General features: G+C 60.4%; 95 protein-coding genes and 1 pseudogene (2 of these 96 cut by a window edge). 60 read left to right on the top strand and 36 right to left on the bottom strand.

Annotation, left to right across the window (positions count from 1 at the left end):
* The 5 genes in view from AB4P90_RS12405 to AB4P90_RS12425 are tightly spaced (at most 47 nt apart) and all read left to right on the top strand, a layout consistent with a single transcriptional unit that may run on beyond the window.
* Positions 1–124 carry the final stretch of a TonB-dependent receptor gene (locus AB4P90_RS12405; RefSeq protein ID WP_395605928.1) on the top strand. The gene continues 2,387 nt to the left of window position 1, outside the view, so only the last 124 of its 2,511 coding nucleotides appear in the window; its start codon lies off the left edge, out of view; its stop codon occupies positions 122–124.
* A gap of 35 nt (positions 125–159) precedes the next feature.
* Complete coding sequence (locus AB4P90_RS12410) at positions 160–2,025, top strand: phytase (RefSeq protein ID WP_395605929.1); 1,866 nt, start codon at positions 160–162, stop codon at positions 2,023–2,025.
* Positions 2,026–2,072: 47 nt separating this feature from the next.
* On the top strand, positions 2,073–2,765 hold the full coding sequence (gene tolQ, locus AB4P90_RS12415) for a protein TolQ (protein WP_014718164.1): 693 nt from the start codon (positions 2,073–2,075) through the stop codon (positions 2,763–2,765).
* 15 nt (positions 2,766–2,780) lie between these two features.
* Complete coding sequence (gene tolR / locus AB4P90_RS12420; protein ID WP_020302089.1) at positions 2,781–3,227, top strand: protein TolR; 447 nt, start codon at positions 2,781–2,783, stop codon at positions 3,225–3,227.
* Positions 3,224–3,979, top strand: a complete 756-nt coding sequence (locus AB4P90_RS12425) for an energy transducer TonB (RefSeq protein ID WP_020302090.1) — start codon at positions 3,224–3,226, stop codon at positions 3,977–3,979. Before tolR ends, AB4P90_RS12425 begins: the two co-directional genes overlap by 4 nt.
* Positions 3,980–4,643: 664 nt before the next feature.
* On the opposite strand, the gene AB4P90_RS12430 is transcribed toward AB4P90_RS12425, so the two are convergent.
* The 4 genes from AB4P90_RS12430 to AB4P90_RS12445 form a co-directional block, all read right to left on the bottom strand.
* Positions 4,644–5,984, bottom strand: a complete 1,341-nt coding sequence (locus AB4P90_RS12430; RefSeq protein ID WP_395605930.1) for an LLM class flavin-dependent oxidoreductase — start codon at positions 5,982–5,984, stop codon at positions 4,644–4,646.
* A 10-nt stretch (positions 5,985–5,994) separates the two neighbouring features.
* Entirely contained in the window at positions 5,995–6,969 is a 975-nt protein-coding gene (locus AB4P90_RS12435; protein WP_020302880.1) for an ABC transporter substrate-binding protein, read from the bottom strand.
* Positions 6,970–7,051: 82 nt separating this feature from the next.
* Positions 7,052–8,635, bottom strand: coding sequence for a rhodanese-related sulfurtransferase (locus tag AB4P90_RS12440; RefSeq protein ID WP_323559147.1), 1,584 nt, complete (start codon positions 8,633–8,635; stop codon positions 7,052–7,054).
* A complete protein-coding gene (locus AB4P90_RS12445; RefSeq protein WP_072434457.1) occupies positions 8,632–9,243 on the bottom strand; it encodes a cysteine dioxygenase in 612 nt (203 codons plus the stop codon). Before AB4P90_RS12445 ends, AB4P90_RS12440 begins: the two co-directional genes overlap by 4 nt.
* A gap of 213 nt (positions 9,244–9,456) precedes the next feature.
* Here AB4P90_RS12445 and AB4P90_RS12450 point away from each other — a divergent pair, with 213 nt between their 5' ends.
* Positions 9,457–10,362: a LysR family transcriptional regulator gene (locus tag AB4P90_RS12450; RefSeq protein ID WP_003191880.1), complete on the top strand. Its 906-nt coding sequence runs from the start codon at positions 9,457–9,459 to the stop codon at positions 10,360–10,362.
* 526 nt (positions 10,363–10,888) lie between these two features.
* On the opposite strand, the gene AB4P90_RS12455 is transcribed toward AB4P90_RS12450, so the two are convergent.
* Positions 10,889–11,674, bottom strand: coding sequence for a DeoR/GlpR family DNA-binding transcription regulator (locus AB4P90_RS12455; protein ID WP_395605931.1), 786 nt, complete (start codon positions 11,672–11,674; stop codon positions 10,889–10,891).
* Between the two features lie 120 nt (positions 11,675–11,794).
* On the opposite strand from AB4P90_RS12455, the gene AB4P90_RS12460 reads away from it, so the two are divergent.
* On the top strand, positions 11,795–12,955 hold the full coding sequence (locus AB4P90_RS12460; RefSeq protein WP_395605932.1) for an L-lactate dehydrogenase: 1,161 nt from the start codon (positions 11,795–11,797) through the stop codon (positions 12,953–12,955).
* A 192-nt stretch (positions 12,956–13,147) separates the two neighbouring features.
* Here AB4P90_RS12460 and AB4P90_RS12465 read toward each other — a convergent pair whose 3' ends face one another.
* Positions 13,148–14,074: an alpha/beta hydrolase gene (locus AB4P90_RS12465; RefSeq protein WP_032903886.1), complete on the bottom strand. Its 927-nt coding sequence runs from the start codon at positions 14,072–14,074 to the stop codon at positions 13,148–13,150.
* A 153-nt stretch (positions 14,075–14,227) separates the two neighbouring features.
* Here AB4P90_RS12465 and AB4P90_RS12470 point away from each other — a divergent pair, with 153 nt between their 5' ends.
* From AB4P90_RS12470 to uvrA, 8 genes are all read left to right on the top strand, one after another.
* Positions 14,228–15,091, top strand: coding sequence for an SDR family NAD(P)-dependent oxidoreductase (locus AB4P90_RS12470; RefSeq protein WP_236465957.1), 864 nt, complete (start codon positions 14,228–14,230; stop codon positions 15,089–15,091).
* Between the two features lie 28 nt (positions 15,092–15,119).
* Entirely contained in the window at positions 15,120–15,707 is a 588-nt protein-coding gene (locus AB4P90_RS12475; RefSeq protein ID WP_395605933.1) for an NUDIX domain-containing protein, read from the top strand.
* Positions 15,708–16,291: 584 nt separating this feature from the next.
* Complete coding sequence (gene lexA, locus AB4P90_RS12480; protein WP_020301598.1) at positions 16,292–16,909, top strand: transcriptional repressor LexA; 618 nt, start codon at positions 16,292–16,294, stop codon at positions 16,907–16,909.
* Positions 16,909–17,523 carry a translesion DNA synthesis-associated protein ImuA gene (gene imuA / locus AB4P90_RS12485; RefSeq protein WP_003191873.1) on the top strand — a complete coding sequence of 205 codons (615 nt, stop codon included), beginning with the start codon at positions 16,909–16,911 and terminating at the stop codon, positions 17,521–17,523. Before lexA ends, imuA begins: the two co-directional genes overlap by 1 nt.
* 7 nt (positions 17,524–17,530) lie before the next feature.
* Positions 17,531–18,946, top strand: a complete 1,416-nt coding sequence (locus AB4P90_RS12490; protein WP_201915192.1) for a DNA polymerase Y family protein — start codon at positions 17,531–17,533, stop codon at positions 18,944–18,946.
* Positions 18,947–18,981: 35 nt separating this feature from the next.
* Positions 18,982–22,053 carry an error-prone DNA polymerase gene (locus tag AB4P90_RS12495; protein WP_395605934.1) on the top strand — a complete coding sequence of 1,024 codons (3,072 nt, stop codon included), beginning with the start codon at positions 18,982–18,984 and terminating at the stop codon, positions 22,051–22,053.
* 101 nt (positions 22,054–22,154) lie between these two features.
* On the top strand, positions 22,155–23,867 hold the full coding sequence (locus AB4P90_RS12500) for an ATP-binding protein (protein ID WP_014718178.1): 1,713 nt from the start codon (positions 22,155–22,157) through the stop codon (positions 23,865–23,867).
* Positions 23,864–26,383 (top strand): excinuclease ABC subunit UvrA, encoded by a 2,520-nt coding sequence (gene uvrA / locus AB4P90_RS12505; RefSeq protein ID WP_395605935.1) that lies wholly within the window; start codon positions 23,864–23,866, stop codon positions 26,381–26,383. The genes AB4P90_RS12500 and uvrA overlap by 4 nt, the downstream gene beginning before the upstream one ends.
* A gap of 57 nt (positions 26,384–26,440) precedes the next feature.
* Here the strand turns inward: uvrA and tkt are convergent, their stop codons facing one another.
* A complete protein-coding gene (gene tkt / locus AB4P90_RS12510; protein WP_137271603.1) occupies positions 26,441–28,498 on the bottom strand; it encodes a transketolase in 2,058 nt (685 codons plus the stop codon).
* Between the two features lie 175 nt (positions 28,499–28,673).
* Between tkt and AB4P90_RS12515 the strand changes: the two genes are divergently transcribed.
* The 3 genes from AB4P90_RS12515 (at position 28,674) to AB4P90_RS12525 (ending at position 30,740) form a co-directional block, all read left to right on the top strand.
* Entirely contained in the window at positions 28,674–28,898 is a 225-nt protein-coding gene (locus AB4P90_RS12515) for a DUF465 domain-containing protein (protein WP_014718181.1), read from the top strand.
* A 688-nt stretch (positions 28,899–29,586) separates the two neighbouring features.
* Positions 29,587–29,880 carry a transposase gene (locus tag AB4P90_RS12520; protein WP_020300742.1) on the top strand — a complete coding sequence of 98 codons (294 nt, stop codon included), beginning with the start codon at positions 29,587–29,589 and terminating at the stop codon, positions 29,878–29,880.
* Complete coding sequence (locus tag AB4P90_RS12525) at positions 29,877–30,740, top strand: IS3 family transposase (RefSeq protein ID WP_020300743.1); 864 nt, start codon at positions 29,877–29,879, stop codon at positions 30,738–30,740. The genes AB4P90_RS12520 and AB4P90_RS12525 overlap by 4 nt, the downstream gene beginning before the upstream one ends.
* A 313-nt stretch (positions 30,741–31,053) precedes the next feature.
* On the opposite strand, the gene AB4P90_RS12530 is transcribed toward AB4P90_RS12525, so the two are convergent.
* Positions 31,054–32,430, bottom strand: coding sequence for a VOC family protein (locus AB4P90_RS12530; RefSeq protein ID WP_038449912.1), 1,377 nt, complete (start codon positions 32,428–32,430; stop codon positions 31,054–31,056).
* Between the two features lie 198 nt (positions 32,431–32,628).
* On the opposite strand from AB4P90_RS12530, the gene AB4P90_RS12535 reads away from it, so the two are divergent.
* Positions 32,629–35,265, top strand: coding sequence for a glucosidase (locus AB4P90_RS12535; protein WP_032903877.1), 2,637 nt, complete (start codon positions 32,629–32,631; stop codon positions 35,263–35,265).
* Positions 35,266–35,456: 191 nt separating this feature from the next.
* Here the strand turns inward: AB4P90_RS12535 and AB4P90_RS12540 are convergent, their stop codons facing one another.
* Both AB4P90_RS12540 and AB4P90_RS12545 read right to left on the bottom strand, forming a co-directional pair.
* On the bottom strand, positions 35,457–35,771 hold the full coding sequence (locus AB4P90_RS12540) for an SCP2 sterol-binding domain-containing protein (protein ID WP_014718185.1): 315 nt from the start codon (positions 35,769–35,771) through the stop codon (positions 35,457–35,459).
* Between the two features lie 56 nt (positions 35,772–35,827).
* Positions 35,828–36,538 (bottom strand): histidine phosphatase family protein, encoded by a 711-nt coding sequence (locus AB4P90_RS12545; protein ID WP_014718186.1) that lies wholly within the window; start codon positions 36,536–36,538, stop codon positions 35,828–35,830.
* Between the two features lie 194 nt (positions 36,539–36,732).
* On the opposite strand from AB4P90_RS12545, the gene sohB reads away from it, so the two are divergent.
* Positions 36,733–37,758 (top strand): protease SohB, encoded by a 1,026-nt coding sequence (sohB, locus tag AB4P90_RS12550; protein ID WP_014718187.1) that lies wholly within the window; start codon positions 36,733–36,735, stop codon positions 37,756–37,758.
* Between the two features lie 148 nt (positions 37,759–37,906).
* Here sohB and dhaL read toward each other — a convergent pair whose 3' ends face one another.
* The 7 genes from dhaL to AB4P90_RS12585 all read right to left on the bottom strand — a co-directional run bounded on the left by dhaL (position 37,907) and on the right by AB4P90_RS12585 (position 45,268).
* Complete coding sequence (dhaL, locus tag AB4P90_RS12555) at positions 37,907–38,551, bottom strand: dihydroxyacetone kinase subunit DhaL (protein WP_102666901.1); 645 nt, start codon at positions 38,549–38,551, stop codon at positions 37,907–37,909.
* A 3-nt stretch (positions 38,552–38,554) separates the two neighbouring features.
* Positions 38,555–39,556 carry a dihydroxyacetone kinase subunit DhaK gene (locus AB4P90_RS12560; protein ID WP_014718189.1) on the bottom strand — a complete coding sequence of 334 codons (1,002 nt, stop codon included), beginning with the start codon at positions 39,554–39,556 and terminating at the stop codon, positions 38,555–38,557.
* 156 nt (positions 39,557–39,712) lie between these two features.
* Positions 39,713–40,828, bottom strand: a complete 1,116-nt coding sequence (locus AB4P90_RS12565) for an erythritol/L-threitol dehydrogenase (RefSeq protein ID WP_019817618.1) — start codon at positions 40,826–40,828, stop codon at positions 39,713–39,715.
* A gap of 27 nt (positions 40,829–40,855) precedes the next feature.
* Entirely contained in the window at positions 40,856–41,611 is a 756-nt protein-coding gene (locus AB4P90_RS12570; RefSeq protein WP_020301588.1) for an SDR family oxidoreductase, read from the bottom strand.
* Between the two features lie 153 nt (positions 41,612–41,764).
* Positions 41,765–42,772 carry a substrate-binding domain-containing protein gene (locus tag AB4P90_RS12575; RefSeq protein ID WP_395605936.1) on the bottom strand — a complete coding sequence of 336 codons (1,008 nt, stop codon included), beginning with the start codon at positions 42,770–42,772 and terminating at the stop codon, positions 41,765–41,767.
* 34 nt (positions 42,773–42,806) lie between these two features.
* Positions 42,807–43,784 carry an ABC transporter permease gene (locus AB4P90_RS12580; RefSeq protein WP_014718193.1) on the bottom strand — a complete coding sequence of 326 codons (978 nt, stop codon included), beginning with the start codon at positions 43,782–43,784 and terminating at the stop codon, positions 42,807–42,809.
* Positions 43,781–45,268, bottom strand: a complete 1,488-nt coding sequence (locus AB4P90_RS12585; protein ID WP_060767524.1) for a sugar ABC transporter ATP-binding protein — start codon at positions 45,266–45,268, stop codon at positions 43,781–43,783. The genes AB4P90_RS12580 and AB4P90_RS12585 overlap by 4 nt, the downstream gene beginning before the upstream one ends.
* Before the next feature lie 262 nt (positions 45,269–45,530).
* Here AB4P90_RS12585 and rpiB point away from each other — a divergent pair, with 262 nt between their 5' ends.
* The 3 genes from rpiB to AB4P90_RS12600 all read left to right on the top strand — a co-directional run bounded on the left by rpiB (position 45,531) and on the right by AB4P90_RS12600 (position 49,040).
* Entirely contained in the window at positions 45,531–45,992 is a 462-nt protein-coding gene (gene rpiB / locus AB4P90_RS12590; RefSeq protein ID WP_019817614.1) for a ribose 5-phosphate isomerase B, read from the top strand.
* A 63-nt stretch (positions 45,993–46,055) separates the two neighbouring features.
* A complete protein-coding gene (locus AB4P90_RS12595; protein ID WP_003191835.1) occupies positions 46,056–47,036 on the top strand; it encodes a sugar-binding transcriptional regulator in 981 nt (326 codons plus the stop codon).
* A gap of 435 nt (positions 47,037–47,471) precedes the next feature.
* A complete protein-coding gene (locus tag AB4P90_RS12600) occupies positions 47,472–49,040 on the top strand; it encodes a transporter associated domain-containing protein (protein ID WP_395605937.1) in 1,569 nt (522 codons plus the stop codon).
* Between the two features lie 85 nt (positions 49,041–49,125).
* On the opposite strand, the pseudogene AB4P90_RS12605 reads toward AB4P90_RS12600, so the two are convergent.
* Positions 49,126–49,350, bottom strand: a pseudogene (locus AB4P90_RS12605) (thioredoxin); the annotation flags it as partial.
* Between the two features lie 326 nt (positions 49,351–49,676).
* Between AB4P90_RS12605 and AB4P90_RS12610 the strand changes: the two are divergent.
* From AB4P90_RS12610 to AB4P90_RS12645, 8 genes are all read left to right on the top strand, one after another.
* Entirely contained in the window at positions 49,677–50,525 is an 849-nt protein-coding gene (locus AB4P90_RS12610) for a transporter substrate-binding domain-containing protein (protein ID WP_019817613.1), read from the top strand.
* A 52-nt stretch (positions 50,526–50,577) separates the two neighbouring features.
* Entirely contained in the window at positions 50,578–51,240 is a 663-nt protein-coding gene (locus AB4P90_RS12615) for an amino acid ABC transporter permease (protein WP_019817612.1), read from the top strand.
* 11 nt (positions 51,241–51,251) lie between these two features.
* Complete coding sequence (locus tag AB4P90_RS12620; RefSeq protein ID WP_014718199.1) at positions 51,252–51,914, top strand: amino acid ABC transporter permease; 663 nt, start codon at positions 51,252–51,254, stop codon at positions 51,912–51,914.
* Positions 51,911–52,693 carry an amino acid ABC transporter ATP-binding protein gene (locus AB4P90_RS12625; RefSeq protein WP_020301585.1) on the top strand — a complete coding sequence of 261 codons (783 nt, stop codon included), beginning with the start codon at positions 51,911–51,913 and terminating at the stop codon, positions 52,691–52,693. The genes AB4P90_RS12620 and AB4P90_RS12625 overlap by 4 nt, the downstream gene beginning before the upstream one ends.
* A 14-nt stretch (positions 52,694–52,707) precedes the next feature.
* Positions 52,708–53,097, top strand: a complete 390-nt coding sequence (locus AB4P90_RS12630) for a RidA family protein (RefSeq protein WP_003191822.1) — start codon at positions 52,708–52,710, stop codon at positions 53,095–53,097.
* 134 nt (positions 53,098–53,231) lie between these two features.
* Positions 53,232–53,996 (top strand): IclR family transcriptional regulator, encoded by a 765-nt coding sequence (locus AB4P90_RS12635; protein ID WP_395605938.1) that lies wholly within the window; start codon positions 53,232–53,234, stop codon positions 53,994–53,996.
* Positions 53,997–54,005: 9 nt separating this feature from the next.
* On the top strand, positions 54,006–55,214 hold the full coding sequence (locus AB4P90_RS12640) for an amino acid deaminase (RefSeq protein ID WP_395605939.1): 1,209 nt from the start codon (positions 54,006–54,008) through the stop codon (positions 55,212–55,214).
* Between the two features lie 128 nt (positions 55,215–55,342).
* A complete protein-coding gene (locus tag AB4P90_RS12645) occupies positions 55,343–56,248 on the top strand; it encodes a sugar kinase (protein WP_014718203.1) in 906 nt (301 codons plus the stop codon).
* A gap of 159 nt (positions 56,249–56,407) precedes the next feature.
* Here AB4P90_RS12645 and AB4P90_RS12650 read toward each other — a convergent pair whose 3' ends face one another.
* The 7 genes from AB4P90_RS12650 to AB4P90_RS12680 form a co-directional block, all read right to left on the bottom strand.
* Positions 56,408–56,683, bottom strand: a complete 276-nt coding sequence (locus AB4P90_RS12650) for a peptidylprolyl isomerase (RefSeq protein WP_003174397.1) — start codon at positions 56,681–56,683, stop codon at positions 56,408–56,410.
* Positions 56,684–56,726: 43 nt separating this feature from the next.
* On the bottom strand, positions 56,727–59,264 hold the full coding sequence (locus AB4P90_RS12655; RefSeq protein WP_014718204.1) for a PAS domain-containing protein: 2,538 nt from the start codon (positions 59,262–59,264) through the stop codon (positions 56,727–56,729).
* Positions 59,265–59,402: 138 nt separating this feature from the next.
* Positions 59,403–61,358, bottom strand: coding sequence for an acetoacetate--CoA ligase (locus AB4P90_RS12660; protein WP_395605940.1), 1,956 nt, complete (start codon positions 61,356–61,358; stop codon positions 59,403–59,405).
* A gap of 127 nt (positions 61,359–61,485) precedes the next feature.
* A complete protein-coding gene (locus AB4P90_RS12665; protein WP_395605941.1) occupies positions 61,486–62,259 on the bottom strand; it encodes a 3-hydroxybutyrate dehydrogenase in 774 nt (257 codons plus the stop codon).
* 7 nt (positions 62,260–62,266) lie between these two features.
* Positions 62,267–63,658: a GntP family permease gene (locus tag AB4P90_RS12670; protein WP_032903867.1), complete on the bottom strand. Its 1,392-nt coding sequence runs from the start codon at positions 63,656–63,658 to the stop codon at positions 62,267–62,269.
* Between the two features lie 238 nt (positions 63,659–63,896).
* Positions 63,897–66,434, bottom strand: coding sequence for a hypothetical protein (locus AB4P90_RS12675; RefSeq protein ID WP_201915181.1), 2,538 nt, complete (start codon positions 66,432–66,434; stop codon positions 63,897–63,899).
* Between the two features lie 56 nt (positions 66,435–66,490).
* Entirely contained in the window at positions 66,491–69,595 is a 3,105-nt protein-coding gene (locus AB4P90_RS12680; protein ID WP_395605942.1) for an amino acid adenylation domain-containing protein, read from the bottom strand.
* Positions 69,596–69,773: 178 nt separating this feature from the next.
* On the opposite strand from AB4P90_RS12680, the gene AB4P90_RS12685 reads away from it, so the two are divergent.
* Genes AB4P90_RS12685 through AB4P90_RS12720 form a run of 8 tightly spaced genes read left to right on the top strand, consistent with a single transcriptional unit; the run spans position 69,774 to position 79,101 of the window.
* Entirely contained in the window at positions 69,774–71,171 is a 1,398-nt protein-coding gene (locus AB4P90_RS12685; RefSeq protein WP_395605943.1) for an MATE family efflux transporter, read from the top strand.
* Positions 71,172–71,176: 5 nt separating this feature from the next.
* Positions 71,177–72,358 (top strand): hypothetical protein, encoded by a 1,182-nt coding sequence (locus AB4P90_RS12690; protein ID WP_050587250.1) that lies wholly within the window; start codon positions 71,177–71,179, stop codon positions 72,356–72,358.
* Positions 72,351–73,157 carry a sugar phosphate isomerase/epimerase family protein gene (locus AB4P90_RS12695; RefSeq protein ID WP_395605944.1) on the top strand — a complete coding sequence of 269 codons (807 nt, stop codon included), beginning with the start codon at positions 72,351–72,353 and terminating at the stop codon, positions 73,155–73,157. The genes AB4P90_RS12690 and AB4P90_RS12695 overlap by 8 nt, the downstream gene beginning before the upstream one ends.
* Positions 73,158–73,176: 19 nt before the next feature.
* Positions 73,177–74,520, top strand: a complete 1,344-nt coding sequence (locus AB4P90_RS12700) for an amidase family protein (RefSeq protein WP_200600861.1) — start codon at positions 73,177–73,179, stop codon at positions 74,518–74,520.
* Positions 74,521–74,575: 55 nt separating this feature from the next.
* The gene (locus tag AB4P90_RS12705) at positions 74,576–75,322 is read left to right on the top strand and encodes a radical SAM/SPASM domain-containing protein (protein ID WP_200600863.1); all 747 of its coding nucleotides are present in this window, start codon (positions 74,576–74,578) and stop codon (positions 75,320–75,322) included.
* A 45-nt stretch (positions 75,323–75,367) separates the two neighbouring features.
* Positions 75,368–76,687 (top strand): DegT/DnrJ/EryC1/StrS aminotransferase family protein, encoded by a 1,320-nt coding sequence (locus AB4P90_RS12710; RefSeq protein WP_200600865.1) that lies wholly within the window; start codon positions 75,368–75,370, stop codon positions 76,685–76,687.
* 24 nt (positions 76,688–76,711) lie between these two features.
* Positions 76,712–78,376, top strand: a complete 1,665-nt coding sequence (locus AB4P90_RS12715; RefSeq protein ID WP_200600867.1) for an FAD/NAD(P)-binding protein — start codon at positions 76,712–76,714, stop codon at positions 78,374–78,376.
* Positions 78,373–79,101: an SDR family NAD(P)-dependent oxidoreductase gene (locus tag AB4P90_RS12720; RefSeq protein WP_395605945.1), complete on the top strand. Its 729-nt coding sequence runs from the start codon at positions 78,373–78,375 to the stop codon at positions 79,099–79,101. Before AB4P90_RS12715 ends, AB4P90_RS12720 begins: the two co-directional genes overlap by 4 nt.
* Before the next feature lie 9 nt (positions 79,102–79,110).
* On the opposite strand, the gene AB4P90_RS12725 is transcribed toward AB4P90_RS12720, so the two are convergent.
* Complete coding sequence (locus tag AB4P90_RS12725) at positions 79,111–79,794, bottom strand: peptidase E (protein WP_032903861.1); 684 nt, start codon at positions 79,792–79,794, stop codon at positions 79,111–79,113.
* Positions 79,795–80,231: 437 nt separating this feature from the next.
* Here AB4P90_RS12725 and AB4P90_RS12730 point away from each other — a divergent pair, with 437 nt between their 5' ends.
* A complete protein-coding gene (locus AB4P90_RS12730) occupies positions 80,232–80,942 on the top strand; it encodes a LuxR C-terminal-related transcriptional regulator (protein WP_200645966.1) in 711 nt (236 codons plus the stop codon).
* A 37-nt stretch (positions 80,943–80,979) separates the two neighbouring features.
* Here the strand turns inward: AB4P90_RS12730 and AB4P90_RS12735 are convergent, their stop codons facing one another.
* The 8 genes from AB4P90_RS12735 to AB4P90_RS12770 all read right to left on the bottom strand — a co-directional run bounded on the left by AB4P90_RS12735 (position 80,980) and on the right by AB4P90_RS12770 (position 90,131).
* Positions 80,980–82,374, bottom strand: coding sequence for a sigma-54-dependent Fis family transcriptional regulator (locus AB4P90_RS12735; RefSeq protein WP_200600989.1), 1,395 nt, complete (start codon positions 82,372–82,374; stop codon positions 80,980–80,982).
* Between the two features lie 146 nt (positions 82,375–82,520).
* On the bottom strand, positions 82,521–84,092 hold the full coding sequence (locus AB4P90_RS12740; protein WP_019817606.1) for an ABC transporter ATP-binding protein: 1,572 nt from the start codon (positions 84,090–84,092) through the stop codon (positions 82,521–82,523).
* A 10-nt stretch (positions 84,093–84,102) separates the two neighbouring features.
* Positions 84,103–85,125: an ABC transporter permease gene (locus tag AB4P90_RS12745; RefSeq protein ID WP_014718210.1), complete on the bottom strand. Its 1,023-nt coding sequence runs from the start codon at positions 85,123–85,125 to the stop codon at positions 84,103–84,105.
* Positions 85,125–86,183, bottom strand: a complete 1,059-nt coding sequence (locus tag AB4P90_RS12750; RefSeq protein WP_038449934.1) for a microcin C ABC transporter permease YejB — start codon at positions 86,181–86,183, stop codon at positions 85,125–85,127. The genes AB4P90_RS12745 and AB4P90_RS12750 overlap by 1 nt, the downstream gene beginning before the upstream one ends.
* Positions 86,183–88,042: an extracellular solute-binding protein gene (locus AB4P90_RS12755; protein WP_395605946.1), complete on the bottom strand. Its 1,860-nt coding sequence runs from the start codon at positions 88,040–88,042 to the stop codon at positions 86,183–86,185. The genes AB4P90_RS12750 and AB4P90_RS12755 overlap by 1 nt, the downstream gene beginning before the upstream one ends.
* A gap of 130 nt (positions 88,043–88,172) precedes the next feature.
* Entirely contained in the window at positions 88,173–88,454 is a 282-nt protein-coding gene (locus AB4P90_RS12760; protein ID WP_014718212.1) for a peptidylprolyl isomerase, read from the bottom strand.
* A 108-nt stretch (positions 88,455–88,562) separates the two neighbouring features.
* Positions 88,563–89,057 (bottom strand): DUF1543 domain-containing protein, encoded by a 495-nt coding sequence (locus tag AB4P90_RS12765; protein ID WP_014718213.1) that lies wholly within the window; start codon positions 89,055–89,057, stop codon positions 88,563–88,565.
* Positions 89,058–89,615: 558 nt separating this feature from the next.
* Positions 89,616–90,131: an Hcp family type VI secretion system effector gene (locus AB4P90_RS12770; protein WP_014718214.1), complete on the bottom strand. Its 516-nt coding sequence runs from the start codon at positions 90,129–90,131 to the stop codon at positions 89,616–89,618.
* 469 nt (positions 90,132–90,600) lie between these two features.
* On the opposite strand from AB4P90_RS12770, the gene tssA reads away from it, so the two are divergent.
* The 15 genes from tssA to AB4P90_RS12845 all read left to right on the top strand — a co-directional run bounded on the left by tssA (position 90,601) and on the right by AB4P90_RS12845 (position 107,982).
* Positions 90,601–92,145 (top strand): type VI secretion system protein TssA, encoded by a 1,545-nt coding sequence (gene tssA, locus AB4P90_RS12775; RefSeq protein ID WP_196770413.1) that lies wholly within the window; start codon positions 90,601–90,603, stop codon positions 92,143–92,145.
* A gap of 24 nt (positions 92,146–92,169) precedes the next feature.
* On the top strand, positions 92,170–92,667 hold the full coding sequence (gene tssB, locus AB4P90_RS12780; protein ID WP_014718216.1) for a type VI secretion system contractile sheath small subunit: 498 nt from the start codon (positions 92,170–92,172) through the stop codon (positions 92,665–92,667).
* 27 nt (positions 92,668–92,694) lie between these two features.
* Positions 92,695–94,173 (top strand): type VI secretion system contractile sheath large subunit, encoded by a 1,479-nt coding sequence (gene tssC / locus AB4P90_RS12785; RefSeq protein WP_014718217.1) that lies wholly within the window; start codon positions 92,695–92,697, stop codon positions 94,171–94,173.
* Between the two features lie 14 nt (positions 94,174–94,187).
* Entirely contained in the window at positions 94,188–94,589 is a 402-nt protein-coding gene (gene tssE / locus AB4P90_RS12790) for a type VI secretion system baseplate subunit TssE (RefSeq protein ID WP_014718218.1), read from the top strand.
* A complete protein-coding gene (gene tssF / locus AB4P90_RS12795) occupies positions 94,579–96,366 on the top strand; it encodes a type VI secretion system baseplate subunit TssF (protein WP_019817600.1) in 1,788 nt (595 codons plus the stop codon). Before tssE ends, tssF begins: the two co-directional genes overlap by 11 nt.
* Positions 96,330–97,337 carry a type VI secretion system baseplate subunit TssG gene (gene tssG / locus AB4P90_RS12800; protein WP_395605947.1) on the top strand — a complete coding sequence of 336 codons (1,008 nt, stop codon included), beginning with the start codon at positions 96,330–96,332 and terminating at the stop codon, positions 97,335–97,337. Before tssF ends, tssG begins: the two co-directional genes overlap by 37 nt.
* Before the next feature lie 104 nt (positions 97,338–97,441).
* Positions 97,442–98,971 (top strand): sigma-54-dependent Fis family transcriptional regulator, encoded by a 1,530-nt coding sequence (locus AB4P90_RS12805; protein ID WP_102667013.1) that lies wholly within the window; start codon positions 97,442–97,444, stop codon positions 98,969–98,971.
* A gap of 35 nt (positions 98,972–99,006) precedes the next feature.
* Complete coding sequence (locus AB4P90_RS12810; protein ID WP_014718222.1) at positions 99,007–99,138, top strand: hypothetical protein; 132 nt, start codon at positions 99,007–99,009, stop codon at positions 99,136–99,138.
* 11 nt (positions 99,139–99,149) lie between these two features.
* On the top strand, positions 99,150–100,346 hold the full coding sequence (tagH, locus tag AB4P90_RS12815; RefSeq protein ID WP_371359913.1) for a type VI secretion system-associated FHA domain protein TagH: 1,197 nt from the start codon (positions 99,150–99,152) through the stop codon (positions 100,344–100,346).
* Between the two features lie 5 nt (positions 100,347–100,351).
* The gene (tssJ, locus tag AB4P90_RS12820; RefSeq protein ID WP_395605948.1) at positions 100,352–100,837 is read left to right on the top strand and encodes a type VI secretion system lipoprotein TssJ; all 486 of its coding nucleotides are present in this window, start codon (positions 100,352–100,354) and stop codon (positions 100,835–100,837) included.
* A gap of 1 nt (position 100,838) precedes the next feature.
* Positions 100,839–102,167, top strand: coding sequence for a type VI secretion system baseplate subunit TssK (gene tssK, locus AB4P90_RS12825; RefSeq protein ID WP_395605949.1), 1,329 nt, complete (start codon positions 100,839–100,841; stop codon positions 102,165–102,167).
* Positions 102,168–102,172: 5 nt separating this feature from the next.
* Entirely contained in the window at positions 102,173–103,033 is an 861-nt protein-coding gene (gene icmH, locus AB4P90_RS12830; protein WP_395605950.1) for a type IVB secretion system protein IcmH/DotU, read from the top strand.
* Between the two features lie 16 nt (positions 103,034–103,049).
* Positions 103,050–106,415: a type VI secretion system membrane subunit TssM gene (gene tssM, locus AB4P90_RS12835; protein ID WP_395605951.1), complete on the top strand. Its 3,366-nt coding sequence runs from the start codon at positions 103,050–103,052 to the stop codon at positions 106,413–106,415.
* 5 nt (positions 106,416–106,420) lie between these two features.
* Positions 106,421–107,143 (top strand): PP2C family serine/threonine-protein phosphatase, encoded by a 723-nt coding sequence (locus AB4P90_RS12840; protein WP_019817593.1) that lies wholly within the window; start codon positions 106,421–106,423, stop codon positions 107,141–107,143.
* Positions 107,140–107,982: a serine/threonine-protein kinase gene (locus AB4P90_RS12845; RefSeq protein WP_072434478.1), complete on the top strand. Its 843-nt coding sequence runs from the start codon at positions 107,140–107,142 to the stop codon at positions 107,980–107,982. Before AB4P90_RS12840 ends, AB4P90_RS12845 begins: the two co-directional genes overlap by 4 nt.
* Positions 107,983–107,990: 8 nt before the next feature.
* Here the strand turns inward: AB4P90_RS12845 and AB4P90_RS12850 are convergent, their stop codons facing one another.
* Together AB4P90_RS12850 and AB4P90_RS12855 are read right to left on the bottom strand one after the other, a co-directional pair.
* Complete coding sequence (locus AB4P90_RS12850) at positions 107,991–108,320, bottom strand: DUF6388 family protein (protein ID WP_014718230.1); 330 nt, start codon at positions 108,318–108,320, stop codon at positions 107,991–107,993.
* A gap of 11 nt (positions 108,321–108,331) precedes the next feature.
* Positions 108,332–108,586 carry a hypothetical protein gene (locus tag AB4P90_RS12855; RefSeq protein WP_224797013.1) on the bottom strand — a complete coding sequence of 85 codons (255 nt, stop codon included), beginning with the start codon at positions 108,584–108,586 and terminating at the stop codon, positions 108,332–108,334.
* A 345-nt stretch (positions 108,587–108,931) separates the two neighbouring features.
* On the opposite strand from AB4P90_RS12855, the gene AB4P90_RS12860 reads away from it, so the two are divergent.
* The 5 genes from AB4P90_RS12860 to AB4P90_RS12880 form a co-directional block, all read left to right on the top strand.
* Positions 108,932–111,001, top strand: coding sequence for an EAL domain-containing protein (locus tag AB4P90_RS12860; RefSeq protein WP_014718232.1), 2,070 nt, complete (start codon positions 108,932–108,934; stop codon positions 110,999–111,001).
* A 558-nt stretch (positions 111,002–111,559) separates the two neighbouring features.
* Complete coding sequence (locus tag AB4P90_RS12865; protein ID WP_395605952.1) at positions 111,560–112,555, top strand: HOASN domain-containing protein; 996 nt, start codon at positions 111,560–111,562, stop codon at positions 112,553–112,555.
* Between the two features lie 39 nt (positions 112,556–112,594).
* The gene (locus tag AB4P90_RS12870) at positions 112,595–113,581 is read left to right on the top strand and encodes an HOASN domain-containing protein (protein WP_130175549.1); all 987 of its coding nucleotides are present in this window, start codon (positions 112,595–112,597) and stop codon (positions 113,579–113,581) included.
* Between the two features lie 29 nt (positions 113,582–113,610).
* Positions 113,611–115,044, top strand: a complete 1,434-nt coding sequence (gene purB / locus AB4P90_RS12875; protein ID WP_014718235.1) for an adenylosuccinate lyase — start codon at positions 113,611–113,613, stop codon at positions 115,042–115,044.
* A protein-coding gene (locus AB4P90_RS12880) for an adenylosuccinate lyase family protein (RefSeq protein WP_014718236.1) crosses the window boundary here: on the top strand, positions 115,044–115,343 show its 5' end (the start). Its footprint extends 1,149 nt past the window's final position; the window shows 300 of its 1,449 coding nt (coding positions 1–300); its start codon is at positions 115,044–115,046; its stop codon lies off the right edge, out of view. The genes purB and AB4P90_RS12880 overlap by 1 nt, the downstream gene beginning before the upstream one ends.

A 115,343-nucleotide genomic window follows, 5' to 3' on the forward strand; every position in this document is an offset into this window, starting at 1 on the left:
CTTCGAGGCACAGAACCTCACCGATGAGTCGTACTTCGTCTACACCGGCCACCGCAGCTACAACGGCCAGTACGAAGAGTACGGCCCCACCTACAAGCTGGGCCTGACATTCACCCATTTCTAACGATAACGCGTGCATCCTGAAGGATTTGTCTGTTCATGAGAATTTCCGAGCTGTGCCTGCTGGTCGTACTGGTTAGCAGCGCCAATGCGTTCGCCACTGACCTACCGTTGACCCCGTGGGCACCGAGCCTTAACGCCCAAGCCGTTGCCTTCCTGCCCGGCGGCACCCAGCGCGTAGCGGCCAGTGCCCGCGACGGCCTGCTGCTGCTCGACGATAACGGCGTCGGACTGGCCCGCTTCAAAGGCCGTTTCAGCAGCCTCGACATACGCACTGGCGGCACTCAATCGCTGATCGCCAGCCTCGACAACGACCGCCAGCAGGCCTTGCTGATCGGCCTCGATGGCGCCGGCAAAACCTGGGGTACGCCGCTGTACCTGCCGCCCCGCGACTTTGCGGTAAACAGCCTGTGCCTCTATCGCGATGCGACGGCCAACCTGTTTGTGTTTCTGGTCGGTGAAGAGGGCAAGGGCGAACAGTGGCTGGTGGGCAATGGTGCGACCCTGTTGGCCCAGGCGCAGCGTGTTCGCAGCCTGCCACTGCCGCCATCGGCGCAATACTGCCAAGTGGACGATGCGACCGAGCGATTGGTGGTGAATGAGCAAAACGTCGGCTGGTGGGCCTACCCGGCGCACCCGGAAGCCGAGGTGAAGCGCACGCCCGTGGCGCTGTTCGACGATCCCCAGCGCGAAGCCGGCGTCATGGCGCTGGTGCCGGGCGGGATGCTCGCGCTGGACCCGAAAACCGCGCAGTTGCACCTGTTCCAGCAAGTCGGGGAGCGTTGGGTCGGGCAATCCAGCCTGGCCTTGCCGGGCCTCAAAGAACCGGAGCAACTGGCGATACAGGGCCGGCAGGTGCTGGTGCGGGACGACAACAGCGGCCAGCTCTATCAGGGCCGTCTCGACTGGCAAGCCACGCCGGTGCCGGTTGCGCCGATACTTGCCCAAGTCGCTGCACTGCGCCAGACCGAACCCGTGGGTCGCCAGGGCGACGCGGCGGATGACCCGGCCATCTGGATTCACCCGGAAACACCGGCCAAAAGCCGTGTGCTGGGGACCAACAAGAAACAGGGCCTGCTGGCCTACGATCTCGACGGCAAGCTGCTGCAGGAACTGGCAGTGGGGCGCCTGAACAATGTCGACCTACGCCCAGGCTTCAAACTGGGTACGCACACCGTCGACCTGGCCGTGGCGAGTAACCGCGACCGCAACAGCTTGAGCCTGTTCAGCATCGACCGTCAGAGCGGCGAGCTGCGTGAAGCCGGTGAGGTCTCCACGCCACTCAAGGACATCTACGGCATCTGCCTGTACCAGCCCGCCAGCGGTGAGCTCTACGCGTTCGCCAATGACAAGGATGGCACCTTCCTGCAATACCGCCTGAGTGCACCGGCTGGCCGTGTGCAGGGCGAGTTGGTGCGTCAGTTCAAGGTCGACAGCCAACCCGAGGGCTGTGTGGCCGATGACCAGCGCCAACGCTTGTTCATCGGTGAGGAAGATGTCGGCGTGTGGGCGATGGATGCCCGTGCCGAGCAACCGGCCACGCTCACTTCGGTGATCAAAGTAGGCGCGCAACTGCACGCGGACGTCGAAGGCCTGGCGCTGTATCAAAGCCCCGCACGGGATTACCTGGTGGTCTCCAGCCAAGGCAATGACAGCTACCTGGTGCTGGACGCCGAGCCGCCATTCGCTGTGCGCGGCGCCTTGCGCGTTGGCCTCAATGCAGCCGCCGGCATTGATGGCGCCTCGGAAACCGATGGCCTGGAGGTCACTGCCGTCAACCTCGGCGGGCCATGGAGCCAGGGCATGCTGGTGGTGCAGGACGGGCGCAAGCGCATGCCCGAGCAAGCCCAGAACTTCAAGTTCGTGCCCTGGGCCGAGGTGAGCCGTGCGTTGAAATTACCCTGAGCTGTCATCACGCAGTCATCCGTTTTTAATCGAATAGGAGCTTCACCATGCACGCGACGATGGAACATATGACGATCTGGAGCTTGATCAGCGACGCCAGCCTGTTGGTCAAGGCTGTGATGGTCACTTTGCTACTGGCGTCCTTGCTCAGTTGGTACCTGATCATTCAGCGCAGCAGTGTGCTGCGTGGTCTGGAACGCCAGCTTGACGGCTTCCTGGCGCGCTTTCGCGTGGCGTCGGACCTGCAACCCTTGTATCGCGAAACCGTGCAGGCGGGCGAGGGCGGTGTGGCGCCGATCTTTATTGCCGGCATGCAGGAATACCAGCACTTGCACCACCACGATCCGGCAGTGCTCGAGGGTGTGGAGCGCGCCTTGCAGGTAGCGATCACCGAGCAGGAGCTGGAGCTGGAAAAGGGCTTGCAGTTTCTGGCCACGGTGGGGTCGGTCAGCCCCTACATCGGCCTGTTCGGGACCGTGTGGGGCATCATGAATTCGTTCCTCGGCTTGTCCCAGGTGCAACAGGCCACCCTATCGACCGTGGCACCGGGTATTGCAGAAGCCTTGATTGCCACGGCCATTGGCCTGTTTGCGGCGATTCCGGCAGTGGTCGCCTATAACCGCTTTGCGGCACGCAGCCAGACCTTGCTCACGCGCTACTACGCTTTTGGCAATGAGCTGCAAGTGCACCTGCACCGCACACTGCGCGGTACCTCGAACAACCTGGCCGTGGCCGCCTGAACAAGGAGCAAAGCGATGTTGATCAGGCCGCAACGCAAGCACGGGCCCAAGGCCGAGATGAATGTGGTGCCCTACATCGACGTGATGCTGGTGCTGCTGGTGATTTTCATGGTCACCGCGCCCATGCTCACCCAGGGCGTGAAGATCGAACTGCCCAAGGTCGCCGCCGAGGCACTGGCCACCGATACGCGCCAGCAGATCCTGACGTTATCGGTGAAGGCGGACGGTGGCTACTACTGGAACCTGGGGGGCGAACTGGAGACCCGCCAGCAGACCGACAGCGCGGTGACCCTGGAAGAAATGAGCGCCAAGGTCATGCAGGTGGTGGCGGCGCGCAGCGATACCCAGGTGTATATCCGCGCTGATGACAATGCCGGTTATGGCCGTGTGGTGGCGGCCATGGCGGTGCTGCAGAAGGGCGGCATCAGCAATCTTGGGCTGGTGACAGAGGCCCCACAATGACGGTGATGATCATGCACAGTCCGGCACTGGCCTTGGCGCCTGACAGCGATGGTTTCTGGCGTAAAAGCCTGGCAGCGAGCCTGGCCGTGGCGCTGCATGGTGCGGTGGCAGTGGCGTTGATGCTGGGCTGGTCAACGGAGCGACCGGGGGTGCCAGCGCCACGGGTGATGCACACGCAGTGGGTGGTTTTACCCGCGCCGGCGCCTGCTCCGACACCTGAACCCGTCGCTGCCGCACTGCCAGAACCTGTTGCCATCCCGGTACCAACCAAACCGACGGTCGATCCGCAGGCCCAGGCGCAAAAGCTCGAGAAAGCCGCGCTGGCGCGCAAGCGGGTGGAAGAAAAGAAACTCGAGCAACAACAGCAGCGCATGGCGACCGAGCAGCGCAATCAGGCGTTGGAACAGCAGCGTCTGAGTCAGGCGCGTGCCGCTTCGGAAAAAGCCCGAGCCGCCGTGCCTGTGCCTACCCCTGCATTCGACAGCCGCCAGTACCAACCCTTGAGCAAGGCCGCCCCCGACTACCCCGAACGCGCCTTAGACAAGAACATCGAAGGCGACTGTTCGGTGGAGTACACCGTCAACACCCAGGGCCACGTGGAAAACCCCAAGGTGCTGGACGGCTGTCACCCGTTGTTCATTCGGCCCTCATTGGCGGCGGCCAATACTTTTCGCTACCAGCCGAGAATCGTCGATGGCAAGGCTGTTGCCGTACCGGCAGTGCGCAACACCTTCCACTACCGCATCAAATGAGCTTCTCCAGCCACCTCCCCAAAACCTGTGGGAGCTGGCCTGCCTGCGATAGCGGTGGCTCAGTTGAATATTCAGTGACTGACACACCGCCTTCGCGGGCAAGCCCGCTCCCACAGGGGATCTGTGCCGGGCGCTGATTTTTTGTGGGCAATGCACGACTAGTGTGGGAGCTGGCTTGCCTGCGATAGCGGTGGCTCAGTTGAATATTCAGTGACTGACACACCGCCTTCGCGGGCAAGCCCGCTCCCACAGGGGATCTGTGCCAGGCGCTGATTTTGTGGGCAATACATGACCAATGTGGGAGCTGGCCTGCCTGCGATAGCGGTGGCTCAGTTGAATATTCAGTGACTGACACACCGCCTTCGCGGGTAAGCTCGCTTCCACAGGGAATCTGTGCCAGGCGCTGATTTTGTGGGCAATACATGACCAATGTGGGAGCTGGCCTGCCTGCGATAGCGGTGGCTCAGTTGAATATTCAGTGACTGACACACCGCCTTCGCGGGCAAGCCCGCTCCCACAGGGGATCTGTGCCGGGCGCTGATTTTGTGGGCAATACATGACCAATGTGGGAGCTGGCTTGCCTGCGATAGCGGTGGTCCAGTTGAAGATTCAGTGACTGACACACCGCTTTCGCGGGCAAGCCCGCTCTCACAGTGGAATGTGTTCAGGCCAGCGCTTTCTCGTGGGGTTCGATCACGCTGTAGCGGTTCGCTGGCACTTCCAGGCCGAGGTTGTCGCGCAATGTTCGGCCGCTGTACTCGGTACGAAACAACCCCCGCTGTTGAAGCACGGGCACCACCCACTCAGTGAAATACTGCAAGCCATCCGGCAGTACCGAATTGATAATGAAACCATCGCTGGCACCGCTCTCGAACCAGGTTAGGATCGCATCCGCGACCTGTTGCGGGGTGCCGACGAAGTCGCGCAGGGGCCGTGAGAAACGCAGGGCTACTTCGCGCAGGGTCAGGCCTTCGTCACGGGCCAGTTGCTTGATACGCTCGGAGCCACCTTTCTGGCTGTTGGCGCCCAGGTCGCCCAATTCAGGGAAGGGCGCATCCAGCGGGTACTGGCTGAAATCATGGTCGTTGAACGGCCTGCCGAGTGCGACAATGGCGTCTTCCACGGTGACCAGTGCCACGGCTTGCTGGTAGCGGCTTTCCACTTCGGCGGCATCGCGCCCGACAATCGGGCGGATGCCCGGCAGGATCGACAGGCTGTCCGGGTCGCGGCCAAAGCCCTTGGCGCGGCGTTTCAAATCGGCGCTGTAGGCCTTGGCCTCATCGATAGTTTCCACATGCACAAAAATCGCATCGGCGTTTTCGGCGGCAAAGTTACGCCCATCCTGCGAAGTGCCCGCCTGGAAAATCGCCGGTTGGCCCTGGCGCGAACGCGCGATGTTCAGCGGGCCTTTGACCGAGAAGAATTCGCCCTTGTGGTTAAGCGCATGCAACTTGCCTGGGGTGAAGAATTCGCCGCTGTGTTTGTTATAGGCAAAGGCGTCGTCCTCCCAGGAATCCCATAGGCCCTTGACCACATTCAAATGCTCCTTGGCGATGCGGTAACGCACGGCGTGGGGCGGGTGTTCGGCCTTGCCGAAATTATCGGCGGTGCCGCTCAGCCACGAGGTGACTACGTTCCAGCCAGCGCGGCCGCCGCTGATGTGGTCCAGGGAGGCGAACTGGCGTGCTACCTGGTAAGGCTCGGTGTAGCTGACGGTCACGGTGGCGACCAGGCCGATGTGAGTGGTCAGCGCGGCCAGGGCCGAGAGGATCGTCAGCGGCTCGAAACGGTTGAGGTAATGGGGGCTGGACTTGGGGTGGATATGCAGGCTGTCGGCGATGAACACGAAGTCGAACCGGGCGGCTTCGGCCAGTGCGGTCTGCTGCTTGTAGAAGCCGAAATTGGTGCTGGCGTCGGGTTGTGCCTGCGGGTGGCGCCATTCGCCCCAACCGTGGCCGACACCGTGCACCATGGCACCGAGTTTCAATTGACGTGGCTTGCTCATGTTCTGCTCCTTAGCGCGAGGCTTGTTCGAGGGGGATACGCTTGGCGTTGAAGCTGGAATCGAAGCCCTGGGAGACGTCGATGTGTTTGCTCAGCAGGCCTTCTTTTACATAGGTGTCGGCGGTGGCTTGCAGGCCATGGATCACCGTATCGTCAATCGTGACCGGGGAAAGATGGGTGTCCTTGGCCACTTCGATATGCACGGCCAGTGGCAGGCCAGTGATCTTGGCTTGGGCAGCGGCGTATTGCTCGGGATGGGTATTGGCCCAGGCGTAGGCGCGATCAATGCGGGCGACAAAGTCGTCCAGTTGCACACGTTTGTCGGCAATGGCCTGGCCGGTAGCGGCGAAGTACAGATGATTGCTCAGCAGGTGCTTGCCGCTCACCAGCACGCGAGCATTGCTCTGTGAGGTGACCACGGTGGTGTAAGGGTCCCACGTCGCCCAGGCATCGGCGGTGCCGTTGTCGAGTACCAACCGGGACTCGGCGGGCAGCAGGAAGATGAACTGCACATCCTGGGTGGTCAGCCCGGCATCGTTCAGGGCCTTGATCGCCAGGTAGTGCCCGATGGAGCCGCGCCCGGTGACGATCTTCTTGCCCTTGAGGTCGGCCGCGGTCTTGATCGGTGAATCCTTGGGCACCAGCAGCGCCGTGGTGTTACGGCCTTCGGCATGGATGATGCTGATCACCTTGATCGAGGCACCGGCGCCGAGGGCGAACACATAAGGGGCATCGCCCAGGGCGCCGACATCCACAGCGCCGGCGTTCAGCGCTTCGCCCAGGGGCGAGGCCGAGGGGAATTCCGACCATTTGATCTCGTAGGGCACGTTCTGGCTTTCGCCCGAGGCTTCCAGCAGCGCCTTGATCGTGGATTTCTGGTTGGCCACGCGCAGCGGTTGCAGGTCGCCAGCCTGGACGGTGGAAAGCAGGCCGAGGGCGAGGGCAGCGCCCAGCAACAGGCGTTTGAATGGAATGGCGTACAGCATGGGAAAAACTCCAGGCGTTAGGTAAAGGAAAGTACCTCCGCCTGGAGAAGGGGTCGGTTGGGCGAAACGGTGCAGCGCTGAATCAGATCACGTAGAAGCCATGGGTGCCGTCGCGGGCCAGTTGTTCCACGAGGCCGAACTCCCAATCCAGGTAAGCCTGCATGGCTTCCCGAGGGTTGTCGGTGCCTTCGTAAGGGCGGCGGTAGCGGTCGATACGCGGGGACGCCAGGTGGCTTTCGCCTGACTCAAGGGGCAGTTGCGCTTGGATCCAGCCGGCCGTGCCGTCCTGCAGCAAAAAGACCGGCTTGCCGGTGAGGGCCTCGACTTCCGGCACGGCCAGGCGCGCCAGTTGGCTGCTGCCGCAGGTCAACACATAGCGCTGGGCGCTCGGTACCTTGCTCAGGGCCTCGGGCAGTTGCGCGCGCAGCACCCACCAGGCGCCGGGGATATGACGTTTCACGTAGTTGGCGCTGGCCGTGAAGTCCAGCACCTGCGTGTCGCCATGGCCGAGCCAGTCGGCAAGGGTGTGGGGGCTGATCAGTTCGGCCTGGGGCGGCGGCGGTACTGGCGCGACCCATGCGCCGCGCTCGCTGAAGTGCTCCGCTTGCAGGTCATCCAATACGTACACCTGCCAGCCCAACTGGGCCAGCCACGACGCGGACATATTGGCGCGCACACCGTCGTCGTCCACCAGGACCAGGCGCGCACCGCGCACACTGGCAACGTGGTCGGTTTCCTGCACCAGTTGCCCGCCCGGGGTGGCACGGGCGCCCGGCAGGTGGCCGGCTTCGAATTCTTCTACGGTGCGCACATCGAACAGGTAGGTGGTGCGGGTCGCGTCCTGTTGCCAGCGGTGCAGATCATTGAGCGTCGCACGCTTGACCCCGGCTTTATCGGCAACACCACGTGCCTTTTGGGCGGCGAGCTGGCGATGGTTTTCCGAGGTCGGCGCAAAGCGGCGCGCCTGGCCATGGTCGAGGGTCTGCCCGGCCAAGGTCCAGCCGATGGTGCCGTTGCGCAGGGCTGCCACCGGGTTGGGGAGGCCGGCGTTGATCAACGACTGGGTGCCGATAATGCTGCGGGTGCGCCCGGCGCAATTGACGATGATGCGCGTGGCTGGATCGGGCGCCAGCTCACGGGCGCGCAACACCAACTCGGCCCCCGGCACACTGATGCCGGTGGGGATGCTCATGGTCTGGTATTCGTCGAAACGGCGCGCATCGAGCACCACCACATCGGCCTGGCTGTCGAGCAGGGCCTGGACCTCTTCGGCGGCCAGGGACGGCGTGTGACGCTGGTTCTCCACCAGTTCGCCAAACGCCTTGCTGGGTACATTGACGTCGATAAACAGCTCGCCACCGGCCCGACGCCAACCGTCCAGCCCATCCTCCAGCAGGCTGACCTGGGTGTAGCCCAGTGCAACCAGGTGTTCGGCGGCGCGCTGGGCCAGCCCTTCGCCGTTGTCGTACAGGGTGACCTGGGTATCGCGGCGTGGAATGCGCGCGTACACCTCCAGTTCAAGCTTGGACAAAGGGATATTCGCGGCGAACAGAGGGTGGGCCTCGGCAAAGGGCGCTTCTTCGCGTACGTCGATCAGCGCGACTTCTTCGCGTGCCAACAGGGCCTGGCGAATCTGCGCAAAGCTGCGGGTCGATAGGGTGGTCATAGGGCAGGGCTCTTTTCTTTGGACAGGTCCCAGATGTTCGGGAGATAGGCGTTGGAATAACCGGAGATAAACAGTTTCTCGCTGCCGTCGGGTTGATACACCGCCCGGCGCACCGCGCCGATATTGGCGCCGTATACGTGGATGCTGATGGACACTTGGTCGCCGTGGGCATTGCTGACCTGATGGATATCGCCGACTTTGGGCGACACCGCCTCGACCTGGCCCGGCAGCAATTGCACGGGTTCGCCTTGCGCTACCAGGCTGCCGCCCGGTGCCCGGGCAAACCCCTGGGAAACCTCCGCGCCGCGCAACATACCGATCAGCCCCCACACCCGGTGGTCATGAATCGGTGTGCGTTGCCCTGGCCCCCACACAAAGCTGACCACGCTGAATCGCTGGCGCGAATCGGCATGTAGCAAGATTTGCTGGTAGCGCTCGGGGTCGGGCTGGGCGAATTCGTCGGGCAGCCAATCATCGTGGCTGACCAATTGCGCCAGCAACTTGCCGCCACGGTGCAGCAGGTCGCCTTCACGCGGGTTGCCGTCGATCAATTCCGCCAGGGCGCCTATGAAGGCTCTGAGTCTCTCGGGGTGTCGGGCCTGGGTCATGACCATTCCATCGGGCTGTTGGTGTATTTTTATCTAAGCATAATGTTTGTTTTTAATATGCTAATTTTTAATGATTAGCTTATAGCCGAAGGTAATTTAGAACCGGTTTGAATAGGGTTAGACGTTATTGATCACTGGCTGGGCTATCCAGACCTGTGTGCGGCCACTATGCTTCACGCACATCTTAATGACTGATCTGTATGTGCGGCCCAAATGAAAATTGACGATATCGATGCCTTTGTCGAAGTGATTCGTTGCCAGTCCATCAGCCATGCCGCCGCGTCGTTGCAGCTGACCCAGCCAGCCATCACCCGCCGCGTGCAGAACTTCGAGCAGGCTCTGGGAGTGGAACTGTTCGACCGCAACACCAAGCCCCTCAAGCCAACGCTGATCGGTACGCGTGTCTATGAGCAATGCCGGTTGATCCTGCGCGAGATGGATGCCCTGCGCGAACTGGTGGCCACCGATGCGCCGCCCACCGGCGTGCTGCGCTTGGGCGTACCGCAGACCATTGGCGATGTGGTGCTGCTGGACGCACTCAAGCACCTGCGCAGCGAATACGCCGACTTGCGTGCCCAGGTTGCCACCGGCTGGGGCAGCCAATTGGTCGGCAAGATCGAACGCGGCGAACTGGATGCGGCGGTGGCGTTGTTTCCCGCGGGCAAGATCTTCCCGGACAACCTGGTCGGTGAGTCCATCGGCAAGATGGAGTTGGTGGTGGTCTGTGCCAAGGCGCAATTGCCTAAGAAGCCTTGCAAGCTGGCGGACGTGTACCAGAGCGGTTGGATCCTCAACCCGGACGGCTGCGGGTTCCGTGCGGGGTTGCAGCGCACCTTGTCTGACCAGGGCCTGGCGCTGCGGGTAAACCTGGAAACCTTTGGCACTGAACTGCAACTGGGCCTGGTGGCCGACGGCCTCGGCCTTGGCCTAGTGCCACGTCCGTTGCTGGAACGCAGTGCTCATCGCGAGCAGTTGGCGGCGATGCCCCTCAAGGACTTCAAGCCGGTGATGGATTTGTGGCTGATCTATCCGCATTTTCTCGGCAACCTGCAAGGGCCGGTGGATGCTTTTGGTCAATGGGTGGCAGACGCTTTGCACAAGATCCGCAGCGCTGCCTGACGCTCTGCCAGCCGACGCTTATCCACCTGACCCCCCGGCGAACCCAATGTGGGAGCTGGCTTGCCTGCGATGACGGCCTGACAGCCGACATTTACCTACCAGACACCCCCGCAATCCAACTGTGGGAGCTGGCTTGCCTGCGATAGCGGCCTGACAGTCGATACAGTTATACCGAGTACATATCCATTCCTGCGGTAACGGCCACTTAGGGTTCCGCTTTTACAGCGGCTCACTTTTGAAAAGCCGGAATGCCGGCCCAGACAAAAGTAAGCAAAACGCTCTTGCCCCACCACTCGGCACCTCGCTTGGGCTCGGTGTGCCCGTAATCCGCCAGTGATTTGGGGGGGGCGCCGCCACGCGCCATCCATGGCGCGGGGCGGCTAAACCGGCATCCCTGCCGGTTTACCCCCCAAATCCCTGTCGAATTCCGGCCAGCGTGGTTTAACGGGGCGCCTAAGATCAAGATCAAAAGCAGATCAAAAGCAGATCAAGATCAAGAGCGGCTCGCTTCGCATCGTGGTTTGTATCACTGCACGTCCACTCGCTGCACCTGCAACCCCAACTGTTCATATGCCTGCACATCCGGTGCATCCCACTCGGTAATCAGCGTATGAATACGGCTGCATGGCGCCACCACAAAGGGTTCCACCGCGCCGAGTTTGTCTGAGGTGGTCACGGCGATGACGTGGGACGCGCTGTCGAGCAAGGCTTGCTTGACGGCGACTTCACCAAAATGCAGCGAGGTGATGCCCACTTGCGGGTGCAATGCGCACACTCCGGTGAACAACAGGTCGGCCTTGACGCTCTGGATCAGGCGCACCGCTTCATTGCCGCCGGTGGAGAGCGTAGCGGGGTTGAGTTGGCCGCCGGCCAGGATCACTTTTATATGCGGATGGTCGGCCAGGGCGATGGCGATCAGGGGGGATGGCGTGACCACAGTCAGGTGCAGTGCATGGGGCAAGCACTGCGCAATCTGCAAGGTGGTGGAGCCAGAATCGAACAGCACGATCTGGCCGTCTTCAACCCGCTCCGCCGCCACGCGGGCGAGGTGGCGCTTGACCTCGTTGGTCTCGCCGACACGGGTAAAGAAATCCTTGCCGGTGTCCTTGGGCCGGGGCAGGGCGCCGCCGTGTACGCGTTGCAACAGGCCGGCGGCAGCGAGTTCGCCAAGGTCGCGGCGGATGGTGTCCTGGGACACGGCGAAATGCTCGACCAACTCAGATGCGGTGACCTTGCCGTCGCGTTCCAGCAGCAACAAGATCTTTTGTTTGCGCAGGGAAGGCAGGTCGATGGCTTGATGAGTGTTATGCATGTTTGTGCGCTTTATTGCGGGTTTGTGCGAGATTAATCGTCAGTCCATCTAAACGCAACGGCTGGTTGCCCACGCTCCTGCCGGTTACTCTCTGTGTTCAGTTCAGGGAGAGGTGACCCGATGCCGTTGATCACAACCATCGAAGACTTACGCAAGCTGGCGCAAAAACGTGTCCCCCGCATGTTCTACGACTACGCCGATTCCGGCTCTTGGACTGAGAGCACCTACCGCGCCAACGAAACTGATTTTGCGCGTATCAAGTTCCGTCAACGGGTGGCGCGCAATATCGACGAGCGTTCGATCCGCGCCATTATGATTGGCCAGGACATGGCCATGCCCGTGGCGCTGGCGCCGACTGGACTGGCGGGCATGCAGCATGCCGATGGCGAAATCCTCACTGCCCGTGCCGCTGCTGCGTTCGGGCTGCGCTACACCTTGTCGACCATGAGTATCTGTTCGCTGGAAGACATCGCCGAGCACGTCGGCCAGCCGTTCTGGTTCCAGCTGTATGTGATGCGCGATCGCGGTTTTATCGAGCAGTTGATCGAGCGCGCCAAGGCGGCCGGGGTGGATGCATTGGTGCTGACCCTGGATTTGCAGATTCTGGGGCAGCGCCACAAGGACTTGATCAATGGTTTGTCCGCGCCGCCCAAGCTGACCCTGCCGAACATTCTCAACATGATGACCAAGCCGCGCTGGGTGATGGGCATGCTGGGTACCCAGCGGCGTGGTTTCGGCAATATCGTCGGGCATGTGAAGGGGGTGGCCGACATGAGTTCGCTGTCGTCGTGGACCGCCCAGCAATTTGACCCGCGCCTGAGCTGGGACGATGTGGCGTGGATCAAGCGGTGCTGGGGCGGCAAGCTGATCATCAAGGGCATTCTCGATGTGGAGGATGCGCGCTTGGCGGCCGATTGCGGTGCCGATGCGTTGGTGGTGAGTAACCACGGTGGCCGGCAGCTTGATGGCGCGCCGTCGAGCATCAGCCAATTGCCGGCGATTGTCGAGGCCGTGGGCAACCGCATTGAAGTGTGGCTCGACGGGGGTATTCGTTCCGGCCAGGACGTGCTCAAGGCCATGGCGCTGGGCGCCAAGGGCACCATGATTGGCCGCCCGCACTTGTATGGGTTGGGGGCGATGGGCGAGGCGGGGGTGACCAAGGCGCTTGATATCATCGCCCGCGAACTGGACGTGTCGATGGCGCTCTGTGGCTATAAGGATATACGCGAAGTAAATCGCGAAATCCTGTTGCCCGGTACCTTTCCTGGAAGCACGGCTTGAGCAAAAAAAACGTAAAAATATAAAAAGAGTTGTCCACGAAAACCGTGGGTATCTCTGTGGATAACTTTGCGAAGGCCCGGCAGCGTTGGCGATTTCAGCGAAGATCATTATTTGATCAACTTGTATTTCGGGCCAACATGGCCAGGGTTTGCGCTTGACAGCCAAGCGCGAACCCAGTGTCGAAAAGCGTATTTACGAGGCGTTATCGCGGCCTGTGGAGTGTGTCACCACCTGGGCAGGCATCTTCGTGCGCATCAGGTTTTCCAGCGCCTGGCCATAGCTGCGTCCGGCGAGGTTCATGCTGTTGTTATGGCTGGCACCGGGCACCAGCAACAGGTGTTTGGGTTGCTGGGCGGCTTCGAATAACTGCTGGCTGAAGCGCGGTGGTACGTAGCGGTCGTCGAGGCCGTGGACCACCAGCAGCGGCATGTGGATGTCGGCAATCTTGTCGATGGAATCGAACTTCTGCGACAGCAACCAGCGCACCGGCAATGAGGTGTTGGCAACGGCCGTGGCGACATCCGCCAGGGAGGTGAACGTGGACTCGATCACCAGCCCGCGCACCGGCAATGGCACCTGCTTGCCCAACTCGGCAGCGAGGTCGATGGCGACCGCGCCACCCAGGGAGTGCCCGTAGATCAGGCGCTTGCCGGGGTCTGGTTGCAGGGTCTGGAAACGCTCCCAGGCAATGCGAGCGTCCTCGTACACCGTGGCTTCCGAGGGCAAGTCGCCCTGGCTTTGGCCAAAGCCGCGATAGTCGATGGCCAGGACCGAAAAGCCCAGGGCATGCAATTGCTCGATGCGAAACAATTGGCCCGTGAGGTTCCAGCGTACCCCGTGCAGGTAGAGGATGGCGGGCGCGTCTTTGTTAGCTGCCGGGTACCACCAGCCATGAATGTTCTGCCCTGCTTTGAAACTGGCGGGCTTGAGTTCGAATTCCTGCACCGCCTTGGGCAGGCCGGTGTACCAGCCGGCGGTTCCCGGCTCGATGCGAAACACAAGTTCGCGCTCCTTGTGTTGCAACACGGCGCAACCGACCGGCAGGCCGACAATCAACACGGCCATGCACAGCCAGACAAACCAGCGCAGGCCCCGGCGGGGCATAGAAGCAGAAGACATGAAGGTTCCAGAACAAAGATGAAGCACGGGTTTTACCAGATGGCCTGGGCGGGTAGGCATTAATGCGACGGCCGTGACGGATGAAAGTGTTACAGCATTGAACAATCCTCGTGCGGGTTGTTAGGGTGAGGGGCTGAACAGGAGGAAAAACACATGGATTTCACTGGTAAAACCGCAATCGTCACCGGAGGTGCGCGTGGCTTGGGACTCAGTTATGCACGAGCACTGGCGCAGGCTGGGGCCCGTGTTGTCATCAGTGATATTGGCGCCGACAACGTGGGCACCGGCACCGATGCGTCGGTGGTGCAACAGGCCGCCGAGGCGTTGCGCGCCGAAGGGTTGATGGTAGCGGGCCATGGCGGTGACTTGTCCACGGACGAGGGGTGTCGGCAGTTGATCAGCTATACCCTCGAAACCTTCGGCCAACTCGATATTTTGATTCACAACGCCGGCTGGGTGGGCTACCAGCCCATCGCAGAACTCGATGCTGCGTTCCTGCAGCGCGCCATGGACATCAACCTCTACGCACCGCTGTGGTTGTGCAAACATGCCTGGCCACATCTGCTGCGCTCTTGTGCGCCGCGCATCATCCTCACCACCTCCGACCGCGCCATGTATGCGCAATACGAACAGACCGGGCTGGTGGCCTACAGCGCTGGCAAGATGGCGCAAGTGGGGATCATGAATGCCTTGAGTCACGAAGGCGCTGAGGCGGGGGTGCTCGTCAACGCGATCTCGCCGGTGGCCAAGACGCGCATGTGGGGCGTGACCCAAGAGCCGGACGAACTCAAGCCGGATTGGGTGACGCCGGGCGTGTTGTTCCTGGCTTCCCGGCAGTGCACCGATACCGGCTATATCCTGCGCGCCAGCAATGGCCAATTCACCGCCACGCGTTTCAGTGAAAATCCTGGCGTGGATTACCCACGCAATCTTGCCCGGATCAAAGCAGGCAGTGCTGAAGAAGTGGCCGCCGCGTGGTCGCATATCAAACAGCCGCCCACCCAGGCCACCACCTGAATCTGTTTCCACCTACCAAGGCTCGACCATGAACGATAGCCCCGTGCGCATCACCGCCGAAGAAACCCTCTCGGACAACTGGTACCTGCTGAAGAAATACAGCTTCGACCTGCGCCGTCGCGACGGCAGTTGGCAAGCCCAGACCCGCGAGGTGTATGACCGGGGCAACGGTGCGACCATCCTGTTGTACAACCGTGAGCAACGCACAGTCTTGCTGATTCGCCAGTTCCGCATGCCCACGTTCGTCAACGATTACCCCGGCTACCTGATTGAAGCGGCGGCCGGTTTGCTCGATAACGCCAGCGCCGAAGAACGCATCCGCCTGGAGGCCGAGGAAGAGACCGGCTATCGCGTGGGGCATGTGGAGAAAATCTACGCGGGGTTCATGAGCCCGGGATCGGTGACCGAGCGGATTCACTTTTTTATCGGTGAATACCAGCCAGGCGACCGAGTGGGGGCGGGCGGTGGCCTGGAAGAAGAGGGCGAGGATATCGAGGTGCTGGAGCTGGGCTTTGAGCAGGCACTGGCGATGGTGCAGAGCGGGGAGATTGTGGATGGCAAGACGATCATGTTGTTGCAGCATCTGGAGCTGCGGATGTTGAAAGAGGGGTGGTGAGACGCTTGGAAACTCTGCTGATGAGCGCGGGCCGAGGTGGGAGGGATCTACACAACGTTGGAGGTTGTAGCAGCCAACGGTAACCACGATGCGAAGCGAGCCGCTCTTGATCTTGCTCTTGATTTGCTTTTGATCTTAGGCGCCCCGTTAAACCACGCTGGCCGGAATTCGACAGGGATTTGGGGGGTAAACCGGCAGGGATGCCGGTTTAGCCGCCCCGCGCCATGGATGGCGCGTGGCGGCGGCCCCCCAAATCACTGGCGGATTACGGGCACACCGAGCCCAAGCGAGGTGCCGAGTGGTGGGGCAAGAGCGTTTTGCTTACTTTTGCGCTTTTCAAAAGTGAGCCGCTGTAAAAGCGGAACCCTAAGTGGCCGTTACCGCAGGAATGGATATGTACACGGTCCAACTGTGTTGACTGTCAGGCCGCTATCGCAGGCAAGCCAGCTCCCACAGTTGAATCATGGGGTGTCAGGTAGGCGGGCGTCGACTGTCAGGCCGTCACGGAGGCAAGTCCCCTCGCACAGGTGTAACACCCAGCCCCGACTGACGGTTATTGTCAGAAATTTCCCACAGGAGTACAAATGTACTCCATGACAAACCTGACTCCCCGCCGCACCGCCATCCTGACCTTCATTCGCGAGCGCATCGCGCAACAAGGCCAGCCTCCCAGCCTCGCCGAGATCGCCGAGGCGTTCGGCTTCGCCTCGCGCAGCGTCGCCCGCAAGCATGTGGTGGCGCTGACCGAAGCCGGCTTTATCGAGGTCAACCCCAACCAGGCCCGTGGCATTCGCTTGCTCAATCAACCTGCGCGTCCCGAGTGGCTGGATGTACCGGTGCTCGGCCGTGTAGCGGCCGGTCGGCCGATTGGCGCCGATGCCGAGGTGCACAGCCGCTTGCAACTGGACCCCGCCACCTTCGCCAAAACCCCCGACTACCTGCTGCGAGTGCAGGGCGATTCGATGATTGAAGATGGCATTCTCGATGGCGACCTGGTGGGCGTACGCCGCACTGCCGAAGCCTTGAACGGGCAGATTGTGGTGGCGCGCCTGGACGGCGACGTCACCATCAAGCGATTCGAGCGCCACGGCGACAGGGTTCGCCTGTTGCCGCGCAACCCGGCGTATCAACCCATCGTGGTCGGGCCCGAGCAGGACCTGGCCATCGAAGGCGTGTTCTGTGGCCTGGTGAGGCAAGGCTGATGGGCGCCGTGGTTGCCCTGGACTCGCTGTTCAATGGCGGGCGAGTCTGGAAGGGCCGGCCCGCCGCGCCCCCGGCCAGCGTACATCCCACGGGGCTGGCGGCGCTGGATGCGGTGCTGCCCAGTGGCGGCTGGCCGGAATCGGCCTTGAGTGAAATCCTGATGGCCCAGGACGGGGTGGGCGAGTTGCAACTGGTGCTGCCCACACTGGCGCGCTTGTCGGCCCTGGGCGAGCGCATTGTGCTGGTGGCGCCGCCCTATACCCCCTATCCCCATGCGTGGCAGAACGCCGGGGTGGATGTGCGCCAGTTGTCCATCATCCGGGCCGAGGAGCGTGACGCGCTGTGGGCGGTGGAGCAATGCCTGCGTTCGGGCAGTTGCGGGGCGGTGTTGTGTTGGCCGCGCAAGGCCGATGATCGTGCCTTGCGGCGTTTGCAGGTAGCGGCGGAAACCGGGCAGACCCTGGCGTTTGCCTGGCGCTCCTTGAGCGAGGCGATCAATGCCTCGCCCGCCGCCCTGCGCTTGGCGGTCGAGGCCAGGCCCGCGCAAGTGCGGGTGCTCAAGTGCCGTGGCGGGCTGGCCCATCCGGCGCCGATTGCCCTGGCGGGGCATTGAGGTTGCCATGCGTTGGGTGTGTATTGTCTTCCCGCAATTGGCGCTGGACGGGGCACAGCGTGTGCACCCCGAACCCGAGCAGCCGCTGGCGCTGCTGGCCGGCACGCCGCAGCGGCGTGTACTGCAAACCGTCAACGCCGCCGCCCGCGCCTTGGGCCTGCGCCCCGGGCAATCGTTGACGGCGGCCCATGCCCTGGTCAAGCACTTTGCCTGTGTCGAATACGACCCGTTGGAGATCGAGCGCCTGCAGCAGTTTCTGGCCGCCTGGGCCTATCGTTTCAGCTCCCAGGTCAGCCTGTATTACCCACGGGCTTTGTTGTTCGAGATCGAATCGAGCCTGGGCCTGTTCGGGCCCTGGCCGCACCTCGAGGCGCGTTTGCGCAAAGAGCTGACCGAACTTGGCTTTCGCCATCGCATCGTCGCTGCGCCCAACCCGGCGGCGGCGCGGATATTGGCAAACGGCTACGACGGCCTGGCCGTGGCCGATGACCGCGCCCTGATGCAGGCCCTGGCATCGTTGCCTATCGACCGCGCGGGCCTTGAACCCCAGGCCGCCACCGCCTTGTCGCGCATGGGCCTGCGCAGCCTGGCCCAGGTGCAGGCCTTGCCACGGCACACCTTGGCGCGACGCTTTGATGCCAGCCTGCTCAAGCACCTCGACGCCCTGAGCGGGCAGCGGCCATTGGCCTTGGATTTTTATCAACCGCCCGACCAGTTCGATGCACGCATCGAGTTGAATTTCGACGTGCAATCCCACCAGGCGCTGTTGTTCCCCTTGCGGCGCTTGACCGGCGATCTGTCCGCTTTCCTGTGCGGGCGTGACAGTGGCGTGCAGCGCTTTGACCTGCACCTGGAACACGCCCAGGCACACGACAGCGTGATCAAGGTGGGCCTGCTCAGTGCCGAGCGCGAGCCTTCGATGTTGTTCGAACTGGCCCGTGGGCGCCTGGAGCAGGTACAGGTCACCGCGCCGGTGCGGGGGGTGCGCCTGGTGGCCGAGGACTTGCCGGTGTTCGTGCCGCAACGCCAGGACCTGTTCGACGACCGCCCGCAACAAACCCTGCCGTGGGAACAGTTGCGCGAACGCCTGCGTGCACGTCTGGGGGATGAGGCGGTGCAGGGCCTGCGTTTTCAGGCCGACCACCGCCCCGAATGCGCCTGGCAGGCCGCGACCGACCCCCAGGCGTGCCCGAGCTTGAACAAGGTCCGCCGCCCAGGCTGGCTATTGCCGCAACCGACCTTGCTGGCCGAACACGGCGTACAGATCCTGATGGGCCCGGAGCGCATTGAATCCGGCTGGTGGGATGGCGCCGATGTGCGCCGCGACTATTACCTGGTCCAGACCCGCGCCGGCCAGCAGGGGTGGGCCTATCGCACGGTGGGGCAAGGCGATGGGCTGTGGTTGCAAGGGTGGTTTGCATGAAGACCCTTGGGCCGCCACCTACTGTAGGAGGGTACATGAGTTACGCCGAGCTGCACTGCCTGTCCAATTTCAGTTTCCAGCGTGGCGCCTCCAGTGCGCTGGAGCTTTTCGAGCGCGCCAAGCGCCAAGGCTACAGCGCCCTGGCGATTACCGATGAATGCACGCTGTCGGGCATCGTGCGCGCTTGGCAAGCCGCCAAAGCCGTAGACTTGCCGTTGATTATCGGCAGCGAAATGCACATCGAAAACGGCCCGAAACTGGTGCTGCTGGTAGAGAGCCTGAGCGGTTACCAGCACCTGTGCCGGCTGATCACCCTGGCCCGGCGGCGGGCTGAAAAGGGCCGCTATCGCCTGCTACAGGAAGATTTCGAGCAACCGTTGCCCGGTCTTTTGGCGTTGTGGGTAGCGCAAGACAGCGACACCCAGGCCAGCCTCGACTGGCTGCGCCGCACCTTCGACCAGCGCCTGTGGCTGGCGGTGCATCTGCATTGCGGCCAGGACGATGCGCGCCATCTGCAACAGCGCTTGCAACTGGCCCACAGCCTGCAAATCCCTGCCGTGGCCTGCGGTGATGTGCATATGCATGCGCGGGGCCGCCGGGCCCTGCAAGACACCATGACCGCCATCCGCCACCACGTGCCGGTGGCCGAAGCCGGCACGCGCCTGCACCCCAATGGCGAACGCCACCTGCGTAGCCTGGATGCGCTGGCGGCGCTGTACCCCCAGGCCTTGCTGGATGAAACCCTCGCCATCGCGCGGCGCTGCACCTTCGACCTCGGCCAGTTGCGCTATCACTATCCACGCGAGCTGGTACCCGCGGGGCATGACGCCCAATCCTGGCTGCGCACCCTCACCGAAGAAGGCATCGCCCAGCGCTGGCCCGAAGGCATCGACGACAAGACCTTGCAGCAAATCCATCGTGAACTGCAGCTGATCAGCGAGCTGGGTTACGAAAGCTATTTTCTTACGGTGCATGACATCGTGCGTTTCGCCCGCAGCCGTTCGATTTTGTGCCAAGGCCGTGGTTCGGCGGCTAACTCGGCGGTGTGTTTTGCCTTGGGCATCACCGAAATCAACCCGAGCCTGACCAACCTGCTGTTCGAGCGCTTCCTGTCCAAGGAGCGCAACGAGCCGCCGGACATCGACGTGGATTTTGAGCACGAACGCCGCGAAGAGGTGCTGCAATACGTGTTCCAGCGCTATGGCCGCACCCGTGCAGCCTTGACGGCGGTGGTCAGCAGTTACCACGCCACGGGCGCGGTACGTGATGTGGCCAAGGCCCTCGGGCTGCCGCCGGACCAGATCAACGCCTTGGCCGATTGCTGCGGGCGCTGGAGCGATGAGGCGCCGCCGTTGGAGCGCCTGCGTGAAAGCGGCTTCGACCCGGACAGCCCACTGCTGCGGCGTGTCTTGACGTTGACCCAGCAACTGATCGGTTTTCCGCGGCACCTGTCCCAGCACCCTGGCGGCTTTGTGATCAGCGAATACCCGCTGGACACCCTGGTGCCGGTGGAAAATGCGGCCATGGCCGAGCGCACCATTATCCAGTGGGACAAGGACGACCTCGACGCCGTCGGCTTGCTCAAGGTGGACATCCTCGCCCTGGGCATGCTCAGCGCGATCCGCCGCTGTTTCGATTTGCTGCGCCGGCATCGCCACCGGGACTTGAGCCTGGCCACGATTCCCAAAGAAGACCCGGCCACCTACGCCATGATCAGCAAGGCCGACACCATCGGTGTATTCCAGATCGAGTCGCGGGCACAGATGTCGATGTTGCCCCGGCTCAAGCCGCAGACGTTTTATGACCTGGTGATCGAGGTCGCCATCGTACGGCCTGGGCCGATCCAGGGCGGCATGGTGCATCCGTACTTGCGTCGACGGAATAATGAAGAGCCCACGACCTATCCGTCGCCGCAATTGAAAGCCGTGCTGGAACGCACCCTGGGCATCCCGCTGTTCCAGGAACAGGTGATGCAGATTGCCATGGTCGCCGCCGACTACAGCCCCGGCGAGGCCGACCAGTTGCGCCGCTCCATGGCCGCCTGGAAACGCCACGGTGGCCTGGAGCCGCATCAGCAACGCCTGCGCACCGGCATGCTGAAGAACGGCTACACCGAAGCCTTTGCCGCGCAGATTTTCGAGCAGATCAAGGGCTTTGGCAGCTATGGTTTCCCTGAGTCCCACGCCGCCAGTTTCGCCTTGCTGACCTATGCCAGTTGCTGGCTCAAATGCCATGAGCCAGCGGCCTTCGCCTGCGCCCTGATCAACAGCTGGCCCATGGGCTTCTACAGCCCGGACCAGATCCTGCAGGACGCCCGGCGCCATCGCTTGCAGATCCGCCCGGTGGATGTGCAGGCCAGTGACTGGGAGTGCAGCCTGGAGCCCATTGACGGGCAGCAACCGGCGATTCGCTTGGGCTTGCGCATGATCTCGGGGTTTCGCGAGGAAGACGGGCGGCGTATCGAAGCGGCGAGGCAGCAGCGGCGGTTCAACGACATCGCTGACCTGGACGCGCGCGCCGGCCTGGATACGCGTGCCCAGGCGCTGCTGGCGGATGCCGGGGCCTTGCGCGCCCTGGCCGGCAACCGCCATCAGGCGCACTGGGACGTAGCCGGTGTGCATCAGCAACTGGGCTTGTTTGCCGGCCTGCCGAGCCCCGATGAAACGCGGGTGGCATTGCCCGAGCCCACGGTAGGCGAAGATTTGCACGCCGATTACGCCACCCTCGGTACCACCCTGGGGCCCCATCCCCTGACGTTGTTGCGCGCCGAGTTACGCCGGCGCCGCTGCCGCAGTTCCCAGGAGTTGCTGGCGGTGGAACATGGGCGCAACGTGAGCATCGCCGGGCTGGTCACAGGGCGCCAACGCTCAGGCACGGCGAGCGGCGTGACCTTTGTCACCCTGGAAGATGAGTTCGGCAACCTCAATGTGGTGGTCTGGCGCGACCTGGCCGAGCGGCAGCGCCAGGCGCTGGTGGGCTCGCGTTTGCTCAAGGTGGACGGCCGTTGGGAGGCGGTGGGTGAGGTGCGGCATTTGATCGCGGGGCGCCTCACCGATTTGACGCCGCTGCTGGATGGAATGGTGGTGCGCAGCCGGGATTTTCATTGAGTTCCAGGGGTTTATGCATTCCTCTGTGTTCAGGATGAAACCATCCACCGCTGGCGCGCTCCAAAACTTGCGACTGTCTTGTCCCTGCACAGAGCCCAATCATGCAATTTTTATCCAACCCCCATGGCTGTGAAGGCTGGGCCGGCGAAATGGCCCAGCGGATTCGCACGTTTGACTGGTCAAGTACCGACCTTGGCCCCTTGGATCAGTGGTCCACGAGCCTGGCTTGCACCGTGCAAATGATGCTCGCCTCACCCGTGCCGATGGTGATGCTGTGGGGGCGGGCAGGGTACATGATCTACAACGACAGCTATTCGGCATTTGCCGGCGGGCGCCATCCCTACCTCTTGGGCACCCCGGTCGAACTGGGCTGGCCGGAGGTGGCCGAGTTCAATCGGCATGTGGTGGATACGTGCCTGGCGGGCGGCACCTTGTCGTTCAATAACAAGGAGCTGGTGCTATCGCGTCACAGCCAACCGGAAAGCGTATGGCTGGACCTCTATTACAGCCCCGTGGCCGGGGACAACCAACAGCCGGCCGGGGTGCTGGCGATTGTGGTGGAAACCACCGAACTGGTGAAGTCCGAGCGGGTGCGCCAGGAGCTCACCCATAATCTGGAGCAACGCGTAGCCGCTGAAGTGCAGGCGCGGTCGGCCGCAGAAGACCAGTTGCGCCAGTCACAGAAGCTGGAAGCGATTGGCGGCCTGACCGGTGGCGTGGCCCATGACTTCAATAACTTGCTGCAAGTGATCGCCGGCAACCTGCATTTGCTCGCCAGGCATGAACCGGACAACCCCCAGGTGCAACGTCGCGTCACCGCGGCCATCGCCGCCGTGGAGCGAGGGGCCAAGCTGTCGTCGCAACTGCTGGCCTTTGCGCGTCGCCAGCCCTTGTCTCCGGCGGTGTACAACCCGCAGCGCATCTACGCTGGCCTGGGCGAGTTGTTGCAACGGGCGTTGGGGGAAACCATTCATATCGACGTGCAACTGCCCCAGGACTCCTGGTGCATCAATGTCGACCGCAACCAGCTGGAAAACGCGCTGCTCAACCTGGCGATCAACGCCCGCGATGCCATGCAGGGCGAGGGTGTGATTCGTATCACCGGAGAAAACGTCATCCTCAACCCGGACGATTGCATCGGTAAAAGCATCAAGCCCGGCGAGTACGTGCGCCTGGCAGTGGCCGACACCGGCGTGGGCATGTCCGAGGCGACCCTCAAGCGCGCATTCGAACCCTTCTTTACCACCAAGCGCGAAGGCCACGGCACCGGCCTGGGGTTGAGCATGGTGTTCGGTTTTGTGCGCCAAAGTGGCGGGCACGTGGACATGTGGAGTGAGGAGGGCAAGGGCTCGGTGGTGCAGATGTATTTCCCCCACTGCCTGGAGCCTGAATGCTTCGACGACTACAGTGATGCGGACCTGCAAGGCGGCGGCCAGGAAACCATCCTGGTGGTCGAGGACAATGAAGGCGTACGCCTGACGGTGGTCGAGTTGCTGCAGCAGTCGGGCTATACCGTACTGATTGCCGAGGATGGCGACCGCGCGATGCAAGTGTTGCAGCGCGGCGTGTCGCCGGACCTGATCTTCACCGATGTGGTGATGCCCGGTCGGGTCAAGAGCACCGACCTGGCCACCTGGGCCCGCGCGCAGAACCCGCCGGTGCCGGTGCTGTTTACCTCAGGCCACACCCGCGACATTCTGTCTTCCAATCATCTGCTCAGCGCCGATATCCACCTGCTGAGCAAACCCTACAGCCCCGATGCCCTGACCCAACGCGTGCGCAGGGTGCTAAGCGCAAGACAAGGTTGCCCATGACTTCACAGCGCAACATCCCACCGCTCACCGCCCGGCAAACGGGCTTTGTCAGGGTGCGTGGCGCCCGTGAACATAATTTGCGCAATGTCGATGTGGATATTCCCCGGGACGCCCTGGTGGTGTTTACCGGCGTGTCTGGCTCCGGCAAATCGTCCCTGGCATTTTCCACGGTGTATGCCGAGGCCCAGCGCCGCTATTTCGAATCGGTAGCGCCCTATGCGCGGCGCTTGATCGACCAGGTCGGCGTGCCGGATGTAGACAGCATCGAAGGCTTGCCGCCTGCCGTGGCCCTGCAACAGCAACGCGGTACACCCAGTGCGCGCTCGTCGGTGGGCAGTGTCACCACCTTGTCGAGCTTGATCCGCATGCTCTATTCCCGCGCCGGCCGTTATCCGAAAGGGCAGGCCATGTTGTACGCCGAGGACTTCTCGCCGAACCTGCCCCAGGGCGCGTGCCCGCAATGCCATGGCCTGGGCCGTGTGTATGAAGTGACCGAGGCGCTGATGGTGCCCGATCCGTCATTGACCATCCGCCAACGTGCAGTGGCGTCCTGGCCGTTGGCGTGGCAGGGCCAGAACCTGCGCGACATCCTTGTGACGCTGGGCTATGACGTGGACATCCCATGGCGCGACTTGCCGAAAAAGCAGCGCGACTGGATTCTGTTCACCGAAGAAACCCCCACCGTACCGGTGTACGCCGGCTTCACCCCGCAGCAGACCCGCGAGGCGTTGAAACGCAAGCTCGAACCCAGCTACCAAGGCACCTTCAGCGGCGCTCGGCGCTATATCCTGCACACCTTCGCCCACACCCAAAGCGCGCTGATGAAAAAGCGTGTATCGCAGTTCATGCAAGGCAGCGCCTGCCCATTGTGCGAGGGCAAACGCCTGAACCAGGCGGCGTTGTCGGTGAAGTTTGCCGGGGTGGATATCGGTGAGCTGTCGCAATTGTCCCTGGCGCAATTAGCCGAGTTGCTGCAGCCGGTGGCCGCGGGGCGCGACACGATGAAGCTGTCGGTGGAAAAACGCCTGGCGGCCCAACGCATCGCCCAGGACCTGCTCGAGCGGGTCAACACCTTGATCGAACTGGGCCTGGGCTATCTGTCCCTGGAGCGCAGTACGCCGACCCTGTCGTCCGGGGAGCTGCAGCGTCTGCGCCTGGCTACCCAATTGGGCTCGCAGTTGTTCGGTGTTATTTATGTGCTCGATGAGCCTTCGGCGGGTCTGCACCCGGCGGATGGCGAAGCATTGTTCACCGCGCTTGATCGTTTGAAGGCCGCGGGCAATTCGCTGTTTGTGGTGGAACATGACCTGGAAACCATGCGCCGCGCCGACTGGCTGATCGACGTGGGCCCGGCTGCCGGCGAGCATGGCGGGCAAGTGTTGTACAGCGGGCCGCCCGCAGGGTTGGCGGACGTCGAGGCCTCGCAGACCCGTGAATACCTGTTTGCCCCACCTCGCCCGGCCAATGCGCCAAGCCGCGAGCCGGCCGGGTGGCTGAAGCTCACAGGCGTGACGCGAAATAACCTCAAAGATTTGAACGTGGATTTCCCGCTGGGCTGTTTCACCGCGGTGACCGGTATTTCCGGCTCGGGCAAGTCCAGCCTGGTCAGCCAGGCGCTGCTGGAGCTGGTGGGCACGGGCCTGGGGCGTGTGCTGGAAAGCGACGACGAACCGAGCCTGGAAGATGCTGCACCGCAAGCCAGTGGCGGGCGCATCAGCGCCGGGCTGGAGCACATCCAGCGCCTGGTGCAGGTGGACCAGAAGCCCATCGGCCGCACGCCGCGCTCCAACCTGGCGACCTACACCGGGCTGTTCGACAACGTGCGCAAACTGTTCGCCGCCACGCCAGCGGCCAAAAAGCGCAATTACGATGCCGGGCAGTTCTCCTTCAATGTCGCCAAGGGCCGTTGCCCGAACTGTGAGGGCGAAGGTTTTGTCAGCGTCGAGTTGCTGTTCATGCCCAGCGTGTACGCGCCATGCCCGACCTGCCACGGCGCGCGCTATAACCCCGACACCCTGGCGATCAAATGGCAGGGCTTGAATATCGCCCAGGTGCTGGGGCTGACGGTGGAGCAGGCGGTGCAGGTGTTCGCCGAGCAACCGGGCATCCTGCGCTCGTTAGTCGTGCTGCGCGATATCGGCCTGGGTTATCTGCGCCTGGGGCAGCCGGCTACCGAGCTGTCCGGCGGCGAAGCCCAACGCATCAAGCTCGCTACTGAACTGCAACGTAACGCCCGGGGCGCCACCTTGTATGTCTTGGACGAACCGACCACCGGCTTGCACCCCAAGGACGTCGATCGTTTGCTCAGCCAGTTGAATCACTTGGTGGAGGCGGGGCATACGGTGGTTGTGGTGGAGCATGAAATGCGCGTGGTGGCCCAGAGTGACTGGGTGATTGATATCGGCCCGGGGGCAGGGGACCTGGGCGGAACGGTAGTGGCGTGCGGCACGCCCCACAAGGTTGCCAAGAGCAAACACAGCCGCACCGCACCTTATCTAGCCCAATCACTGATCTAACGGGGCTGATGCCCAACATGTGGGAGGGGCAAGCCCGCTCCCCCATTAAGCCCCGTGTTAGTCAGTGAGGTTGTGCTGGATCTGCTCTTTGGCCAGCTTCACCACATTCTCCACGGTAAACCCGAACTTCTCCTGCAACTTGGCCAGCGGTGCCGAGGCGCCGAAGCTGTTCATCACCACTTTGGCGCCGGTCTGCCCGACGTAGCGGTCCCACCCCAAGGGCCCTGCCTGCTCCACCACTACACGGGCTTTTACCGCAGGCGGCAGGACGCTGTCGCGGTAGGCTTGATCCTGGTCTTCAAACAGCTCCCAACTGGGCATCGACACCACGCGAGCGCCAATGCCTTGGTCTTTGAGCTGCTCATAAGCGGCCACCGCCAGGCCCACTTCACTGCCGGTGGCGATCAAGATGACCTTCGGTTGATCCGCCTCGGCCAACACATACGCACCTTTGGCCGCGCCGGAAGCTGCGGCAAAGTGGTTGCGGTCGAGGGTCGGCAATGCCTGGCGCGATAACACCATACAGCTGGGCCGATGGGTTTGTGCCAGCGCCACCTTCCACAGCTCAAGGGTTTCATTCGCATCGCCCGGCCGTAGCGTCAACAGCCCCGGCGTGGCACGCAGTTGGGTCAGGTGTTCGATGGGCTGGTGGGTGGGCCCGTCTTCGCCTACGCCGATGGAGTCATGGGTAAACACGAAGATCACCGGCAATTCCATGATCGCCGCCAGGCGGATTGGCGGTTTCATGTAGTCGCTGAACACCAGGAAGGTCGAGGTGTACGGGCGCAGGTAGGACAGCGCCATGCCGTTGGCAATTGCGCCCATGGCGTGTTCGCGGATACCGAAGTGCAGGTTGCGCCCGCTGTAGTCACCCGCGCTGAAACGCCCGGCACCGTCGAAGGTGAGGTTGGTCTTGGTCGAGGGCGACAGATCTGCCGAACCGCCCAGCAGCCATGGAATTTGTTGGGCGAAGGCATTCAATACCTCGCCGCCCGAAGCACGGCTGGCGACGCCTTTGGCATCGGCGGCAAAGCTGGGCAGGTGTGCTTGCCATTGCTCGGGCATCTCCCCGGCGCGCATGCGTTGCAGCTCATCGGCCCGTTGCGGGTCGAGGGCGGCGAGGGTCTGGTTCCACTCGGCGTACAGCGGCTCGGCGCGTTCGTAAAGGGCATCGCGCAACAGTGTGCGGGCCTCTTCGGGCACGAGAAAACTTGAATCCTGCGGCCAGCCATAGGCGGCCTTGGTCAGGCGAATCTCGTCCTCTCCCAGTGGCTCGCCATGGGCCGCAGCGGTGTTGTGTTTGTGCGGTGAGCCGTAGCCGATCACGCTGTCCACCACGATCAAGGTGGGGGCGCCGGTGTTGGCCTTGAAGGTTTCCAGCGCCACGCTCAAGGCCTGCAAGTCATTGGCGTCGGTGACATGCACGGTGTGCCAGCCATAAGCCTGGAAGCGTTGGATTACGTCTTCACTGAACGCCAGCTCAGTGTGGCCCTCGATGCTGATGGTGTTGTTGTCATAGATCCAGCACAGGTTATCGAGCTTCAAGTGCCCGGCCAGGGACGCGGCTTCGCTGCTGATGCCCTCCATCATGTCGCCATCACCGCACAGGGTGTAGACGTCGTAGTCAAACAGCACCTGGCCGTCGCGGTTGAAGCGCTGGCCCAGCCAACGCTCGGCCATGGCCATGCCCACGCTGTTGGCGCAGCCCTGGCCCAGCGGCCCGGTGGTAGTTTCCACGCCCGTGGTCATGCGGTACTCGGGATGGCCTGGGGTCTTGGAGCCGATCTGCCGGAACTGCTTGATGTCGTCCAGGCTGACGGCCGGCTCGCCCGAGCGCTGGCCATGGGCATCGATTTCCACCACGCCGGCCAGGTGCAACAGCGAATACAGCAGCATCGAGGCATGCCCTACCGACAGCACAAAACGGTCACGGTTGGGCCAGTCAGGATGCTCGGGGTGATAACGCAGGAAGCGACTCCACAACGTATAACCCACCGGCGCCAGGCCCATGGGCGTACCCGGGTGCCCCGAATTGGCCTTCTGCACGGCATCCATGGCCAGGGTGCGTAGGGTGTTGATGCATTGGGTGTCGGCAGCAGTGGCAACGTGATTCATAAAACCGTTCTCCCTGGGGTGGCGATCTACAGTGGAGGGCGGGGCGGGGCAAAGGTTTGATCCCATCGCTTGCGCCGCGACGAACGGGACGTTGTTGGCCTCAAACATGACAAGAGCTGTTGGAATGGGCTAGCTTCAAGGGCGTAGACCATCGATCAATCTGTGGAGGTACGCCATGCCAGTGAAACACGACCTGTATCAGGACTTGGGGTTGAGCAAGGAAGTTGTTCACGAACGCAGGGCGCAGGACAAACGGTTGGATGCGCTGCTCACTCAATACGACGACGCCGACGCTGAGGTGCTAAAAGCGGAAAAAGCCAGTGCCAGCGATGAGGATGTGGAAAAGCTGAAGAAGAAACGGCTATTGGTCAAAGACGAAATTGTGGGGCGGCTGGGTTAGGCAATCCCTCGCCACACACTTGGAATGTGCACATTTGTTCAGAATTGTCTGGAGGACAAATGCCGTTTCACTCCTTATGATGCGCCCCGTCCACTCGGCTCTGGGGCTTGTTGCGACGCAAGGATTGCGTTGTTTGAGCCGGGTGGGCATCCTCAGAATTCATGCAACACAGGGCCGAATCGGTCGGCTGCAAATGCTGCCCGTGGGAGCTGGTTTGCCTGCGATGGCGGCCTCCCAGCCGACGCCTATCCACCTGACACCCCACAATCCAATGTGGGAGTTGGCTTGCCTGCGAAGACGGCCTCCCAGCCGACGCCTATCCACCTGACACCCCACAATCCAAATGTGGGAGCTGGCTTGCCTGCGATGACGGCCTCCCAGCCGACGCCTATCCACCTGGCACTCCACAATCCAATGTGGGAGCTGGCTTGCCTGCGATGGCGGCCTCCCAGCCGACGCCTATCCACCTGGCAACCCACAATCAAACTGTGGGAGCGGGCTTGCTCGCGAAGGCGGTCTGGCAGTCAGCACAGTTGGATTGTGTACATATCCATTGCTGCGGTAACGGCCGCTTAGGGTTCCGCTCTGACAGCGGCTCACTTTTGAAAAGCGCAAAAGTAAGCATGGGCCTGTCCCGTGACAACGGACGCCAAGAAGCGATACTTAAATCGTTCTCTTGGAGGTTGCCATGTATCCATCCACTCGCCGTAACTACACCGATGAGTTCAAGACTCAAGCGGTTGCGTTAGCTGAAAGCGTTGGCAGAACCGAAGCTGCCCGCCAGCTAGAGATGTCCGTCAAAACGCTCGATAACTGGGTGAACGCCACGCGCAAGGGTCAACCGTTGAGCTCGCCCGAGCGCAAGCCCATCACTAAGGAGGACAGCGAGCTTGCCCGCCTGCGAGCCGAGGTTGCCGAGCTAAAAATGGAGCGTGAAATCCTAAAAAAGGCGGCGGTATTCTTCGCCAGAGAGTCCAGGTGAGATACGCCTTCGTCGCTGCTGAACGGACTCAATACCCGGTACGTATGTTGTGCCGGGTGATGGAAGTCTCAACTTCAGGTTTCTACGATTACACGCACAGGCAGCCTCGCCCTGATCCTGACGCTCAGATTCGCATTGAGTTGCGCAGCGTCTATGCGGCCAGTCGACACACCTACGGTCGGCCACGGTTGGTCGCAGCCTTACGCCAGAAATCGTATGCAGTGGGCCACAAGCGAGTCAGCCGGTTGATGCAGGAGGAGGGTATTCACGGCAAGTCCAAACGCGGTTTCAGGCCCTGTACCACTGACAGCAACCATTACTTGCCGGTCGCGAACAATGTGGTGGCGCGGCAGTTTGCCATCGATAACCCCACTCCGACTTGGGTCAGTGATATCACCTATCTCCCAACCAGAGAGGGTTGGCTGTATCTGGCCGTAGTGTTGAGCATCCAGACCCGCCAGATCTTGGGCTACAGCTTGTCAGACCGCATGCCAGATGGCCTGGTGGAAAGTGCGTTTCTGAATGCCTGGAGCGCCTGTTCTGGCACTAGCGGAGCAGTATTTCACTCCGATCAGGGCCGTCAGTACGCAAGCAGTAAGTTCCGTCTAGCGTTAGCTAAGAAGGACTTCAAACAGAGCATGAGTCGAAAGGGAAATTGCTGGGATAACGCAGTGGCGGAGAGTTTTTTCGCTACGCTGAAAAGAGAGGAGGCTTTTGGGGTCTACCCCACCAAAAAACAGGCACAGCTATCGATCGCCAGCTATGTGCATGGGTTTTACAACAGCAGTCGACTGCACTCAGCTCTGGGGTATCGGTCTCCGAACGAATATGCAAAGAGCTTGAGGCAGAAGACTGGATAACCAGCTTCATGGCGTACGCTGCCGGGGGACAGGCCCAGCAAAACGCTCTTGCCCCACCACTCGGCACCTCGCTTAGGCTCGGTGTGCCCGTAATCCGTCAGTGATTTGGGGGGCCGCCGCCACGCGCCATCCATGGCGCGGGGCGGCTAAACCGGCATCCCTGCCGGTTTACCCCCCAAATCACTGTCGAATTCCGGCCAGCGTGGTTTAACGGGGCGCCTGAGATCAAGATCACAAGCAGATCAAGAGCCAGATCAAGAGCGACTCGCTTCGCATCGTGGTTACCATCAAGGCCGTGGCGCCTGGCGTTCAGTCATTTCAACAGCGTTTCAACGCATATATCCATAGAGCGCTGCTGCGTCTGCTCATACAACTGCAACTCATCAATCGTCCTGCGCCCCAGCGCTTGCTCAAAAGCCGCGCGGTTGGAGTTGCCCGCGTAGTGACTCTGCGCCCCATCCCCCAGGTTTGACTGAAAAATCCCCGCCGCACTGACCGGCAGAAAATCCTCGTACACCAGCGGTTCCACCGCCACATGGCCGGCGTTGACCAGCCCCTCCAATGTGCGGGGCTGGTCGGCCTGGCTGCGTGCTGCCAGGCCTTTATCGGTGACGAAGTAGCGAAAATACGCCAAGCCCTGTTCGCGCATCTGCGGGTAGTTATCGGGGAAGGCCTGGAAGTGCTGTTCCATCAATTGCACATAGCGCTCAGCGTTGGCCTCAGTGGGAAACGCGCCGAGTTCATCGCGGGCGGCGTTCAGCAGTTGGTCGTACAGGGCGCGACCTTTAGGCGTAAGCGCGACGCCGCGTTGTTCGATTTCGCCGAAGCGCGCGCTGTGGCTGCCGTGGGCATCGGTGAAGGCGATGGGTTCGTCCAAGGCCTTGAAGCTGGTCTGGCGTAGCAGGATCGGGCACTGGCGCCGAGGTGGGCCTTCGATCACGGCTTTGGGGGTGATGCCTTTGCCAGGCATCGCCGCCTGCACCTGGTCTATGTCCAGGGTGCGTGGCGTCAGGTGGTTGATGTGCGGGCCTTTGAACGCGACGACGTCGGCGATCAGGCGGTGCTGGTCGCTCAGTTGCTGATATTGGGCGCCGGTGACCGTGGCAGTGTGGTGCCAGCGGAACGTCTCCAGGGCCTGGCGGATAAAGGCCTCGGCATCGCTGGCATTCAAGCCGCCTTGGGTCTCTGCCTGGTCGATCAATGCCAACGCCTCGGCGGTAAAGATCGAGCGTTTGGCCAGGGCGCTTTCGGCGAAGGCACGCAGGTCGGGGTTTTCGATCAGTTCCAGGCGCAGCAATGAAGTGAACACGCGAAACGGGCTGGTTTGCAGCGCGTGTTCATGCACGGCGCGAAAGGCGGTGGAGTGCACGGGCACGCCAGCGGGGGTGAGGTCGTAGTAGCCCACCGGTTGCATGCCCATCACCGCGAATAAACGGCTGATGGTTGCCAGTTCCGCAGCGGTGCCCAGGCGGATGGCGCCGTGGCGTTCCATGTCCAGGCGCTGGATTTCGCCGGTACGTTGCAGTTGATGCGCCAGGCCCGGTTCGCTGTCGAGCACGCGGGCATTGGTCTGGGCCACCAGCTCAAGCAGCGCGCCGTACAAGGGCACTTCATCTCGATACATGTCGGACATGGCCTTGGAAAAGCCCTTGCGGATCTCGTCGGGGCTGACATGGGCGGTGGCGTGCATAGAAAAATTCCTGATGACTGGAGCGATGATCGTGGCCTTTGCCCGATTTTGTTGAGCGGCCGGCCGGCTTGCAAACGAAGATTCCTCTGGACTTCATTCTGCAAATGAATGAGTTGACCTTGCGTCCAAGTCTTCATGTGCATGCGGGCGTCATTGCGCTCTACACTGCGCCTCACTGTGTAGGTGAAGGAGGACCCGATGACGGCCAAACCCGCAACCAACCTGCTGGGCACCATTGAAGGCCAGCGCCTGGCAACGCAACACGCCGAACGTTGGCGCGAGTGGGGGCCGTACCTGAGTGAACGCCAGTGGGGCACGGTGCGCGAAGACTACAGCGCCGACGGTGACGCCTGGGCCTACTTCCCTCATGAACACGCTCGCAGCCGCGCCTATCGATGGGGCGAGGACGGGTTGGCCGGTTTCAGTGACAAGGCCCAACGCTGGTGCCTGGGCCTGGCGCTGTGGAACGAGCGCGATGCAATCCTCAAGGAGCGTCTGTTCGGCCTCGACAACGCCGAAGGCAACCACGGTGAAGACGTCAAGGAGCTGTACTTTTTCGTCGATGGCGTACCGAGCCATGCCTACATGCGCATGCTCTACAAATACCCCCATGCGGCGTTTCCCTACGCCGACCTGATCGCCGAAAACGCCCGTCGTGGGCTGGATGATGCCGAGTATGAAATCCTTGATACCGGTGTGTTTGCAGATAACCATTACTGCGATGTCAGTGTCGAATACGCCAAGCATCAACCCGACGATATTTTCATGCGCGTCACCGTGCATAACCGTTCGGACCAACCCACACGCCTGCAGGTGCTGCCCCAGCTCTGGGCACGCAATGACTGGAGCTGGACCTTCGATGCACCCAAGCCCAGCTTGAGGCTGGACGGCGAGCGGGTTCTGGCGCGTCATCATGAACTCGATGATCGCCACCTCAGTGCCTGGGGCCAGGACGGGTTGCAGTGGCTGTTCTGCGAAAACCAAACCAATCGGCCCAAACTGGACGGGCAACCGGCGCCGGGGCCATTCAAGGATGGCATTAACGATTACGTGGTGGGCGCGGTTGAGTCGGCCGTTCGCCGGGACGCCGGTACCAAGGTGGCCGCGCATTTCACCCTTGAGCTGGCAGGCCAGGAAAGCAAAACCCTTTACCTGCGTTTTGCGCCGGTGGGCGCGCCCGATGTCAATGCGCGCAAACTGTTCGAACAGCGCCGCCAGGAGGCCGATGACTTCTACTCGGTGTTGCAACAGGGCCTTGCCGATGACGATGCGCGCACTGTACAACGCCAGGCCCTGGCCGGCCTGCTGTGGTCCAAGCAGCTGTACTATTTCGACGTGAACCAGTGGCTTGACGGCGACCCGGCCCAGCCCGCGCCACCGCCCGAGCGCCTGCATATCCGCAATACTCATTGGCGGCACCTGTGCAACTTCGACATCCTGTCGATGCCAGACACCTGGGAATACCCGTGGTACGCCTCCTGGGATCAAGGCTTCCAGGCGGTGGCCATCGCGCTGATCGACCCTGGTTACGCCAAGCAACAGTTGTTGTTGCTGGTAAAGGACCGCTTCATGCACCCCAACGGCCAATTGCCGGCCTACGAATGGCGCTTTGACGACGCCAACCCGCCCGTGCATGCCTGGGCCAGCTGGCGCGTATATCAGCAGGACAAGGCGCTGACCGGCGTGGGCGATATGGATTTCCTGGAGCGGATCTTTCACAAGCTGCTGTTGAATTTTTCTTGGTGGGTCAACCGCAAGGACGCCGAGGGCCGCAACCTGTTCCAGGGCGGTTTTCTGGGCCTGGACAATATCGCCTTGTTCGACCGCTCGGCCCCGTTGCCGACGGGTTACCAGTTGGACCAGGCCGACGGCACCGCCTGGGTGGCGGCCTATGCCCTGGACCTGATGCGCATCGGCCTGGAGTTGGCCAAGCGTAATGGGGTGTACGTGGATATTGCCGTGAAGTTTTTCGAGCATTTCCTCTACATCGCCGGCGCTATCAACCGCGTCGATGACAGCGCCGAAGGCTTGTGGGATGAGCAGGACCAGTTTTTCTATGACGTGCTGCACCGCCCTGATGGCCAGAGCGAGCCGGTGCGCCTGCGCTCCATCGTCGGGTTAATGCCGCTGTTCGCGGTGCTGGTGCTGGAGCAGCGCGAGCATGAAGGCCTGGAAGGCTTGCGCGAGCGCCTGCTGGGCTTTATGCATCATCGGCCGGACCTGGCCAAGCTGGTTTCGCGCTGGACCGAACCGGGGCAGGGCAACCGCCTGTTGCTGGCGCTGCTGCGCGGTGAACGCACCAAGGATTTGCTGCGGCGCATGCTGGATGATCAGGAGTTCTTGTCGGCCTTTGGCGTGCGCGCCCTGTCCAAGGCGTTCGCCGAGCAGCCCCTGGCGTTGAAGATGAATGGCGACACCTTGTGTGCCAGTTACCAGCCCGGTGAGTCCGACTCACGCTTGTACGGTGGCAACTCCAATTGGCGCGGGCCACTGTGGATGCCGGTCAATTACATGCTGATTGAATCGTTGCGCGAGTTTCACCGCTACTACGCCGATAACTTTTCCGTGGAGTACCCGGCGGGCAGTGGGTATCTGGCGTCTCTGGAGGAGGTGGCTGACAGCCTCAGCGAGCGGCTGACGCGGTTGTTTCTAAGAGATGAAAACGGGGTGCGGCCGTCGATGGCGGGCTATGCACAGTTGCAGGAGGACCCGGCCAGTCGTGATCTGGTGTTGTTCCATGAGTATTTTCATGGAGAGACAGGGCGAGGGCTGGGGGCTTCACACCAGACCGGGTGGAGCGCGTTGGTGGCGTTACTGCTGCAACCCAAAAACTGAGCAACCTTGCGGATGTGCTTTTCTGTGGGAGCTGGCTTGCCTGCGATACAGGCACCGCGTTGCGTCCGGCAAATGGAGTAGATGCCATCGCAGGCAAGCCAGCTCCCACAAGGGATCTTCATTCTCCGCGAGAATGCAGGCAAAAAAATCCCGCCGGGGAGGCGGGATCAGGATTCAGGGTTACCCGTGAATCAGGAAGGGAACAGCTCGCTCAGCTTCATCGCCAGCATCATGTCGCCTTCGGTGCGCAGCTTGCCGCCCATGAACGCCTGCATGCCGTCGGTGGAGCCGTCGACGATGCCTTCCAGGGTCTCGCTGTCCATCACCAGGGTGACCTGAGCGTCAGGGTTTTCGCCTTCTTTGAGTTCGCAGGTCTTGTCCTTGACCACCAGCGAGAAATTCTTGGTGTCGTCGATACGGAAACCGAACACCAGGTCCAAGCCTTCGGCAGCGCTTGGGTTGAATTTGGCTTTCATTGCTTCTACGGCTTTAGCTACGTCAGTCATGGTTTCGATCCTTAAGGGTAGAGTCCAGTGACCTTGGGGTCACGGTTGGCCACAGTTCATCGGAAAGTGATGAGCTGCGGCGCCTTCAACAGTTGCAAGTGGGCGTGACTGTTGAAGGAAGCCAGTGCCACCTCGCGACCACGGAACTTGAGTTGGTTGAGCGAGGTGTTAACAATTTGCCAGTTCATTTCGAAGGCCTGGGCGGCAGGCATTCGGGTAATCAGGTGGAGCAGGGCGGTGATGGTGCCGCCGGAGGTGAATACGGCGATTTTGTCGGTGTGGTTCGCGGCTTCCAGGATGCGCTGCAAGCCACCCTGAACCCGCTCGACAAACCCCAGCCAGCTTTCCAGCCCTGGTGGGTCATAGGTGCCGGCCAGCCAGCGCTCGATGATCAGGGCGAAAATGCGTTGGAACTCGCTGCGGTTCTGCGGGCCGTTGCGCAGGATGTGCACGGCATCCGGTTCACTGCTGAGCAAGTCGGGCAACAGGCCGCGAATGATCGCTTCGCCGTCGAACTCGTTGAACGCGCTATCTGTTTCCAGCGCCGGAACCGGCAAGCCCAAGGCGCTGTACTGATCGAACGTGGCGCTGGCAGTGTGCTGCTGGCGACGCAGGTCGCCGGCGATGCAGCGGTCAAACGCAATGCCCAGGTCTGCCAGGTGGCGACCGAGCACTTGCGCTTGTTCCACGCCAACGGGCGAGAGGACGTCATAGTCGTCTGCACCGAAGGAGGCCTGGCCATGTCGAATCAGATAAATGCTGCCCACGTCCGTTTTCCCGGTACGTTGAAAGTCTGGCGAGGTTATGAGGATGCCTGCGAGCTGTCAATGAAAAAACATACGCTTGTTTTAAAAGTGCGTTGGAGCCCGCCTGCTGGCGGTTTGATCACTGGCTCCTTCGCAGTGGCGTCGGTATGCTGGGGCCATCCGCGCCCGGCGCAGTGCATTTTTTAAGGAGACATATGGATTTTTTGGCCGAATACGCGAGCTTTCTGGCGAAGACCGTCACCCTGGTGGTCGCTATTCTGGTGGTACTGATCAGCTTTGCAGCACTGCGCAGCAAAGGTCGTCGTAAATCCGCCGGCCAATTGCAGGTCAGCAAGCTGAATGATTTTTACAAGGGCTTGCGCGAGCGTCTGGAGTCGAGCCTGCTCGACAAGGACCAGCTCAAGGCCCTGCGCAAGTCCGAAAGCAAAGCTGAAAAGAAAAAAGACAAGAAGAAGCCCGAGCCCAAGCCGAGGGTGTTCGTGCTGGATTTCGACGGTGACATCAAGGCCTCGGCCACCGAAAGCCTGCGCCATGAAATCACCGCACTGCTGAGCCTGGCCACGCCCAAGGATGAAGTGGTGCTGCGCCTGGAAAGCGGCGGCGGCATGGTGCACAGCTATGGCCTGGCCTCTTCGCAACTGGCGCGTATCCGCCAGGCCGGCGTGCCGTTGACCGTGTGCATCGACAAAGTGGCGGCCAGCGGCGGCTACATGATGGCCTGCATCGGCGAGAAGATCATCAGTGCACCCTTCGCCATTCTCGGTTCCATTGGCGTGGTGGCGCAGTTGCCCAACGTCAATCGCCTGCTTAAAAAGCACGACATCGACTTTGAAGTGCTGACCGCCGGTGAATACAAGCGCACGCTCACAGTGTTCGGCGAGAACACCGAGAAGGGCCGGGAGAAGTTCCAGGAAGACCTGGACATCACCCATCAGCTGTTCAAGAACTTCGTCTCGCGTTACCGCCCGCAGTTGGCGATTGACGAGGTGGCCACCGGTGAAGTGTGGTTGGGCGTCGCTGCCCTCGACAAGCAACTGGTCGATGAGCTGCAAACCAGCGACGAATACCTGGCTACCAAGGCCAAGACCGCCGAAGTGTTCCACTTGCACTATGCCGAGCGTAAGAGCCTGCAAGAGCGCGTGGGCCTGGCGGCCAGCGGTTCGGTGGACCGGGTGCTGTTGACCTGGTGGAGCCGCTTGACCCAGCAGCGGTTCTGGTAAGCCAGTACTGAAAACCAGGTAATCCCTTGTCGATTGTTCCCACGCTCCGCGTGGGAATGCCTCCAGTGACGCTCTGCGTCACCCTGGCGTAGGTGGGACGCGGAGCGTCCAAGGCTGCATTCCCACGCGGAGCGTGGGAACGATCATGTCAGGTTAAACGGGGTTTAATCGAGTCCGCCAACTGCGTAAGGATCAGGCAGCACGACACGGCCCCGGCATCCAGAACGCCGAGGGAGCGCTCACCCAAACGACTGGCCCGGCCAATCTTGGCCACCAGGTCCTTGGTCGAATCCCGCCCTTGGGAGGCGGCCGTTTTCATCGCATCGAGCGCATCGCTGAAAGAACGCCCCGACGCCTGCGCCCGTTCAAAGGCTTCTACCGCCGGAATCAATGTATCCATCAAGCACTTGTCGCCCACGCCCGCTTCGGTGATGTCCTGCAGCGAGGTCAAGCCGCCGCGCAGCAGGCGGGCGAAGGTGGCGGCGTCGATGTCTTCACTGCCGCGCACTTCGTCGGCCATGCCGATAAACAGGCTGCCATACAAGGGCCCCATGGAGCCGCCGATACCTTCCATCAGGCTCAGGGTCAGTTCATCCAGAGCTTCGGCCAGGGTCAGTTGGCGGCCTTCGATCGTGCGGCCGCAATGGGCAAAGCCTTTGGCCATGTTGATGCCATGGTCGCCATCGCCTATAGCGCCGTCGACTTCGCTGAGGTACTCCCGGTTGGCCACGATCACGCTGACCAGGTCGGCGACGATGGCGCTACCCTCATGGGTGGAAAAATGCTGGCTCATGGTTCACTCCGCCTGGGTCATGCCGATGGAGCGGCAGGGTTGGTCGATCAGGGTTTTCAGCTCGGCGTCGAGGCCGAGCAGGGTCAAGGTCACGCCCATCATCTCCAGGGAAGTGAAGTAGTTGCCCACGTAGCAACGGTGAATCTTCAAACCTTTGGCCTTGAGCTGTTTTTCCACCTCGGCGTAGAAAATATACAACTCCATCACCGGGGTGGCGCCGAGGCCAGAGACCAGCACCACCACGCTGTCGTCCTGGCTGAAATCGCGGTCGGCGAGGATCGGCGCCAGCATGCGCTCGGCCATGGCGGCGGCCGGTTCAATCGGGATGACTTCGATGCCCGGCTCGCCATGATGGCCAATACCTAATTCCATCTGCCCATCGGGAATCTGGAAGTTCGGCTTGCCCACCGCGGCGATGGTGCAGGGCGTAAGGCCGATACCAATCGAGCGGCAGTGGTCGACGGTTTTCTGCGCCACCCGAATCACGCCGTCCAGGTCGTAATGCTGGGCAGCGGCGGCACCGCCGATCTTCCACATGAAGATCTCCCCGGCTACACCGCGACGCTTGGCGATGTCGGCCTTGGGCGCGGACGCCACGTCGTCGTTGGCGACCACCGTGCGGATGCGCATGTCTTTGCTGGCGGCCATTTTCATCGCCAGCTTCACGTTCATGTTGTCGCCCGCGTAGTTGCCATACAGGCATGCCACGCCAGCACCATGGTCGGCAGCGCGGAAGGCGTCGAAAAAGCTTTTGGCGGTGGGCGAGGAAAAAATCTCGCCGACGGCCACCGCATCCACCAGGCCTGGGCCTACATAACCGAGGAACGCCGGCTCATGCCCGGAGCCGCCGCCGGTGACAATGCCAACGCGGCCCTGGGCTGAGGGCTTGGCCTTGACGATGACCCGTGGGTTGCTTTCGTACTGGCGCAGCTCGGGGTGCGCGACCAGGATGCCGCGCAGCATGTCTTCGACCACTTGGTCGGGATCGTTGATGACTCGATTCATAACGCGGGTTCCTGTGTTCTTGTTCTTAGGGGCGGCACTATTCCACTGTGGGAGCTGGCTTGCCTGCGATGGCGGTGTGTCAGCTGGGGATTTTTTACTGATGCACCGTCATCGCAGGCAAGCCAGCTCCCACAGGGTTTTGTGTTGTTACTCAGATCAGGGTTCGAGCACAACCTTCAGCGACTTGTCGCCGCGCTCCATCACTGCAAACGCTTCCTTGAAATCCGCCAGCGCAAACTTGTGGGTCACCACGTCGCGCATGTCGATCTTGCGGTTGCCGATAAAGTCGATGGCCCTTGGGTACATATATGGTCCCAGGTGTGAGCCGAGGATATCCAGCTCCTTGCGATCGCCAATGATCGACCAGTCCACCGTGGCCTCGTCATTGAACACGCTGAATTCGACAAAGCGTCCCAGCTTGCGCAGCATCGCCAGGCCCTGGTTCACCGCCTTGTGGTGCCCGGTGGCTTCGATATAAATGTCGCAGCCGTAGCCATCGGTGATTTCGCGGATTTTCGCCAGCACATCCACCTCGGCCGGGTTCCACACTTCATCGGCGCCCAGGCGCAGGGCGAGGGCGGCGCGTTCGGGTTTCATGTCCAGCACAATGAGTTTTTTCGGGTTGCGCAACCGCACCGCGCCGATGATGCCCAGGCCCAGGGTGCCGGCGCCGGCGACCACCACGATGTCGTCATGGTCGACATTGGCGCGTTCCGCCGCGTGCAGCGAGCAGGCCAAGGGTTCGATCAGGATCGCTTCATCGGGGGCGATGGATTCCGGTACTTTGTGGATGATGCCTTCCTTGGTGAAGATCATGTATTGGGCCATGGCGCCCTGCACATTGTTCTGGAAGCCATACAGGTCGTGCTTCTGGCACATCCAGTACTGGCCGTGGTTGCAAAAGCGGCAGCCCCAGCACGGCACGATCTGCTCGGAGATCACCCGGTCGCCCACGGCCACGCCGCGCTTCTCGGCGCCTGGGCCAAGGGCGACCACGCGGCACACGAACTCATGCCCGGGGATCATCGGTGGCTTCACGTAGCGCGGTTGTTCGGCATCGCCCCAGAACGACGGCGCGCCGCGATAGGTCTTGATATCGCCCATGCAAATGCCGCACAGCTCGACTTTGGTCAGGATCTCGTCGGGGCCGGGGGTGGGCACGTCGACGGTTTCCAGGCGGTAGTCTTCCGGGCCGTGGCAGACCACAGCCTGCATGGTTTTCGGGATGCTCGGGGCGAGTTGTTCAGGTGTGCGTTCGGTGACAGTGGACATGACAAAACCTCACGACATAACGATGAATTACTGAATGCTGTAACCGCCGTCGATCACCATGTTGGCGCCGGTGATCATCTGCGCGGCATCGCTGAGCAGGTACAGCGCCAGCCCGGCGATTTCTTCCGGCTGGGCAAAGCGACCTGCCGGGATCTGCAATTTGGCCCGCTCACCCACCTCGCCGGCCCAGGCTTTTTTACCCAGGGCGGTTTCGACGATGGTGGGGGAGATAGCATTGACGTTCACCTGCGGCGCCCACTCCATGGCCAATACTTTGGTCATGCCGACGATGGCGGCTTTGCTGGCGCAGTAGGCGACGTGACGGTCCAGGCCAATCACGGCGGCCTGGGACGCCAGGTTGACGATGCGCCCGCTGCCCTGGGCGATCATGTGCCTGGCGCAGGCCTGAGCCATGAAAAAACTGGCCTTGAGGTTGATGTCCAAGGTGGTGTCCCAGGCGCTTTCGCTGACGTCGATGGCCTTGTCCAGCAGCACCACGCCTGCGCTGTTGATCAGGTAATCCAGGCGCTGGAAATGTGCGAACACCTTGTCGACGGTCGGTTGTATCTGGTCGATCTTCCCGAGGTCGACGGCAATGCCCAGGTGCCCGGCACCCAGGCTGGCGGCCACCTCGACCACGGCCGGATCGCGGTCCAGCAGCGCCACCCTTGCGCCGCGTTCCGCCAGCAAGGTGGCGCAGGCCAGGCCGATGCCGGCGGCGCCACCGGTGATCACCGCGCAACGGCCGCTGAGGTCGAAGGCTTGGTTCCAGAAACCAGACATGAATGACTCCCGATACAGATCAAAAGGTAGAACTCGGTCCAATGTGGGAGCTGGCTTGCCTGCGATTGCATCAACCCGGTCTACCTGATGCACCGAGGTGCCTGCATCGCAGGCAAGCCAGCTCCCACAGTTGACTGTGTTTCAAGCCACTGACTACTTACCGCCGCTGACTTGCTTGTACAGCGCATCCGCATTGGCATTGGTCACCGGCACCCAGGGCAGGATGTAGTTCTTGGCTGTGCCGTCGGCCCATTTCACGTCCTTGGCGTAGCGCTCCCAGATCACCGATTGCGGCTTGTAGTCCTCGCCTGCCAGGGCGCGCAGGGCCACGTCCAGTGCGCCTTGGGATTGGGCCTGGGCATCCTGGAGGAAGGTGGTGACTTCGTCCTTTTTCGCCGCCTGGATCGCATCCGGCATGCCGTCGATAGAGGTAACGGGCACATCCTTGGCGGTGAGGCCATGGGACTTCAAGGCCTGCACGGCGCCCAGGGCCATGTCGTCGTTCTGGGCGATCACGCCATTGATGCCCTTGGGGTGGGCGTTGAGCCAGTCTTCGGTGAGGCTCATGGCCTGGGCGCGGTCCCAGTTGGCGGTTTTCTTTTCGATGATCTTGATGTCCGGGTGTTTGCCCAGCACTTCCAGCTCGCCTTTTTCCCGGTCGATCTGCGCCGACTGGCCAATCGGGCCCTGGATGATCACCACGTTGCCCTTGCCGTTGAGCTTGTCGACCATGGCCTGGGCCTGCAGGCGGCCGCCTTCCACGTCGTCGTTACCCACATACGGCACGCTGGCATCGGCTACTTTCGTATTGGAGGCGATGACCACCACGTCGTTGCTCATGGCGGCCTTGACGGTGCCGACGCCGGCCTTGGTATCAATCGGCACGAACAGAATCGCGTCGTAGCGTTGGGTCACCATATTTTCGATCTGGTTGTTCTGGGTCAGGGCGTCGTAGTTGCCGTCGAACACGGTCAACTGCACGGTGCCATCCTTGACGGCCGGATGCTCCTTGAGCTCACGAACCCAGTTCTGCATGAACTGCCCCTTGAGGCCATAGACGGCTGCGCCGATCTTGTAGGCCTTGCCGTCGGCGGCCAGGGCGATACTGCTGGCGAGCAGGGAGAGGGCCGCCGCGGCGGCCAGGGTGGTACCCAGTTTCATAAGTAGAACTCCGGTTATTGTTATGGGTCGTTCTTCAGCGTTTCTTCTTGCGCCACACGTCGATCAGTACTGCGAACACAATGATCAGGCCCTTGGCGACCTGCTGGTAATAGGAGGACACGCCGAGCAGGTTCAGGCCGTTGTTGATCACGCCGATCAACAGGGCCCCGAACAAGGTGCCGACAATGCTGCCGGTACCGCCCGACAGGCTGGTGCCGCCGATCACCACCGCGGCAATCGCGTCCAGCTCATAGGAAACCCCGGCCTGGGGCAGGGCAGAGGTAGTGCGTGCCGACAGCACCACGCCGGCCAACCCGGCGAGCAGGCCCGAGACCACGTACACCGAGAACATCACCTTGCGCACGCCAATGCCGGAGGTGCGTGCGCTTTTTTCATTGCCGCCCACCGCATACACATAACGGCCGTAGGTGGTGTAGCGCAGCACCATCCAGAAAATAAGCGCGACCACGGCGAAGATGATGATCGGCACGCCCACCGGGCCGACCTTGCCGATGCCCAGGGCCAGGTAGGCGTCGGGCAGGTCGGTGATCGGGCTGCCGTCGTTGAGAATAAAGGTCATGCCCCGCGCGATGCTGAGCATGCCGAGGGTGGCCACGAACGGCGGGATCGACAGGTTGGCGATCATGAAACCATTGACCACCCCGAGCATCGCGCCGGCAAACATCCCTGCGCTGACCGCCGCCAACAGGCCATAACCCTGGGTGGCGACCATGGCGCTGCACAACCCGGCGAACGCCAGGATCGACCCCACCGACAGGTCGATACCCTTGGTCAGGATCACATAGGTCATGCCCACGGCGAGAATGCCGTTGATGGAGGTCTGGCGCAGGATGTCCATCCAGTTGCGCCAGGTCATGAAGTACTCACTGGAAAACGCCATCACCACGCACAGCAGGATAAACACCAGCGGCAGGCCGAAGCGGTCGAGGGACAGGCGCAGGCGGTTGCGCGGCGCGGCGGTAACGGGGGCAACGATGGTTTTGGCATTCATGAGGCAAGACTCAACAAGGCTTCCTGGGAAAGGGCGGTGTCGGTGCTGATAGTGACCAGCCGGCCACCTTTGAAGACGGCGATGCGGTCGCTCAAGTGCAGCAGTTCCGGTGCTTCTGACGACACCACAATGGCTGCGCCACCGGCCCGCACAAACTGGTCGAGCAGGTGGTAGATCTCCTGTTTGGCGCCTTCGTCGATGCCGCGGGTGGGTTCATCGCAGAGCAGGCACACCGGTTCCGTGGACAGGCATTTGGCGAGCACCACCTTTTGCTGGTTGCCGCCGCTCATGGACGCCACCGGCAGCTCCAGGGAACTGGTCTTGATCTGCAGGCGCTTGACCATCTCCTCGGCCAGTTGCGCCTCTTTGCGTGCGTTGATCAGCGACCAACTCGACAAGCGCTTATAGGCCGACAGTGCAATGTTCGACAGGATGCTGCCGGTCAGCACCAGGCCGCTGTCCTTGCGGTCTTCGGTGACCAGCGACATGCCGGCGTCGATGGTCGCCTTGGGCTGCCCGATGGGCATGGGCTTGCCTTGCAAGGTAACGCTGCCGGCATCCGCCACGGTCAGGCCGTAGATGCAATTGAGGAATTCACTGCGCCCGGAGCCCATCAACCCATAAATGCCGAGGATCTCGCCACGGCGCAGTTGCAGGCTGATGTCGTGGAACTCACCGTTGCGGCTCAGGTGGTCGACCTGCAGGCAGGTGCTGGCCGCGCATTCGCGGCCCACCTTGTGGTCGATGCGCGTCAGTTCCTGGCCGACAATGCCGCGCACCAGGTGGTCGCGGTCGATATCGGCCATGCGCCCGCTTTCCACAAAGGCGCCATCACGGAAGATGCTGTAGTCATCGGCGATCTGCGCCAGTTCGCTCAGTCGATGGGACACGTACACGATGCCGGCACCGCGTGCGGTAAGGCGGCGAATCGCCTTGAACAGGGTTTCGGCCTCGCGCTCGCCGATGGCCGAGGTGGGCTCGTCCATGATCATCACCTGGCAGTCATGGCTGAACGCCTTGGCGATTTCCACCAGTTGCATCTGCGCCACGCTCAAGCGGTGCATGGGGCTGGTGGCGTCGACGTCGAACTCCAGGCTTTCGAGCAGTTCGCGGGTGCGGCGATTGAGGGCCTTGCTGTCGACGATGCAACCGGCGCGGCGCGGTTCGCGGCCCAGCCAGATGTTTTCGGCGACGGTCATGTAGGGGATGGGTTCGAGCTCCTGGGTGATCATTGCGATCCCCGCGGCCAAGGCTTCACTCGGGCGATTGAACTGCACCGGTGCGCCGTTGAGCACAATGCTGCCGGCGTCACGCTGGGTGATGCCCATCAGGATGCTCAGGAAGGTCGACTTGCCGGCACCGTTGCCGCCGCACAGGGCGTGGACGCTGCCGGCGCGCAGAGAAAGGCGCCCGTCGCGCAGGGCTGGCACCCCGGCGTAAGCCTTGGCGACATGTTCAGCCTGGAGCAGTAATGGCGTGGCCATCGGCGTGTCCTCGTGCTGTGAATTCTTATTAGGTCGCACAGTCATGTTTCGCTGTGATCATATGTGTATCAAATGAAATTCTGATCAGTCAATCTCTTTCACTTAAAAGGTGTGATTCTCATCTTTGACGCGGTTATTGCCTTGGTATAGGGCTTTGACTGGCAGGTCAGTTAAATCTCGCTTGACAGTAAGGGGTGAATGCTTGCGAAATGAGTGAGAGATATTTCACTAAGTGATCATTTGATCAGTGGAGTTTGGCGCCATGAACACACCTTTCCCGGTGGCTATCGGATGCGATGAAGCAGGTTTTGAGCTCAAAGAGTTGTTGAAGCGCCATATCGAGGCGTTGGGGTACCCGGTCACCGACTTCGGTACGCATTCAACGGCGCCGGTGCTGTACCCGGACATCGCTCTGGCCGTGGCCACCGCCATCAATGCCGGGCAACAGCGCCTCGGCGTGCTGGTATGCGGCACCGGCATAGGCATGGCCATCTCGGCCAACAAAGTTCTGGGCATCCGTGCGGCCCAGGCTCATGACACCTACTCTGCGGAGCGGGCGCGCAAGAGCAACGATGCGCAAATCCTCTCCATCGGTGCGCGGGTCATCGGTGCGGAGTTGGCCAAAAGCATCGTCAGTGCGTTTTTGGCCTCGGAGTTCGAAGCGGCGCGGTCCGGGGCCAAGGTCGAGCGCATCAATGCGATCGAGCGCGATGGGCATCAGTAGTGGACGGCGCAGGGCAAGAGTCGGGAGAATGCGCCTTTGACGCCGAAACGGAAGCCCGTCCCCATGAGTGACAGTACCCAGCGCATGGCCAGTGATATCGATCAGATGACCGAAGTGGCGATGCTCTATTACCTTGAGAACGTCACTCAGGAGGCCATTGCCAAGCGTTTTGACCTGTCGCGGGCAAAAGTCAGCCGCCTGCTCAAGCGCGCGCGCGATGAAGGGATTGTCGAGGTGCGCGTGCTGCAGCACCCGGCAATGAACAACGAGCTGGAACGGGCACTGGTGGAGCGCTTCAAGCTCGACCGCGCCTTGATTGCGGTCGACCACAGCGACCCCGACACCCAGCGCTCGGCGGTCGCCAGCCTGGTGGCCAACTACCTCAACAAGACCCTGGGCGACGGCATGATCGTTGCGGTGGGCATGGGGCGTAACGTCGGCGCGGTGGCCGATAACGTGTTTCTGCCGGTGACCCGCAACTGCACCTTCGTGTGTGCCATCGGCGGTTCGCTCAAGGCCGGTGAATACATGAACCCTGACCACATCTGCCGGCGCCTGGCCCTGCGCTTTGGGGGTGAAAGTGAAAGCCTCTACGCCCCAGCGCTGGTGGCCAACCCCGAGCTGCGCGGGGTGCTGATCAACAACGACACGGTGCGCTCCACCCTTGACCGCGCACGCCGCGCTGACATTGCCTTGATCGGCATCGGCGACATGAGCGAGAACAGCAACATGGTGCGCATGGGCTGGTTCTCGCCCCAGGAAATCGCCCAGGCGCGCCTGTCTGGCACTGTGGGCGACATGATGGGCTATGACTTTATCGACATTCACGGCCAGCCGGCGGTCAACGCCATCCAGGGGCGGGTGATCGGGTTGACGGTGCAGGAGCTGTTTCGCATCCCGGACGTGGTGGCGATTGCCAGTGAGAACACCAAGGCGGCGGCGACCTTGGGGGCGTTGCGCTCGGGAGTGATCAATACGCTGGCGACCACCGTCACCAACGCCCACACCATCCTGGCGCTGGACGATGCCACTCGTAAAACCTGATACAGATCGTTCCCACGCTCCAGCGTGGGAACGCATCCTGTGACGCTCCGCGTCACCCTTGCGCGGGTGGGACGCGGAGCGTCAAAGGCGGCATTCCCACGCGGAGCGTGGGAACGATCAACACCGAGGTGCCTGCATCGCAGGCAAGCCAGCTCCCACAAGTATTGGTGTGCTTCTGATAGGGGGCTACAGGTTTTGTAATAGTTTTGCGCTGTAGGAAATTTGTATTTCAAATGTAGGATTCAAGTCCTTTTGTCATTTCAGGACTTGCATGAACACCCTCTCGGAGCCTCCCAGTCGTCTTTCCCCAAGACAACCGCTGTCGCTGTTCCCGCTGAAGCACCCCGTATTCCGTCAACTAACCTTGTCTCGGTCGTATGACCGCACTTTGCCGTGCCCGGCGTTCTGAACACTTTAAAGACAGAGAATTTATAAATGGAATGGTTAGCGGATCCTACGGCCTGGCTCGGCCTTGCGACCTTGATTGTGCTGGAACTGGTGCTGGGTATCGACAACCTGGTGTTTATCGCGATCCTGGCGGACAAGCTGCCACCGGAGCAGCGTGACCGTGCACGTTTGATCGGTTTATCCCTGGCGCTGCTGATGCGCCTGGGCCTGTTGGCGAGTATTTCCTGGTTGGTGACCCTGACCCAGCCGCTGTTCGAGGTGTTCGACAAGAGCTTCTCGGGCCGTGACCTGATCATGCTGTTCGGCGGTATATTCCTGCTGTTCAAGGCCACCATGGAATTGCATGAGCGCCTTGAAGGCCATGTGGCGCAGCACAAGGGCAATGTGGCTTACGCGATGTTCTGGCCGATCGTCGCGCAAATCGTGGTGCTGGATGCGGTGTTCTCCCTCGATGCGGTGATTACCGCCGTGGGCATGGTCGACGAGCTGGCGGTGATGATGATCGCGGTGATCGTGTCCATCGGCCTGATGATCGTGGCGAGCAAGCCGCTGACCCGTTTCGTCAATGCGCACCCCACCGTGATCATGCTGTGCCTGGGCTTCTTGATGATGATCGGTTTCGCCCTGACCGCCGAAGGCCTGGGTTTCCATATTCCCAAGGGCTACCTGTACGCGGCCATTGGCTTCTCGATTCTGATCGAGGTGTTCAACCAGATCGCCCGAGCCCGTCGCAAGAAATCGGCGCAGGGCGTGTTGCCGGTGCGTGAGCGTACCGCCCATGCGGTGATGCGCTTGTTGGGCGGCCGCAGCCTGGCGGTGGAAGAAGTGGGTGAAGACGTGGCTGACCTGCTGGGCGAGCCGGATGCTGCGCAGGGGCCGCTGTTTGATCGACGCGAACGGGTGATGATCAGCGGTGTGCTGCAACTGGCCGAGCGGCCGATTCGCACCCTGATGACCCCAAGGGCCAAGGTTGACTGTATCGACCTGGCGGACGACCCCGAGACGACGCGTCTGAAACTGATGCACTCGTCCTACTCGCGTCTGCCGTTGATCCGTAACGGTGCAGTGGATGAGCCTTTGGGCTTTGTGCACAAGAAAGAGCTGCTCAAGGAATACCTGGCTGGCAACGAGCCGAACCTTGCGCACTTGGCGCGTCGGGCGATCAACCTGCTGGAAAGCTTTTCGATCCTCAACGCCCTGGAGCAGATGCGCCAGGAGTCTACCCACATCGCTTTCGTGATCAACGAATTCGGCGACTTCATGGGTGTATTGAGCATGACGGATATTCTGGAATCCATCGCCGGTGAATTGCCCGATGCCAGCGAAATCGAAGGGCCGGACATAGTCGAGGACGGCGATGGTTTCCGTGCCAATGGTGCCTTGAACCTCAACCTGCTGCGTCAGCGAACGGGCTTCAAGGCTGCGGCTACCGAGGACTATCAAACCTTGGCGGGGTTGGTGATGAGCCTGCTCGACCGCCTGCCGGCGGTGGGCGATAGCCTGGAGCATGAAGGCTGGCGTTTGACCGTGGCTGAAGTGGAAGAGCGCCGGGTGACGCAAGTGCACTTGCGCCCTTGCCCAGGTCATAACGGCTGAAGATGTCTTTTACGCACTGCTCTTGTTCTTCAACGGGGCCGAAGCCTTTGAGCCGTTCTACCACGGCCCCCTTCAGGTAGATCAGCAGCGTCGGGGTGCCCGTCACGTCAGGGTGCCTCGGCGTATGGGCGCAGTCGAGTGACAGGCTGACTATCCAGGGATGCTTCCACGCGGTCTGTTCGAATAAGTGGCATGCCTGCGCGCAAGCGGGGCAGTGCTCTGAAAAAAAAAGAATAAACACCGGGCGCGGTGTGTTCAGTACCCGATTGAACCCTTGGGCGCTGGAAATTCTGCGCGTGGCGACTCCCATGTTGATCCTCCTGCCTGCCGTGTTGGTTTTTGCTCACGCTAAGCCGGAGGGTCGTCACCGTCTACTGTCAACCTTCACAGGTGCGCGTCACTTGCACTCGACCCGTCTAGGTGCGCTGTAACACCGTTGTGGGGCGTTGCGTAGCACTGCCATGCGACGACGGCGCAACGCTGTTTATCTCTGCAATCGCTATCACGCTGATCCCTAACGCATTTATTACCCCCATAGGTTTCCTCCAGCGTCTGTGGCACACTTTCTGCTGTCTATTCCGTTGTTACATACCAAGTTCCGGTATAGCGGAATACACAATCCCTGGAGTGCTTGTCATGCATCACCGACCTTCCGTATTCAAAGCGTGTGTTTTTCTCGTCGCTGCATCGGCTTCCTTCGCCAGCCTGGTGCAGGCGGCGGACAGCAAGCTCGATGATGTGCTCAAGCGTGGGCACTTGATCGTAGGTACAGGCAGTACCAATGCGCCGTGGCACTTCCAGGGAGCGGATGGCAAGTTGCAGGGATTTGATATCGACATCGGCCGCATCGTGGCCAAAGGCTTGTTCAATGACCCGAGCAAGGTGGAGTTTGTGGTGCAGTCGTCCGATGCACGTATTCCCAACCTGCTCACCGACAAGGTCGACATGAGCTGCCAGTTCATCACCGTCACCGCCAGCCGTGCGCAGCAGGTGGCCTTCACCCTGCCGTACTACCGGGAAGGCGTCGGCCTGCTGCTGCCCAACAACAGCAAGTACAAGGAAATCGAAGATCTCCAAGCCGCAGGTGATGACGTTACCGTGGCAGTGCTGCAAAACGTATACGCCGAAGAGTTGGTGCACCAGGCGCTGCCCAAGGCCAAGGTCGACCAGTACGACAGTGTCGACCTGATGTACCAGGCCGTGAACTCAGGCCGCGCCGATGCCGCCGCCACCGATCAGTCCTCGGTCAAATACCTGATGGTGCAGAACCCTGGCCGCTACCGCAGCCCCACCTACGCCTGGAGCCCGCAAACCTACGCCTGCGCGGTCAAGCGCGGCGACCAGGACTGGTTGAACTTCGTCAATACCGCGCTGCACGAAGCCATGACCGGTGTGGAGTTCCCCACCTATAAAGCCTCGTTCAAGCAGTGGTTTGGCGTGGATCTGCCAGAACCGGCGATTGGTTTTCCCGTGGAATTCAAGTGACCCGCAACAATAGGGGCGTGCCTGAACACGCCCCCTTCAGGTGCTGCTGACCATGAACTATCAGTTGAACTTTGCCGCCGTCTGGCGTGATTTCGACACCTTGCTGGCGGGGCTCGGCCTGGGGTTGCAGTTGGCGTTGCTGTCGATCGCCATCGGCTGCGTGATCGGCCTGTTGATGGCGTTTGCCATGCTCTCCAGGCACCGTGCGTTGCGTATTCTTGCCTCGGTGTATGTGACGGTGGTGCGCAACACCCCCATCCTGGTGTTGATCCTGTTGATCTACTTCGCCTTGCCCTCCCTGGGTATTCGCCTGGATAAGATTCCCTCGTTCATCATCACCCTGTCGTTGTATGCCGGTGCCTATCTCACCGAAGTGTTCCGCGCAGGCCTGGTGAATATTCCCAAGGGTTTGCGGGAAGCCGGCCTGGCCATCGGCCTGGGGGAGTGGCGGATTCGCGCTTACATCACCGTGCCGGTAATGCTGCGCAACGTGCTGCCGGCGCTGTCGAACAACTTTATCTCGCTGTTCAAGGACACCTCCCTGGCCGCTGCGATCGCGGTGCCGGAGCTGACCTATTACGCCCGCAAGATCAACGTCGAAAGCTATCGGGTGATTGAAACCTGGCTGGTCACGACCGCGCTCTACGTGGCTGCCTGTTACCTGATTGCCATGCTGCTCCGTTACCTGGAACAGCGTTTGGCTATCCGTCGTTAAGGAAGGGTCCCATGTACGAATCCCCCAGTTGGCTGCATGAATTGTGGATCGCCCGCGAGACCCTTTGGGCTGGCTTTCAGGCAAGCGTGGCGGTCTCGGCGCTGGCGATTGTCTTTGGCACCCTGATCGGCATCGTCGCCGGGTTGATCCTCACCTACGGCAAATTCTGGATGCGCGCGCCGTTCCGTCTGTATGTCGATTTGATCCGTGGCACGCCGGTGTTTGTACTGGTGTTGGCGTGTTTCTACATGCTGCCGGCCCTTGGCTGGCAAATCAGTGCGTTCCAGGCCGGTGCGGTCGGGCTCACCTTGTTCTGTGGCTCCCATGTATCGGAAATCGTGCGCGGCGCGCTGCAAGCCATTCCCCGTGGGCAAATGGAAGCGGGTAAGGCGATTGGCCTGACGTTTTATCAGTCCCTGGGCTACGTGCTGTTGCCCCAGGCGCTGCGGCAGATTTTGCCGACCTGGGTCAATTCCTCCACGGAAATTGTCAAGGCTTCCACCTTGCTGTCGGTGATCGGCGTGGCCGAATTGCTGCTCAGTACTCAGCAGGTGATCGCGCGCACCTTCATGACCCTGGAGTTCTACCTGTTCGCCGGTTTTCTGTTCTTTGTCATCAACTACGCCATCGAATTATTCGGGCGCTACATTGAAAAACGGGTGGCCTTGCCATGAACCAAGCTCAAACCAACCCAGCGCTGCTGGACATTCGTGGCCTGCGTAAACAATACGGCCAGGTGGAAGTGCTCAAGGGCGTCGACCTGTCCATGCAGCGCGGCAATGTGGTGACGTTGATCGGTTCCAGCGGCTCGGGCAAGACCACCTTGCTGCGCTGCGTGAACCTGCTGGAGGAGTTCCAGGGCGGGCAGATCACCCTGGATGGCGAGTCCATTGGTTACAGCGATGTTGGCGGCAAGCGCGTACGCCACCCGGAGCGGGTGATCGCCCAGCACCGCGCAATGACCGGCATGGCATTCCAGCAATTCAACCTGTTCCCGCACCTGACTGCGCTGCAGAACGTTACCCTCGGCTTGCTCAAGGTCAAGAAGATGGGCAAGGATGAAGCGGTAGCCCTGGCCGAAAAATGGTTGGACCGTGTCGGCCTGCTGGAACGCCGCAATCACTTTCCCGGCCAATTGTCCGGCGGCCAGCAACAACGTGTGGCCATTGCCCGGGCCATTGCCATGAACCCCAGCCTGATGCTGTTCGATGAAGTCACCTCGGCCCTCGACCCGGAGTTGGTGGGCGAAGTGCTCAGCGTGATCAAGGGGCTGGCGGAGGAGGGCATGACCATGTTGTTGGTCACCCACGAGATGCGCTTTGCCTATGAAGTTTCGGACCAGATAGTGTTCATGAACCAGGGCCGCATTGAAGAGCAGGGCAGCGCGAAAGATATATTCGAGCGGCCGCAGTCGCCGCGACTGGCGGAATTTCTCAAGAACATTCGTTTTTAACAAGGAGCAACTATATGAGCATTACTCGTTACGGCACCGGCAGCACCGCAGGTGGCGGCCAGCCACGCCCGTTCGCCCGCGCTGTGGAAGCCGATGGCTGGCTGTACGTGTCGGGCCAGGTACCTGCGGTGGACGGTGAAATCATCAACGGCGGCATCATCGAGCAAACCCGCCAGACGATGCGCAACGTGGTGGCGATCCTCGAAGAGGCCGGCTACGAGCTCAAGGATGTGGTTCGGGTGGGCGTATGGTTGGAAGACCCACGGGACTTCTGGAGCTTCAACAAGGTGTTCGGCGAATACTTCACCCCGGAACACGCCCCGGCGCGTGCCTGTGTGCAGGCCAATATGATGGTCGATTGCAAGGTCGAGATTGATTGCGTGGCCTACAAGAAAAAGGCCTAACTGATCATTCCCACGCTCTGCGTGGGAATACCGCCTTGGACGCTCTGCGTCCGCGCTTGTGACGCAGAGCGTCACCGCATGCATTCCCACGCAGAGCGTGGGAACGATCATCTGGAACGGGACCGAGTACTGCCATGACCGAAGACACCATCAAACGCCGCGCCAAAGGCCTGGACCGTGCGTTCGATATCCTCGATTTTCTCAAGGAAATCGGCCAGCCCCTGCGCCCGAATGATATTGCCAGCGGCATCGGCAGCCCCAAATCCACGGTCTACGAACTGGTGGCGTCGTTGCTGGAGCGGCGCATCCTGGAGACCGTGGGCAACGACGGCCACGTGTACCTGGGGCGCCAGCTGTATTTCCTCGGCCAGGCACACTTGCGTCACTTCGACCTGACCCGCGAGGCCGACCACGCCTTGCAGGAGATCGTCAGCCAGACCCACGAAACCGCGCAGATGTGCCTGCTCAACGGGCGCAAATACACGGTGGCGCTGATGCGCGAGGGCCAGCGGCATTTCCGTATTTCTTCGGATATCGGTGAAAACGCCCCCATTCCCTGGACCGCCTCGGGGCGCTTGTTGCTGGGGCATTTGAGCGATCAGCAGATCGTCGACCTGATCGATCCCGACGACTTCATCCTGCCGGACGGCCTGCGCCTGCCGCTGGACACTTTCCTGGCGCAGATCCGCCAGGCCAGCCTGGATGGGTTCTTCTCCTTCGACAGTGTGGCCGACACCTTCACCCATTGTTTTGCCGCCCCGGTGCGCGATGCCCAGGGCATCAGCATCGCGACCCTGTGCATCGTCGCCCCTCGGGCTGATGCGAGCAAAAACTACCACGACTATCGCCGGGTACTGATCGACAGTGCCAACAGCCTGGCCCGGCGCATCAACGAATAGGAGTTTTCCATGTCTGCCCTCAACGCCGTTGAAAAAGGTGCCGCTGCCGTCGGTGCCCATTTGGTTCGCGATGTCAGCCTGCCGGCCCTGGTGCTGCACCGTGACGCCCTGGAACATAACATCCGCTGGATGCAGGACTTTGTCCGCAGCAGCGGCGCCGAGCTGGCGCCCCACGGCAAGACCAGCATGATGCCCGCGCTGTTCCAGCGCCAGATCACCGCCGGTGCCTGGGGCATCACCCTGGCTACCGCCGTGCAGACCCGCGCCGCCTACGCCAGCGGCGTGCGTCGCGTGCTGATGGCCAACCAACTGGTGGGCGCAGCGAACATGGCCTTGATCGCGGACCTGCTGGCCGACAAGGATTTTGACTTTCATTGCATGGTCGATCACCCGGACAACGTTGCCGACCTGGGCCTGTTCTTCGCCGCCCGTGGTCAGCGCCTCAATGTGATGATCGAGTATGGCGTGGTCGGTGGCCGGTGCGGCTGTCGCAGCGAGCAGCAAGTGCGCGACCTGGCCAAGGCGGTCCAGGCCCAGCCGGCCTTGGCCCTCACCGGTATCGAGGGTTACGAAGGCGTGATCCACGGCGAGCACGCCATCAGTGGTATCCGCGCCTTCGCCGCCAGCCTGGTGAGCCTGGCGGTCGAGCTGCAAGACAGCGGCCTGTTCGACCTGCCCACGCCGATCATCACCGCATCGGGCTCGGCCTGGTACGACCTGATCGCCGAGTCGTTCGAAACGCAGAACGCCGCCGGCCGTTTCCTCAGCGTGTTGCGCCCAGGCAGTTACGTGGCCCACGACCATGGCATCTACAAAGAGGCGCAGTGCTGTGTACTCGAACGCCGCAGCGACCTCAACGAGGGCCTGCGCCCGGCAATGGAAGTCTGGGCGCATGTGCAGTCGTTGCCGGAGCCTGGTTTTGCGGTGGTTGCCCTGGGCAAGCGCGACGTGGCCTACGACGCCGGTTTGCCGGTGCCACTCAAGTGCTACAAGGCCGGGATCGTGCCGGCGCAAGGTGATGATGTGAGCGGGTGCAAGGTCACGGCGGTAATGGACCAGCATGCGTTCATGACCGTGGCGCCCGGGGTTGAATTGCGTATTGGCGACATCATTTCCTTTGGTACGTCCCACCCTTGCCTGACCTTTGATAAATGGCAGGTGGGGTGCCTGGTGGATGAGCAGTTGCAGGTGGTCGAGTCTCTGCGTACGTGCTTCTAGACCGAGTCGCGGCTATCGCAGGCAAGCCAGCTCCCACAGTGACCGCGTTTTAACTGAAGGAATGCAGTCGAATGCGGGAGTCGGGCTTGCCCGCGATGGGGCCCTCCAGCACACCTGAGAACTTTGCCATGAACACCCACCCCCGCATCGCCCTCATCGGCGAATGCATGATCGAACTGCAACACCGCGCCGACGGCAGCCTGCACCAGAGCTTCGGCGGCGACACCCTGAACACTGCGGTGTACCTGCGTCGCGAGCTGGGCGATGCCGGCAGCGTTGACTACGTCACCGCCCTGGGCGATGACAGCTTCAGCGATGCCATGTGTGAGCATTGGCACGCCGAAGGCCTTGGCCTGGGCAGGGTCCAGCGTCTGCCTGGGCGCCTGCCGGGCTTGTATTGCATCCAGACTGATGCCCAGGGCGAACGTAAATTCCTCTACTGGCGCAACGAAGCGGCCGTGCGCGACTGCTTCACCACGCCTGCCGCCGAGCCGGTCCTGGCGGCATTGCCGGGCTATGACGTGGTGTATTTCAGTGGCATTACCCTGGCGGTGCTGGGAGACATCGGGCGTGAGCGCTTACTGCAGGCGCTGATCGAAGCCCGCCAGCGTGGCGCCAAGGTGGTGTTCGATAACAACTACCGGCCCAGGCTGTGGGCCGATGTGCAAACGGCCCGTGAGGCGTATCGCAGGGTGTTGGCCGCAGTGGACATTGCCTTGCTCACCGAGGATGACGAACGCGCGTTGTTCGGCTATGAGGATAGCGAGCAGGTGTTTGCGGCGTATCCCTCGATTGCAGAAGTGGTGCTCAAGCGGGGAGCGGATGCGTGCTTGATTCGTTGCGCGGGCGAGCGCTTTGCGGTGCCGGCGTTGAAAGTGGAGAAGGTGGTGGACACCACGGCGGCGGGGGATTCGTTCAGTGCGGCGTATCTGGCCAGTCGGCTCAACGGTGGTTCGCCCCAAGACGCCGCACTGGCGGGGCATCGGTTGGCAAGCCGGGTGATTCAGGTGCCCGGGGCGCTGATACCGAGATGATCACTGATCGTTCCCACGCTCTGCGTGGGAGCGCAGCCCGGGACGCTCCGCGTCCGAGAAGCGGACGCAGAGCGTCCAGTGAGGCATTCCCACGCAGAGCGTGGGAACGATCGGATGTGGGAGCTGGCTTGCCTGCGATAGCGGACTGAAGCCATCCACTCAATCGCGGTAAAACACCTGCACCAGGTGATAGCCAAACTTGCTCTTGATCGGCCCGTGCACCACCTTCACCGGTTTCTTGAAGATCACCGCATCAATCGCCCCCACCATCTGCCCGGGCCGCACTTCGCCCAGGTCACCACCGCGTTTGCCCGACGGGCAGGTGGAGTACTTCTTGGCCAGCACATCAAAGGCTTCGCCTTTGGCAATACGCTGCTTGAGTTGTTCGGCTTCTTCGCTGGTTTTCACCAGGATATGACGGGCTTGGGCTTTCATGGGGCTCTACCAGCTGTGCGACGGCGCGCGATTATGCCTGAACTCAGGCCTCGACGCCGATCATGCTACGGATTTTGTTGGCCAACAGGTCAATGGAAAAAGGCTTGGCGACCATGTCCATGCCGTCCTCCAGGAACCCCTGGCGTTCGGCGGCTTTCTCGGCATAACCGGTCATGAACAGCACGCGCAGGCCGGGGCGATGCTGGCGGGCGATTTCCGCCAGTTGCCGGCCGTTCATGCCGGGCAAGCCAACGTCGGTCACCAGCAAGTCCACGCGCAAATCCGATTCCAGCAACGGCAGCGCCGCACGCGCATCCGCCGCCTGGTGAGCGGTATAGCCCAGTTCGTCGAGTACATTGACCACCAGCATACGCACCGCCGGGTCGTCCTCGACCACCACCACCGCTTCACCGGCCAGGGCCACGGGGGCTTCGGTCAGGCTGGTAGGCAGGCTGCTTTCCAGTGCGGTGCCATACAAACGCGGCAGGTACAGGCGCACGCAGGTGCCCTGGCCCGGTTCGCTCTGGATGGTCACGTGGCCGCCGGATTGCTGGGCAAAACCGTAGATCATCGACAACCCAAGGCCAGTGCCTTGGCCGATGGGTTTGGTGGTGAAGAACGGGTCGAACGCCTTGGCGAGGATTTTCGGCGCCATGCCGCTGCCGTTGTCGCTCACGCCAAGCATCACATAGTCGCCAGCCTTGACCGGTTCCAGGGTGGTGATGTCGGTGCCGTCCAGGTAACTGTTGGCGGTTTCGATCAGCAGCTCGCCGCCGTCGGGCATGGCGTCGCGGGCGTTGATCACCAGGTTGAGCAGGGCGTTTTCCAATTGGCTGGCATCGGTGTTCACCGGCCAGGTGTCCTTGCCCAGTTTTACCTTGAGTTCGATATGCGCGCCCTTGGTGCGCCGGAACAGGTCTTCCAGGGACGCCACCAGTTGGTTGGGGTCGGTGGGGCGACGGTCCAGCGACTGGCGTCGCGAGAACGCCAGCAGCCGGTGGGTGAGGGCGGCGGCGCGGTGGGCGGAGGACACGGCGGCATCGGCAAAACGGCCGATATCGTCGCTGCGTCCGGCGGCAATGTAACGCTGCATCAGGTCGAGGCTGCCGATGATGCCGGTGAGCATGTTGTTGAAGTCATGGGCGATACCGCCGGTGAGCTGGCCGACCGCTTCCATCTTCTGCGCATGGCGCAGGGCATCTTCGGCACGCTCGCGCTCGAACATCTCGTTTTGCAGGCGCTGGTTGGCTTCGGCCAGCGCCTGGGTGCGCTGGGCCACGCGTTCTTCAAGGTTCTCGTTGAGGTGGCGCAGGGCTTCTTCGGTGAGCTTGCGTTCGGTCTCGTCGATCACAAAGATGTAGAAACCATTCACCGAGCCGTCACTGCTAAAGCGCGGCAGGTACTTCATCAGTGCATGGCGCGGGCGGCCATCGCGATGAGGCGTCACCGTCATGAAGCTGCACGCTTTGCCCTTGAGCGCGGCGGCGATCTTGTCTGCGCGCCCGGCATACACCTCGTCGCCAAGTACTTCGCGGATGGTTTTGCCGTACAGCTCCTGGGGCGTCTTGCCGTACCAGTCCAGGTAAGCGCTGTTGTTGAGGCGAAAGCGCTGGTCGTGGTCAACGTAGCCGATCAACACCGGCATGGCGTTGATGATCAGTTGCAGCTCGGTCTGGCTCTGGCGCAGGGCTTGCTCGGTGTTTTTACGCTCGGTGAGGTCCAGCGCGGCGCCGAGGAAACGCGCAGGCCGGCCCTGTTGATCCTTGTAGCAGCGGCCACGGGCGAACACCCAGCGCACCTGGCCGTCGGCTTGCAGCAAGCGATACTCCTCGGCGTATTCGGTGCCATGGGTAATGCAATGCTTGATGCTGCGCGTCACCGTTCCCCGGTCCTCAGGGTGCACACCATGCAGGTAGGCGCTGATGGGCAGCAGGCTCGAATCGTTGGGGTCGACGCCATGCAGGTAGGCGAAATGGGCGTCGGCGATGAAACGGTCTTCGCCGATATCCCAGTCCCAGGTGCCTACCGCGTCGGTGGCCGCCAGTGCCAGTTGCAGGCGCTGCTCGGTGTTGTGCTGGGCCTTGAGGCTGGCTTCGGAGCGCTGTTGCAGTTCGAGGGTTTTGCTGCGCCGCTCATTGGTTTCAATGGCCGTGACCAGGATGCCGGCCACCCGGCAGCTTTCATCGCGCACCGGGCTGTAGGTCAGGTCGAGCCATATCTCGGTGTCGCGGCCCTCGCGTTGCAGCACAAAGCGTTGCTCGCTGAAGGTGCGCACCTGGCCGCCGAGCACGGCGTCGTAGACCGGCGCGGCGAAGCTTTCCAGTTCGGGCCAAGTGTGGTGCGCCGGCTGGCCCAGAGCGCCGGGGTGCTTGCCGCCTATCAGGTGGGCAAAGCCATCGTTATAGAGTTGTATGAGGTGTGGGCCCCACAGCAGCACCATTGGCATGGGTGAATGCACGACGATATCGACAGCAGTGCGCAGGCTTTGCGGCCACTCACTGGCCTCACCGAGGGGGCTTTGCGCCCAGTCCAGCCGCCTGATCAATGCAGCGGCTTCGCTACCGGTGGATGTTCCATTCATAAAAAGCCCTGAGCCTGACGCTTTGAAAAATGACAACACCCATTGTCCCAAGGAACGACAAGGGGTGGCTACCCCGGAAAAATAGCATGCCTTGAGGGTTTTTCTTCAAAACGCTGTGTCAGCGCTGAAACCTTTCATCTAATCGGCCAGCTCAGCTCTGTGGCGAAATTGCTCCAGTGCCTGGGGGTTGGCCAGGGCATCGGTGTTTTTCACCGGCTCGCCATGCACCACATTGCGCACCGCCAATTCGACGATTTTGCCGCTGATGGTGCGGGGGATATCCGTGACAGCGAGGATCTTCGCCGGCACGTGCCGCGGTGTGGTGTTGGCGCGAATCACCTGGCGGATCTGCTGTTGCAGCGCCTCGTCCAGTTCAATTCCATCATCCAGGCGCACAAACAGCACCACGCGCACGTCGTCCTGCCAGCGTTGACCGATGGCGAGGCTTTCCAGCACCTGCGGGACCTTTTCCACCTGGCGATAAATCTCGGCGGTGCCAATGCGCACGCCGCCGGGGTTGAGCACCGCATCGGAACGCCCGTGGATCAACAGGCTGCCGTTGGCGCGTTGCTCGGCATAGTCACCCTGTGCCCACACGCCGGGGAACTGGCTGAAATACGAGGCGCGCAGTTTTTGCTGTTGCGGGTCATTCCACAGCCCGATGGGCATGGCAGGGAAGTGCCGGGTGCACACCAGTTCGCCTTTCTCCCCGATCAGGGGCCGGCCCTGGTCGTCCCACACTTCGATGGCCATGGCCAGGCTCTTGCACTGCATTTCACCGCGCCGTACCGGCAGCACCGGGTTGCCGATCACAAAGCAGGAGACAATGTCGGTGCCACCGGACATCGAGGACAGGCACAGCTCAGCCTTGATCTCGCGGTACACGTAGTCGTAACTCTGGGGCGACAACGGCGAGCCGGTCGAAATCAGACCCTTGAGGCTGCCCAGGTCGTGGCTCAAGCGCGGCTGCAACCCGGATTTTTCCAGGGTGGCGAGAAATTTGGGGCTGGTGCCGAACACGCTGATTTTTTCCGCATCGATCAGGTCGATCAAGCGTTCGGGGCCGGGATGGAACGGCGAGCCGTCGTACAGCACCGCGGTGGCGCCGATCGCCAGCACCGACACCAGCCAGTTCCACATCATCCAGCCGCAGGTGGTGTAGTAGAACAGGCAGTCCTCGCGGTTCAGGTCGGCATGCAGGCCGTGTTCCTTGAGGTGCGTCAGCAATACGCCGCCAGTGCCGTGGATGATGCACTTGGGGATGCCGGTGGTGCCGCTGGAATAGAGGATATACAGCGGGTGATCGAACGGCACCGCGACAAATTCCGGTTCGCCGCCGGCTTGATAGAAGTCGTCCCACAGCGCGACGTGGGCGTGGGTGGCGTAGTCCCCAGCCTGCGCCTCGGGCTTGGTGTAAGGCACGATGATCAGCTGTTGCAGGGAGGGCAGGCGTTCAAGGATTTCATTGAGCTTGGCGCTCTGGTCGATGCGCTTGCCGGCATAGCGGTAGCCTGCGCAGGTGATCAGCACCTTGGGCTCGATTTGGCCGAAGCGGTCGATGACGCCCTGGGTGCCGAAATCTGGCGAGGAGCACGACCAGATCGCACCGAGGCTGGTGGTGGCGAGCATGCCGACCAGGGTTTGCCAGGTGTTGGGCATGCACGCGGCCACTCGGTCACCTATGCCGACCCCGGCCGCCCGCAGGCTTTTTTGCAGGCCGGCCACGTGTTCCGCCAGCTGCGCATAGCTCAATTGTTCACGTCGGCCGTCTTCGCTGACAGCCACCACAGCAGGATGATCGTCGCGGCGGCGCAACAGGTGTTCGGCAAAGTTCAGGGTGGCGCCGGGAAACCATTGGGCGCTGGGCATCTCGATGTCTTCGATCAGGGTCACCGTGGGCGGGCTGCGAAACTGCACGTCAAAGAACGCGACAATCGCCTGCCAGAAGTCCGGGCGTTGGTCGATGCTCCATTGGTGCAGGGCGGGGTAGTCGTGGAGCTGCACGCCGTGGCGTTGGTTGATGAAGCGGCGGAACTGATCCATGCGCGTGTTGGCGATGCGTTCCGGGGACGGTTGCCAGAGGATGTCGGACATAAGCTGCCTCTTCTCGTTCCCACGCTTCGCGTGGGAATGCCTGACTGGACGCTCTGCGTCCACTTTTGGGGCGCGGAGCGCCCCGGTCTGCGTGCCCACGCAGAGCGTGGGAACGATCATCACGGGTTTACTGGGCCAGCCAGCCACCATCGATGTTCCAGGCCGCGCCGCGCACCTGGGCACCGGCTTCACTGCACAAGAACAACACCAGCTCCCCGAGCTGCGACGGCGTCACAAACTCCAGCGACGGCTGTTTCTCCGCCAGGAGACCCTGCTGCGCTTGCTGTGGGTCGACCCCGGTAGCCACGCGATCATCAATCTGCTTCTGCACCAGCGGCGTCAGCACCCAGCCCGGGCAGATGGCGTTGCAGGTGACATTGCTGGTGGCGGTTTCCAGGCCCACCACCTTGGTGAGGCCGATCACCCCATGTTTGGCCGCCACATACGCCGCCTTGCCCACTGAGCCGACTCGCCCATGCACCGAGGCGATATTGACGATGCGCCCCCAGCCCTTGGCCTTCATGCCCGGCAAGCTCAGGCGTGTGCTGTGGAACACCGAGGACAGGTTGATGGCGATGATCGAATCCCAGCGCTCCACAGGGAAGTCTTCTACCGCTGCCACATGCTGGATACCGGCATTGTTGACCAGGATGTCCACGCCACCGAACTCGTGCTCGGCGTAGGCGAGCATGTCGGCAATTTGCGCGGGGTCGCTGACGTCTGCCGGGTGATGCCCGACCTTGCCGCCAAACGCCTGTACCTGGGCGATCACCGCGCTGGCGTCGCCGAAGCCGTTGAGAATCAGGTTGGCGCCGGCCTTGGCCAGGCTCAGGGCAATCCCTAAGCCGATGCCGCTGGTGGAGCCGGTGACGAGGGCGGTCTTGCCATTCAAAGTTGTCATGAAAACCTCACACAATGCCGGTGGCGTAGAAAGTGCCGATCACCACGAACACCGCAAGGGTCTTGATGATCGTGATGCCAAAAATGTCCTTGTAGGCTTCGCGGTGGGTCAGCCCGGTGACGGCCAGCAGGGTGATCACTGCGCCGTTGTGGGGCAAGGTGTCCATGCCGCCGCTGGCCATGGCCGCGACCCGGTGCAGCACCTCAAGGGGGATATTGGCCGCGTGGGCGGCTGCAATAAAGCTCTCGGACATCGCGGCGAGGGCGATGCTCATGCCGCCGGAAGCGGAGCCGGTGATACCGGCCAGCAAGGTCACGGTGATCGCTTCGTTGACCAGCGGGTTGGGGATGCCCTTGAGCCAGTCCGCCAGTACCAGAAAGCCTGGCAGCGAGGCGATTACTGCGCCAAAGCCGTATTCCGAGGCGGTGTTCATTGCCGCTAGCAGCGCACCGCTGACCGCACTTTTACTGCCTTCGGCCAGCTTGCTCCTGATCGCCGAGAAGCCGAACACCAGCACCACGACAATCCCCACCAGCAACGCCGCCTGCACCGCCCAGATCGCGGTGAGCTTGGCGATTTCGGTGGTCACCGGCGCGCTCATGCCCGGCAGGCTGAGGCTGTGGGTCTTGCCGTACCACTGCGGGATCCAGTGGGTGAACAACAGGTTCATCACCCCCACCAGGATCAGCGGCGACAACGCGAGCCACGGGTTGGGCAAGCTCAGGTTGTCGGCGGTTTCGGGCTCATTGCGCAACTCGGTGCCATAACCTTCACCGGCGCGCTGGGCCTTGTTGCGCTGGCGTGCGAGGTAGAGCATACCGGCGCAAAACACGAAGATCGTGCCGATCAGCCCTAGCCACGGCGCCGCCCAGGCGGTGGTGTTGAAGAAGGTGCTGGGGATGATGTTCTGGATCTGCGGCGTACCGGGTAGGGCGTCCATGGTGAACGAGAAGGCGCCGAGGGCGATGGTCGCCGGGATCAGGCGCTTGGGGATATTGCTCTGGCGGAACATCTCGGCGGCGAACGGGTACACCGCAAACACCACCACGAACAGCGACACGCCACCGTAGGTGAGCAGGGCGCAGACCAGCACAATCACCAGCATCGCCTGGCGCGTGCCGAGCAAGCGGATCGCGGCGGCGACGATCGAGCGCGAAAACCCCGACAGCTCAATGAGCTTGCCGAACACCGCACCGAGCAGGAATACCGGGAAATACAGCTTGATAAAACCGACCATCTTTTCCATGAACACCCCGGTAAAGGCAGGGGCGACAGCGGACGGGTCGGTGAGCAGCACCGCGCCAAGGGCGGCGATGGGGGCGAACAGGATAACGCTATAGCCACGGTAGGCGGCCAGCATCAGCAGCGCGAGCGCGGCCAGGGCAATGATCACACTCATGGTGTGTCTCCATCGGATTGTTATTTTTGTGGGGTAACACTGGGGAAACGCTATAGCTAAATGCGTGCCAATCGTATAACTGTTTGAAAAATAACGATTTAATGGATGTTAATTCAGGCGCTGTCTCCATTGTGAGACTGTGTGCTGGCGGGGTGTGATCAAACCAACTCGATTTCCAAAGCACGCGCTGCGGCGCTGTCTGTGACAACGCACAGTCTCTTTTATGAGGCTTTAGTCTCTAGATAGAGAGTTTTTGCGTTTGCGCCGTAGATCGCCATAGCGGATAGACGTCAGACAGGTAGATGGGGGTGCGGTAGTAAGTATAAAGGTGAAAAGGGTGGTCCAGCGTCAATGGCTCAGTGTGTGCCAAGCGTCGCGCCAGGGCAGCACGCAACTCTGGGCGATTGGAGTTAGAGTTCCAGAGGCCGTTCTGGTGTGCAACGCACACCATGGCGTAGGCATTTTCGGCAGCAAGGTCAGTGGCGCAGGCGATGATGCAATCGAGGAGTTCATCGACGAGTGCGTTGGTCGCGTAATGCTTGATCGGGTTGATGCCGCGAATCAGCAGAGCAGGCTCGCTGCCAATGGTCAGGGTATACAGTTGTACATTGCCCACCAGGCGCCCCCGTCGCTCGCTGAAAATATTCAGGTGAAAGTGATCGTCTCTTTCGAACAGCCCACGGTTGATGTCGGTACAGATACCCGTCGTTGATTTGGCAAAAAAAGACGCTGCATTTTTTGAAAGATAAATTCGGAGGCGGTCATAAGGCTTGCGCTCTTGATTGATGAAATAGCGATAGCCTTGCAAATGCGGTACGAAGCCTCGGTTGAATCGTTTCAAGCCTGCACGCTCTACGTGCCCGCAATGATCCCGTAACTCGCACAGCGTTTGTTGCAGATCACTGATGCCGGCGGTAATTGGCCTGAACAGGGTATAGATCGTCTCTGCGAGCGACGGTTGGGTATCACCTTCGTTCTCCGTCGACGAGGGCAATAGCGGATGGTTGCCCAATACGCGCTGGCTGGCTTTTAGATTGTTCAGGTACAGCTCATTTACGAGGGACGAAGGGTCGTCGCAGTCCAGGCATCGTGACAGCCAGTAAGGCGTAGTCAGACCATGTTTCACCGCGTTTTCGAGTTTTTTGGTCTGTGCGATGGCGGCGATTGCTTCAGCGGGGGACATCGCGCCCAGGGTCGTCAGTAAAGTGGCGAGTTCAGTCGGGGTTCTGGCAATTACATTGCGCAGAAGTGTGCGAAGGCGCCCCAGGGTATCTTTGTCGCGTATGTGTTCAAACAGGCTTCCCAGTGCGTCAATTGCGCCGGGGTGGATAAACACGAGCTGGCGAACGTCCGTCAGGATTCTTTGATCGACGAATACCGCCAGTAGACGATCACGGTGGGCGTTGCTGTCAAGCAGGCGCTTGGCTGATGGGTTGCCCAGTACGGTCCACAGCAATTGGAACAATTCCACAGGGCAAGCGGGGCCGCTGGAGTCTGGATGCAGTTGTGCCTGGAGCGAGAGAAAGCGTTGCGCCATGCCCGGGTCGATACCGTAGTGATCCAGGGCCGGTTCCATGTAGCGCAACGCTGCCTGGGCTGAGGTGCGGGCAGTTGCAATGTGCTGCGAGGGGTTGAACCCCTGCAGGGATTGCTCGACCAACAGCATCTGGTGTTCGGATTCCAGTTTTGAATATGCCTCATAGGACTCGGCGTGTTCGGGGTGGGAACCCGGCTGAAGCTCTTGTGCAAGTATTTTGCCTCGTTTGGGCGGACAGGCCGCCTCCAGATTCTGCCTGAGTGCGTCCAGTGACACGCTCAAGGTTGAAGCCATGTCGTCCAAGGGGGGCAGGGCACTCTTGAGGCGTCTGCGCATGGCGATCCGTTGTCCTGCAGCCCATTGCCCAGAGGGTTCGAGGGATTGCCGGTCGCCAGTGTGGCCTGTGATGTGCATCGAAGGCTGGGTCTGCAGCATCAGTGCAGGCCAGTGTGGCCGGGCCGCATCCAGTCGCCAAGGCGTGTCGGGGGCGAGCAACTCCACGACCTGCCGGGCGATGGCGCTCAATATCCCTTCATAGCCGTCAGGACCGCATTGGTGATGAGCAATCACAACGTGTAGCAGGTCAGGCAGGTTGCCGGCGCCGTCGATAAAGAAGTAGAACCGCTGGGTGCCAAACATTAATTGTTCGGTCGTATAGACACTGAACAACGGTGAATCACATTCGCTGCTGTCGCAGAGGGCGACCAACTCGCGAACCCGTTGCTGTTCATGAAAGCCCAGTGACGCGGGCGGTGGCAGTTGCACAAAACCCTGGCGTTCCAGGTGCAGCTTGATCAGTGCAACGAGTTGACTGTTCTGGTGCCGGCGATGCCGGTGAAAGTGATGGTTTTTTGCTTCCGAGCTCGGCACGAAGTCGATTTTTTGCGCTGGCAAAAGAATCGAAAATTGCTCCAGAACCACCTCGTACTGATTCGGATGAGTTCGCGGGTCGACGCTCTCCTTGAGCACATCCGGTCTGATTCTCAAGCGGCCACTGACTGAAATGATGTCTGCCTGGCGAATCTGCGCCGTGGCATCCCGCAGCGCCGCATCCAGAACAATCACTTGTAATGAAAAATAGTGGCTGGCCACGCGCAAGAAGGTCATGCCGCCCAGCTGCCGTACCGCTTCGCAGCGCCCATTAAGGGAAATGACCCGGTCTTTATGCTCAGGCAGCTCATCCGGGTATAAAACCAGCGAAGCGTCAGGCCTGTCAGCGGTTTCAGTAAAGTGGCCCATTACAATGATCGTCCCTGTAAAAAGGTGCATCGACACGGCGACAGTGCCGGTTGCCACTAGGCGATGGTCAGCAATTTATCCAATGCTTGGTGGAAATCCGCCAACAACGCCTGGGCATTCACCTGCGAGATCCCATCTCGGTAATAGGACAGACTGCCGATCAGCCCGCTGTCGGTGCGCACCGTGTTAAGGGACACATCGGTCTTGATGCCTGTGGACGGCACGCCGATCCCCCGCAACGGCGCGTCACCCAATTGGCGCTGCCTTGACGGGTAGTTATGGTGGTTGTACCAGTAGGGAAACCGGGACCCATAGGCACTGGAGCGTGGTGAGCAGTTGGCTTCAAATAAGTGTGGAGGCAACAACGTATGGCCGTAGGCATCGAGCACGCAGTGATTGATTTGCTCAAGAAGGTGCAGGGAAGGTGACCAGTGGCTAAGCTTGGGTCTGATCACCATGGGATGAACGAAGTACCCCACCACCGATTCAAGGGCCGCATCGATCCGATTGGCGACTGGTGAGCGCACATACAGATCCTCGGTGCCGGTGTTTCGGGCCAGTGCCACCAGGAATGCGCTCAGGATGATGGTGTACAGGCTGAATCCGCTGCGATTGCACAGGTGTTCTATAGCGGGGTACTGCGCATCCAGGTTCAATGGGATGACCGCGCTGCGAAACGTAAACGCGTCCGGTCGCTGGCCCGCTCCGCGCAAGGCAAAAGGTTCGGGTAAATGTTCGAGTGCCTGTCGCCAGAAATCCAGATGCTTGTCCAGCAACTTCTCGGTAAAGCGTTGATGCTGGGCATCCGTATAGTCTGAGTAGCTGAGGCAATGCACGATCTGCTCCGGTGCGACGCTGCCGATGGGTGCCTGATAGTGTGCGCATAGCTGGTCCATCAGCACCGCGCCTGACCAGCCATCGAAGGCAATGTGGTGAGCAGTGATAATCAGCACATCATTGGCCTCAGGGCACTGAATATAGGTGGCCCGGATCAACGGGGGGCTGCTCAGGTCGAAGGCGGTCAGTGAAGCTTGAACCACCAGGTCTGTAACGGTGTCGTCGGACTGGTTTTGCGGCTCAAGGTTGATGACGTGAAACGGCAATGGGAAATCATCGATAACGTGCTGCGTGCGACGCCACTGGCCGTGTGCGTTTAGCGTGAAGCTGCAGCGCAGTGCCGGTTGCTGTGCCAGTACCGTAGCAAATGCCTCGCGCACCCTGATCGCTGAACAAGTGCCCTGAATGTAGAACGCCAGCACTACATTTTCCAAGTAGGCCGGGGTTTGCGCGGGTTTATCCAGTATCTCCAACTGAGCCAGCCCGGGCGTCTGTTCACCCACTCGTCGGCGCCAGGCATAAGCGTCGAGCAACATAGCGTTTTCAGCGCCATGGCTGGCACCTTCGCCGAGTAGCGTCACTTGTTGAGCCAGAACCGGATGATCGAAAATATCCTTGGGGCTCAGATAGACGTTGAACAGGTTCGCAATCCTGCCCAGCAGCATCATCACCGAGAGGGAGGTCGCCCCGCGTTCAAAAAAGTGGCTGTCAGAGGAAATCGTTTGCTGATTGAGTACTTCCGTCCAGATGGACTGCAATTGCACGGCCGTCGAGGTTTGCGCGTCGATTTCGGTGGGGCCGGTATCGGGTTGAAAAGCCAGTTCACGCAAAGTGTTATGGTTGATTTTGCCATTGGGCAACATTGGCAGTTCGCTCAGTGCCTGGATTCGGCTGGGGTGCATATAGGACGGGAGCTGAAGGGAGAGGGCCTGCCTGATGCGTTGCTCAACGGCGTGTGTATCCGCATCGGCTTGTGGCACAAACGCCACGCAAATCTGTTTTTCTGCGCTGACGAGCGTATCAATGTAGGCGGCGGCGCTGTGCACGCCGGGCGTCTGCTGCACGATTTCCTCTATGGCCAGAAGCTCTACTCGGTGCCCGTTGATTTTGTACTGGCTATCGCGACGTCCCAGGTAGTGAAGATCGCCTGTGGTGGAAAAAAAGCCAATATCGCCCGTTTTGTAAGTTCGCAGAGCGTGTCCATCGAGGTTAAGCGATGTAAAGCGCAGCTCATTTTCATGAGGGCTGTTGACGTAGCCAATGGCGACACCCGGTCCCGCAATGACTATTTCGCCTTCTTGATGCGGTAGAGCAACAGGTTTCCCCTGCTCATCCAGCAGGTATACCTGCATACAGCGAATGGGCTGGCCGATGGGGGCAGGCAACGCCCTGTCGGCATCTGGGTTCACCCGCCAGAAGGTCGCGTCTATAGTGGTCTCGGTAGGCCCATACAGGTTGACCAACGGGGTGCGGGTTTTCGCCAGGAACAGGTCCGCCAACTCCCAGGTCAATGACTCACCACCACAAAATACCAGCCGGCAGGGGATGTGTTCGAATTGCCTCAGCCTCACCAGCTCGCGCAGCAGTGTAGGTACAAACTGGGCGATGGTTATATGTTCTCTCTGCAGTGTCAGCAAAATCCCCAGCGGATGCTTGGCATAAGCTGCGGGGAGCATGACGGTACATGCGCCGGCCGCCAGCCCCGTCCATAGCTCCCAGACCGACGCATCAAACGCTATCGAAGTGCGTTGCAAGATGATGTCAGCCTCGTTGACAGCGAACGCTTCTATGAACCAATGCGTATGGTTCAATAACGCGCCGTGGCTGATCAGTACGCCTTTGGGGGCGCCGGTGGAGCCAGAGGTGTAAATACAGTAGGCGCACGTACTGGGTCGTGGCCCGCTGATGTTTTTACGAGGGTAGGCTTGGCTGAAAATTGTGTGTGGGTTGACGGTCGTGGCGCAAAAGCCCTGACGAGGGAATGACTCTGCATCGCTGAAAATACATTCAACCCCGGCGTTATCCAGAATGTTGTTGATTCTGTGCTCAGGGTTGTCGATGTCAATGGGTAGATAGGCACAGCCATGCTTCATTATCCCCAGGCAGACAGCCATTAGCTGGACGGTTCTTTCCATGGCGACTGCAACAATAGCATTGCGTGGAACGTCGTTATGCTCCAGGTAACCGGCAATCAGATCTGCCTGCTGGTCCAACTGTCGATAGGTCAAGTGCTGCGCACCGCATTTGACGGCGATACGATCAGGCGTGGAGTTCACGTGATATAAGATCATGTCTAAGATACTGTCGTAAGTGCCATGATTCATATCAACTTTCTCCTAGGGTAGATAATAGCCGGTGGCGATATTTATCCTGCTGAATAGGCTCTCGCCCTGCAACTACCAAGTTTTGTAGTTGCGCTGACTTCGTTGCGAAGTATGCTTTGTCCATTAGCGCCGCAGCACGGCAGTTTAAGCTGGCGCGGCCTCACTAGAGTGATAAACCATGTTTGCAAGTTATCTGAGCGTTGCCAAAAGCATCTCTTATATGTCAGTGCCCATTGCCGTCGGCATCGTTATCCAATCGTTATATTTGCTTATCGATTTGTTCTTTGTCAGCCACTTGGGGGCAAATGCAGTCGCAGGCGTCACGTCGACTGCCACTGCCGCGCTGCTCACCGGCATGCTTGGGCAACTCTTGGGTATCGGGGCGGTCGCGTTGATTGGTCAGGCACTGGGGGCCGGCCAATTTGCACTGGCGCGACGGATCTTTGTCCATGCGGGCCTGATGGCTGTTCTTTGCAGTTGCGCTGTGGTCGCTGCCGGATACATGGGTGGGGCTCACATGCTTTCCAGGTTGGCCTCGGGCGCGGCGGCCCAAGAGCTTGGCGAGTCCTACTTGAACGGGTACATACCAGGATTGGCCCTGCAGATAGTCATGACTGTCGCGACTTTCGGGTTACGTGCCGCCGGCGAGCCCTATGGGCCTTTGATCGCTCAATGTGTTTCGGTCCCCATCAATCTTATCCTGGCGCCTTTGTTGATTTTCGGCGTGCCGGGTGTCAATGGCTTGGGCACCTTCGGCGCCGGCCTGGCTACAACGGTCGCCACCGGGGTTGCTGTGTTGATAATTCTTCGCAGAGCATTTGATCGCTACCGTCAGTTTGCCCAACCACCAATGGCGTTTCGGTGGGAATACTCGACTGCCAGAAGGATCTTTTCAGTCGGGCTGCCTGCCGGTCTGGAAACCCTCGTTATTTATATGTACACCGCGCTGATGTATTGGGCCGCTGCAAAGTTAGGTGCGCCTGTGCAAGCGGCGGTCGGTATAAGCCTGATGCTCATCCAGGCACTTTTTATTCCGTCTGTTTCCGTGGCGCACGGTTGCGTGCCAGTCGCTGCGTACTATATCGGCGCGGGTAACAGGCGAAAGGTCAAAGAAATATACATTGTCGCATTCGCGCTGGTGACCAGCGTGATGGGCTGCCTGACGTGGGTATGTAACCTATGGGGACATAGCCTGGTGTCGTTTTTTTCCAGCGACCTTCAGGTTCTCGATGACGCAACTTATGTGCTGGCGTGCCTGGCCTTGAATTTCGTCACATCGGGATTAAGCCATATCAATAGTTCCATATTGCAAGCGGCCGGGCGAACCATCTGGTCGCTGCTGGCGATTTGCACGCGTTTGGCAATATTCATCGTGCCGTTGTATCTGCTGATCGACGCTGGCCAAGTGACCTTGCAGCGTTTGTGCCTGTTATCCAATCTGGCGTTTTTGTCCCAGGCACTGGTCAGCAGTTACGCGGCCTACCTTGTTATTAAATATCCTGTTCTCACAGCATCAGTGCCTGAGGCGGCTACTTCACGAGGGTTTGATTCGTTGTTAATGAACAAGGAGCAATAGGACTCATGAGCAACTCAACAAACTTTGAAAACAGATGGCATTCAGCGTCTGAACTAAAGCAATTCGAAAATCGCTACGCGATCAGCTCAACACTCTTGAGAGAGTACAAGATTTTTTTATCGTGTGACGTCATGTTCGACTCATCTGAATTACTCGGATCACTCATTGATACACGCTGCGCCATGGTTATATATACGCCAACTGTAAATGCATTATATGGCGAGGCCATTCGTCGAAAGTTTTCCCAACTCGAGTGTGGCGAGCGGGTGTGTTTTTTCGAACTTGCCGTTACCGAGGAAAATAAAGATATCACTATGTCGCTCGAGGTCTGTCGATTAGCCAAACAGATCAATTTGCCCCGCCATGGCCAGATTATCGCAATTGGCGGCGGCGTATGCCTGGATATTGTCGGCTTTGCCGCGTCCATTTACAGGCGTGGGGTCAGGTGCATAAAAATACCGACGACATTCATTGGCATGATTGACGCAGCAGTCGGCATCAAGAACGGCATTAACTATGAAGGGAAAAAAAGTGTCCTCGGTTCGTTTTATCCGGCGGAGTACACCATTGTGTGTCCCAGCTTTTTAAAAACGCTAGCGGTAGAGCATTTGAAAGCAGGGTTTGCCGAAGCGATCAAGATAGCCGTCATCAAGGATCCAGTACTGTTCCGGCAGTTGGTCAACGTCTCAACGACCCTGCATGAGGAAAAGCTTCAGGGCGGTGTGGGCTGGGACGCGATTGATCGGTCGGTAGCGGGCATGCTGACGGAGCTGTCGGAGAATCTGTATGAGCTTGACAGCTATCAGCGCTATGTCGACTTCGGCCACACATTCAGCCCTCATATCGAGGCAGCGACTGCCTATAAAATCAGCCATGGTGAAGCGGTCGCAATCGATATTGCGTTGTCGGCTGTCATCAGTGCCCAACGCTCGATACTTGCCTGGCAAACCTGCGATCTGATCGTCAATACCCTTAAGAGCGTAGGGCTGCGCGTCAGCGTCCCGGCTGAAGTGAATACCCCGGCACTTTATGATTCCCTGGCCGCGGTGGTTGCCCATCGTGCTGGTGCGCTGAATCTGGTTATTCCCGTCGCGATTGGCGCGGTCGGCTACTTGGAGCAGTGGCAAGAGCTGACGTTTGAGCAACTGCAACAGGCTGTCACTTACCTGGCTGTCAATAATGACTGATCTGGGCTGCGCAACCTGGAGTTTGCCCCAATCCTGCCAGCCTGCTGTGTTGCCCCAACAACTGGTGCTGCATGCTGGCGTTCAGACATTGGCGCAACTGCGTCTTTTGAGGGCATGTCCAGTCAATAATGAACAAGCCCTGAATGGAGGCCTGGGTGGCTACAGCGGTAGCCATAAAGTCAGTGCCATCGGCTTGAACCTGGTTGAGGCGTTCGGACTGAACGAGCAGGGCGCACGCAGGTTTCAAACCGAGTTTTTTGAAAGTGCCGTGCATATTGTCAAGCAAGCGGCGTTTCTGGAAGTGCCTGCCGTTTATATTCCCAGCTTCAACAAAAATGAAATAGTGCAGGCGAGTGACTTCGCCGCGACCGCTACGTTTTTCCGGCGACTGTGCCGCGCCGTTCGGGGACTGCCGGTGATGATCGCCAGCGAAAACAGTCTGTCCGCGGGGCATCAATCAGCACTAGTGCATCAGGTAGATGAACCAAACTTCAGAATCTTGCTGGATATCTTCAACCCGTTGCGTTGGGGACATTCGGTTGAAGAAATTCTTTGTTCAGTCCATCCCTATCTGCTTGATCAAGTGCATGTGAAGGACGGTATCTTGCCAGCGTATGACAATGTTCCCCTTGGGCGGGGTGAGGGCAATGTCGCAGGAATTATCGACACTATTGAACGTCTTGGATTTTGCAATACCTACATTCTGGAAAATAACTACTCCTTGCTGTCCATTGCTGGATTGAATGCGGACATCGCGTTTGTGCGCTCGCGTTTATCTGGTGTGCAAAGAACACCGTAACCGGGGTGAAAGACAAGAGATGTTTGAACAAAAGAAACTGCGTCAGCTGTTAGAACACTCAACGCCAATGGCCAGGGTTTCATCTTGCCTGTCTGTCGACTGGGAGGACCGCTATTGCGTGTTCGTCAATCGCTTGGCCGCTGCGCCGCAAGGCCAGACGTCCCGCCCTAATTCGTCAGCTCCCGGGAGCGGGCCACTGGCCGGCGTAGGGTTTGTTGTCAAAGATAGCATTGACGTTCTTGGGTTTGCGACAACCAACGGCACCGCGGCTCTGAACAACAATTATCCGACGTCTGATCATCAACTGGTCGCTCGTCTTAGATCCATGGGCGGCATCTGTGTCGGTAAAGCCAACCTCGATGAAATGAGCTATGGCTGGGCGTCAGACAACGCCTATTACGGGCAGGTGATCAACCCGACCTTTCCCGAGCATTCTCCCGGCGGCAGCAGCGGTGGATGTGCTGCCGCAGTGGCGGGCGGTGCTGCCTGTTTTGCGGTGGGCGAAGATACCGTGGGGTCTGTACGGATTCCCGCGGCGTTCTGTGGGCTCAGCGCTTATAGAGCGCTTTGCGCGCAGCCGGCCAGCCATGAGGTTTGTCCGTTAACGTCCTCTGGCTACGATCAATTAGGCCTGATCGCCCCCTCGATCGATGATATCTCCAAGCTGGAAAGCCTTATTCATGACTATGAAGAGTTGCCCGTCTTAGCGCCTGGGGAACTTTCTATTGCTGTCGCCGCCAATTTCTCGCTGTCGGCGCTGGCGCCAGAGGTTGAAGCCAGTATGCATGACGCGATCTTCAAGCTTGCCGGCGCCGGCGCCACGTTGGTGATGCATGAGGTGCCAGACTCATTTGGCTCGGCCGCCTGCGCATTAACCACGATTGTTAACTACGAATTTTTACCCGCGTTCAATAGTTATCTGGAGAGCCGGGCAGGTGAACCTGCGACGCTGGAACGACTGCTCGACCACCGACACACCCTGGCCGCCCGCCGCATCAGATCATTGGCACTCCCAACGGGTAGACCAGTACAAGCGGTATATGAGCGTGCCCGGCTCACTGCAAATCAAATAGAACAGGATGTGGTTGATTATTTCCAGCAGACCCAGTGCCAAGTGCTCATCCATCCTACAGTCGCAATCAATGTGGCCACGTCGGACATTCACAGTCACGCGTCGACAGACCCTCTTGCGCTGGCCCGGCATGTATCGGTCGCGACCTGTGCCCGGACCATTGCGATGAACTTTTCCATGACCAGTCCGAAAGGGCTGCCGGTCGGCATTGAAATGTTATGCGCGCCGACAATTGATTCAAAACAGGCACTGGCAATCTGCCGCACTATCGAAACTATCGTTAAAGACTGAACCAGCACGAGGGACAGTAGTAAGCCCTGTCATCCACGTTACGAGGCGAAGTTTTATGAGACTTTTAAATGTTGAAATTGAAATAAATTCGCGGTGTAACCGTAAATGCAGCTATTGCCCCGTATCGATTATGCCGTTTCCGCAAGTGCCACGCTTGATTCAAGAGCACGTGCTATCTGCCTTTATCGAGCGGCTGGTTGAAATAGACTTTGATGGCCGGATCTCATTTCATTTCTACAATGAACCGTTAATCCATAAAGGACTGGAAGAGATCATCCGCCGTATTTTGGCGGCAGTGCCAAAATGCCGTCCTGTATTGTTTACCAATGGAGACCTGCTGACCCAGCAGCGCTATGACTCGTTGATCGAAGCTGGCCTGCAAATGATCGTTATCACCTCGCACAGCGGTAAATCCCACCCGCCCCGGCCCAAACAAGTTGTTCAGTTTTCAGACGATCTGGTGCTGACCAATCGCGGTGGAACCATGGAAGACCTGCCCAAGGCCACCGGCGAGGACGTTTCGCAGCGCTGCTTTGCGCCGACAGAGATGCTAATCGTTACCATCACCGGCGACGTGGTCCTTTGCTATGAGGACGCTCATCGCAGCCATGTCATGGGCAATATCTGCGAGCAATCCATTACCCAGATTTGGAATAGCCACGATTACTCGCGCATCCGCGCTGCGTTGGAAGCCGGCAATCGTCAAGGCGCCTGTGAAATGTGCACGCACTGTACAAACCGCGCGCATACCACGGTGGGTATGTCAGACCGATCCGAACCTTTTTGGGACCTAATTTCCTGAGCACTTGCTCGCAACCAGGCACTTTTCAGTCAACAGGTAAAACCCATGAGTATTCACATCGACGCAACGAGCCGTTCTCTCCACACTCCGGCAGGGGCGACTGTTAGCTGGCCTAAATGGCCTTCACACGACAGTGACACGCTGAAGATCGTCAATGAGGTTCTGGAATCGACACGGTGGACAATCAGTGGCGCCTACACAGGGCAGGAGGCGTACGAACGACGCTTTGCCCGAGCGTTTGCCGACTACTGCGGCACGTTGTATTGCACACCTGTCACCAGCGGCACCTCCGCGCTCACCATTTCGCTGCTGGCGCTTGGGGTCGGGGCGGGGGATGAAGTCCTCGTGCCTGGATTGACCTGGGTCGCTTGCGCCTCCGCCACCTGCAGCGTTGGTGCGGTGCCGGTGTTGGTCGATATTGATCCGATGTCCCTGTCGATGTCGCCGCAAGCCGCCCAGGCGCGGATCAACGCCAAGACCAAGGCGATCCTGCTGGTGCATCCTTATTGCCGAACAGCGGACATCGATGCCTTCCTGGACATTTCCGAGCGCTACGCCATTCCATTGATCGAGGATTGCTCTCAAGCCCACGGTGCAATGTGGCGTGGCCGCAAGGTCGGATCGTTTGGTGCGTTGGGCTGTTTCAGTATGCAACAAGCCAAGGTGCTGACCTCGGGCGAGGGCGGTGCAGTGGTGACCTCGGACCCTGTGCTGGCAGAAAAGCTTGAGCAGTTGAGGGCCGACGGGCGGCTATTTTCCGGTACGCCTGTGGAGAGTCGCTTGGAGTTGGTCGAACGGGGTGCGGTACAAGGACAGAACTTTTGCCTGACGGAGTTTCAGTCGGCCATATTGCTGGACAGGTTGCAGCATCTGGACCAGCAGAATACGCAACGTGAAGCATGCGCAGAAACCTTGCGAGCGTTGTTCGAAGGAGAGGAGGACTTCATTACCTTCCTGCGCCGTGATCCACGCAATACGCGCTGTACCTATTACAACCTGGTGATGAAAGTTGGCCTGAAAAAATATTTCCCGGGCTGCACGATCGATGCCCTCGCCCTTGCCATGACCCAAGCGTTGAATGTTCAGGTAAGCCCGCTTTATCAACCAATGAATTCGTTCAGGCTGTACAACCCGCTATCAAGTCCGAGAATCAAAAACTTTTCCAACAGGCTTGATTTCGAGCCCGCGCGCTATCCATTGCCCCAGGCTGAGTCCGCCCGGCTGGATCACATCACCCTGCCGAACTGGGTCTTGCTTGGCGGCGCCGACTCAGCGCACCGCATCGCGATGGCTCTCAGGGACCTGGCCGCGCAGCCGCACAAGGTGCTCGCCGCTCGGCAGGCTCCGACGGCTGACGCTTTTTAAATTACACCCAAGAAGGTACAGGTCATGAAGACCGTGAGCGTCACCATTGTCGGGCTCGGACCCCGTGGGCTTTGCGTGCTGGAGCGTATCCTGTCGCTGGCGGCGCGACGCCCGCAGCAGCAGGTTCAAATTGTGATTGTGAACAAAGGGCTACCGGGCCAGGGGGTACATGGCCAGACGCTGTCCGACAGGTTCTTGCTCAATACGGTGGCGGGCTTGTTGACCCTGATCCCAGGCGACGAATTCCAACCGTCATTGGTCAAAGACATGTTCGCGGATTTTCTGCCCTGGTTGAAACAGCAGGGCGTAGCGGCGCAAAGTGGCGCCTATGTGCCACGACGCTGGTTTGGTGCCTACTGTCACGCGCTGTACCAGTTGTTGTTGGAGCATTGCCCGGCCAATTGCCAAGTCGAATATGTCGATGACGAGGCCGTCGATATACAACAGGATGGCCCGCAAGAGATCACTCGTCTGCTGAGTGATCGCAGCATTGTCAGCGACTACGTGGTCATTGCCGTCGGCCATTTGCTGCCGGCTGCCAATTGCGCCGAAACGATCACGGACATCTACCAGGCCGGGCTTGATCGCCAGGACATACCGGCCGGTAGCACCGTCGGAATCCAGGGGTTTGGCTTGACGGCCATGGATGCGATCGCTGAGTTGACCCGAGGCAGGGGCGGTGTATTTGCCGACGGTGTTTATAAGGCAGCAGGTACCGAACCTGCCATTGTCCTTTTTTCGCGCAGCGGGTTGCCGTCGCGAGCACGACCGGTCGATGACGGACTCGCTGAGTTCGAACCCCAACTGCGCTTCGATGAGCGAGCTGCATTGGCAATGCGCGAGCAGCATGGTTGCGGAACGATTAATTTCATGACGCAAATTTATCCCTTGCTTGCTCAGGACGTCGCACGGGTCGCACTTGAACAAGATGTACCGGCCGAAACGGCAACGGCGTTGATGAGTCGCCTGCTATGGGCTGAGCTCCCTCAGGCAAGTAGCGAAGAATATGCCGCCGGTGTCGTTCAGTTCATCACCAATGATTTGCACCAAGCCCGCCTTGGCCTGGCGGGCAGCGCGCAAAAGCGCGCCCTTGAAGTATTGATGAGCGCCCGGGAATCGATCAGGGCCATCGTTAATCATGGGGGGCTGGCGCCATCCTCCCATAATTGGTTCTACAACCACTTTGCCTCTGCAATCAATCGCAATGTGATCGGCCCGCAGTATGATCGACAGGAAGAGTTGCTGATGTTGATCAACGCAGGGGTTGTCTCAACGCCACTGGGGCCCGCACCTGAGTTGCATTGGGTATCGGAAAAACGATGCTGGAATGTGCAGTCGACGGTATTTGCCGATCCGGTAAGCATCGACCTGGATCACCTTCTGCAAGGTTACACGGCCCAACCGACATTGAAGAACACAACCAGCGTCCTGTTCGCCGGGCTGATGGAAGGCGGGCGTGTGCACTCACGCAATGGATCTTGGCTCGCCACCCCGGGGGTTGCGGTCAGTGCCGGATCACACTGCATATCGGCCCAAGGCATAGCACAAGCACGGTTGTTCGCTACCGGCGTAATGAGTGAGGGCAGCACCTATTACAACTGGTATGTGCCCACCATCGAGAGTCAATCCAGGCCGTTCGTAGAGGCGCAAAGCATCGCCTGTGCGATATTGGGAGGTGGCGGTCTATGAGCGCAACTGAGCGTAAGATCGCCTGGGTAACGGGTGCCAGCTATGGCATTGGCCTGGCGATCGCCGATGCCTTGAGACAGGCAGGCTACGCTGTCGTGACCCTGCAGCGCAGCGGTGGTGATGTTGACTGCGATTTCTATCAGGCTGGCGATATAGGTCAGGCTTGGAGTGCGGCCGAAAAACTCTCCGGCCCCCCGAACCTGATGGTATTGAACGCTGGCGCCTGTGTTGATGACGATTTCGTCAACACCCACCTATCCACACTGGAGTCGACCTTTGCATTGAACGTCTTCAGCCCCATGTTACTTGCCCGGTTGGCTATTCGCAGCTGGCAGTCGCGGAGCAAGATGGGGCATATCATTTTCATTGGTTCCCAGGCGGCCCTGCCAGGGGCCAGGCAGACGGGCAATACCCTTTACACTGCCGCCAAAGGTGCCCTGCATGCGCTGATCGGGCCGCTGGCCTGGGAGTGTGGCCCGGCCATCAGGATTAACTGCATTGCGCCGGGTGATGTGATGACTCCGGGAGAAGAAAGGAGCCTGCAGGCGAGGTCGGACAAGACTGGAGCGCAAGTGGCCGCATTGGTCGATCTGATAGCGGAAAATACGGCACTCAAACGATGGGTGAGGCCTGAAGAGGTGGCCCAGGCGGTCGTGTTTCTCGAACAATGTGGCGCAATGACCGGTACGCTGTTGAACCTGAGTGCCGGCTCTTGCATCCATTGAACGTTCCGATCACAAGCGCGTTACGTGGGGCGATTGCACGGCGATTGCATAACCGCTGCAAGTGGCGTCATTGTGAAGGGTCCTGTGATATCTACCATTTTTGAAGTGCAACGCAATGCCGTCATCGACGGCGTAGGCGGGATGAATGCGTTGGTTGCAAATCAGTTCGACAAAGGACGTTTCTCGCCCCTCTTCAGAATTGAAGTGCGGGCACAGCGCACCGGGCAGCAAGCCCAGTCCATCGATCAGCGCAAAAGCCCCCCCGGAATCCGAGTGGCCGAAATCGAACCAGCATATGGCACCCGCGCTGACGCCACACAGGACCTTGCCCTGGTCCCCGGCGGCTTTCAAAAGATCAATAACACCAAACTCGCGCCAGACCGCCAACATCGCACGGGTGTTACCACCGGCGACGTAAACGATGTCAGCCTTCTCGAACATCGATGAAATCTGCTGCGCATGAGGGAAGGGCGGGGTGAAGAATGCGAGCGGGATGACGGGGCAGCCGACCGCAGCATACTTGTTCGAGAAATCTGAGATTTTCTCCGGGTCATCGCCATTGGCGGTGGAGATATAAAGGACCACGGGCGCTGCTTTTCCGGTCAACGAAATAATGTATTCATCAATCGGTGTCATGCACTTCACATCGTCATCGGACTCGCCTCCAATGACAATAATATTTTTATTCGACATATATTCTGTCCCGCTGTTTTAAAGATATTGTGATTATGTTTACTTCGAATAGAGACTTGTCAAGTCAAGGCCGCGAATTGACTACAATTTACCATAAAAATATCGCATTTAACCATTTGGTTCATAGGCTATTTCTATATCAGATGAGCACCGTATATCGGATTCTCCATTTATTATTAATTTGCAATACAGTCTCTGCGCCGAGAGATAAGGGCTTTTGTAAGACTTTTCCCTATGATCTTGGGCGCTAGGTTTTGTCGAGAACAGCAAGAACCACTGGCGCTGCACAGCATCTACACTTATATTTCACTTGAAATGCGTTCCACGCACGACAAAGTATATGCCATGTTGTCAATGGCGTTTCCGCTTTAAACTCTAATCTTGGTAAAGACTAGGAAACTGACCAGTGTGATCACATTTAATACAGGAGGTGGAGTGTGTATGCATGGATCAGCAGTTTGAGTCAGCGATTTAAGACATGTGCGTGTGAAGAACATGCAACTGAAACCATGCAGGACGTCATCGGTGATTTGGGATTTTACTATTTTTCCTTCGCTGTTCGGTCGGCGACGCCATTCGTAAAGCCGATGACTAAAATTTCCGGGACTTATCCCTTACATTGGGTAACGCGATACCTGGACTTTCATCATTCTAGCAAGAACGAGCTTATTGCGAAGCACTCGAAATCGTCATCGCTGGTCATCTGGGATCATCGCTTACTCGCGGGCGTCGATAAGACACTGTCCGATGAGGCTGTTCGGCACGGCTTAAAGTACGGTTGCACCCTGACCTTACGTGACTTTAATAACTCATTGTTGACCTTTTCTGTGGCTAGGCCCCTGAAAGCGATCAGCGCGAGTGAAGCGCAGGAGCTGGCTTTGAAGCTCAGGGTATTGATTGAAGTTTTCAGTGAAGGGATTGACGTGAAGGAAACCGGTGAGACTAGCGCTAGGGAACCGTTGTTGACGGAACGCGAACGCCAAATATTGCAGTGGACTGCCGAAGGCAAGAGTTCGGCAGAGGTGGCAATAATCCTGAGCATTTGCGCTGATACGGTAAATTACCATTTAAATAACGTTAAAAATAAGCTCGGCGTTTCGAACAAGACCTCAGCAGTTGCCTATGGCGTTGCGCTCGGCCTGCTTTGAGCTTGAGCAGGTATGGGCATGTACTGGATGTCGTCTACTAAGATGTCATGCCCAATGCGACAATTTTTTTGTATAGCGTAGATCGACCAATCTTCAGGCGTCTGGCCGCCTCCACCACATTCCCCGCGCACGCCTGCAACGCCGTGCCAATTACCTGCCGATCAAATCGTTCCCTTGCTGCCGTATAGGTTTCGCCCTCGACCGCCGCCACCTGCCCCCGTCGCACCGGCCTGAACGTGCCAATCGCTGCGCGAATCTCTTCGACGTTCAACACCAGGTCATCACTCAACAGCGCCGCACGCTCCAGCACATTGCGCAGCTCGCGGATATTGCCCGGCCAGGCATGTTGGGCCAACAGCGCCAGGGCATCGCGGTCCAGTTCGTGCTGGCTGCGCAACTCCTCAAGGATCGCCTCGCTCAATGCCGGAATATCCTCCAGCCGCTCACGCAACGGCGGCACCTGGATCGGCAGCACATTGAGGCGGTAATACAGATCGGCACGAAACTCGCCACGCTTGATCGCCGCCTCCAGGTCCATGGACGTCGCGGCAATCACCCGCACATCGCTGTGCAGCATCTCGTTGGAGCCCACCGGTTCGAATTCCTTTTCCTGCAACACCCGCAGCAATTTGCTTTGCAGTGGCAGCGGCATGTCGCCGATTTCATCGAGAAACAACGTGCCGCCCTGGGCGATCTGGAATTTGCCGGGGCGACCCTTGCGGTCGGCACCGGTAAAGGCGCCGGGCGCAGTGCCGAAGAACTCGGCTTCAAGCAGGTCATGGGGAATCGCCGCGCTATTGATGCTCACAAAAGCTTTGTGCGCCCGGGGCGATGCGCCGTGGATGGCCTGGGCGAGCAACTCCTTGCCGGTGCCGGTTTCCCCGAGCAGCAATACCGGCGACTCGGCACTCGCACTGCGCCGCGCCCGGCGCTTGACCTCAAGGCTGGCGGCGCTGGTGCCGATAAAGTGCGCAAAGTTGTATTTGCTTTGCCGCGAACGCAGCAGCGAGCGCGTGGAGGCTAGCTCCTGCTGCATGCTCAGGTAGCGCTCGATCAGCGGCGACAGGTTGCGCAGTTCATCGAACAGCGCAAACCCAATCGCGCCGATCACCGCCCCGGCCTCGTCGTGGATCGGCAGGCGCATCACCACCAGCGGGCCTTTGGGAGTGTCCTGGATATCCAGCAGGATCGGCCGGTCGTTGCGCACCACCTGGCGCAGCAGGCTGTTGGAAATCACCTGCTCGCAAGGCTGGCCGATGGCTTGGTCGGCGCTCTTGAGGCCAAAGCGCTTGGCGTAACGCTCGTTCATCCACACGATATTTGCATCGCGGTCGACGATGACCGTGCCCTCGCTGGACTGCTCGATGATCTCGAACAGCGACTGGATGGCCAGGCCGCGAACCTGTTGGTAGTCCTTGAGGCTAGTGCTCATGGGTACAGAATCCTGTTAATGATCGTTCCCACGCTCTGCGTGGGAATGCCTACCGTGACGCTCTGCGTCACTTGGCGTAGGGCCAGGGCACGACGCGGAGCGTCTCGGGTTGTGTTCCCACGCAGAGCGTGGGAACAATCTCACCCCTACAAAGGGATGTGCGCTGCTGCCAGCAGTTCTTTGGTGTACGGGTGTTGGGGCGATTCGAACACCTCATGGCTCGCGCCACGCTCCACCACCTTGCCATCCTTGACCACGATCATGTCATGGGCCATGGCGCGCACCACCGCCAGGTCATGGCTGATAAACAGGTAGGTCAGGCCGTATTTGTCCTGCAGTTCGCGCAGCAGCGCCACCACTTGTTTCTGCACCGTACGGTCCAGGGCCGAGGTGGGTTCGTCGAGCAGCATCAGCGCTGGCTTGAGTACCAGGGCGCGGGCAATGGCGATGCGTTGGCGCTGGCCACCGGAAAACTCATGTGGGTAGCGATGTCGGCTGGCAGGGTCGAGGCCCACGTCCTTGAGCACCTGGACCACTTGCGCATCGCGGTCGGCCAGGCTGCACGGGGCATGCACTTCCAGGCCCTCGCTGATGATCTGCTGCACCGACATGCGCGGGCTGAGGCTGCCATAGGGGTCCTGGAACACCACCTGCATCTGCTTGCGCCATGGGCGCATCTGCTGATGGTTGAGCGGGTCCAGAGCTTCACCCTGAAAGCGGATGCTGCCGCTGGAGTCGAGCAAGCGCAGGATCGCCTGGCCCAGGGTGGACTTGCCGGAGCCGGACTCGCCGACAATCCCCAGGGTCTTGCCGCGCTGCACGCTGAGGCTGATGCCGTCCACTGCGCGCAGGTAGGTCTTGGCCCGGAACAGTCCGCCACCGAGAGGGAATTGCACGCTCAGGTCATCCACTTCCAGTACCGTGTCACGCGGCTCGCTGCACAGCACGTCGCCCGAGGGCTCGGCATCCAGCAGCAGGCGGCTGTAGGGATGCTGGGGGGCGGTGAACAAGGCCTGGCAGTCGGCCTGCTCGACGATTTCGCCGGCACGCATCACGCAGACCCGCTGGGCGATACTGCGTACCAGGTTGAGGTCATGGCTGATCAGCAGCAGCGACATGCCCAGGCGTTGTTGCAAGGACTTGAGCAGCAACAGGATCTTGCGCTGCACCGTCACGTCCAGCGCTGTGGTGGGCTCGTCGGCAATCAGCAGCTCGGGCTCGCAGGCCAGGGCCATGGCGATCATCACCCGCTGGCGCTGGCCGCCGGACAATTGATGGGGGTAGGCCTTGAGCCGTTCCTGGGGTTTCTGGATGCCCACCAGTTCCAGCAGTTCGAGGATGCGCGCCTGCGCCGCCTTGCCGCCCAGGCCCTTGTGCAGCAGCAGGGTTTCGCCGATCTGCTTTTCGATGCTGTGCAGGGGGTTCAGGGAGGTCATCGGCTCCTGGAAGATCATGGCAATGCGGTTGCCGCGCAATTTTTGCAAGGTACTCGGTGAGGCGCCGATCAGTTCCTGGCCGCGATACTTGATCGAACCCAGGGTTTGGGTGCCGGCTTGCGGCAGCAGTTGCAGGATAGAGTGGGCCGTCACCGACTTGCCCGAGCCCGACTCGCCCACCAGCGCCAGGCACTCGCCAGGGCGCACGTCCAGGCTCAGGTTGCGCACGACGGTCTGGCCGTTGAAGGCGACGCACAGGTCGCGGATTTCGATCAGGTTCATACGCGGTCACTCATGAGCGGGGGTCGAAGGCATCACGCAATGCCTCGCCGATAAACACCAGCAACGACAGAATCAGCGCCAGGGTGAAAAACGCCGTCAAGCCCAGCCACGGCGCTTGCAGGTTCTGCTTGCCCTGGCCGATCAGCTCGCCCAGGGACGCGCTGCCGGCGGGCATGCCGAAGCCAAGGAAATCCAGGGCGCTCAAGGTGGATATCGCCCCGGTCAAAATGAACGGCAAATAGCTGAGGGTCGCGGTCATGGCGTTGGGCAGGATGTGCCGACGAATGATCTTGCCGTCGCCCAGGCCCAGGGCGCGCGCGGCCTTGACGTATTCCAGGTTGCGCCCGCGCAGGAACTCGGCGCGCACCACGTCCACCAGGGCCAGCCAGGAAAACAGCGCCATGATCCCCAGCAACCACCAGAAATTCGGCTCCACAAACCCCGACAGGATAATCAGCAGGTACAGCACCGGCAGGCCAGACCACACCTCCAGGATGCGCTGGCCGAGCAAGTCTACCCAGCCACCGTAGTATCCCTGCAACGCCCCGGCGGCAATGCCAATGACGGCGCTGATGGCGGTCAGGGCCAGGGCAAACAGGATCGACACCCGTGCACCAAAGATCACCCGGGCCAACACATCGCGGGACTGGTCATCGGTGCCCAGCCAGTTCACCGCCGACGGCGGGCTCGGGGCAGGGCGGGTGAGTTCGTAGTTGGGCGTGTCATCGCTGAAAGGAATTGGCGGAAACAGCATCCAGCCGCCCTCCTGCTTGATCAGCTTTTGCACGTAGTCACTGCGGTAGTCCGCCTGGAACGGCAACTGCCCACCGAACTGCTGCTCGGTGTAGCGCTTGAACACCGGAAAATACAGCTCGTTCTTGAAACTGAGCACCAGCGGCTTGTCATTGGCGATCAACTCGCCGCCCAGGGTCAGGATAAACAGGCCGATAAACAGCCACAGCGACCACCAGCCACGGCGGTTTTTCTTGAAGCGCTCGAAGCGTCGGCGGGCCACGGGGGAGAGGTTGAGCATCAGGCGTTCCTCGCGGCGAAGTCGATACGCGGGTCCACCAGGGTGTAGCAGAGGTCACCGATGAGTTTTATCAAGAGGCCGAACAGGGTGAAGATAAACAGCGAGCCGAACACCACCGGGTAGTCGCGGGACACGGCCGCCTCGTAGCTCATGCGGCCCAGGCCATCGAGGGAGAAGATCACCTCGATCAGCAGCGAACCGGCAAAGAACACGCTGATAAACGCTTGGGGAATCCCCGAGATCACCAGCAACATCGCATTGCGGAACACGTGACCGTACAACACCCGGCGTTCGCTCAAACCCTTGGCGCGGGCGGTGACCACGTACTGGCGGGTAATTTCATTGAGGAACGAGTTCTTGGTGAGGATGGTCAAGGTGGCGAACCCGCCGATCACCAACGCGGTTACCGGCAATACCAGGTGCCAGAAGTAGTCGGCGATTTTGCCCACGGCGCTCAGTTCGGCGAAGTTTTCCGAGACCAGCCCGCGTACCGGGAACCAGTTCAGCGAGGTACCGCCAGCGAACACCACGATCAGGAACATCGCGAACAGGAACGCCGGCATCGCGTAACCGATGACGATGGCCGTGCTGCTCCACATATCAAAGCTGCTGCCATGGCGCACGGCCTTGCGTATGCCCAACGGGATCGACACCAGGTAGGTGATCAGCGTGGCCCACAGGCCGAGGGAAATGGTGACGGGCATCTTTTCCAGGATCAGGTCAGTTACCGTTGCGCCGCGAAAGAAGCTGTTGCCGAAGTCCAGTTGGGCGTAATTCTTGAGCATCAACCACAGGCGTTCCGGCGCGGATTTGTCGAAGCCGTATTGTTTCTCGATGTCCTTGATCAGCTTTGGGTCCAGACCGCGGCTGGCTCGCGAGCCGCTGATGCCTTCGCCGGATGCGCCGGCTACACCACCGCCGCCAATGCCTTGCAAGTGGGCGATAGCTTGCTCCACCGGCCCGCCGGGCGCGGCCTGCACGATCACGAAGTTCACCAACAGGATGATCACCAGCGTCGGGATGATCAGCAGCAGGCGCCGTACGATATAGGCAAACATCAGTGGGCCTCTCCGCGTTTTTTCAACTCAGCCTGCATTTGTTCGTTCGTCAGCGGGGTGGGGCTGACTTCCCACCAGGTTTCCAGGGCTTCGTCGTTCTTCGCCTCGATGGCCGGGCGCCCGAAACGGTTCCACCATGCGGCGGAGGTGCCCGGTGGGTAATAGTTGGGGATCCACAGGTAATTCCATTGCAGCACGCGGTCCAGGGCGTGGGCATAGGTGAGCATCTTCGCCTGGGTATCAGCCTTGACCAGGCCATGGATCAGGGTATCGACGGCCGGGTCCTTGAGCACGATGTAGTTGTTGGCGCCCGAATCGAACGCGGCGGCAGAGCCGAAATAGTTGTACAGCTCCATGCCGGGCGAGGTGGTGACCGGGAAACCCGTGACGATCATGTCGTAGTCGCGGGCCATCAGTCGGTTGACGTATTGCGAGGAGTCGATGCGGCGGATATTCAGGGTGATGCCGATCTGCGCCAGGTTACGTTTGTAGGGCAGCAACAGGCGCTCAAGGCCGTTCTGGACGTTGAGGAAGGTGAATTCCAGTGGCTCGCCCTGGGCATTGACGAGTTTGTCGCCCACAGGTTTCCAGCCGGCGTCTTCCAGCAGGGCCAAGGCTTGCAGCTGTTTGTCGCGGATCATGCCACTGCCATCGGTGACCGGGGCCTTGAACACCTGGGTAAACACCTCGTCGGGAACCTGACCGCGCAGGGGTTCGAGGATCGCCAGTTCTTCCGGGGTCGGTAACTGGCTGGCGGCCAGCGGGCTATTGGAGAAATAGCTCTGCTGGCGGATGTACAGGTTGCGCATCATTTGGCGGTTGGCCCATTCAAAGTCCCACAGCATCGCCAGGGCCTGGCGCACGCGGCGATCCTTGAACATCGGTTTTTGCACATTGAACACATAGCCCTGGGCCGGCTGCGGCATCTCCTTGGCCAGGTGCGCGCGCTGCAGACGGCCATCGTCCAGGGCCGGGCCGTTGTAGCCGATGGAGTAACCGGTGGCGGAGAATTCACGGTTGAAATCATAGGCGCCGCCGCGTAGCACTTGGCGCGCTACTTCGGTGTCGCCGAAGTACTCCAGGCTCAGGTGATCGAAGTTGTACAAGCCGCGGCTGACCGGCAAGTCCTTGCCCCACCAGTCGGGGTCGCGGGTGAAGGTGATGGTACTGCCGGAGTCGATCTTGCTGACCTTGTAAGGGCCGCTGCCCAGTGGCGCTTCGTAGCCGCCGCCGTTGGCAAAGTCGCGGGTCTTCCACCAGTGCTCGGGGAACACCGGCAAAGTGGCGAGATCCAGAGGGAGGGTGCGGTTTTCGTTGCTGGAAAAATCAAAGCGCACCTGTCGTTCGCCTTCGATTGCGACGTGTTTGACGTCTGCAAATAACGTGCGATAGCGCAGGCTGCCTTGGGTCATCAACACGTCAAAGCTGTAGCGCACGTCTTGCGCGGTAATGGGCGTGCCATCGGCAAAGCGCGCCTTGGGGTTCAGGTAGAAGCGCAGCGACAGGCCGTCGTCGGCCCGTTCCATCTTTTGCGCCACCAGGCCATAGACGGTGTAAGGCTCATCCAGCGAGCGCAACGCCAAGGGTGCATACACCCAGCCGTCGACCTGGGACACGCCGATGCCTTTGTCGATATAGGGCAGCACATGGTCAAACCGCCCCACCTCCAGCGCTGAGCGCCGCAGGCTGCCGCCCTTGGGGGCGTTGGGGTTGGCATAGTCGAAATGGCTGAAACCTTCGGCGTACTTGGCGGGCTCGCCGTACACCGTCAGGTAGGTTTGCGGGGCTGCGATCACCGCAGTGCTGGCCATTAGAAAGGCCAGGGTGGAGCAGAGCAGAGATGAAAAAGCCAATCGCATTATCAGCCTTGAGCGCCGGGTAAAGAATAATAAGGATTTGTACGCTAACGGCCTGGGCATCGCCAGTCATCAGATGCACAACGGCCCACCAAAGGGCGGGCCGTTGTTTATAGCATCAGCGCAGATTGAATCAATCCTGGCGGCTGGTGACTTCCAGCAGGTGATAGCCGAACTGGGTCTTCACCGGGCCTTGCACGGTGTTGACCGGGGCACTGAAGACCACGGTGTCGAATTCCTTGACCATCTGGCCTGGGCCGAATGAACCGAGGTCACCGCCCTGACGGCTGGATGGGCAGCTGGAGTTGGCTTTAGCGACTTCTGCGAAATCAGCGCCGCCTTCGATTTGGGCCTTGAGTTCGTTGCACTTGTCTTCAGAGGCAACGAGGATGTGACGGGCGGTGGCTTTGGCCATGGTGAGTAACTCCTAGAGTAAAAAACGGTGAGCGTACCGGATTCAGGCGGTTATTTCTCGGCAAAGTTCCACTGGGTTTTCAGTCGCCGCTGTTTAGGTCATGCCGGTTCAAGGCAGTACGAGATAGTCGTTGCGCTGCACGATCGCTTGGTGCGCTGCTTGCACCAGGTGGATATAGCGGCCGTCCACCAGGTCGATGGGCAGGCAATCGTCGATATCCAGCACCGTGTCGGTGTGGGCCTGGGACCAGTGGCTGAGCATCTGCTGCTTACCTTTGCGCATGGCCTCCTGTTTGTTACGGGCGACCACCAGCAGGTAGTGGTGGGCTTCGCCAAAGCTATTGGCCTCGTAGCCGCCGAGGTTGATGAAGTACAGGCGCGGCGCATCGCCGTGGGGCGCCAGGTGGCTCAGTTCAACCTTCCAGCCGTCGACGCCATCGACGGCCATCCATGAATCGATGTGTACGCCTTTGGGGCTGCCAAACCAGGCGTCGCGTAATTGTGGGTAGGTGGCTTGCAGGGTATCGGCCACTGCGAATACCACATCGTGTACTTCGATCCTGGCTCGCGGGTGCTTTCCCCCGAGCATGACGACAAACAGCATTACCGGTGTTTCCTGGGGAGTGGTTAGAGGGCAACCATACTGCGATTGAGCTGGTTTGTCCGGTTGTGATGAGGCCTGTGTGTCGCGACGCTGAACCTGTGGGAGCTGGCTTGCCTGCGATAACGCCCTGACAAGCAATACCTATCTACCTGACACCCCAGGATCCAACTGTGGGAGCTGGCTTGCTAGCGAAGGCGGCCTGGCAGTCAACACAGTTGGATTGTGTACATATCCATTTCTGCGGTAACGGCCACCTAGGGTTCCGCCCAACGGCGGCTCACTTTCGAAAAGCGCGAAAGTAAGCAAAGCGCTCTTGCCCCACCACTCGGCACCTCGCTTGGGCTCGGTGTGCCCGAACGCAGGCTTGAATCCGTGGGCCGCCGCCACGCGCCATCCATGGCGCGGGGCGGCTAACCCGGCGTCCTGCCGGGTTAGCCACGAATTCAAGCCTGCGTTCGGCCAGCGTGGTTTAACGGGGCGCCTGAGATCAAGATCAAAAGCAGATCAAGATCAACAGCGGCTCGCTTCGCATCGTGGTTACCGTCTTTACTGCTCGCGTTAACCCGTCACTGGGCTGCGCCAGTCATCCGAGCCGGACGTCCCGGCCACTTCGTGAGTCCAGATAATCTTGCGATAGGTGAAGTGCACATCCTCCAGGTGGGTAAAGTGGGCGTTGTCTGGGTCTTGGCAGTTGGGCATGCGAGATTGGATGTCAACGATGGTGGCGCCTTCCAGTTCAATCGTGAAGTAGTGCTCCTGGGTTCCGGCCGAGGAGGTGCGCAGCCACTCCAGGCGGCAGGACACTTCTTCGCCGGTGGTCAGGGCGCTGAACAGCAAGGGTGAGGATTTATCGAAAACCTTGCTGATCATCAGGGGTTTATGCACGCGCTGACCGGTCGGCTGGCCCGATTGCGGGTCGCGGGGAATGATCACCTGATGAGCAAACGCCTGCACCAGAATCTGGTCCTCATGGCCTTCCTGATAAATGTTGCCTACCGAGTCCTGGGTAAATGTGCCTGCCGTAATCAAACCTTGTTTGACACCAGTGATGGAGAGGTACGCGGGTGTGGGCATGACGGGTTTCCTTGCCTGATTGAGTAGGTATTGCCGGGCAGCGAGAGCGCTGAGCGGTCAAGTGCCTTTAACAAGAAGCGTGCCTGAAAGTGTGAGGCTCAATGAAATAAGGGCGAAGAAGACTCAGTGGCCGTTATTGAGAATTTGTTGTAGGGCTGTGGGTGAGTTTTTAGCGCTATTAGTTGCACGCCTATGCGCACTTAGTTGCTCATGTCATGTGTTTTTGTAAATGCAAGGCTGTGGGCGCTTGAGAGTGTTTTCTAGTTGGATAGACTGCGCAAATAACTGCGCATGTCTTTATTTTCAAGCTGCGTAGGATGTTTCTTAAGTTCCGTTCCGTTACTTGCTGATTGTTTTTTTCGTGGCTAAGGTTCGTTCACTTCGATGTGTTTTGAACGGAAGTTAAAAGGTTTTTAACAACGACGTTAATTTTGCCTATTTTGCCTTGGATGGTTGTGTGCAGCCCAAAATAGTTTATTCAGAACAGCTATATGCCTATTGCCAGGAACTTGCCCGGACAGCGTGTTCGCCAAGCAGTTTTGTTGGTAGCGACATGCGTTTTTCAAACGAGTTTGAGGTGCTGGAAACCGAGTTGGGCAAGGCTCACTCCATTCATGGTGCGGGGCTGCCGGATTGGCAGAAGATCAGCGAGATCAGCGAGTGCATTTTGCGTGAGCATTCCAAGGATCTGCGCGTCGCCGCCTGGTTGACCTGGGCCCTGTATCAGCGTGATTCATTCGCTGGGTTGCTGGCTGGTCTCGGTGTGCTGCGCGAACTCTGCGAGCACCATTGGACGCAGGTCTATCCAGTTAAGCTGCGTACCCGCGTTGCGGCGTTTGGCTGGTTGGTGTTGCGCCTTGAGCAAGCGTGCGCGCACAACCTGCCGCTCAGTGATCAACGGCCTTTATTCCAGGCGCTGTTGGAACACCTCGAATGTCTCGATCAGATATGGGGTGAACAGCTTGGCAGCGAGGCGCCGCTGCTGTTGCCGGTTCGCCGGCAGCTGTCGGCGCGCTTGGCCCAGGCTGCTGCCGAACCTGGCGACGTCGCGGGCGTCATTGCCCGGGTCAAACCTGCGCCAAGCCCGCTGCCGGCCCCCGAGCAACCGCTCAATAACGAAAAAGACGCGCACAAACGGCTGCGCGCATTGCAGGAGCAGGCTCGGCCTTTATGTACCTGGTGGTTGCGTCAGGATGCGGCCGACCCGCGCGCCTTGCGCCTGGGCCGAACCTTGGCCTGGCTGATGCTCGTCAATTATCCCGACGCCAATAATGAGCGCGTCACGGCGCTGCGCCCATTGGCTACCGACAAGCGCAAGCGCTATCAAGACCGCTTCAGCCAAGGCCATTACGCCGATCTGTTGCTTGAACTCGAGGTCAGCCTGGCCGGTGCAATGTTCTGGTTCGATGGTTTGCGCATGGTCTGGGAGTGCCTGGAGGCCTTGCACGCAGACCTCGCCATGACCGAACTGGAAATGCAATTTGCTCTGCTGCTGCATCGCCTGCCGAACCTGCCTGAGTATCGGTTCGAGGACGGCACGCCCTTTGCCGACTCCGCGACAGGTGAGTGGATCGCATTTCACGTCATGCGTCACCTGCACAAGCCTGAGCCCTCCAATGTCGTCGTCGACAGCGCTGCTCAGCCCTGGGAAGCCGCGTTGCAGGCGGTGATGCCCTGCCTGCGCAAAGACGGGCTCAAGGCCGCGGTGAGTGTGCTCAAGCAAGGGCTGCGGGCGGCGAGCGGTGATCGAGCGCGTTTTCACTGGCACCTGGCGCTGGCCAGGTTGTGTGTGGCGGCCGGCAAGCATGACCTGGCCAGGATCCAGCTGGAACAACTCGACCTGCAATTACAGCGCACGGGCCTGGAAAGTTGGGAGCCGGAGCTGGCCATGCAAGTGGGCCAACTGCTGTATCGCTGCTACGACCTGTTGCCACAAAACCAAGCCGTACAAGACGGAAAAGACACCCTGCATCGCCGGTTATGCCATTTCGACCTGGAAGCAGTACTTGAATAGCGCCTCATCAAAAGGAGAAGCACCATGGCCAAAGACGGTTCGGTAGCCCCCAAGGAACGTATCAATATTACCTTCAAACCCGCGGTCGGTAGCGCTCAGGAAGATGTCGAACTGCCGTTGAAGCTGCTGGTGCTGGGGGATTTTTCCCAGCGCGCGGACCCACGCAAACTCGAAGATCGCAAGCCCATCGGTATCGACAAGCACACCTTTGACGAGGTGTTGGCCAAGCAAGCATTGAGCCTGACGCTGAGCGTTCCCAACCGCCTCCAGGATGCAGCCGACGTGGAAGAACTGCCGGTTCAGGTGCGAATTAACACCATGAAGGACTTCAACCCCGCGAACCTGGTGGAGCAGATCCCGCAATTGCAAAAGTTGATGGCATTGCGTGAGGCATTAGTGGCGCTCAAGGGACCGCTGGGCAATACGCCCAGCTTTCGCAACGCTATCGAGCGGGCGTTGGCCAATGGTGACTCTCGCGCACGAGTGCTCGCCGAACTGGGCCTGGATAGGCCTCAAGCCTGACGTTTTCAGTAAAAGGACACTGACACCATGACCACCATTCAACACGGCACGCAACCCGTACAGGTTATCGAAAGCGGTAGCATCCTCGATAACATCATTTCCCAGACATTGCTCAGCGCCGACGACGAGGCTTATGGCATCGCCAAGCGCGGCGTGTCGGCGTTTATCGCAGAGCTGGTCAAGCCACATAATTGTGACGAACCCGTAAAGAAACGCCTGGTCGACCGGATGATCGCCGAGATCGACACCAAGCTCAGCGAACAAATGGATGAGATCCTTCACCATCCGGACTTCCAGGCGTTGGAGGCTTCGTGGCGAGGCTTGCAGTTGCTGGTCGATCGCACCAATTTTCGCGAGAACATCAAGATCGAACTGCTGAATGTTTCGCGCGAGGACCTGTTGGATGATTTCGAAGATTCATCGGAAATTACCCAGTCCGGGTTATACAAGCACGTCTATAGCGCCGAATACGGTCAGTTCGGCGGTCAGCCAGTGGGCGCGATCATTGCCAATTACTTTCTTTCGCCCAGTGCGCCCGATGTGAAACTGATGCAATACGCATCCAGCGTCGCCGGCATGGCCCACGCGCCCTTTATCGCTGCAGCGGGGCCAAGTTTCTTCGGCTTGGAAAGCTTCACCGGGTTGCCCGACCTGAAGGATCTGCGGGACCATTTCGAAGGCCCGCAGTTTGCCAAATGGCAAAGTTTCCGGCAGAGCGAAGACGCACGATATATTGGCCTCACCGTGCCGCGCTTTTTGCTGCGCACCCCGTATGACCCCCTTGAGTGCCCGGTCAAGACCTTCGCCTACCAGGAGAACGTGGTTAACAGCCACGAGCATTACTTGTGGGGCAATACCGCCTATGCCTTTGCCACTCGCCTGACCGACAGCTTCGCGCGCTTTCGCTGGTGCCCCAACATTATTGGCCCGCAAAGCGGCGGGGCGGTCGAAGACCTGCCGCTGCATCACTTCCAGAGCATGGGCGAGATTGAAACCAAGATTCCTACGGAGGTGCTGATTTCGGACCGACGTGAGTACGAGCTGGCACAAGAAGGTTTCATCGCCTTGACCATGCGCAAGGGCAGCGATAACGCAGCGTTTTTTTCCGCCAGCTCCGTGCAGAAGCCCAAATCGTTCGGCATCAGTGAGGAGGGCAAGGCGGCAGAGCTGAATTACCGCTTGGGCACCCAATTGCCCTACATGATGGTGGTCAACCGCCTGGCTCATTACCTCAAAGTGCTGCAACGGGAGCAGTTGGGCGCGTGGAAAGAGCGGACGGACCTGGAGTTGGAGCTCAACAAATGGGTTCGCCAATACGTGGCGGACCAGGAAAATCCCAGTGCCGAGGTGCGCGGGCGGCGCCCCTTGCGCGCTGCGCGCATTGTCGTCAGCGATGTCGAGGGCGAGCCTGGCTGGTACCGGGTCAACGTTACGGTACGCCCGCATTTCAAATACATGGGGGCAGACTTCACGTTGTCCCTGGTCGGGAAGCTCGATAAAGAATGAGCAGAAGCCAGGGCATGCTTGAGCACAACAGCCTTTTCGAACGCCTCGAGCAGGGGGCGTCTAACCCGGGTGCCACCGTGGCGTCCATCGCCGCACATTTGGGGAAAATGCTCAGCACTCGTGCGGGCAGTGTCCAGACGCTGCCTGATTATGGCTTGCCTGACCTCAATGACATGCGGCTCAGCTTGCATGAGTCCTTGAGCCAGTCGCGGCTGCATATCGAACGTTTTATCCAGGCCTATGAGCCGCGGCTGACGAACGTACGTGTCAGGCTGTTGCCGGTTGTGCGTGACTCCTTGTCCCTGGCATTCGCCATTGAGGCTGAGCGGATGATTGAGGGCGTACTGCATCCTGTAGTGTTCCACGCGCGCCTCACGGATACCGGGCGGGTTGAGGTCTGTGCCAATGACGCTTAACCGTTATTTTCAAAGCGAACTCAGTGCGTTGCGCCAACTGGGGCGACGTTTTTCCGAACGTAATCCCGCCCTGGCGCCGTTTCTCGGCGAAGCGGGCCAGGACCCGGATGTCGAGCGCTTGCTGGAGGGCTTTGCATTCCTGACCGGGCGCTTGCGTCAAAAGCTGGATGACGAACTGCCGGAGTTGACGCACTCGTTGATGCACTTGCTCTGGCCCCATTACATGCGCCCGATACCGGCCTTCAGCATCTTGCAATTCGACCCGTTGAAACGCGCCGGCCCAAGCGTTCGGGTGGCTCGGGATACCGCCGTGCAAAGCGCTCCCATCCACGGTGAGCGTTGCCAGTTCCGTACATGCTATCCCACCGATGTCATGCCATTGCAACTCACTGACCTGGAATACAAATGCCAGGGCGAAGGGGCCTGGTTGGATTTGCGCCTGTGCATGAGTGTCGACGGCAGCTTCAGTGAGTTGGAATTCGATTCGCTGCGACTGCACCTGGCCGGCGACCACTACATCAGTCAGGGCCTGTACTTGGGCCTATTGCGTCATCTGGCGGGAATCAGCCTGCAGCTCGTGGATCACGATGGCCTGCCGATCAGCGCCGGCGATGACCAACCCCTGACGCTGCGGCTCAATGCCAACCAGGTCCGGCCAGTGGGGTTTTCCCAGGAACAGGCGCTGATTCCTTATCCGCAGAACACGCTGGAGGGCTATCGGCACCTGCAGGAGTACTTCGCGTTTCCCGAGAAGTACCTGTTTGTCGATGTCGAAGGCTTGGAGGTGTTGCACACGTTGTCTCACGAGTTGCTCCGGCAGGCGCACGGCCTGGTGATGCGTTTCGAGCTCCGCAGTCAGGGCCGCGAGCCCCTGCGTCCTACCTTGGATAACGTAAAGCTGTATTGCACGCCCATCGTCAACCTGTTTACTCAGGATGCAATTCCCATTCGCCTGGACGGTAAACAGGACGAGTACCTTTTGGTACCTGGGGAATACACGCCGGGCAATGCCAGCGTGTATTCAGTGGACCGGGTCACCGGCTGGCGCCCCGGTGGCTTGGGCTATCAAACCTACGTGCGGTTCGAGTCGTTTGAACATGACTGCCACAGCGAGCCTGTGGCGGCACCGCCCAGCTACAGCATTCGCCAACGTTCGTCGGTTCAACATGGTGGACTCGACACCTGGATGGGGTTCGGCAATCGCCGCAAACAGGGCCAGGAAACCCTGTCGGTCGAACTGACCTGTACCAATTGCAACCTGCCACGGCAATTACGTGCAGGCGATATCAACCAGCCCGGCGAACACACACCGGAGTCGTTGACGTTTCGCAATATCACCGCGCCAACGGCGAGCTACGCACCGCCCCTGGACCAGGATTTCCTGTGGAATCTCATCAGCAATATGTCGCTCAACTACTTGTCGTTGATCGACATCAACGCCTTGAAGGCGATTCTCGCAACCTACGACCTGCCGCGTTATTACGACCGCCAGGCGCTGAAGGTCAGCCAGAAAAGACTGGCGGCTTTGCGCGCCATCCATCATGAGGCGACGGATCGCCTGCATCGTGGGTTGCCCGTGCGAGGGGTGCGGGTCGATCTGACGGTCGATTCCCAAGGCTTTGTCGGCCAGGGCGACTTATTTGTATTCGCTTCGGTCCTCAATCAGTTCTTTGCGCTTTATGCCAGCCTCAATTCCCATCACGAGTTGCGTGTCATCAGCACACAAGGAGACGTGTATTTATGGCCATCCCTGACGGGACAACAACCCCTGCTCTGAATCAACTTTGCCGTGGTATCCGTGAATACACGTTGTTCCAGGCGGTTTTGCAGGTGATCGAGCGATTGCGTGAGGCTCATCCGCTGCTGGATGAGGACGCGTTGTACGACCAGTTGGAGTTCCAGGCCAACCCTGGCTTGGGCTTTGCCGCGCACGATATCGACCGAGTGGAGTTCTTTATGGAGCATGGACATTTGCGCGCACGCCTGCGCCTCAATGTACTGGGGTTATTTGGCGCCGGGTCCCCACTGCCTGCGTTTTATGGTGAGCAGGCATTTGCCGAGCAGCCAGGCGGCAACCCGACTCGAGATTTCCTGGATATGTTCCATCATCGCTTGCACCGGCTGATGCTTCCGATCTGGCGCAAGTACCGCTATCGGGCGTGTTTCCGGGCAGGCGCCAATGATGGTTTTTCCGAGCAGATGTTTGCCTTGACGGGTCTGGGCGGCACCGCAATCCGTGGCGCTTCCCAGCTCGATTGCAAACGCCTGCTGCCCTACCTGGGCCTGCTGAGTGTGCGTGTGCACTCGGCGGCGTTGATCGAGTCGGTCCTGCGCTACTACTTCAAGCACGACGCGTTGTTTATCGAGCAGTGGGTTGAACGCCAGGTCGAGATCAGCCCGGTCCAGCGCAATGACCTGGGGCGGGCCAACAGTGTGCTTGGCGAGGACCTGGTGCTGGGGCGCCGCGTCGCTGACCGCAGTGGCAAGTTCAGGGTGCATGTCCGCGCGTTGGGGTGGCAGCGTTTTCACGACTTCCTGCCCACGGGAAAGGCCTATCAGCCGCTGCGTTCGCTGGTGCGCCTGACCCTGCGCGACCCATTGGAATACGACCTGCGTCTGGTACTGGCGCAGGGTCAGATCAGGGCTCTGCACATTGGCGAAAACACGGTTTGCCGCCTGGGTTGGACCACCTGGCTGGGGCACGAGCGGGCCGATGGCGTAGTCACGCTAACCCGTAATTTTCATTAGGGATGAATGGACATGATGAACAGGGATTTGCAACGCATGATCGGCGCACTGTCAGCACGGCTGGAAACAGCGTCGGCCCTGGTGGATTTCTGCGGGTGCAGCCAATGACCGATAACCTGCCCGGTGGAGGGGCCGACGCGCTGAGGTATGCCGACGCGTTGTCTGCCTGTTTCGCACGCTTGGGGTTCGAGCGTGATGAACACGCGTTACCTGACGGATGTGTCAGCACGGCGGCCCGGCTGAGCCAATCTGACGTCAGCCAATTGTATCTGCTCGATGAAGTGACCGGCCGGCTTGAGCTGATCGCCCAACATCTAGCCCAAGTGTCGTCGCTCACCGTCGTGCCTCCACGGCCTGGTCAGCATTCCCAACAGTTGCTGCACGACGCCTTGACCCAAGGCACTGGGTTGAGCCTGGAGGATGTGCAAGGCAGCGGCCATGACACAGGTTTTCTGCCCGCATTGGCGACACCATGGCGTGCGCTATTAATCGTGCCGCTGTTCAATCAATGTGAGCGGATAACTGGGGTGCTGGTGTGCGCCCGCCAACAGCCGGCCCAGCTGCAAGGCTACGCCCCCTCGTTGGGGCATTTGGGCAGCTACGCCGTGAACCGGTTACGCGTACTGCGCGGTAGGCAGCCCAACGTCGGCCCAAAGCCCGCAGGCCACAAACCCTTGGCTGGCGCATACGGCCTGATTGGCACCAGCGCGGCAATGGAGCAGGCCTGTCGTTTGATCAGTAAAGTCCTGCACACCCCTTACACCGTGCTGTTGCAGGGTGAGACCGGCACAGGCAAGGAAGTGGTAGCCCGGGCCATACACACGGCCGGGCCGCGCAAGGCCAAGGCCTTTGTCGTGCAGAACTGCGCGGCGTTCCCGGAAGGATTGCTTGAAAGTGAGCTGTTCGGCTACCGCAAAGGTGCGTTCACTGGTGCCGATCGCAATCACGGGGGGCTGTTCGACGCCGCACATGGCGGTACGTTGCTGTTGGATGAGATCGGCGATATGCCGCTGCCCTTGCAAGCCAAGTTGCTGCGGGTATTACAGGAGGGTGAGGTTCGCCCGCTGGGTGCCAGTGCGGCACATAAGGTCGACGTACGCATCATTGCCGCGACCCACCGCGACCTCGCGGCGATGGTCGCCGAAGGGCGCTTTCGCGAAGACCTCTATTACCGACTGGCTCAGTTCCCCATCACCTTACCGGCCCTGCGCGAGCGGGACGGCGATGTGCTGCAACTGGCGCGCCATTTCACAGGCAAGGTGTGCGCGGCGCTGGGGAGGCCACCTGTCGAATGGGCGAATACCGCCCTCGATCAACTGTCCAGCCATGGTTTTCCCGGCAACGTACGCGAGCTCAAATGCCTGGTGGAACGCGCCGTGTTGTTGTGTGACGACAGCGTGATTCGGCCCGAGCACCTGGCACTGCCGCTGGCACCAGAGCCGGCCACTCCCGATGACGTGACGCTGCGCCAGCGGATGGAGCGAGTGGAGCGTACGTTCCTGCTCGACTGCCTGCACAAGAACCATGGCAATCGCACCCGCACCGCGCGCGAGCTGGGGGTCGCCCGGCGCACCCTGCTTTACCGTCTTGCCCGTTTGAACATTCCCTTTGGCGATGCCCGGGAGGAACGCTGAATGGTGCACTTGATTTTTACTGTGGGAGAAACCTGATGCCTGATCGTCCATGGCACGTCGTCGTGCTGGTGATGTGTTTGCTGGGAGGCTGTAACGCTAACTATGTGTTCGATGATGCCGAGTACCACCCCATGGGTGACCCGCAGGCGATCATTCGTGGCCGCTGAAAGGAGGGGGCATGAAGCTGCAGCTTGTGTTTGAGGTCTGCGCGTGCGAAAGCGACCAGAGCCTACTTTTGGCCCGCAAAGTATTTGACGGTACAGGCGGCGTGATCGGGCGTGGTCCTGGATGTGACTGGGTGATCCCTGACGCCAGCCGCGTACTCTCCAGCCATCATGGATTGATCGGTTACCGTGAAGGACGTTATTTCCTCACGGATATCAGCCGCAACGGTATCGGGATGGCCAAGAGTCCTGAGCGCCTGCGCAAGGGGCAGGCACGATTGATCAGTGACGGCGACGTATTCGAGCTGGGGGTGTTGACGATACGTGCGCGATTGCTGGAATCGCCGCGACCTTCCGACGAGCTGCTGGCGCCAGCGGCGGTGCCGATCCCCGATGACGCTTTCCTGTCGCTGGACCCGTTGCATGCCTTGGATCTTGATCGGCAGATGCGTGCCACGTCGGATGATCTGGAGGCCTTGAACAAGAGCGCCGATGAGCAAGCGGTATGGGCAGATCACTATGGGGCCGATTGCGAGCACGTGGTATTGCCGCGGCGGCAAGACCCTTCGATGGAGGTTACCGCGGTACCCGCTGTCGCGTCGACGCTGTCGACCGACGAGGTGTTCTGGTCGCAATTTGCAGCGGTCCTGGGTATGGACCTGACGACCCTCGACACACCGGCCCGGGAGGCATTGGCGATCAAGGTGGCACGCTTGTTTCGGGTGACGATCGAAGGGCTGCAACAAGGTTTGCGCACCCGTGAAGAACTGAATAACGAACTGGGTATGGCGCCGTTCGCCAGTCAGGGCTCCGGCCAGAATCCCTTGAAAGTGTATAGCGACACCGATGCTGCTTTATCCGCGATGCTCGATACCCGGGAGTTGGGTCAACTGCCCGCGGTGCGCGCCATTGCCCAGGTGCACCTGGAACTGCAGGTGCATCAGGTTGCGTTGCTGGCCGCTTGTCGAAGCGCCATGCGTAATGCCCGCGCTGTCTTTGAACCCAGCCATCTGTTGGGGTGTTTTGCGTCCCAGGGCAAGCCTGCCGGGTTTTTCTCCGATGGCGGGCGGTGGCGTGCCTACCAGCGTTACTACCAGCGTGTGGTGGCGCAAGAACAGTTGAATGATCGCCCGTTGGCCGGCGACTTCGCCAAGGCTTATGAGGAGCAGGTGCGCCTGATCTCCAGCCTGCACATTGATTTTCCAGGATGATAATCATGTATCGAGCCACCTTTGTTTCGTTGTTGCTCTTGTGCGGGCTGTTGGCGGGTTGCAGCGCCGTCTCGCCATTTTCCACGCTGACCAAGCTGGACGTGGTGCTGACTGCCAGCGAGCACGTCAACCCGGACTTGCACGGTCGTCCTTCTCCCGTGGTGGTGCAGTTGATCGAACTGCGCCATGGCGTTGCCTTTGAACATGCCGACTTCTTCAGCCTGTATGGCAATGCGCAGCACACGCTGCCAAAGGACTGGGTCGGCAGCGAGGAGGTTGAGCTGCGCCCGGGTGACCGGCTGGCGCTCAAACTGCGCATCGCTCCCGATAGTCGTTTTGTGGGAGTAGTGGCCGCTTTTCGAGACTTGCCCCATGTCCAGTGGCGGCTGCTGGTGCCCTTGACGGTACAGCAACGCAACCGTGTCGAGCTGGTGCTGGACCAGGGCGGTATACGTGTTGCTGACCCGCTCGCCGGTGTGGAGGCGCAATAACATGCAGGTTCATAAAGTTATCTGGCAGGAAGGCATGCTGTTGCGGCCACAGCACTTGCAACACAACGACCGTTATTACCACCAGCAGCTCAATCAGACCCGCCTGCTGGGCAGTGACACCTGGGGTTTGCTCACGTTCGAACTCAATACGCAGTACCTCAAGTTGGGCAAGCTGGTGGTCAACCAGGCCAGCGGCGTGTTGCCGGACGGCAGCCTGTTTGACTTGAATGCTGCCATGGAGCCGCTGGTGGTGCAGGTGCCAGAGGGTTCGGGCGCGCAAGGGGTTTACCTGGCGCTGCCGCTGGTCAGCGGCAGTCACCTTGAAGCCCGCCGGCCTGAGCAAAGTGACGTGTTGGCGCGCTACCTCAGCTGTGAAGTGGAAGTGGGAGATTCCAACGTGGGGGCGGATACGCGTTGCCGAATCCACTGCGCGCGCCCGGACTTACGTCTTCTGTTGGGTGAACAGCCGGGTGACCAGCACTTCATCAAGCTCAAGGTGGCCCAGGTACTTGACGCCAGCGGTGAAGGCGGTGTGAACCTGGATACGGCGTTCAGCCCGACGTTTATCTTCGTGCAGGAGCATGGGTACGTGGCGTCGTGTCTCAAGGAGGTGATTGGCCTGCTTGCCAGTCGGGGCGATGCCATCGCGGCGCGCATTCGTGGCGAGAGCACGACCCAAGGCACACAAATCGCCGATTTCCTGATGCTGCAAGTGATCAATCGTAGTGAGCTGGAGCTGCGCCACTGCCTGAGCCAGACGCGGGTGCGGCCTGAAGCGGTGTTCCGTGCGCTGGTGTCGCTGCTCGGGGAGCTATCAACCTTCACCACTGAAAGTAAGCGCGCGCAGTTGGATGTTCACTATCAACACGGCGATCAGGGCGCCAGTTTTCGCGGGCTGATGGCGCAGGTGCGTACGGCACTGTCGGTGGTGCTGGAGCAACAGGCGATCAAGTTGGCATTGCAGCCTCGCCAGTACGGGGTGCTGGTATGCCCGGTCAGCGAGTTGAAACTGCTTGGCACAGCCACCTTCATCCTGGCGGCCACCGCGCAGTGTGAGGCGCAGGAATTGCGCCAGCGCCTGCCAGCCCACCTGAAAGTCGCGCCGGTTGAGCGCATACGCGAGTTGGTCAACCTGCACTTGGCCGGTATCAAGGTCAAGCCTTTGCCAGTGGCGCCGCGACAGATTCCTTTCCATGCCGGCAAGACCTATTTCGTGCTCGATATGAGCCCCCGTGATATCGCACAGCTGGAACAGTCGGGTGGTTTCGCTTTCCACGTAGGGGGTGAATTCACCGGGCTTGAACTCGACTTCTGGGCCATCAGGAACTGAATGCCATGGACAGTGAATACACCCAGGATGAAAAAACCGTCCTGCTCGACCGGGAGACTCATGAGCCTGCCCAGGGGCCGTTGACGGATTTCCCATCGCCGCCGCGCTACGAACAGTTGGAAGACCGCATGATCTACGCCGGCCACAGGCTCGATACGCATAGCTTTCAGACAGGGCTCAACCCGCTGGTAGCCGCAGCCTTGGCGGTATTGTTCGAGGTTATTGGGATCAGGGTCTGCTCCGGCCGTGAAAACCTGGGCACGCTCAACGACCGATTAGTGTTGGCGGTGACTCAGTTCGAAACCCGCGCCTTGCGGGGCGGCGTGGAGAACAGCCAGGTCATGTCGGCGCGCTATGTGTTGTGCAGCGTGATCGACGAGGCGGTGGTGACGACACCGTGGGGGGCGCAAAGCGAATGGTCGAAGATGAGCCTGTTGAGCCGCTTCCATAACGAAACCTTTGGCGGCGAAAAAGTATTCCAGTTGCTGGAGCGCCTCACGCGCGACCCGGTGAAGCACCTGGCGATGCTGGAGTTGCTGTATCTGTGCCTGTCCCTGGGGTTCGAAGGCAAATACCGGGTGATGGAGCGGGGCGTGACGCAACTTGAGGCTGTCCGCGATGCCTTGTATCGCCAGATCAGGCACGTACGTGGGGAGCCGGCGGCGCAAGCGCTACTGCCTGCCCAGCAGCGGACCGACCAGCGCAAGCAGGTGCGGGTCATCCCTGCCACTTGGTGGGTCGGCCTCACCTTGGTGTGTGTGTTGGCGATGTACACAGGGTTTGCCTGGGTGCTGAGCAACGAGCGTACAAACGCGCTGCACCCCCTTCAACTTTCGGCGTCGGATCTGGTCCGCACGCCCTTGTAAACGCTGGGAGCAATGAATGATCGCATTCTTCAAGGGGGTGGGCACCGTGCTGGGCAGGATTTGGGTGTGGAGCCTGTTGCTGGTGCTTTCCTGCGCGGCAATGGTGTGGTTCTTGGGGCCGCTGCTGGCAGTGGATGATCACCGTATCTGGGCCGGGGCGACTGCTCGGTTGGTCACCATCAGCGGTGTGTTCTTGCTATGGGGACTGGCGATGGCGTTTGTGGGCCCAGGTTTTGCCGCCTGGCGCCAAAGACCAGAACGCGAGGTGCGCCGACAGCCGATGACGGGGGTGGAGGACGAACGCCGGCACCTGCGCAGTCGGTTCAAGAAAGCCGTGCACCTGCTCAAGATATCCCGCCATTATGGAGAGCGTAACGCGCGTTGGCGTCATGAGTTGCCCTGGTACCTGTTGATCGGTGAGCCGGGCAGTGGCAAGACACAGCTGCTGGCGGCAGCGGGCTTGCCGCTGGCGCTGGACCACGCGCAAACGCGGCCGATCGGTAGCAGTGCCCATTGTGACTGGTATTTCGGCGACGAAGGCGTGCTGATCGACACCCCGGGACGCTACCTTACCCAGCCCGACTCTTCAGTGGACGCCGCAGGCTGGATCACCTTGCTGCATCTGCTCCGGTGGCGCCGTCGAGTGCGGCCGCTCAGCGGTGTGGTGGTGACGCTATCGGTCGACATGCTGTCGAGCACCAACGAATACGACCTGGATCATCACGCACGCCATGTACACTCGCGCCTGCAAGAGATCCAACAGACGTTGCATGTGGATGTGCCGATTTACCTGGTGTTGACCCACGCCGACCGATTGCCGGGATTCGCTGAATTCTTCGACTCACCCATTGGAGAAAGTGCCGACAGCGTGTTGGGTCAGCACCTGCAAGGTTGCGCCGACGGTACTGACACAACACAGGTTCGTCAGGCGGTCGAGCAATTATTGCAGCGCTTGAACAGTGAGCTGATTGGGCGACTGCATCAGGAGCGCAATGTCGAGCGACGTGGGCAGATGCTGGAGTTTCCCCAGCAGGCAGCACGAATGGGGGAGCGCGTCAGCCTGTTCGTTGACATGGCGTTTTGCGCACATCGCTACCAACCCATCAACGGTTTGCGAGGGTTCTTCTTGACCTGCGCCGATGGCAGGCACCCGCGCTTTGTGCAGGGTCTGTTCAGCCAGGTGATCTTCGCCGAGGCCGACCTTGCGGGTTTGCAGGCTCAGGAACAACAACGTCTGCGTTGGCGCCAGGGCGCGCAGGCGGTGGCTGCAGCGCTGGTTATTGGCGGTGTCGGCGGGCTATGGGGGCACAGTTACTCAGTCAACCACCAACGCTTGGCGCAATTGTCGGCGCTGACCTCACACCCGCCGCTCGCCCTTGCGGCCGACGATGAAAGCACGGCGCTGTTGGCGCTGTTGGACGCGCGACTGGCGGCGACCCAGGTTTTTCCTGGGCCGGCAGATGTACGCCTGGTGGAGCGCACCGGGCTGTATCAGGGCGAACTGAGCCGTCCCAGCGTCGATCAAGCCTATGATCACGCGCTGCAAAAGCCATTTCTGGCCTGGACAGCCGCCCAGTTGGAAGAACAGGTAATTGCCAGCCTCGGGGACCGGGAGCGGCTGCTCGACGACCTGCGTGCCTACCTGATGCTCAATCTGCGCGAACGCCGTGACACGACCTGGCTGGCAGAACATATTGCAAGCCTTTGGTCGGTGCGGTTTGCCGGGGATATGCCAACACAGAAGCGCCTCAATGTGCACCTTGCGCGGCTGCTGGAGCAACCTTTTGTGGTGTCACTCAACGCGGAGCGGGTGGCCCAGGCCCGTGAAGCGCTGAGGGGCGAATCGTTGGCCGATGGGGTCTATCGGGTATTGCGCGAACAAGCGCGCAGCCTGGAGCCGTTGCGGCTGGCCGAGGGTAAGGTGTTCGCCGCTATCGATCCGCCTGTGCCGGGGTTCTATACCAAACGCTATGTGCAGTACTTTGAGGCGCAGGGCCCGCGGTTGGTAAACGCCATCACCCAGGACAACTGGGTGCTCGGCGAGGGTACCGACCTGGGGACCGAGGACTTGCGGCGCCTGATGGCGGAACTGCAGCAACGTTATTTCAGCGAGTATGCCGATGCCTGGAGCGATGCGCTTGGCCGAGTCAGGCTGCAAGAGACTGACAACCTGCGCCAGGATGCCGAGCAACTGATGAACCTGACGTCGGCGCAATCGCCTTTGATTCGTCTCTTGCAACAGGTGCGTGAAAATACGCGTTTGTTGCCAAGCCATGGACTGCTGGACAAAGTGGCCCAGCAGTCGGCAGACCTGGGCGAGATGGCCAAGTCGAGGTTGACGGCGGGGCAGGCGGGTATTGTCGAGGCTCCGCGGCGCGCCTTGCAGCGCCGCTTTGAGCCTTTGCATCAATTGCTGGATGAGCAGCAGAACCCCGGCGTAGAGCTGACTCAGGCCTTGCGTCTGCTGGATGAAGTGCACCTGCATTTGACGGCCTTGAACCGGGACAGCGCACCCGAGCAGGCCGCCTTCCTGCGTGCCAGGCAGCGCATGGAGGGCCAGCAGGATGCATTGGGCCATCTGCGAGACGCCGCCGCTCGCCTGCCGCTGCCCGTTGCCGGCTGGCTCGAAAGTATGGCGGATGACAGTTGGCGGCATTTGCTGGAACAGGCCTATGTGCACGTCAACCAACGTTATCAGAGCGAGGTGCATAGCCTTTATGCCAAGGCCATTGGCCGACGTTACCCATTCAATGCGCACGCCAGCAGTGAGGTCGCCCTTCACGATTTTCAGGAGTTCTTCAAGCCACGCGGGGTGATGGCGCGCTTTTATGAGGGCTACCTGCGGCCTTTTATCAGTGCCGACGGCAGCCGCTACCGATTGCGTGGGCTGGATGGCCAGAGTTTGCCGGTTTCCCGTGCGCTGCTGGAGCAATTGATGAAGATCCAGGTCATCCGCCGCGGCTTTTTTACCGAAGACGCGGGGGAGTTGTCCGTGCGATTCACCTTGGCACCCTACAGCCTGGACCCATCGGTCAGCCGAGCGATCCTGCGGTTTGGCGACCAGCAATTGGAGTATCGCCACGGTCCGATCGTACCCATGACGTTCCATTGGCCCACCGACGCAGACAATGGGCGCAGCAGCCTCGTCTTGGAGAGAGGCGCGGAGCAGCGCCCCTTGGGCATCGAAAAAGACACTGGAGCGTGGTCGTTGTTCCGGTTTCTGGACCTGCTGCAGAAAGAGCCCGCCAGCGGCCGTAATATACAGATCCTCAAGGCAGACCTCGCCGGCCTGCGCGCCAATTACCGGCTCACCAGCCAGCGTACGCCCGGTCCGTTTGACATGGACACATGGCGCACCTTTCGCCTGCCGGAGCAGCTGTGACCCCGATGGAAGCCCCGTGGCGCAGCGCCGGGCGCACGCAGCGAGGCCTGGCGCGGTTGCGCAATGAGGATGCATTCCTGGACAACCCGAGCACGGGTTGCTGGGCGGTGGCGGACGGCATGGGCGGGTATCGGCACGGGGATGTCGCCAGCCAGTGGATAGTCAGCCACTTGGCTTCAGTGTCGGCTGACGGCAACCTTGACCAGCGTATTCAGGCGGTTCGCAACAAATTGCAGGACGTCAACCAAGGAGTACGACGCGCATGGACAGAACCTGGCGCAACCAATGAAGTGACGATGGGCAGTACCGTGGTCGCCCTGTTGTTGGAGAAGGGCCGGGCGGCCTGCCTATGGGCGGGAGACAGTCGCTGCTATTTATGGCGCGACCAGAGCCTCTACCAATTGTCGAAGGACCACTCGCTGCTGCAGCGCCTCATGGACGAGCGTCAGTTGAGTGTGGCGCAAGCCCAGGCTTACCCGGGTGCCAGGGCCTTGACCCGGGCCGTTGGCGCGCGTTCGCGGTTGCATCTGGAGGTACTGGAACTGCGTACCCGCCCTGGGGATGTATTTTTGTTGTGCAGTGATGGCTTGTATCAGGCCCTCAGCCACGTTGACCTGGGGCGGGCGTTGAGCATGGGCACGCCTCAACGGGCAGTGGAACGGCTATTTGCAGCGGCGTTGCGCCGGCCGATACGCGATGACCTGACTGCGGTTGTGGTGCAGCCATGAACTCGGCAGCTCAAGCCTGCCGTTTACTGTCTGGGCGCTATCACCTTGAACGTGTCTTGGGCAGAGGTGGCATGGGCAGGGTGTACCGCGCGCGCGACCTGTTGCACGAGCAATTGGGCGAACCCTGTTCCAAGGTCGCGATCAAGCTACTCGACGAACCCATTTCCCAGTGCCCCGACGCGCATGTGTTGTTGTACAGCGAGTTTGCGTTGACCCGCAGCCTGAGGCACGCGCATGTGGTACGGGCGTTTTCGTTTGAGGTCGATACACACAGTCAAGTCGCGTTTTTCACCATGGAGTTGCTGCAAGGAGTGACGCTGGACCGCCTGCTGCTGGAGTGCCCCTATGGCTTGCCCTGGCGGGAGTTGCGACCCATCGCCGTGCAGTTGCTGGATGCGCTGGTCTACACCCACCAGCAAGACGTTCTGCACGGTGATGTCAAACCAGCCAATGTCATGGTGGGCGAGGAGGGCGTGCGCTTGTTCGATTTCGGCCTGGGCCAGGCTCAAGCAGGCGCCGCAATGGGTTTGCCGAGTGTCAGCCGCAGTCGTTTCAATGCCTGGACACCTGCCTACGCCGCCCCGGAACTGTTGGCCGGCGGTGCGCTGACCGCCGCTGCCGACCTGTACGGCGTGGCCTGCGTCCTGTACGAACTGGCCCACGGCAAGCGCGTTGGGGAGCGCGCCTCCACGGTCTGTCTGCCCCGGCCCGCGCAGTTGCCCAGGCATTGCTGGGTGGCGTTACAGGCAGCGTTGGCGATAGACCCGCAGCACCGAAGCATAACGGTCGCCGAGTTGCGTCACGTCATGGGGCGCAACCGAGCACGCTGGTGCTTGTAGGGCAAAGGTCAAACGGCCAAGCCGTGCAACTGGCAGTACTGCGCCCAGTCCATACCTGCCATCTGTGCGACTTCTTTATGCACTTCGCGCCGCTGGGCCTCGAAGGCTTCGGTCGAATCGGCCGTCAGCTTGAGGGTCAATTCCCAGGCGAATAATTTTTGCTGTTCAGCGTGTGCTTCGAAAGCCTCATGCAGGCGTTCGGCGCGATACTGCGCCAGGGTTTCGCCCCTGGCCTGGGCTACCAGCGGGTTGAGGCTGTCCAGCTCGGCAGCGACCTGCGGTTGTTCGCGCAGGAATCTGTCCAGCGCAAGTTGGTGCGTATCGTTGGGTGCCGACACAGGTAGACACCTTAATGAGAAGGGTGAGAGTTGCTATCGGACGCGCGTGCGTTGAGGTGATGGCGGGCACGCTTGCGCGACCTGCGCTGCATCCAGTTTTGCAACGGCGCCAGCAAGAAAAACATCAGGTAAGCGACCAGCACCAGGGTCAGGTCTACCCAGGTTTCAGCCACAGGCCCAGTGAACAACTCAATGAGGTTCTTGATTACAAACAGCAACACCACGCTGCACAACCACAGCAGGATGGTGACAAACAGAGGACGCATGTGACTTGAGCGTTTGTCTTGCATAGTGAGGTTCTCTCCTTTGGCCTGTTGTCGTTCCAGGCAAGATTCCCTGAGTGCGTACCCATTATCAGACAGGTTGTAACATCCTTTAACACGCACAAACCGTGCGGATGATACCGACTCAGACAGCCTTAGGGGATGATTCAAGTCAGAAAGTTCGATAAATCTGTAGGGATTTAGTCTAGCAACCCGGCATTCACTGGTAAAAAAGCCGGGCAGGGACGGGGATAAAGGCTTTCGCTTCGGCTATCAGGCCGTGTAGCGTTAGCGGGTGTTTCCGGCCCTGATCTTCAGCGGCAGTCGGTGACAGGCAGAGGACGGCCCATGGCGCACACCCTGTTCAAACTTTTCCTGACACAGCGCCTGGCGGTCCTGGCCAGCACGGAGTCGCTGCGTGCGATTCGGGAGGGGCTGCTGTGGATACTGCCGTGCCTGTTGGTGTCCGCTGGTTTCCTGATCCTGTCCGAATGCGCCCTGGCGCTGGGGTTCGATGCGCAGGTGGTGAGTTTCCTGGCCGGGCTGCATAAACAGATCAGCTCGGTGATCCCGTTGCTGGTGGCGGCCTCCATCGGTTACATGTTGGCGATTCAACACCGTCTGCCACAACTGCCGGTCGCCTTCCTGTGCCTGGCCCATGTAGTGGTCGCAACCTTCGTGCTGCGTGAGTACCCGCGTGCTTCGGCCACGTTCCTACTGTTTATTGCCATTGCTTCGCCCTTGATCAATGTGCCGGCCATCGCCTGGCTGCACCGCTTTCGCTGGACGCGCCTGGTCAACCAGGACCTGGTCGGCCATAACCTCAAGGGCACCATCAACATGGTGATACCCGGCGCACTCACGGCCTTGTCGTTGGTGGCGGTGTTGTCGTTGCTGCTGTTGATCCCCCATGTGGCGCAAATCCAGGGGCCGCAGGTGCTTGATGCGTTGCAGACGCCTTACGGCAGCGGGTTGTTTGTCACCCTGATGAATTCGCTGCTGTGGTTCTTCGGGATTCACGGCGTGTATGCCATGCAGCCGTTATTCGATGCATTGGACCAGGCGGTGGCGCTCAATGGCGCAGCGTTGGCGGCGGGGGAGCCGGTGCTGTACCTGCTCAACAACGGCTTGCTGGGCAGTTTTGCGTTTATCGGTGGCTCGGGCGCAACCTTATGCCTGTTATTGGCGATCCTGCTATTTTCCAAGAGCCAGTCCATGCGCTTGCTGGCGGTGGCCAGTTTGCCGCTGTCATTATTCAATGTCAGCGAAGTGCTGTTGTTCGGTTTGCCGATCATCCTCAACCCGCGCCTGTTCATACCATTTCTATTGGTGCCGGCGTTCAACGCGATGGTGGCGTTGATGGTGGTGCAACTGGGCTGGGTCTCACCGGCGGTGGCCAGCGTGCCCTTTACCGCCCCGGTGCTGCTCAACGCGTACCTCAGCACCCATGGCGATGTGGCGGCGGTGGTGTTGCAGATCGTTCTGTTGGGCGCCGGTACCCTGGTGTATGCGCCCTACGTCAGGGCGATTCATCGCCAGTCCAGCGATGGCGGCACGGTGTACCTCAAATCCCTTGACATGACCTTTCGCGGTCTCGAGGAGAAAGGCCGTCTGCTGGAGTTCGATCCGGTGCTGGCCACTCACCAGACATTGGCCCGTCAGGCCGCTGAGTTGAACCGTATTCAACAGATCAGCGATTACGAGTTCTACCTTGAGTTTCAACCCCAAATCTCCACCCGCACCGGTTTGTGCACCGGCTGCGAGGCGCTGATGCGCGCCCGGGACAGCCAGGGCACGGTGCATTCGCCCTGGGAGTTCCTGCAATGGCTGGCGCACGCCAGGCTGATGCCGGACGTAGACGTGTGGGTGGCATCCCAGGCTGTGCGCCAGTATCAGAAATGGCAGAAGGTGGGTTTTGAACTGCCGATGACCATCAATATTTCCAGCACCACGCTCAAGGACGCCGCCTATGGCGACCGCCTGGTGGAAATTCTTCGCCAGGCCCGTGGGCAAGTTTCAGTGGAAATTACCGAAGACGCGCTGGTCAGCGACATCCCGGCCACCCGCCAGACCATCCAGAAGTTGCAGGCCATGGGCGCCAAGGTCTATCTGGATGATTTTGGCACTGGGTTTTCTGCGTTGAGCTATCTGCACCAGTTTCCTGTGGATTTCATCAAGATCGACCGCAGTTTTGTGGTTGCCCAGCATGACCCTAAAGGCGCCCAGGTGCTCACAGGTATGTTGCGGTTCTGCGAGGCCTTGGACCTGGGCGTGGTAGTGGAAGGGGTTGAGACGGCTGAGCAATTGGCCTTTTTGAGTAACGGGCCTGAGTTGTTTATCCAGGGCTGGTATTTCAGCAAGGCACTGCCTGGGGATCAGTTGCCGCGCTTTGTGCGTGAGCGCAGGGCGTTGGTCTGATGGCCGACGCTTATCTAACTGACGCCCTGCGGTCCAACTGTGGGAGCTGGCTTGCCTGCGATGACGGCCTGCCAGTCGACGCCTATCTACCTGACACCCCGCAGTCCAACTGTGGGAGCTGGCTTGCCTGCGATGACGCCCTGACAGCCGACGCTGTTATACCGTGTACATATCCATTCCTGCGGTCACGACCACTTAGGGTTCCGCTCTGACAGCGGGGCACTTTGGAAAAGAGCCGGAATGCCGGCCAGCCCAAAGTAACCAAAGGGCTCTTGCCCCACCACTCGGCACCTCGCTTGGGCTCGGTGTGCCCGTAATCCGCCAGTGATTTGGGGGGGGCGCTTCAGATCAAGAGCAAGATCAAGAGCGACTCGCTTCGCATCGTGGTTACCGCTGGCTGCTACGGAGTTGTGTAATACCTATTGTTTGGTGGCGCCAACCCCCCATCTCCAAGCCTTTGAAAGAATTTTCCTACAGGTGTTGACCTTGCCACTACGGGAACCTTTAGGCTTTTTTCCGAGTACGCCCAACCACAAAAACAAGATTCAGGGGTTATCAATGGATACTGCTGCCCTGCAACAACGCTCGGATTCCGATCTCTTCACCAACGCCTCGCGGCTGATGGTGAATGCCTTGGAACCCAGCGCCAACTACGCCCAAGTCACCCGCGCGCTGGAAGCGCTGCTCGCACTGACCCGGCAAGGCCTGGCGGGAGACGCCCAAGCTTATGCGCACTATCAGTCAGCCCTGCTGCAACTGCACCTCCCCGGTGACCCGCGCACCGAGCCGACCCGGCGCTGGATGGCCAGCGAGGTCTACCGCGTCGAAGATGAGTTCGCCGCCGACGTGCCGGGCTTTAAAGCGTTGCCGGCGGACGAGTTCCGTCAACAGGTCGACGCTGAAATCGCCGCACGCAGCCGGGTCAACCACCCGATGTCGGTGCACCTGTTCCAAGGTACGCCGCCGGTGCAGGATGTGCGCTTTTTCCTGGAGCATCACTGGACCCGTTCCTACAACTTCTACAGCCTGCTGGCCGAGTTGGCCTTTCGCTTCGAAGCGATCGAAGACGCCTCGGTGTTTTACCGCAACTTGTACGGCGAAGCAGGCGCTGAGACACCGGAGCGTTCGCACCCGGCGATGCTCGCCCATCTGATGGAGTATTTCGATATTCCGCTGGCCATCGATTTCCCCGCGCTGCATCCGCTGGAAAAGGCCTACCTGAATAATCGCATTCGCTGTGTGCGCCACACCGATGTCGCCTGGGGCCTTGCGCTGCTCTATGCGGTGGAGTCTGTCAGCTGCGTCAACCATCGGCGCATCTACGAGTTGTTGCAGCGCCTGGATGTACCGGCGCAGCCCAGCGATTTCCACCGCTTGCATGGCACCCAGGATGAGATCGACACCGAAGAAATGTGGGCACTGATTGCCAAGTTCTCCAGCGAGGAAGGCTTTCAACGCACGTTCATGCGCGCACTCAAGCGCCACTTCGAGATCAACAAGGCCTACTTCGACAGCCTGTGGCAGCAGATGCAGGCCCAACGCCTGTCTGCCTGAACGACCTGCGATCCAAAAACAAAAATAATGGAGCACATGATGAGCCCACGTAATTTTTCCCTGTCGCAATTGCAGAATATTCACACGGCCGAAGCCCGTCTGCTGGCGGAAGCCTTGAAACCGGACGCGACGTTCAATCGCATCGAAATTGCCGCCAATATGCTGCGCGCCCTGTGCGAGACCGGCCAACGTGGCGACGCCGCGAATGCAGCGCAGTGCCAGCAATTGCTGTACATCCTCTCGTTGAGCGACGACGTGGCCACCGCCTCGACCCGGCGCTGGCTGGCCAATGCCGTCTATAGCGTGCAAGAGCGTTTCATGCCGTCAGCCGACCTGGCATCGCCCTTGTCCGAGGCCGGTTTCCAGCAGCGCCTGGAAGAGCAGATTGCCGCGCAGTCGCGGGAAAACCATCCGATGTCGCAGTATGTGTTTGAAGGCAAAGCCTCTCGCGAGCAATTGCAGGTGTTTTTGCGCCACCAATGGTTCCGTACTTATCGCCTTTACCGGGACGCCGCCGACCTGCTGGTCAACCTGACTGACGTGGACGAGGCGGCTGCCCTGGCGCGTTATCTCTACGGCGAGTTGGGCGAAGAGGATGAGCAGCGTTCCCACCCGAAGCTGTTGGCCAAGCTGCTCGCCGCCGTGGGCCTGAATGCCGATTTCGAGGCCCTCTCGACGATGCCCGAGGAAATCGCCTACCTCAACAACCGCGCACGCTGTTTCCGCAACCCCGATGTCGGCTGGGGCCTGGCGGTGTTCTACATCACCGAACTGGTGGTGCCCGGTAACCACGGCAAGCTGTACAACGCCCTGCGCAACGCGGGCTTGAGCCAGGATGACGCGGAGTACTACGAAGTGCACATCAGCCTGGTGCCGCCGCGGGCCAAGCGTGAATGGGCACTGATCTCACGGCGTATTCCGGACCTGGGGTTCCAGAATGCGTTCCTGACGTCTCTGGCCGAGCACTTCCGGCTGGAGCGGGCTTATTACGATGCAGTCTGGGAAGAAGTACAACGCGTGAAGTAGCCCTCCCTGGACAACCCGAGTAACCCGACATGCCAAGTCATATCACTGAATCCCGTATCCACGGGGGCGCTTACTCGTCCCCGGAATTTGCTGCAATCTTCTCTGATGCCAATCAGGTGCAGAAGTGGCTCGATGTTGAAACAGCGCTGGCGGCGACCCAGGCGCAGATGGGCCTCATCCCCCACGAGGCCGCCCGGGAGATTGCCCGGGTAGCCAGCGTGGAACTGCTGGACCTCGATGCGTTGGGGCGCGAGGGCCTGGAAACCGGGCACATCCTGGTGCCGACCCTGCGCGCCTTGCAGGGGTTATGCGCCGATGGGCTGGGCGAATACGTGCATTACGGCGTGACCACCCAGGACATCCTGGACACCGGCCTCATCCTGCAAATCCGCGATGCCTGGGGCCTGGTAGTGCAGCGTTTGCGCGGGATCCGCGGGCATCTGCTCACGCTCGCCCTGCGCCATAAGCACACGGCGATGGTCGCCAGAACCCATGGCCAACACGCATTGCCCACCACGTTCGGCTACAAGGTGGCGGTGTGGGTCGATGAGATTGATCGACACCTTGAACGCTTTGACGAAGCCTACGCCCGGGTGATGGTCGGCAACCTGACCGGCGCCGTGGGCACCCTGGCCGGGCTTGGCCCGCAGGGTTTGGACGTGCAGCGCCGCACCCTGGAAAGCCTCGGCCTGGCGGCGCCGTTGACCAGTTGGCACAGCGCCCGCGACCGCATCCTGGAAGCGGCGTGGCTGCTGGTGCAGGCGTCGGCGACGTTGGGGCGTGTCGCCAATGAGATCTACCACCTGCAGCGCACCGAGATCGACGAAGTGCGCGAGGGGCGGCGAGCCGGGCAAGTGGGGAGTAGCACCATGCCCCACAAGCAAAACCCGTCGACGGTGGACCTGATCAGCGCGCTGTCACGGCTGGTGCGTGCGCAGATGGTTGCGCTGACCGATGCGGCTTTCCAGATGCACGAGCGTGACGGCACCACCTGGCGCATCGAATGGGCGGCCTTACCCGAGCTGTTCATTTACGCCGGTGCGTTGCTCGCTCGTATGGAAGGCTTGCTGCTGGCGGGGTTGGAGGTGCGTGAAGCGCGCATGCGCAGCAACCTGGACTTGTTGGGCGGGCTGATCCTGTCGGAGCGCGTGATGCTTGCGCTGGCGCCTCGGTGTGGCAAGCAGACGGCCCATCACCTGGTGCACGACATCGCCCTGCAGGCCCAAGACGCGGGCGTTTGCTTTCGCGACGCGCTGCTTGGCGACCCTCGGCTGCGCGGTTGTTTCAGCCCACAAATGCTCGATGACTTGCTTGACCCGACGGCCTACACAGGGCTGGCGGCCGAAATGGTCGATCTGGTGGCAACTAAAGCACGATCTCGCGCTTCGGGCGATGGCGCTGAAGCACTGATGGCAACCCAAGGCAATACCAATCAGTCCCTGTACGCTACGGAGGGTATGTGATGGATGCGCAAACTTTGGAAACGACAGCTCGTGCGTCTTGCACCGCACGTTCGGACCACCCAGGTTTTGATCATGACGGCGAGCAATGCCGCCACGAACACAGCCACATCCTCGATTCGAAAACCCACGGTTCGGGTTATGCCGGCCCGCAGAGCCGCAAGATTTTTTGCAGTCATTGTCGCCTGCAACGCTGGCTGGACGTGGAAGCCGCGCTGGCCATGGCGCAGGCCGATGTCAACATCATCCCGCGCGAGGCGGCCCTGGAGATCGAAAAGGCCGCGTTGCTATCGGGCATCAAT

It is taken from the genome of Pseudomonas sp. B16120 (assembly GCF_044218845.1).
Lineage (GTDB): Bacteria > Pseudomonadota > Gammaproteobacteria > Pseudomonadales > Pseudomonadaceae > Aquipseudomonas > Aquipseudomonas paracarnis.

Excerpts from the sequence above, each read along its gene's own strand:
- AB4P90_RS12410 (WP_395605929.1), top strand. The coding sequence starts at position 160 with ATGAGAATTTCCGAGCTGTGCCTGCTGGTCGTACTGGTTAGCAGCGCC.
- tolQ (WP_014718164.1), top strand. The coding sequence starts at position 2,073 with ATGCACGCGACGATGGAACATATGACGATCTGGAGCTTGATCAGCGAC.
- tolR (WP_020302089.1), top strand. The coding sequence starts at position 2,781 with ATGTTGATCAGGCCGCAACGCAAGCACGGGCCCAAGGCCGAGATGAAT.
- AB4P90_RS12425 (WP_020302090.1), top strand. The coding sequence starts at position 3,224 with ATGACGGTGATGATCATGCACAGTCCGGCACTGGCCTTGGCGCCTGAC.
- AB4P90_RS12430 (WP_395605930.1), bottom strand. The coding sequence starts at position 5,984 with ATGAGCAAGCCACGTCAATTGAAACTCGGTGCCATGGTGCACGGTGTC.
- AB4P90_RS12435 (WP_020302880.1), bottom strand. The coding sequence starts at position 6,969 with ATGCTGTACGCCATTCCATTCAAACGCCTGTTGCTGGGCGCTGCCCTC.
- AB4P90_RS12440 (WP_323559147.1), bottom strand. The coding sequence starts at position 8,635 with ATGACCACCCTATCGACCCGCAGCTTTGCGCAGATTCGCCAGGCCCTG.
- AB4P90_RS12445 (WP_072434457.1), bottom strand. The coding sequence starts at position 9,243 with ATGACCCAGGCCCGACACCCCGAGAGACTCAGAGCCTTCATAGGCGCC.
- AB4P90_RS12450 (WP_003191880.1), top strand. The coding sequence starts at position 9,457 with ATGAAAATTGACGATATCGATGCCTTTGTCGAAGTGATTCGTTGCCAG.
- AB4P90_RS12455 (WP_395605931.1), bottom strand. The coding sequence starts at position 11,674 with ATGCATAACACTCATCAAGCCATCGACCTGCCTTCCCTGCGCAAACAA.
- AB4P90_RS12460 (WP_395605932.1), top strand. The coding sequence starts at position 11,795 with ATGCCGTTGATCACAACCATCGAAGACTTACGCAAGCTGGCGCAAAAA.
- AB4P90_RS12465 (WP_032903886.1), bottom strand. The coding sequence starts at position 14,074 with ATGTCTTCTGCTTCTATGCCCCGCCGGGGCCTGCGCTGGTTTGTCTGG.
- AB4P90_RS12470 (WP_236465957.1), top strand. The coding sequence starts at position 14,228 with ATGGATTTCACTGGTAAAACCGCAATCGTCACCGGAGGTGCGCGTGGC.
- AB4P90_RS12475 (WP_395605933.1), top strand. The coding sequence starts at position 15,120 with ATGAACGATAGCCCCGTGCGCATCACCGCCGAAGAAACCCTCTCGGAC.
- lexA (WP_020301598.1), top strand. The coding sequence starts at position 16,292 with ATGTACTCCATGACAAACCTGACTCCCCGCCGCACCGCCATCCTGACC.
- imuA (WP_003191873.1), top strand. The coding sequence starts at position 16,909 with ATGGGCGCCGTGGTTGCCCTGGACTCGCTGTTCAATGGCGGGCGAGTC.
- AB4P90_RS12490 (WP_201915192.1), top strand. The coding sequence starts at position 17,531 with ATGCGTTGGGTGTGTATTGTCTTCCCGCAATTGGCGCTGGACGGGGCA.
- AB4P90_RS12495 (WP_395605934.1), top strand. The coding sequence starts at position 18,982 with ATGAGTTACGCCGAGCTGCACTGCCTGTCCAATTTCAGTTTCCAGCGT.
- AB4P90_RS12500 (WP_014718178.1), top strand. The coding sequence starts at position 22,155 with ATGCAATTTTTATCCAACCCCCATGGCTGTGAAGGCTGGGCCGGCGAA.
- uvrA (WP_395605935.1), top strand. The coding sequence starts at position 23,864 with ATGACTTCACAGCGCAACATCCCACCGCTCACCGCCCGGCAAACGGGC.
- tkt (WP_137271603.1), bottom strand. The coding sequence starts at position 28,498 with ATGAATCACGTTGCCACTGCTGCCGACACCCAATGCATCAACACCCTA.
- AB4P90_RS12515 (WP_014718181.1), top strand. The coding sequence starts at position 28,674 with ATGCCAGTGAAACACGACCTGTATCAGGACTTGGGGTTGAGCAAGGAA.
- AB4P90_RS12520 (WP_020300742.1), top strand. The coding sequence starts at position 29,587 with ATGTATCCATCCACTCGCCGTAACTACACCGATGAGTTCAAGACTCAA.
- AB4P90_RS12530 (WP_038449912.1), bottom strand. The coding sequence starts at position 32,430 with ATGCACGCCACCGCCCATGTCAGCCCCGACGAGATCCGCAAGGGCTTT.
- AB4P90_RS12535 (WP_032903877.1), top strand. The coding sequence starts at position 32,629 with ATGACGGCCAAACCCGCAACCAACCTGCTGGGCACCATTGAAGGCCAG.
- AB4P90_RS12540 (WP_014718185.1), bottom strand. The coding sequence starts at position 35,771 with ATGACTGACGTAGCTAAAGCCGTAGAAGCAATGAAAGCCAAATTCAAC.
- sohB (WP_014718187.1), top strand. The coding sequence starts at position 36,733 with ATGGATTTTTTGGCCGAATACGCGAGCTTTCTGGCGAAGACCGTCACC.
- dhaL (WP_102666901.1), bottom strand. The coding sequence starts at position 38,551 with ATGAGCCAGCATTTTTCCACCCATGAGGGTAGCGCCATCGTCGCCGAC.
- AB4P90_RS12560 (WP_014718189.1), bottom strand. The coding sequence starts at position 39,556 with ATGAATCGAGTCATCAACGATCCCGACCAAGTGGTCGAAGACATGCTG.
- AB4P90_RS12565 (WP_019817618.1), bottom strand. The coding sequence starts at position 40,828 with ATGTCCACTGTCACCGAACGCACACCTGAACAACTCGCCCCGAGCATC.
- AB4P90_RS12570 (WP_020301588.1), bottom strand. The coding sequence starts at position 41,611 with ATGTCTGGTTTCTGGAACCAAGCCTTCGACCTCAGCGGCCGTTGCGCG.
- AB4P90_RS12575 (WP_395605936.1), bottom strand. The coding sequence starts at position 42,772 with ATGAAACTGGGTACCACCCTGGCCGCCGCGGCGGCCCTCTCCCTGCTC.
- AB4P90_RS12580 (WP_014718193.1), bottom strand. The coding sequence starts at position 43,784 with ATGAATGCCAAAACCATCGTTGCCCCCGTTACCGCCGCGCCGCGCAAC.
- AB4P90_RS12585 (WP_060767524.1), bottom strand. The coding sequence starts at position 45,268 with ATGGCCACGCCATTACTGCTCCAGGCTGAACATGTCGCCAAGGCTTAC.
- rpiB (WP_019817614.1), top strand. The coding sequence starts at position 45,531 with ATGAACACACCTTTCCCGGTGGCTATCGGATGCGATGAAGCAGGTTTT.
- AB4P90_RS12595 (WP_003191835.1), top strand. The coding sequence starts at position 46,056 with ATGAGTGACAGTACCCAGCGCATGGCCAGTGATATCGATCAGATGACC.
- AB4P90_RS12600 (WP_395605937.1), top strand. The coding sequence starts at position 47,472 with ATGGAATGGTTAGCGGATCCTACGGCCTGGCTCGGCCTTGCGACCTTG.
- AB4P90_RS12610 (WP_019817613.1), top strand. The coding sequence starts at position 49,677 with ATGCATCACCGACCTTCCGTATTCAAAGCGTGTGTTTTTCTCGTCGCT.
- AB4P90_RS12615 (WP_019817612.1), top strand. The coding sequence starts at position 50,578 with ATGAACTATCAGTTGAACTTTGCCGCCGTCTGGCGTGATTTCGACACC.
- AB4P90_RS12620 (WP_014718199.1), top strand. The coding sequence starts at position 51,252 with ATGTACGAATCCCCCAGTTGGCTGCATGAATTGTGGATCGCCCGCGAG.
- AB4P90_RS12625 (WP_020301585.1), top strand. The coding sequence starts at position 51,911 with ATGAACCAAGCTCAAACCAACCCAGCGCTGCTGGACATTCGTGGCCTG.
- AB4P90_RS12630 (WP_003191822.1), top strand. The coding sequence starts at position 52,708 with ATGAGCATTACTCGTTACGGCACCGGCAGCACCGCAGGTGGCGGCCAG.
- AB4P90_RS12635 (WP_395605938.1), top strand. The coding sequence starts at position 53,232 with ATGACCGAAGACACCATCAAACGCCGCGCCAAAGGCCTGGACCGTGCG.
- AB4P90_RS12640 (WP_395605939.1), top strand. The coding sequence starts at position 54,006 with ATGTCTGCCCTCAACGCCGTTGAAAAAGGTGCCGCTGCCGTCGGTGCC.
- AB4P90_RS12645 (WP_014718203.1), top strand. The coding sequence starts at position 55,343 with ATGAACACCCACCCCCGCATCGCCCTCATCGGCGAATGCATGATCGAA.
- AB4P90_RS12650 (WP_003174397.1), bottom strand. The coding sequence starts at position 56,683 with ATGAAAGCCCAAGCCCGTCATATCCTGGTGAAAACCAGCGAAGAAGCC.
- AB4P90_RS12655 (WP_014718204.1), bottom strand. The coding sequence starts at position 59,264 with ATGAATGGAACATCCACCGGTAGCGAAGCCGCTGCATTGATCAGGCGG.
- AB4P90_RS12660 (WP_395605940.1), bottom strand. The coding sequence starts at position 61,358 with ATGTCCGACATCCTCTGGCAACCGTCCCCGGAACGCATCGCCAACACG.
- AB4P90_RS12665 (WP_395605941.1), bottom strand. The coding sequence starts at position 62,259 with ATGACAACTTTGAATGGCAAGACCGCCCTCGTCACCGGCTCCACCAGC.
- AB4P90_RS12670 (WP_032903867.1), bottom strand. The coding sequence starts at position 63,658 with ATGAGTGTGATCATTGCCCTGGCCGCGCTCGCGCTGCTGATGCTGGCC.
- AB4P90_RS12675 (WP_201915181.1), bottom strand. The coding sequence starts at position 66,434 with ATGGGCCACTTTACTGAAACCGCTGACAGGCCTGACGCTTCGCTGGTT.
- AB4P90_RS12680 (WP_395605942.1), bottom strand. The coding sequence starts at position 69,595 with ATGAATCATGGCACTTACGACAGTATCTTAGACATGATCTTATATCAC.
- AB4P90_RS12685 (WP_395605943.1), top strand. The coding sequence starts at position 69,774 with ATGTTTGCAAGTTATCTGAGCGTTGCCAAAAGCATCTCTTATATGTCA.
- AB4P90_RS12690 (WP_050587250.1), top strand. The coding sequence starts at position 71,177 with ATGAGCAACTCAACAAACTTTGAAAACAGATGGCATTCAGCGTCTGAA.
- AB4P90_RS12695 (WP_395605944.1), top strand. The coding sequence starts at position 72,351 with ATGACTGATCTGGGCTGCGCAACCTGGAGTTTGCCCCAATCCTGCCAG.
- AB4P90_RS12700 (WP_200600861.1), top strand. The coding sequence starts at position 73,177 with ATGTTTGAACAAAAGAAACTGCGTCAGCTGTTAGAACACTCAACGCCA.
- AB4P90_RS12705 (WP_200600863.1), top strand. The coding sequence starts at position 74,576 with ATGAGACTTTTAAATGTTGAAATTGAAATAAATTCGCGGTGTAACCGT.
- AB4P90_RS12710 (WP_200600865.1), top strand. The coding sequence starts at position 75,368 with ATGAGTATTCACATCGACGCAACGAGCCGTTCTCTCCACACTCCGGCA.
- AB4P90_RS12715 (WP_200600867.1), top strand. The coding sequence starts at position 76,712 with ATGAAGACCGTGAGCGTCACCATTGTCGGGCTCGGACCCCGTGGGCTT.
- AB4P90_RS12720 (WP_395605945.1), top strand. The coding sequence starts at position 78,373 with ATGAGCGCAACTGAGCGTAAGATCGCCTGGGTAACGGGTGCCAGCTAT.
- AB4P90_RS12725 (WP_032903861.1), bottom strand. The coding sequence starts at position 79,794 with ATGTCGAATAAAAATATTATTGTCATTGGAGGCGAGTCCGATGACGAT.
- AB4P90_RS12735 (WP_200600989.1), bottom strand. The coding sequence starts at position 82,374 with ATGAGCACTAGCCTCAAGGACTACCAACAGGTTCGCGGCCTGGCCATC.
- AB4P90_RS12740 (WP_019817606.1), bottom strand. The coding sequence starts at position 84,092 with ATGAACCTGATCGAAATCCGCGACCTGTGCGTCGCCTTCAACGGCCAG.
- AB4P90_RS12745 (WP_014718210.1), bottom strand. The coding sequence starts at position 85,125 with ATGCTCAACCTCTCCCCCGTGGCCCGCCGACGCTTCGAGCGCTTCAAG.
- AB4P90_RS12750 (WP_038449934.1), bottom strand. The coding sequence starts at position 86,183 with ATGTTTGCCTATATCGTACGGCGCCTGCTGCTGATCATCCCGACGCTG.
- AB4P90_RS12755 (WP_395605946.1), bottom strand. The coding sequence starts at position 88,042 with ATGCGATTGGCTTTTTCATCTCTGCTCTGCTCCACCCTGGCCTTTCTA.
- AB4P90_RS12760 (WP_014718212.1), bottom strand. The coding sequence starts at position 88,454 with ATGGCCAAAGCCACCGCCCGTCACATCCTCGTTGCCTCTGAAGACAAG.
- AB4P90_RS12765 (WP_014718213.1), bottom strand. The coding sequence starts at position 89,057 with ATGCTGTTTGTCGTCATGCTCGGGGGAAAGCACCCGCGAGCCAGGATC.
- AB4P90_RS12770 (WP_014718214.1), bottom strand. The coding sequence starts at position 90,131 with ATGCCCACACCCGCGTACCTCTCCATCACTGGTGTCAAACAAGGTTTG.
- tssB (WP_014718216.1), top strand. The coding sequence starts at position 92,170 with ATGGCCAAAGACGGTTCGGTAGCCCCCAAGGAACGTATCAATATTACC.
- tssC (WP_014718217.1), top strand. The coding sequence starts at position 92,695 with ATGACCACCATTCAACACGGCACGCAACCCGTACAGGTTATCGAAAGC.
- tssE (WP_014718218.1), top strand. The coding sequence starts at position 94,188 with ATGCTTGAGCACAACAGCCTTTTCGAACGCCTCGAGCAGGGGGCGTCT.
- tssF (WP_019817600.1), top strand. The coding sequence starts at position 94,579 with ATGACGCTTAACCGTTATTTTCAAAGCGAACTCAGTGCGTTGCGCCAA.
- tssG (WP_395605947.1), top strand. The coding sequence starts at position 96,330 with ATGGCCATCCCTGACGGGACAACAACCCCTGCTCTGAATCAACTTTGC.
- AB4P90_RS12805 (WP_102667013.1), top strand. The coding sequence starts at position 97,442 with ATGACCGATAACCTGCCCGGTGGAGGGGCCGACGCGCTGAGGTATGCC.
- AB4P90_RS12810 (WP_014718222.1), top strand. The coding sequence starts at position 99,007 with ATGCCTGATCGTCCATGGCACGTCGTCGTGCTGGTGATGTGTTTGCTG.
- tagH (WP_371359913.1), top strand. The coding sequence starts at position 99,150 with ATGAAGCTGCAGCTTGTGTTTGAGGTCTGCGCGTGCGAAAGCGACCAG.
- tssJ (WP_395605948.1), top strand. The coding sequence starts at position 100,352 with ATGTATCGAGCCACCTTTGTTTCGTTGTTGCTCTTGTGCGGGCTGTTG.
- tssK (WP_395605949.1), top strand. The coding sequence starts at position 100,839 with ATGCAGGTTCATAAAGTTATCTGGCAGGAAGGCATGCTGTTGCGGCCA.
- icmH (WP_395605950.1), top strand. The coding sequence starts at position 102,173 with ATGGACAGTGAATACACCCAGGATGAAAAAACCGTCCTGCTCGACCGG.
- tssM (WP_395605951.1), top strand. The coding sequence starts at position 103,050 with ATGATCGCATTCTTCAAGGGGGTGGGCACCGTGCTGGGCAGGATTTGG.
- AB4P90_RS12840 (WP_019817593.1), top strand. The coding sequence starts at position 106,421 with ATGGAAGCCCCGTGGCGCAGCGCCGGGCGCACGCAGCGAGGCCTGGCG.
- AB4P90_RS12845 (WP_072434478.1), top strand. The coding sequence starts at position 107,140 with ATGAACTCGGCAGCTCAAGCCTGCCGTTTACTGTCTGGGCGCTATCAC.
- AB4P90_RS12855 (WP_224797013.1), bottom strand. The coding sequence starts at position 108,586 with ATGCGTCCTCTGTTTGTCACCATCCTGCTGTGGTTGTGCAGCGTGGTG.
- AB4P90_RS12860 (WP_014718232.1), top strand. The coding sequence starts at position 108,932 with ATGGCGCACACCCTGTTCAAACTTTTCCTGACACAGCGCCTGGCGGTC.
- AB4P90_RS12865 (WP_395605952.1), top strand. The coding sequence starts at position 111,560 with ATGGATACTGCTGCCCTGCAACAACGCTCGGATTCCGATCTCTTCACC.
- AB4P90_RS12870 (WP_130175549.1), top strand. The coding sequence starts at position 112,595 with ATGAGCCCACGTAATTTTTCCCTGTCGCAATTGCAGAATATTCACACG.
- purB (WP_014718235.1), top strand. The coding sequence starts at position 113,611 with ATGCCAAGTCATATCACTGAATCCCGTATCCACGGGGGCGCTTACTCG.